80 protein-coding genes, 2 tRNA genes and 1 pseudogene (2 of these 83 cut by a window edge) are annotated in these 115,343 nt (G+C 50.3%); 37 read left to right on the top strand and 46 right to left on the bottom strand.

Annotated features, from left to right (window positions below):
* On the top strand, positions 1–843 hold the 3' portion of the coding sequence (locus LDN30_RS01740) for a DUF1848 domain-containing protein (protein ID WP_223928556.1). It extends 228 nt beyond the left edge of the window; only the last 843 of its 1,071 coding nucleotides appear in the window; the start codon falls outside the window, past its left edge; the stop codon is at positions 841–843.
* Positions 840–3,821, top strand: a complete 2,982-nt coding sequence (locus tag LDN30_RS01735) for a DEAD/DEAH box helicase (RefSeq protein WP_223928555.1) — start codon at positions 840–842, stop codon at positions 3,819–3,821. Before LDN30_RS01740 ends, LDN30_RS01735 begins: the two co-directional genes overlap by 4 nt.
* On the opposite strand, the gene LDN30_RS01730 is transcribed toward LDN30_RS01735, so the two are convergent.
* Entirely contained in the window at positions 3,735–4,355 is a 621-nt protein-coding gene (locus LDN30_RS01730; RefSeq protein WP_241427213.1) for a transposase, read from the bottom strand. The two genes, LDN30_RS01735 and LDN30_RS01730, sit on opposite strands and share 87 nt — an antisense overlap.
* A gap of 189 nt (positions 4,356–4,544) precedes the next feature.
* On the opposite strand from LDN30_RS01730, the gene LDN30_RS01725 reads away from it, so the two are divergent.
* On the top strand, positions 4,545–6,320 hold the full coding sequence (locus LDN30_RS01725; protein WP_223928554.1) for an IS1634 family transposase: 1,776 nt from the start codon (positions 4,545–4,547) through the stop codon (positions 6,318–6,320).
* 10 nt (positions 6,321–6,330) lie between these two features.
* Here LDN30_RS01725 and LDN30_RS01720 read toward each other — a convergent pair whose 3' ends face one another.
* Both LDN30_RS01720 and LDN30_RS01715 read right to left on the bottom strand, forming a co-directional pair.
* Positions 6,331–6,744, bottom strand: a complete 414-nt coding sequence (locus tag LDN30_RS01720) for a transposase (RefSeq protein WP_223928553.1) — start codon at positions 6,742–6,744, stop codon at positions 6,331–6,333.
* Positions 6,722–7,162 (bottom strand): ISAon1 family transposase N-terminal region protein, encoded by a 441-nt coding sequence (locus LDN30_RS01715; RefSeq protein WP_223925203.1) that lies wholly within the window; start codon positions 7,160–7,162, stop codon positions 6,722–6,724. The genes LDN30_RS01720 and LDN30_RS01715 overlap by 23 nt, the downstream gene beginning before the upstream one ends.
* A 189-nt stretch (positions 7,163–7,351) precedes the next feature.
* On the opposite strand from LDN30_RS01715, the gene LDN30_RS01710 reads away from it, so the two are divergent.
* From LDN30_RS01710 to LDN30_RS01695, 4 genes are all read left to right on the top strand, one after another.
* A complete protein-coding gene (locus LDN30_RS01710; RefSeq protein ID WP_223928552.1) occupies positions 7,352–8,545 on the top strand; it encodes a hypothetical protein in 1,194 nt (397 codons plus the stop codon).
* Positions 8,542–8,940: a hypothetical protein gene (locus tag LDN30_RS01705; protein WP_223928551.1), complete on the top strand. Its 399-nt coding sequence runs from the start codon at positions 8,542–8,544 to the stop codon at positions 8,938–8,940. Before LDN30_RS01710 ends, LDN30_RS01705 begins: the two co-directional genes overlap by 4 nt.
* A 193-nt stretch (positions 8,941–9,133) precedes the next feature.
* Entirely contained in the window at positions 9,134–9,331 is a 198-nt protein-coding gene (locus LDN30_RS01700; RefSeq protein WP_223929411.1) for a DUF1016 N-terminal domain-containing protein, read from the top strand.
* Positions 9,332–9,355: 24 nt separating this feature from the next.
* A complete protein-coding gene (locus tag LDN30_RS01695) occupies positions 9,356–9,856 on the top strand; it encodes a PDDEXK nuclease domain-containing protein (protein WP_223928550.1) in 501 nt (166 codons plus the stop codon).
* A gap of 112 nt (positions 9,857–9,968) precedes the next feature.
* On the opposite strand, the gene LDN30_RS01690 is transcribed toward LDN30_RS01695, so the two are convergent.
* Together LDN30_RS01690 and LDN30_RS01685 are read right to left on the bottom strand one after the other, a co-directional pair.
* Positions 9,969–11,057, bottom strand: a complete 1,089-nt coding sequence (locus tag LDN30_RS01690; protein WP_223928549.1) for a transposase — start codon at positions 11,055–11,057, stop codon at positions 9,969–9,971.
* Positions 11,047–11,445: an ISAon1 family transposase N-terminal region protein gene (locus LDN30_RS01685; protein ID WP_223926852.1), complete on the bottom strand. Its 399-nt coding sequence runs from the start codon at positions 11,443–11,445 to the stop codon at positions 11,047–11,049. The genes LDN30_RS01690 and LDN30_RS01685 overlap by 11 nt, the downstream gene beginning before the upstream one ends.
* A gap of 104 nt (positions 11,446–11,549) precedes the next feature.
* Between LDN30_RS01685 and LDN30_RS01680 the strand changes: the two are divergent.
* A pseudogene (locus tag LDN30_RS01680) lies at positions 11,550–12,032 on the top strand (IS1634 family transposase); the annotation flags it as partial.
* A 485-nt stretch (positions 12,033–12,517) separates the two neighbouring features.
* Here the strand turns inward: LDN30_RS01680 and LDN30_RS01675 are convergent.
* Together LDN30_RS01675 and LDN30_RS01670 are read right to left on the bottom strand one after the other, a co-directional pair.
* A complete protein-coding gene (locus LDN30_RS01675; RefSeq protein ID WP_223926855.1) occupies positions 12,518–13,237 on the bottom strand; it encodes a hypothetical protein in 720 nt (239 codons plus the stop codon).
* 837 nt (positions 13,238–14,074) lie between these two features.
* A tRNA-Asn gene (locus LDN30_RS01670) sits at positions 14,075–14,148 on the bottom strand.
* Positions 14,149–14,782: 634 nt separating this feature from the next.
* Between LDN30_RS01670 and LDN30_RS01665 the strand changes: the two genes are divergently transcribed.
* From LDN30_RS01665 to LDN30_RS01640, 6 genes are all read left to right on the top strand, one after another.
* Complete coding sequence (locus tag LDN30_RS01665) at positions 14,783–15,421, top strand: IS607 family transposase (RefSeq protein ID WP_223928547.1); 639 nt, start codon at positions 14,783–14,785, stop codon at positions 15,419–15,421.
* A gap of 3 nt (positions 15,422–15,424) precedes the next feature.
* Positions 15,425–16,738 (top strand): RNA-guided endonuclease InsQ/TnpB family protein, encoded by a 1,314-nt coding sequence (locus LDN30_RS01660; protein WP_223928546.1) that lies wholly within the window; start codon positions 15,425–15,427, stop codon positions 16,736–16,738.
* A 102-nt stretch (positions 16,739–16,840) separates the two neighbouring features.
* Positions 16,841–19,174 carry a helix-turn-helix domain-containing protein gene (locus LDN30_RS01655; RefSeq protein ID WP_223928545.1) on the top strand — a complete coding sequence of 778 codons (2,334 nt, stop codon included), beginning with the start codon at positions 16,841–16,843 and terminating at the stop codon, positions 19,172–19,174.
* 123 nt (positions 19,175–19,297) lie between these two features.
* On the top strand, positions 19,298–23,701 hold the full coding sequence (locus LDN30_RS01650; protein WP_223928544.1) for a pectinesterase family protein: 4,404 nt from the start codon (positions 19,298–19,300) through the stop codon (positions 23,699–23,701).
* Positions 23,702–23,891: 190 nt separating this feature from the next.
* The gene (locus tag LDN30_RS01645; RefSeq protein ID WP_223926847.1) at positions 23,892–25,823 is read left to right on the top strand and encodes a heavy metal translocating P-type ATPase; all 1,932 of its coding nucleotides are present in this window, start codon (positions 23,892–23,894) and stop codon (positions 25,821–25,823) included.
* 548 nt (positions 25,824–26,371) lie between these two features.
* Positions 26,372–28,237 carry a DEAD/DEAH box helicase gene (locus LDN30_RS01640; protein ID WP_223928543.1) on the top strand — a complete coding sequence of 622 codons (1,866 nt, stop codon included), beginning with the start codon at positions 26,372–26,374 and terminating at the stop codon, positions 28,235–28,237.
* A gap of 284 nt (positions 28,238–28,521) precedes the next feature.
* On the opposite strand, the gene dusB is transcribed toward LDN30_RS01640, so the two are convergent.
* The 8 genes from dusB to LDN30_RS01600 all read right to left on the bottom strand — a co-directional run bounded on the left by dusB (position 28,522) and on the right by LDN30_RS01600 (position 40,957).
* Positions 28,522–29,496, bottom strand: coding sequence for a tRNA dihydrouridine synthase DusB (gene dusB, locus LDN30_RS01635; protein WP_223928542.1), 975 nt, complete (start codon positions 29,494–29,496; stop codon positions 28,522–28,524).
* A 6-nt stretch (positions 29,497–29,502) separates the two neighbouring features.
* Complete coding sequence (locus LDN30_RS01630) at positions 29,503–30,435, bottom strand: DUF7017 domain-containing protein (protein ID WP_223928541.1); 933 nt, start codon at positions 30,433–30,435, stop codon at positions 29,503–29,505.
* Positions 30,436–30,509: 74 nt separating this feature from the next.
* Positions 30,510–32,642 carry a S46 family peptidase gene (locus LDN30_RS01625; protein ID WP_223928540.1) on the bottom strand — a complete coding sequence of 711 codons (2,133 nt, stop codon included), beginning with the start codon at positions 32,640–32,642 and terminating at the stop codon, positions 30,510–30,512.
* 291 nt (positions 32,643–32,933) lie between these two features.
* Entirely contained in the window at positions 32,934–34,409 is a 1,476-nt protein-coding gene (locus LDN30_RS01620) for an oligosaccharide flippase family protein (protein ID WP_223928539.1), read from the bottom strand.
* Between the two features lie 249 nt (positions 34,410–34,658).
* Positions 34,659–35,888: a spore maturation protein gene (locus LDN30_RS01615; RefSeq protein WP_223926980.1), complete on the bottom strand. Its 1,230-nt coding sequence runs from the start codon at positions 35,886–35,888 to the stop codon at positions 34,659–34,661.
* A gap of 115 nt (positions 35,889–36,003) precedes the next feature.
* Positions 36,004–38,205: a rhamnogalacturonan lyase gene (locus LDN30_RS01610; protein ID WP_223928538.1), complete on the bottom strand. Its 2,202-nt coding sequence runs from the start codon at positions 38,203–38,205 to the stop codon at positions 36,004–36,006.
* 126 nt (positions 38,206–38,331) lie between these two features.
* Positions 38,332–39,567 carry a M16 family metallopeptidase gene (locus tag LDN30_RS01605; protein WP_223928537.1) on the bottom strand — a complete coding sequence of 412 codons (1,236 nt, stop codon included), beginning with the start codon at positions 39,565–39,567 and terminating at the stop codon, positions 38,332–38,334.
* A 244-nt stretch (positions 39,568–39,811) separates the two neighbouring features.
* Positions 39,812–40,957, bottom strand: a complete 1,146-nt coding sequence (locus LDN30_RS01600) for an ISAs1 family transposase (protein ID WP_223925132.1) — start codon at positions 40,955–40,957, stop codon at positions 39,812–39,814.
* Between the two features lie 391 nt (positions 40,958–41,348).
* Here LDN30_RS01600 and LDN30_RS01595 point away from each other — a divergent pair, with 391 nt between their 5' ends.
* Together LDN30_RS01595 and LDN30_RS01590 are read left to right on the top strand one after the other, a co-directional pair.
* The gene (locus LDN30_RS01595; protein WP_223926839.1) at positions 41,349–42,290 is read left to right on the top strand and encodes a PfkB family carbohydrate kinase; all 942 of its coding nucleotides are present in this window, start codon (positions 41,349–41,351) and stop codon (positions 42,288–42,290) included.
* A gap of 3 nt (positions 42,291–42,293) precedes the next feature.
* On the top strand, positions 42,294–43,373 hold the full coding sequence (locus tag LDN30_RS01590) for an acyltransferase family protein (protein ID WP_223928536.1): 1,080 nt from the start codon (positions 42,294–42,296) through the stop codon (positions 43,371–43,373).
* A 528-nt stretch (positions 43,374–43,901) separates the two neighbouring features.
* Here the strand turns inward: LDN30_RS01590 and LDN30_RS01585 are convergent.
* From LDN30_RS01585 to LDN30_RS01550, 8 genes are all read right to left on the bottom strand, one after another.
* Positions 43,902–44,375 (bottom strand): PG0215 family putative anti-sigma factor, encoded by a 474-nt coding sequence (locus LDN30_RS01585; RefSeq protein ID WP_223928535.1) that lies wholly within the window; start codon positions 44,373–44,375, stop codon positions 43,902–43,904.
* A gap of 74 nt (positions 44,376–44,449) precedes the next feature.
* Complete coding sequence (locus tag LDN30_RS01580) at positions 44,450–44,980, bottom strand: GFO_1088 family ECF-type sigma factor (RefSeq protein WP_223926836.1); 531 nt, start codon at positions 44,978–44,980, stop codon at positions 44,450–44,452.
* A 93-nt stretch (positions 44,981–45,073) separates the two neighbouring features.
* The gene (argB, locus tag LDN30_RS01575) at positions 45,074–45,943 is read right to left on the bottom strand and encodes an acetylglutamate kinase (protein ID WP_223928534.1); all 870 of its coding nucleotides are present in this window, start codon (positions 45,941–45,943) and stop codon (positions 45,074–45,076) included.
* 154 nt (positions 45,944–46,097) lie between these two features.
* Complete coding sequence (gene speA / locus LDN30_RS01570) at positions 46,098–47,993, bottom strand: biosynthetic arginine decarboxylase (protein ID WP_223928533.1); 1,896 nt, start codon at positions 47,991–47,993, stop codon at positions 46,098–46,100.
* A gap of 7 nt (positions 47,994–48,000) precedes the next feature.
* Complete coding sequence (locus LDN30_RS01565; protein WP_223926979.1) at positions 48,001–48,528, bottom strand: shikimate kinase; 528 nt, start codon at positions 48,526–48,528, stop codon at positions 48,001–48,003.
* A 2-nt stretch (positions 48,529–48,530) separates the two neighbouring features.
* Positions 48,531–50,909 carry a type I DNA topoisomerase gene (topA, locus tag LDN30_RS01560; RefSeq protein WP_223928532.1) on the bottom strand — a complete coding sequence of 793 codons (2,379 nt, stop codon included), beginning with the start codon at positions 50,907–50,909 and terminating at the stop codon, positions 48,531–48,533.
* Between the two features lie 111 nt (positions 50,910–51,020).
* Positions 51,021–51,569 carry an NUDIX hydrolase gene (locus LDN30_RS01555; protein WP_223928531.1) on the bottom strand — a complete coding sequence of 183 codons (549 nt, stop codon included), beginning with the start codon at positions 51,567–51,569 and terminating at the stop codon, positions 51,021–51,023.
* On the bottom strand, positions 51,557–53,005 hold the full coding sequence (locus LDN30_RS01550) for a sialate O-acetylesterase (protein ID WP_223928530.1): 1,449 nt from the start codon (positions 53,003–53,005) through the stop codon (positions 51,557–51,559). Before LDN30_RS01550 ends, LDN30_RS01555 begins: the two co-directional genes overlap by 13 nt.
* Before the next feature lie 110 nt (positions 53,006–53,115).
* Here LDN30_RS01550 and LDN30_RS01545 point away from each other — a divergent pair, with 110 nt between their 5' ends.
* Complete coding sequence (locus tag LDN30_RS01545; protein WP_223928529.1) at positions 53,116–53,940, top strand: alpha/beta hydrolase; 825 nt, start codon at positions 53,116–53,118, stop codon at positions 53,938–53,940.
* Between the two features lie 138 nt (positions 53,941–54,078).
* Positions 54,079–54,696, top strand: a complete 618-nt coding sequence (locus LDN30_RS01540; protein WP_223926829.1) for an HNH endonuclease — start codon at positions 54,079–54,081, stop codon at positions 54,694–54,696.
* A gap of 747 nt (positions 54,697–55,443) precedes the next feature.
* On the opposite strand, the gene coaD is transcribed toward LDN30_RS01540, so the two are convergent.
* From coaD to LDN30_RS01500, 8 genes are all read right to left on the bottom strand, one after another.
* Positions 55,444–55,938 carry a pantetheine-phosphate adenylyltransferase gene (coaD, locus tag LDN30_RS01535; protein ID WP_373316478.1) on the bottom strand — a complete coding sequence of 165 codons (495 nt, stop codon included), beginning with the start codon at positions 55,936–55,938 and terminating at the stop codon, positions 55,444–55,446.
* Positions 55,939–56,148: 210 nt separating this feature from the next.
* A complete protein-coding gene (ruvB, locus tag LDN30_RS01530; RefSeq protein ID WP_223926828.1) occupies positions 56,149–57,180 on the bottom strand; it encodes a Holliday junction branch migration DNA helicase RuvB in 1,032 nt (343 codons plus the stop codon).
* Positions 57,181–57,710: 530 nt separating this feature from the next.
* A complete protein-coding gene (locus tag LDN30_RS01525; protein WP_223926827.1) occupies positions 57,711–60,824 on the bottom strand; it encodes an efflux RND transporter permease subunit in 3,114 nt (1,037 codons plus the stop codon).
* Between the two features lie 12 nt (positions 60,825–60,836).
* A complete protein-coding gene (locus tag LDN30_RS01520) occupies positions 60,837–61,907 on the bottom strand; it encodes an efflux RND transporter periplasmic adaptor subunit (protein WP_223926826.1) in 1,071 nt (356 codons plus the stop codon).
* Between the two features lie 166 nt (positions 61,908–62,073).
* On the bottom strand, positions 62,074–62,607 hold the full coding sequence (locus LDN30_RS01515) for an LOG family protein (protein WP_223926825.1): 534 nt from the start codon (positions 62,605–62,607) through the stop codon (positions 62,074–62,076).
* Positions 62,608–62,654: 47 nt separating this feature from the next.
* The gene (gene dprA, locus LDN30_RS01510) at positions 62,655–63,797 is read right to left on the bottom strand and encodes a DNA-processing protein DprA (RefSeq protein ID WP_223926824.1); all 1,143 of its coding nucleotides are present in this window, start codon (positions 63,795–63,797) and stop codon (positions 62,655–62,657) included.
* Positions 63,798–63,836: 39 nt separating this feature from the next.
* On the bottom strand, positions 63,837–64,241 hold the full coding sequence (locus LDN30_RS01505; RefSeq protein WP_223926823.1) for an acyl-CoA thioesterase: 405 nt from the start codon (positions 64,239–64,241) through the stop codon (positions 63,837–63,839).
* Between the two features lie 200 nt (positions 64,242–64,441).
* On the bottom strand, positions 64,442–65,743 hold the full coding sequence (locus LDN30_RS01500; RefSeq protein WP_223926822.1) for a DUF2851 family protein: 1,302 nt from the start codon (positions 65,741–65,743) through the stop codon (positions 64,442–64,444).
* A gap of 115 nt (positions 65,744–65,858) precedes the next feature.
* Here LDN30_RS01500 and dapB point away from each other — a divergent pair, with 115 nt between their 5' ends.
* The 3 genes from dapB (at position 65,859) to LDN30_RS01485 (ending at position 68,994) form a co-directional block, all read left to right on the top strand.
* Positions 65,859–66,614, top strand: coding sequence for a 4-hydroxy-tetrahydrodipicolinate reductase (gene dapB / locus LDN30_RS01495; protein ID WP_223926821.1), 756 nt, complete (start codon positions 65,859–65,861; stop codon positions 66,612–66,614).
* A 69-nt stretch (positions 66,615–66,683) separates the two neighbouring features.
* Positions 66,684–68,237 (top strand): signal peptidase I, encoded by a 1,554-nt coding sequence (lepB, locus tag LDN30_RS01490; RefSeq protein WP_223926820.1) that lies wholly within the window; start codon positions 66,684–66,686, stop codon positions 68,235–68,237.
* Positions 68,238–68,313: 76 nt separating this feature from the next.
* Positions 68,314–68,994, top strand: coding sequence for a WbqC family protein (locus LDN30_RS01485; protein ID WP_223926819.1), 681 nt, complete (start codon positions 68,314–68,316; stop codon positions 68,992–68,994).
* A 38-nt stretch (positions 68,995–69,032) separates the two neighbouring features.
* Here LDN30_RS01485 and LDN30_RS01480 read toward each other — a convergent pair whose 3' ends face one another.
* Together LDN30_RS01480 and LDN30_RS01475 are read right to left on the bottom strand one after the other, a co-directional pair.
* A complete protein-coding gene (locus LDN30_RS01480) occupies positions 69,033–69,869 on the bottom strand; it encodes a CPBP family intramembrane glutamic endopeptidase (protein ID WP_223926818.1) in 837 nt (278 codons plus the stop codon).
* Positions 69,859–70,809 carry a bifunctional riboflavin kinase/FAD synthetase gene (locus LDN30_RS01475; protein ID WP_223926817.1) on the bottom strand — a complete coding sequence of 317 codons (951 nt, stop codon included), beginning with the start codon at positions 70,807–70,809 and terminating at the stop codon, positions 69,859–69,861. The genes LDN30_RS01480 and LDN30_RS01475 overlap by 11 nt, the downstream gene beginning before the upstream one ends.
* 584 nt (positions 70,810–71,393) lie before the next feature.
* Between LDN30_RS01475 and LDN30_RS01470 the strand changes: the two genes are divergently transcribed.
* From LDN30_RS01470 to LDN30_RS01440, 7 genes are all read left to right on the top strand, one after another.
* Positions 71,394–75,356 (top strand): hybrid sensor histidine kinase/response regulator transcription factor, encoded by a 3,963-nt coding sequence (locus LDN30_RS01470; RefSeq protein WP_223926816.1) that lies wholly within the window; start codon positions 71,394–71,396, stop codon positions 75,354–75,356.
* A gap of 358 nt (positions 75,357–75,714) precedes the next feature.
* Positions 75,715–76,728: a glycoside hydrolase family 16 protein gene (locus LDN30_RS01465; protein WP_223926815.1), complete on the top strand. Its 1,014-nt coding sequence runs from the start codon at positions 75,715–75,717 to the stop codon at positions 76,726–76,728.
* 110 nt (positions 76,729–76,838) lie between these two features.
* Positions 76,839–79,931, top strand: a complete 3,093-nt coding sequence (locus LDN30_RS01460; RefSeq protein WP_373316523.1) for a SusC/RagA family TonB-linked outer membrane protein — start codon at positions 76,839–76,841, stop codon at positions 79,929–79,931.
* A gap of 32 nt (positions 79,932–79,963) precedes the next feature.
* Complete coding sequence (locus tag LDN30_RS01455) at positions 79,964–81,637, top strand: SusD/RagB family nutrient-binding outer membrane lipoprotein (protein WP_223928528.1); 1,674 nt, start codon at positions 79,964–79,966, stop codon at positions 81,635–81,637.
* Between the two features lie 24 nt (positions 81,638–81,661).
* Entirely contained in the window at positions 81,662–82,921 is a 1,260-nt protein-coding gene (locus LDN30_RS01450) for a hypothetical protein (RefSeq protein ID WP_223928527.1), read from the top strand.
* Between the two features lie 582 nt (positions 82,922–83,503).
* Positions 83,504–83,577 (top strand) — tRNA-Ile (locus LDN30_RS01445).
* Positions 83,578–83,970: 393 nt separating this feature from the next.
* Complete coding sequence (locus tag LDN30_RS01440; RefSeq protein WP_223928526.1) at positions 83,971–85,308, top strand: ATP-binding protein; 1,338 nt, start codon at positions 83,971–83,973, stop codon at positions 85,306–85,308.
* A 335-nt stretch (positions 85,309–85,643) separates the two neighbouring features.
* Here the strand turns inward: LDN30_RS01440 and LDN30_RS01435 are convergent, their stop codons facing one another.
* The gene (locus tag LDN30_RS01435) at positions 85,644–88,019 is read right to left on the bottom strand and encodes an Ig-like domain-containing protein (protein ID WP_223928525.1); all 2,376 of its coding nucleotides are present in this window, start codon (positions 88,017–88,019) and stop codon (positions 85,644–85,646) included.
* Positions 88,020–88,159: 140 nt separating this feature from the next.
* Between LDN30_RS01435 and LDN30_RS01430 the strand changes: the two genes are divergently transcribed.
* Complete coding sequence (locus LDN30_RS01430; RefSeq protein ID WP_223925324.1) at positions 88,160–90,064, top strand: IS1634 family transposase; 1,905 nt, start codon at positions 88,160–88,162, stop codon at positions 90,062–90,064.
* Positions 90,065–90,101: 37 nt separating this feature from the next.
* Here LDN30_RS01430 and LDN30_RS01425 read toward each other — a convergent pair whose 3' ends face one another.
* The gene (locus tag LDN30_RS01425; RefSeq protein WP_223928524.1) at positions 90,102–92,261 is read right to left on the bottom strand and encodes a hypothetical protein; all 2,160 of its coding nucleotides are present in this window, start codon (positions 92,259–92,261) and stop codon (positions 90,102–90,104) included.
* 376 nt (positions 92,262–92,637) lie between these two features.
* On the opposite strand from LDN30_RS01425, the gene LDN30_RS01420 reads away from it, so the two are divergent.
* Both LDN30_RS01420 and LDN30_RS01415 read left to right on the top strand, forming a co-directional pair.
* A complete protein-coding gene (locus tag LDN30_RS01420; protein WP_223925384.1) occupies positions 92,638–92,922 on the top strand; it encodes a hypothetical protein in 285 nt (94 codons plus the stop codon).
* Between the two features lie 29 nt (positions 92,923–92,951).
* Entirely contained in the window at positions 92,952–94,154 is a 1,203-nt protein-coding gene (locus LDN30_RS01415) for a hypothetical protein (protein WP_223927116.1), read from the top strand.
* 12 nt (positions 94,155–94,166) lie between these two features.
* On the opposite strand, the gene LDN30_RS01410 is transcribed toward LDN30_RS01415, so the two are convergent.
* The gene (locus LDN30_RS01410; RefSeq protein ID WP_223928523.1) at positions 94,167–94,673 is read right to left on the bottom strand and encodes a hypothetical protein; all 507 of its coding nucleotides are present in this window, start codon (positions 94,671–94,673) and stop codon (positions 94,167–94,169) included.
* A gap of 812 nt (positions 94,674–95,485) precedes the next feature.
* On the opposite strand from LDN30_RS01410, the gene LDN30_RS01405 reads away from it, so the two are divergent.
* From LDN30_RS01405 to LDN30_RS01385, 5 genes are all read left to right on the top strand, one after another.
* Positions 95,486–95,818: a DUF3853 family protein gene (locus tag LDN30_RS01405; protein ID WP_223928522.1), complete on the top strand. Its 333-nt coding sequence runs from the start codon at positions 95,486–95,488 to the stop codon at positions 95,816–95,818.
* A gap of 2 nt (positions 95,819–95,820) precedes the next feature.
* Positions 95,821–96,981 carry a hypothetical protein gene (locus LDN30_RS01400; RefSeq protein ID WP_223928521.1) on the top strand — a complete coding sequence of 387 codons (1,161 nt, stop codon included), beginning with the start codon at positions 95,821–95,823 and terminating at the stop codon, positions 96,979–96,981.
* A gap of 225 nt (positions 96,982–97,206) precedes the next feature.
* On the top strand, positions 97,207–98,427 hold the full coding sequence (locus LDN30_RS01395) for a relaxase/mobilization nuclease domain-containing protein (protein WP_143007188.1): 1,221 nt from the start codon (positions 97,207–97,209) through the stop codon (positions 98,425–98,427).
* Positions 98,428–98,473: 46 nt separating this feature from the next.
* On the top strand, positions 98,474–98,836 hold the full coding sequence (locus LDN30_RS01390) for a plasmid mobilization protein (RefSeq protein WP_223928520.1): 363 nt from the start codon (positions 98,474–98,476) through the stop codon (positions 98,834–98,836).
* Positions 98,837–98,841: 5 nt separating this feature from the next.
* A complete protein-coding gene (locus tag LDN30_RS01385; RefSeq protein ID WP_223928519.1) occupies positions 98,842–99,522 on the top strand; it encodes a hypothetical protein in 681 nt (226 codons plus the stop codon).
* Positions 99,523–99,588: 66 nt separating this feature from the next.
* Here the strand turns inward: LDN30_RS01385 and LDN30_RS01380 are convergent, their stop codons facing one another.
* The 3 genes from LDN30_RS01380 to LDN30_RS01370 are packed head-to-tail and all read right to left on the bottom strand — an operon-like array spanning position 99,589 to position 103,846.
* The gene (locus tag LDN30_RS01380) at positions 99,589–101,130 is read right to left on the bottom strand and encodes an RNA-binding domain-containing protein (protein ID WP_223928518.1); all 1,542 of its coding nucleotides are present in this window, start codon (positions 101,128–101,130) and stop codon (positions 99,589–99,591) included.
* Between the two features lie 11 nt (positions 101,131–101,141).
* Positions 101,142–102,335, bottom strand: a complete 1,194-nt coding sequence (locus tag LDN30_RS01375; RefSeq protein ID WP_223928517.1) for a PDDEXK nuclease domain-containing protein — start codon at positions 102,333–102,335, stop codon at positions 101,142–101,144.
* A 35-nt stretch (positions 102,336–102,370) separates the two neighbouring features.
* Positions 102,371–103,846, bottom strand: coding sequence for a tyrosine-type recombinase/integrase (locus tag LDN30_RS01370; RefSeq protein ID WP_223928516.1), 1,476 nt, complete (start codon positions 103,844–103,846; stop codon positions 102,371–102,373).
* A gap of 569 nt (positions 103,847–104,415) precedes the next feature.
* Here LDN30_RS01370 and LDN30_RS01365 point away from each other — a divergent pair.
* Positions 104,416–105,333, top strand: a complete 918-nt coding sequence (locus LDN30_RS01365) for an AEC family transporter (RefSeq protein ID WP_223928515.1) — start codon at positions 104,416–104,418, stop codon at positions 105,331–105,333.
* A 364-nt stretch (positions 105,334–105,697) separates the two neighbouring features.
* Here LDN30_RS01365 and LDN30_RS01360 read toward each other — a convergent pair whose 3' ends face one another.
* The 7 genes from LDN30_RS01360 to LDN30_RS01330 form a co-directional block, all read right to left on the bottom strand.
* The gene (locus tag LDN30_RS01360) at positions 105,698–106,351 is read right to left on the bottom strand and encodes an NAD(P)-dependent oxidoreductase (protein ID WP_223928514.1); all 654 of its coding nucleotides are present in this window, start codon (positions 106,349–106,351) and stop codon (positions 105,698–105,700) included.
* Between the two features lie 302 nt (positions 106,352–106,653).
* The gene (ybeY, locus tag LDN30_RS01355; protein WP_223926808.1) at positions 106,654–107,079 is read right to left on the bottom strand and encodes an rRNA maturation RNase YbeY; all 426 of its coding nucleotides are present in this window, start codon (positions 107,077–107,079) and stop codon (positions 106,654–106,656) included.
* A gap of 44 nt (positions 107,080–107,123) precedes the next feature.
* Entirely contained in the window at positions 107,124–108,770 is a 1,647-nt protein-coding gene (locus tag LDN30_RS01350) for a S41 family peptidase (protein WP_223928513.1), read from the bottom strand.
* Positions 108,771–108,784: 14 nt separating this feature from the next.
* Positions 108,785–110,692 (bottom strand): DNA topoisomerase IV subunit B, encoded by a 1,908-nt coding sequence (locus LDN30_RS01345; protein ID WP_223929409.1) that lies wholly within the window; start codon positions 110,690–110,692, stop codon positions 108,785–108,787.
* Positions 110,693–111,178: 486 nt separating this feature from the next.
* On the bottom strand, positions 111,179–112,327 hold the full coding sequence (locus tag LDN30_RS01340; RefSeq protein ID WP_223926806.1) for an N-acetyltransferase: 1,149 nt from the start codon (positions 112,325–112,327) through the stop codon (positions 111,179–111,181).
* An 80-nt stretch (positions 112,328–112,407) separates the two neighbouring features.
* Positions 112,408–113,910 carry a THUMP-like domain-containing protein gene (locus tag LDN30_RS01335; RefSeq protein WP_223926805.1) on the bottom strand — a complete coding sequence of 501 codons (1,503 nt, stop codon included), beginning with the start codon at positions 113,908–113,910 and terminating at the stop codon, positions 112,408–112,410.
* 9 nt (positions 113,911–113,919) lie between these two features.
* Positions 113,920–115,343, bottom strand: the 3' portion of a protein-coding gene (locus LDN30_RS01330; RefSeq protein WP_223926804.1) for a DUF3943 domain-containing protein. The gene runs 1,198 nt beyond the window's last position; 1,424 of the gene's 2,622 nt are visible here — the last part of the coding sequence; the start codon falls outside the window, past its right edge; it ends in the stop codon at positions 113,920–113,922.

The raw sequence follows: 115,343 nt of genomic DNA, 5'->3' as shown, positions 1-115,343 counted from the left end.
AAGAATCCCAAGCCTTTGTTGCGTTATCTGCCTATCCTGAAACAACGTGAAATAGGATGCTATATCCAATACTCATTGAATGATTATGAGGAAGAAGGGTTGGAAAAGAATGTTCCTCCTCTAAAACAACGTATAGAAACATTCAAACAACTTACCAATGCTCTTGGTAAGGGGCATGTGATTTGGCGTTTTGACCCTTTAGTTCTCACCGATAACATTAATATCGGTAAGTTGCTTGATAAAGTTGAAAATATCGGTAACCAGTTACAGGGATATACAGAGAAACTTGTGTTTAGTTTTGCTGATATACTTTCCTATCGCAAGGTACAAGCCAATCTTCAAAAAGCCAATATAAATTATACAGATTGGCAAGAAGATCAAATGCGAGAGTTCGCTCGTCGATTATCTGTGCTTAATCAAAAATGGGGATATGAACTGGCAACATGTGGAGAGAAAATAGACCTGACAGAGTTTGGAGTTAAAAAGAATCATTGTGTTGACGATGAACTTATCATTAAGTTAGCCTATGATGACAAAAAATTAATGGATTATCTAAAAGTCAAATTCTATCCCATGCCACAAAAAAGCCTATTTGGAGACTCTGAGCCTTTACCAGATAGTGCTATCATACTTCCTAATGGAATGTATGCACTTCATGGAGACAACAAGGACAAAGGCCAAAGAGCATTTTGTGGTTGTATAAAAAGCAAGGATATTGGTGAATATAATACTTGTGTGCATGGTTGCGAATATTGCTATGCAAATGCAAGCAAGCAGGCTGCGGCAATGAATTATAAATATCACAAAGAAAATCCTTGGAGTGAAACAATTACGGGAAAATGAGCTATATAGACGACATTCATAGTATAGACAATCTGACAATCAATGAGATTATTCGTATTTCTAACAAGTACGTACCTAATCGGTATAAATTAGAACCATGGAAGTACAAGGATGGTCAAGGACGTATGTTGGAGCATGGCACTGCAGTCTTAGAAACAGAAGAGCAGTGTTGTGCTTACATGTCTGCATATGGAGCTATGCATCGTCATAAGCTTATGCGTGCTTTGGATGAAAAGGAGTTTCCTTATTCAGATTTAACTGGCGGCATTGAAATTTACGATTGGGGATGTGGTCAGGGTATAGGAACAATGGCTGTAATCGAGAAGTTCCGTCAGCATGGCATGCTTGACAAACTTCGAAAAGTTGTTCTTGAAGAGCCTTCTGATGTTGCAAGAGATAGAGCTGTCATACATGTAAAAAAAGCATTGGAAGATTATAATGCTGATGTTATTGCAGTCTCAAAGTATCTACCATCGGACAATGGAGACAATAGCAATTGTATCACTTCTATAAATGTAGAACAGCCAACCGCTATCCACATATTTTCTAACATACTTGATATTGAAACAGTGAGCTTGAAGGGCGTTTCTAAAATGATAACCTCTTCAGGTCAAAAGCATATTGTACTTTGTATTGGGCCAGCCAATCGTAACGAAAGGCGATTATTATATTTTCGCAACTATTTCGTAGAAAATCATATTCATATCTTTACTAAATTTAGAGAGACTAATTTCGGTCACCATTCTAACCGTAAAGCATATGGTTGCTTGATTAATAGTTTCAGTTATAGTCTTTCACAAACGTCTGAGATTCTGCATGAATACAAATATTTTGCGCCTATTCAGTATTTTGCATCTTTTACGGACACGATAGGAAATTCGTCCCTTAAAGAGAGTGCGTTTGAAATATTAGCTCCTTTTGATATAACTGCTCATAAGAATTTGTGTCCAGTCTATGCATTAATGAGCAATCTGATTTCACGAGGGTGTCCTACATTGGCAAGCAAGAGAATTCTGAATTACGTTTCAATCATGTCTGATGAACAAAAAGCAAAGAATCTAAATGCCGTTGCGCGTATTCAGAAAACATTTATTGAAGCAATCATCTCGGAACGACTTGATACAAACAAACAGGAATGGAAAATTCTCATTATTGAGGATAATACTTCCGTTGCAAAGATTTCTATAGAGGATTTTTCGGAGACTTATCATAATCTCATTGCCATGACAAAAGATTATGATCATATGGTATTGCCAAAAATATCTGTGAGTGCCCAAAAAGATGCTTTGTCTGAAATAGAATACGATGCTGTTATTGATGTGTCGATTGATCAGATTTGCAATGCAAAAGAGGTTGCTTTCTCTAAATTTAAGGTTTTAAATGATTGCTATTTTATCGTGCGCTCATCAGAAAGAGTGTATGAAGACCGAATCCTTTATACAACTGAGCGTATTAACTATAAGCCATTTGTAGAAAAAGATAGTCACGGAATATATCATAAGATTGAAGATAATTGCTCAAGACTCAAGTATTTCTTAAATCTCATCTTTAGGAAAGAAGATTTCAGACCTGGACAGTTACCTATATTAAACAGGGCACTCCAATTAAAGAGTGTTATAGGTCTGCTCCCAACGGGTGGAGGTAAGTCTTTGACTTATCAACTTGCAGCCATGTTGCAACCATCTGTGACACTTGTTGTGGATCCATTAAAAGGTTTGATGAAAGACCAATATGATGGGTTGTTAAATATTGGCATAGACTGTATATCATACATCAATAGTGACATCACAAAGAATTATGAGGAAGGCAGAAAACGTGAACTTGCATTGACGGGTTCGCAAGTTCAAATAATGTTCTTGTCTCCAGAACGTTTGAGTATTTATCGCTTCCGAGAGGTTTTGCGTTCTATGCGAGAATCAGGTGTCTATTTCGCTTATGGTGTAATAGACGAGGTTCATTGTGTATCTGAGTGGGGACATGATTTCCGTCTTGCATATCTTCATCTTGGCAGAAACTTATTTAATTATGTACTTCCAAAAGAAGTGGAAGGAGAAGATAACCATATATCACTGTTTGGCCTAACAGCAACAGCATCATTCGATGTCCTCGCTGATGTAGAACGTGAGTTGTCTGGTCCGAATGCATATTCTTTAGAGGATGATGCAACTGTTAGGTATGAAAACACAAATCGTCTAGAGCTTCAATATAATGTTTATGAGGTTGACGCAAAAGACATTCAAAAATCGAAGGATGTTGATTGTCTTAAGGAAAACACCTTGTTGGAAGTTATTGATGATGCTACTCGAAAGATAGTTGAAATACAAAACGAAGATGCAGTTGAGACTATCAAAAAACGTTTTATAGAGCGAGAGAATTTAATGGACTCCGACAAGGTTAGTCATATATATCATACAGACCTTAGTGTTGACGTGGAGTCGGATTGGTATAATCGCACCTATACTGATACTGCAGGTATAGTATTCTGCTTGCGGGCTAATAGGGAATATAAAGCAAATGTGTATAACTGCGTTCCAACTGTAGAAACCACTCTTCGTAATCATGGGTTAAGAAGCATTTCAACATATAAAGGTGGTGATGATACAGCCTGCCAAGATTCTTTTCTTAAAGGTAGGACTAACATAATGGTTGCGACAAAGGCTTTTGGTATGGGTATCGACAAGTCTAATGTGCGAATGACATTCCACTTGAACTACCCAGGTTCCTTGGAGTCTTTTGTGCAGGAGGCTGGACGTGCTGGGCGTGACAAGAAGATGGCATTAGCTACAATTATGTATTCTCCGAAGAAATTTTGGGTAAAAAATGTAAGGACTGATAAATGGCAAGATTTTTCGGCGCAGGGGGATTTTTCCGTGGATGCCCCCTGCACTCGCCTAACCAAATATCGTGAAACAGCGGAACATGAAGAAGGGAAGGTCACTGACCCCATGCACCTGAGCACGCAGTCCCTTAATCTTTGAGTTGAGCGACTCGGCTGGCGCATTCGTTGACCTGTTGTTGAAGAAGTTTAGCACATACTCCTCTTTGGCCTTGATGGTGTCACGTACTGATATGATTTCCCGAATGCGGGTTCTTCCGACATTCTTGTACCACTTATGGAGCGCTTTCTTTGCACTCTTCCTGTCCTTTTTCTTGCTGAAGATGTTGCGCAGGGCGCAGAGCAGACCGTATGCAGCCTTCATCTTTGGCTCAATCTCAAAGAGCAGGCGCATTTCCTCCTTCTGGAAGTCAGTCCAGTCATTGTGGTTTTTCGTCAGCGGGTATCTTACGTGCGTCAGCAAGTCGGCTTTGGTCTCTCCATTGCTGAGTTTCTTCGGCTCAAACTTTTCATTCTTCCGCTTGCGCGGCCTGCCGAGGCGTTTGCCGTTCTTGCTCTTCTTGACCTCATGGGTCTCGGCGTACCTGTCCCTTGCCTTGGCCCGCTTCTCTTGCTGCTTTCTGAACTCCCGCTCCTCTCTCTTGACCTCGGTCGTGTTGGTGCGCTTGAGCTTCATGCGCATCGCATCAAGTCCCCTGGTCGTATAAAGCTGGATGACATGGAAATCTGAATTTTCGATTAATTTGTAGCGATAATACCCACTCTAAAGCTAATTATCTATAAATCAGTAAATATTTAGTTTGTTATGTTTTGCCATTTCACTTATTATTGTTACATTTGTAGCGGTAATCAATGATATAGTATAATGGCAAGACCTATAAGCGATGAGACTGCTCACAAGGTGACGCTTCACATCAATAACGGATATAGATATGCTACACTACGTCCACGTGTGACGAACGAGGCAACCGGTAAGCGCATGAACAAAAGCATTCATTTAGGCACAGTGACCGAAAGCCTGAAGTTCATTCCGGGCAAGGTGTACCTCTACATGTCGCCTGCTGAGCGAAAGAAATTGTTATTCCCACAGGAATGGGATTTGAGTGAACTGGACTCTTTGCCAAGTACGAGGAAAGCAGGGAGACCCACCTACAATGGAGATGCGCAGAACCGTCTGTATGGCGACGTGTGGCTTATGGAAAGAGTTGCGGAGAAGACTAAGATACGCGAGGATCTGGAGAAAGTGTTCGAGGGAAACAAGGAGAAAGTGGATGACATCATGACGCTTGCCATGTTCCCCTATATTTCCAGCTATTCTTACAGCAGGCTCGCTCGCTGGCAGAGATACACCAAGACTCCGTCCGCGCGCGAAATGTCTCCGGGAGACATCACCCGTCTTACGCAGTCAATCACTGAGAAAGACCGCCAGGCCTTGTTGCGCCTTCGTTCAGAAAGAATTGGAAAGATGGAGCTCTGTGCTGTTGACTCCACAAGCAGGTCGGCTTACGGGAGCAGTCTGGCCGACATACGCTGGGGGCACAACAAGGAGAACATTGCCTTGGCGCAGACGAATGAAGTTGTAGTCTATACTCTCAGCAACCACATGCCCATCTATTACAGGTCGTTTCCCGGTAACATCCCTGACTCACGCACTATGGGTGTCATCCAGTCTGACCTGCGCTGTGCCGGTTTTACGAATTACGTAATGATAACGGACAGGGGCTATGGGACAGTGCAAATCCTTGAGGACAACATTCTTCATGACCAGCCCGCTATAATGTGTATGAAGACCGGCCACAAGTTTATCAGCGACAAAATAGACAGCCTTGGAGACTTCAATGTCCGTCCGGACGGAATGGAGATAGACCTTGACAGCAAGCTGTATTACAAACAGTACGACATTGACTACAAGGTACATGGAAAGGGCAAGTCCGAAAAGACAGCAAGCAAGATGCGCCTGAATCTGTTCTTCAATCCCTCGTGGAGAAGCGAGGGGCAAATCAACATAGACATGAAAGTCGAAGGGCAGAGAAGCAGTCTTCAGCAGATGATTGATGGCAAAGAGGAAGCCCCTGACGATGAGACACTCAAAAGGGACTTCTGCATGTTTGACGTAAAACTGGACAAGAAAAGGCATGTCGTGTCGTTTGAGAAGAACGAGAAGAAGTACAACGACTCACTCAGACTTTTAGGGTTTGTCGCCATTGTAACGCTCGGGCTGGATTTGACAGCGCCACAAGCTCTGGCTCACTACAAATTGAGAGACGAGCAGGAAAAGTACTTCCAGCAGATGAAGACGGAGATGTGCTCTGACAGACAAAGAAATTGGAGCGAGGACGGTAAGACCGGCAGGCTGTTCATCTTGTTCGTCGGATTAGTCATAGGATCATATATTAGACACATCTGGAAGACGACAGGCCTTCACAGCATGTTCGCCTCTTCACTGGACATGCTTGACGAGATGAGGAACATAAGATGTATCGAGCGACAGGGGCATACCACCAAGATAACACCTTTTGTCGGGAAGCAGGTAGAGATTGCGAAGGCTTTTGGGCTTGACATCCCAGCCGGGTGTGAACCGGGATACAAGTCGAAAAAGGTAGGTAGAAAAAGAGGAAGGCCAAAGAAAAACGAGTCTTAGAAGATTATCGCTACAAATTAATTGAAAATTCAGAATGGAAATGGTCTATAACTATCTCTGCCTGTGGGAAGGACTTCTTGACAATGCCCATCATGCTGTCGGAGAAGTCCATCGACACCTCCTTGACTTTATTTCGGCTCTCTTCTTGTATCTCGTCAAAATGCTTCGTCACGTCAGCAACGGTCGTGCCCTTGACTGCAGCTATGAGTGTTCCCTTCTTGCAGTGTCCGTCCCTGTTGGAGAGGAACGTGATCAGGTCATGGTGAAGCATCGTCTCGTCTATGCACAGTCGCTCGCCCATGTTCTTCTCTTGAAGCACCCACTCACCGGCATGCTCCTTCTGGTCCCAGTCCGTAAAGCCACTCAGATGCTCCTTGTAGGCACGCCCGAGGTACTTCCCGTCAGTCCGGAAGAAGCGCCCCACGCATTGGGCCGTCACTGGGAAGGCATCCAACCATTTTTTTTAAGAAATCCGCAAACTCTACAGAGTAGCAGGTTCCCTCTGCCACAAGAGGCAGGGTTTCAAGGACGACGTTGTGACCGTCTCCGTCCAACCAACGACGGCGACGGACATGCAGCAGAACTTTATGCTCGCGTTGTGGGAAGTCATTGAACAAGCGAGGCTCCGTGAAACCGTTGGGCTGAAGGTCATGCCAGACCTTGTCACGCAGGTCGCGCTCGTCAAGGTAGATGTGAAGAATACGGATGACGGTGCCTGTTTCGTCCTTCTCGTTAGTAACTTCTTCGTCGATCTTAGTGATCTCGAAGTAATCAAGGATGCCATCGGGCAGCATGTAACGGACTAATGTTGAGTAGTCGAATGTCGATAGTTTCTTTGCCATGCTGCAAAGGTAACATAGTTTCCCGACATCAGCAACGCTGTTTCACTATATTTTAGTTAGGCGAGTGCAGGGACATCCACGGAAAAATCCCCCTGCGCCGATTTTTCTGCAGATTACACGAATAACAAATTCTTCTATGATAGCAACTTTCTTGGTGAAGAGTTTGAATTGTTTGTCATGGAACTACTTATGAATAACCTACAAGTAAAGATTAGTAATGAGGAGTTTTATGACATAGACAAGCCGTGTATTGTAAATTCACAAGGCATTGTCAAGTTTATAAAGCGATATGAAAAGGGACAAATATTAACTTATTATATATCATACGAAGAAGACGAGAAAGTCCTTGATGAATATAATAAGTATCTTTCTGCAAAAAATATGCCTGTATTCAATACATATAATGCCAAAAATTTAAAAAATAGTCGTGGATATAGCTATATCCGTGATTATGGTTCTGCTGTTTATAAGGATGCCATACAGAAGGCTATTTATAGAATGTGCGTTGTAGGCCTAATTGATGATTTCACAGAAGATTATTCAAAACGAACGTTCCGTATCACGACTATCTGCCAAGACGAATCAGAATATTACGAACATCTCAGGCTGTACTATCGCAAGTATTATTCTGCTGAAAAGGTAGAAAGCATGATGACCGAGGTAAAAGCACTTGCCAATAACGAAGGAGTAATCATGGCTTGCTTGAAGCACCTTACTTCTTTTATTTATAAGAGTATTGCCGATAAGCGAGCACGAGGAATCCTTGATATGGAGCAGTTCTGCAATATGGCCATTAGCTCAAAAAAGGATTGGAAGGAAACAAATGAGGAGCTAAAAGACTTCATTTATTATTACTTTAATTCTAAATATGCGCGTGAGGGATTTGTTACATACGATTCCAACTTACAACAGGATGTGCCTTTCTCATTGAAAGATGACACAAGCCACGATATTTATTCAGAAGATAAGATTACAAGTTTTGAACTTGTGAGAAAGTATATGAGAGTCGTGGATGCAGAAATCGTAAACAACGACTCGCAAATGGATAATATAAAACATCTTCAAGGTGCTGTTCGATTGATACGTCGTGCCATTGCGGAAATGAATCCTGTATTAAACCTTATCAATGTATTCTGCATCCTATATCTTGGACAAGAGGCAAACGAAATGCTGGAAGATGAACTCTACAATGATTATAAAGCTGTGTATGAACAGTATATGGATGAAGGTAAGTCAGCCCTGATAGATGAGTTTACGCAACTTCTTATCAAGCATGCTGCTCTAAAAGATAAAGAATACATAAACAAAATCCAGTTGGCAATCCAATTGGAAGAACATGTAAAAGCATTTAGTAACATCAAAAATAAATATACAGAAATATGATTGACCAAAGAATCAATGACTCCCTGAAGGAGTTGGAGCAAGGTCTTAAAAATATCGACTCAGCTCGAAAACAAGTAGAAAGAACAATAAATTCGTATGATGGATTACACAATTCAACATCCGAATATGTGACTCAACTGAGAAACTTGACTACAAAAGTCAAAGAACTTGTTGCTGCCATTGGGACTGATTACAATCAGAAGGTTGCTGCTTTTGAGAAAGACCGCAAGTCTGTAATTGACTCTGCCAATTCTGCATCTCAAAAACTTTCTGAAGCTACAGACTCTTTCAGGAATTCTTTGAATAAGGTTGAGTCAAGACTGAATTATAGCTTGGCTATAAACTTTGTATTAGCTATTATATTGGGAGTGGTTATAATATATACCGCAAAATAATATAAATTAGAGCAAGTCAATAAAATTGCAGATAAGAACAAACCATATTTCGTCACCTCCAAGATTTTTCATGGAGACAATGACTATATCGAATGGCTGAAAGAGATAAAAATCGCTATCAGAACATTCGTAACCGTGTAGCTTTACAAGCCAATTACGGGGCGTTAGAGTTTACTGGCTATTTGGACGTGATATCGTACAGAAAAAAGCAAAGTCAAGATGGGGTGCAGGAGTGGTAAACCAACTCTGTCTTGACTTTAAAACTACCTTCCCTGATGTACGAGGATTCTCTGTGCGGAACCTTTATTACATGAAGGAATGGTATGAGTTTTATATGACAGATGATGAGCACAAACAAATTTTGCACCAATTAGGTGCAAAATTACAATAGTCTGAAAATCAGAACCATATAAAATTGCACATATTAGGTGCAGAAATCATATCGAACGATAAAATATCTGATATTTTAGAAAACAATGGTATGCTGCCTATATTCGGAATCGTGCCGTGGAAACATCACTTGGTCATTACATCTAAGTGCGAATCCATCAAAGAAGCATTCTATTACATTAAACGTATTATCGATGAAGGACTCAGCAAACGTGAATTGGAAGATATTATCGAGGCTGATGATTATAGCAAGTATGGTCATGCTACAACAAACTTTTCGATCCAATTGCCAGTACAACAAAGTCAGCTTGCAATGAATGTTCTGAAAGACCCTTATCGTCTGGATTTCCTCACATTGGAACGAGGCTACAATGAGCGTAACTTAGAAGATGCAATCGCAAAAGATATCACACGTTTCCTACTTGAGCTCGGAAATGGCTTCACATTCGTAGGAAGACAGCCAGAACTCGTAGTTGGTAATGAAGGATATTTTCCTTGTTATTCGATTTTGAGTTTATATTTTTAAGACAAAAACATCTCATTAGATTTTATTGTATTCAATTACACATTTGAGTAATTAAAAAATTGGGTATTTAACGGCCCAAGGGGGATTGTCCGTGGCGGGCAGATGCCGCTGCCTAACCAAAGACGGTAATACATCTATAGAAAAAGAAGGGTATATCCCTTATCCCCTTCAGGCATGACCTGAAGGCTTTCATCTTGGAGTTGAGCGATTCTGCAGAAGCATTAGTGTCTCTGTTGATAAAGTAATTGAGTATCTCGTCCTCGTAGTGCTGGATAGACTGTTTTACGGATTTAATCTCTCTAAGGGTAGACTTGGTGACCTTCTTGTACCATCCTTCAAGCGCTTTCTTCGCAGTCTCCTTGGTGCTAGACTTCGTACGAAAGATTGCTCGGAGATCGTTTATCAGCCAATACGCCTCCTTCAGTTTCGGGAAAAGCCGGAACAAGATCCTTGCCCTCTTCTTCTGGTTTATGCTCCAGTCGCCATAGCATCTGCCCAGTTGCTTCTTGCACCGGGTCAGAGCTTCTACCAAGGTCTCTCCATTGCTCAGCCTCTTGGGCTCAAACCTTGTATTCAGCCGCATTGGCTTGCGGCCTCGGCGCTTACCCTTGCATCGCTTCTTACCTTGCTTTTTCCTGCTGTTACGATAGTACTTGCGTTGCTTGGCGAGTTGTTCCAGGTGTTTCTTGAACTCTGCCTTCTGGCGGTTTACATCCTTGACAGCTTCCCGCTTGTATTTCATGCGCAGTTCCTCGATCCCTTCACCACCTCGTTTCATGACATGGAAGCAGTCGCGTACCACCATGGCATTAGGGAAGGCCATTCTCACGATAGAGCGCATGCTGTCGCTCAGGTCCATGGAGACCAGCCCTACCGCTTCCCGATCCTTTTGCGGCATCTTTCTCAGGGCTTTGGCAACTGTCTCGGGGTCGGTGCCCTTGACAATAGCAACGATGGCGCCCTTCTTGCCATGCGCATCCTTGTTGTGGAGAATCGTGTACACCTCATGCCCGAACTCAGACTCGTCAATACCGAGCCTCGGGCCGAGGTTCTTGGCGATAAGTATTCCATCATCGACATTCTCTTTCTTAACCCAAGTGGGAAAATCGCTCAAAGTATCCTTGTAGGCACGCGCAAAAGTGTTGCCCTGGATCATGTAAGTCCAGCTCAGGCTCTTGGCCGTCACTGGCTCATTGTCCATCCGCTCTCTTTAAAAAAAGCGCCAGCTCCTTGGAGTATGACGTACCTTCGCAGACTATCTTCGCTGCCTCTTCCAGAGGAAATGAGACACTCTTACCATCAGCTGTAAGCCAGCGCCGACGACGCACATGAAGTATCGTCTTGCGGTTGCGAACAGGGAAGTCGTATATCATCCTCTCTTCACCGAAGCCGTTTGACTTGACGCCATCAAAGCCCTCTGGACGATTGTCCTTCTCATCAAGATATATGTGAAGCTCGGTCTTGTAAAGCTTCCCGTGATCTTTGGCTGGCTGCTCGTTGAAGTCCACCACGTCAAAGTAGTTAGTCACGCCCTCGGGGAGGATATATATCGCTAAACCTTTGTAGAAGTCTATCTTTTCTTGTTCCATGACCGCAAAGGTAAGCAAAAAAAATAGTTTTAGCACGCTATCATATCAAGTTCTTTGGTTAGGCAGCGGCATCCGCCTGCCACGGACAATCCCCCTTGGGCCGAAAAATCACAAAAGACAAGATTAACAAGCGTGGCTACAATAAATTTCTTGAAATAAGCAAGGGCGTGGAAGTCACTATTAATCAAGAGAAAATTGACGAGGATGCAAAGTGGGATGGTCTGAAAGGCTACATAACCAGCACGGACTTAAGCGGTGAGGATGTCATAAAACAGTATACCGGGTTGTGGGTGGTTGAACGTGCCTTCAGAATCAGCAAGGGCAATTTGGAGATGAGACCTATGTTCCATTTTACCGAAAGACGTATCGAAGCGCATGTCTGCATTTGCTTCATTGCTTACAAGGTATATAAGGAATTGCAGAGGTTGCTGCCAACATATGGCATACACATGAGTGTAGACAAGGTACTAAAGATAGCCAAGACGATTCCAACTGTCTATGTAAAGCTGCCCAATGGTAAAATCATCAATAAAACCTTGTTTCTGACCGACGAACAGGGGCAAATCAAGCCTTTATTTGACATGTAGGAGATTTTGGGTGACGCAACGCTAAAGTCAGGAATAATTCGCGCACAGATACCGCAGATTACGCAGATCTTTAATTTCCACCTGAGACCACGGACTATAACCCATTAATATCAAATCTCTCAGCCACTACCAGCCCCGACGGGGCTGAATCATCAATAACCCCGGACTAAGCGAGCGATAGCGAGTGCAGTCCGGGGGACTATGCATAAGGGATTCACTCAGTGCCTCGAAGACGCACAATAGCACGTAGTGCGCATCTACCTTTGTCATTGACATTAATGCGCGTTCCGCTATTCAACCTCTTCGAGGCTGGTCATTGATTTCTTGCTCCACGTTCTACCCCAGACTGCGGTCGCTGCGCTCCCTTAGTCTGGGGTAATTGAGAATTAAGCCTCCTCGGGGCTTTCCGTTGGCAGAGGAAATTACACACTTGTCAGAAGGACGGGATAAACCCAGCCCCCAAAGCAATAATCCTCTGTAGGATTCTACTGGAATAGCTCCTCACACCTCTCAACCCGTGCCTTCTGCGATGGTGTCATCCTATCATAATAATTACTATAAATAGCATTGTCAGCTTGGCCGAATGCGGACATGAGTTGATTTACACGCATTGCGTCATCTGTAGAATGCATTGCTTTGTCTATTGATTTTGCCGTGGACTCAAACTCGCGGAGAGCCTGTTCAACTTCATCCACATCTCCTATAGTGGAAGTAACGTTTGAGGATAACCGCTTATAGTCAGTCACGACAATATTGCCGTTCTTGACCGTCACTTTAAGTTTTGTAGCACCTTTCCATCCCATGTCAAGATACCTTACCACGTACCAGTCTTTGTCTTTGGTAATACTTTTTACTTTGCTGACATCAGATGGCCCATCCTGAACTCCGGTTCGCAACTCCCACAAGGCCATACTGCCATCATCGTAATCATTGGCGGCAATAAGCCGCTTCTTCATCTCAGGCGAAAAATGGCTCGTGAGTTCCTTCTCACTGCCTTTCTGGTTAAGCACCAAGTTGTAGAGCTTTTCCAGATAGGCCACTACAGCCGCACTGTCGGCCTTCTCGACACTGTCTTTTATAGCCGTAGAGTCAACTGGAGCACTCGCTACGGTAGTATCAACTTGCTTGCCTTCCGAGCTGTTCTTATTGTTGCTACATGCACATATAAACAGAAAAATAACTAATACTGCTAATAACTTCTTCATGACTTTTCGTTTTATAGTTAATGTGCCTATGGGTGATATCAAGGTTGCGAAGAGCCTGAATCACCTAAAGGTCTCGTACGTGGTCCTCGGTTGCAAATACGAAGAAATTCCGAATACAATCTATTTCAAATTATTTCATTTTCAAAAAAATAATGATTTTCTTTGTTTTACGGTATTCCCAACGCAATTCATCTGCATTATGCCGCCCCACCCGTCGGTTGCATAAGGCAAACGCGCCATATTTTTGTCGGTTTCGTATTCCCTCTATGAAGCATCCCGGGACAACCAAAATCAGGAAAAGACAGCCCTTGCAAACACAATAGCTTTTACCGTTTTTTCCTGATTGTGTGCGCAGTTTTCCGCCTTCGCAACAGATTTACCGGCGTAGCCTTTGCGTTCTTGGCGGCTTTGCGAGACAATAATCGTCCACCTGATGGTAGGATGGCGACAAGCACTACTCACACGAAATATGCGTGCAACACATTAGCTATCAACGCGCTGCGCACATATCCCTGCAGGGCACCGCATGCCCGTTGATTGCATGATACAATCCCTGTTCATTGTTCTACCCTCCTTTCTACCCTCCTTTCTACCCTCCTAAAATTTGGATTCGGGGAAAATATTTCGTACCTTTGCAATGAAATAAGAACCAGCCTAAACTGGCATCATCATGACCCGAACTTTTATTACCGTCTGGTCCATCTTGGTTATCAGCATATTTTGGAAAGATATTTGATGGCAGTATTCTTGGACTATGGTCAAGAAATAACAAAAGTACGTTCAGAAAGGCAATAACGAAAAAAGAGTTGCGAAATCGCAACTCTCTCATTCTTAATGCGCTTCAGGATGGGCTTGAACCAACGACCCCCTGATTAACAGTCAGGTGCTCTAACCAACTGAGCTACTGAAGCAGTCATTTCTTGTAAGCGGTTGCAAAGGTAGGGGTATTTTTTGAAACTGCCAAATTTTTTCGGATAAAATTTTCGTTTCCGTGTGATTTTTCTTCAGTCAAACAATGGCTGAGAGGGGCAAAAGAACTGATTCTCACGCACATACTGCAATATTAGCGGATGGAGACGGAGATGATGAAAAATCGGCAGGATTCTTTCGTTACTCAGATTTTCTTCTTACCTTTGTCGGGAATGTCGGGGGCGATGGCGTTCTCCACTGGTGTCCCGTGACTTCTTTACGCTATGCAAGGATGTACTTAGAAATAAATTCGGCCAACCTGACTGAGTTTCGAGGTTTTCTTTGCGGGAGAACCGGAGGGAGATTCTTAGTCAGGACCGCAATAATTGAGATTTGTTGCGAACGCGATGATAAGTAGGACGGAAGGAGATTATCAAGCAGGACCCAATATAATAGCAATTAGTGCGGGGCTGATTATAAGGAGAACGGCAGTAACCGGAAAGGGTGCATCGGCTATATATAATAAGGTGGAGGCACGAAACTGGGTAAGTTAACAGTATTGTTATACATATAAAATATTATAAAATATAATTCTATTTCTTGTAAATGTTAGCATACTTTACTACATTTGCAGTCATGAAGAAACTGCTTTCTATAGGCGAAGCTGCCAAAGCTCTTGGCGTTACCACTACCACGATGCGCAATTGGGATAAGAACGGAATGCTTCATCCCGACGAGCGTACTCGTGGTGGCGACAGGCGTTACAGTCTTGACACGCTCCGAAACTTTGATAAGAACGCCGCAATTCATGTTGACGAGTTGAAAACTATTGCCTATGCCCGCGTATCTTCGCACGACCAAAAAGAAGATTTGGTACGCCAGGTTGCGGTATTGGAGGCTTACTGCGCAAGCAAAGGATACACTTACGAAGTCATACAAGACCTTGGTAGTGGTATGAACTACTATAAGAAAGGTCTCAAAAAGCTGCTCAACATGATACTCAGTGGTGAAGTCGGACGACTTGTGCTGACACACAAGGATCGTTTGCTTCGGTTCGGAGCCGAATTGGTCTTTGCCATTTGCGAAGCTAAACACGTAGAAGTCGTAATCATCAACAAAGGTGATGAGGACATTCAATTTGAGGAGGAACTTGCCAAGGACGTCCTTGAAATCGTTACCGTATTTTCCGCCCGCCTTTATGGAAGCCGTAGCAACAAAAACAAGAAGATGCTGGAGGATGTCCAGAAAGCCGTAGAGAACAACGTCAAGAAATAAAACATGATTACACTCGCCCACCGCATTCAGCTCATGCCGAACAACAAGCAGAGGACTTACTTCCGTAAGGCCATAGGCTGTTGCCGCTTTGCCTATAATTGGGGCTTGGCGGAATGGCAGAGACGCTACAAGGAGGGCGAGCGAGGCTTGACCGGACGCAAGTTGCGAAACCACTTCAATGCTATCCGTGGCGAAGAATTTCCATGGACATACGAAGTGACAAAATATGCCACCGCTCATGCTTTCGATGACCTTCAGAGAGCTTTCGATAATTTCTTTGCCCATCGTGCCAAATACCCGACAATGCACAAAAAGCGAGATGGCTATGGCTCCTTTTATATCGGTGCGGGACAAGAGATTAAGCTCTCTGATACCCACAAAGGACTGAAGCATCTGAGAAATACGGCACACAATATTCACGGCAAACACCAGTATATTAACGTCCCAAACCTCGGTTACATAAAGATGGCCGAGCGCTTGCGTTTCGTTGGCAAGATATTGGGTGCGAAGATTTTGCAGGACGGAGACAAGTTTTTCGTTTCCATACAAGTTCAAATCACCGAGGAAGAATACCATAGAACTCATGCGCTTGCTTCTGAAAAAAGCAAGTGCAGAGCCGTAGGCATCGACTTCGGACTTGACGAAGCCATGACTCTCTCTGATGGAATTGCTATCCATAATCCCCGAACTATTCGTAAACATCAAAGAAAGATAACCAGACTGAGCCGCCAACTCTCCAAACGCCATCATGCGAAAACCAAACAAGAGCGTTTGCAGGGTGTAAAGCGGTCGAATAATTATCGCAAACTCTCTCGCAGTCTCGGACGTGAGCAACGGCATATAGCCGCTATCCGTAGAGACTTCATGCAAAAGCTGACAACAATCCTCGTAAAACATTATCGTGCTATCTGCATAGAGGACTTGAATGTCAAAGGTATGCAACGCGGCAAGTTGGCGAAGAGTGTAAGCGATATGGCCTTTGGAGAACTGCGACGCCAAATTGAATACAAGGCTGCTATGAATGGATGCAATGTTACCATTGCAGACCGCTTCTACCCAAGCAGCAAAACTTGCTCCAATTGTGGCGAGAAGAAAGACGACCTCACTCTTCGGGACAGAATATTTGTCTGCCCGAAATGTGGCCATGTCATAAACCGAGACCTCAATGCCGCTTTGAACCTGCTCAGTCTTATTCCAAACGTAGGGACAGATTATCCCAAACTTACGCCTGCGGACTTGACGGCTCTGCAATCCCGATTCTTTACGAACGGGATTGCAACCAGCAAGGTTGAAACAGGAAGGCAACATAAATTGTAGCATTTTCTATCTTATGTTATGATTTTATAAGTTTGTCAAATCGAAATTTAACCAATAAAACGCAAATACGATTACAGACAGAAAACGGAGAAATTCAGCACAATGAGACGGACAATGGCGACAGCAATCATTTGTCTGACGGCAGCGGTCATGAGTGTGGCGCAGTCGGACAGGACCATCGTTTATGGTGAGCACGATGGGCTCTCCCACCGCCATGTGACGCAGATTCTCCAGGACAAGTACGGATTTATATGGCTTTCGACGTGGAACGGCCTCGACCGCTTCGACGGTCGTGAGTTTGTCACGTTCAAGTCGCGACCCGGCGATGGTGTCGCGATGCCCTCCGACCGCATGCGCAAGATTGCCATCGACGACCACAACGACAACATCATCAACTGCCGCGTTGACGACAGTTGGTTCCGTTTCTCCCTTCTCACCGGCAAGTTCACGCCCGTCAGCACCACTGAGCAGAAGGCCATTGCGGCTCATCCCGGCCACGGCTGTGGCAAAGCCGTGAAGGGAGATAGTCTGCGGCGGTTCATACTCACCGACCGCCAGGGCCTGCTGTGGACAGTTCTGGCCGACGGTGTAAGTGTCACATCACCCAATCATGTTCCAGCCACGGTCGAGAGATGGGGCGAAAATGCTGAGGTAAAGAGCATTTTTGCCGATTCCATCGGTAGGATATGGGTGGCGACGAAGGACAGGACGATAAGAATCTTCGACCACGGGAGCATCGGTTATCTCACGGCGGAAGGAACTATCAGTACCACTCCGGCGAAATTTTCCTCCCCTATTTACTGTATCTACAGCGACCGCGCCACTGGCGATATCTGGCTCGGCAGCAAGCCCGACGGTCTCTACCGCCTCCAGCACCGCGGCGGGGTCTTTGCCGTCAGCCACATTGAGATGCCCAAGGGATTCAGCATGAATGAGATATACGACATTACCACCGACAGCCGAGGCCGTCAGTGGCTGGCCACGATGGACAACGGTCTTGTCTGCATCGACCATGGCCGCTATTCAGCTATCCACTACGGGCGCGAGAACAAAGTCAGGAGGATTGTCCTTCCCGACCCCAACACCCTTGTGGCAGTCACCACTGAGGGGCTGCTGACCGTCGACATCACTCCCGGCCACGGCAACCGCCGGCACCTGCACCGCCGTGAGCCCAACCGCGCAAGCAGTCTGAGCAACAACGCCTGCATGGATATCGCCGCTGTGGACGGCAAATGGTACGTAGCCACCGAGAGCGGCGGTGTGAACATGACCGCCGACCGGATTACGGCACCGTCGCTGACCTTCCGTCACTACGACCGCGAGACGGGACTCGGCAGCGACGTCATACTCTCGTTGACACCCTTCACATCGCCTTCAGGACCCTGTTTGTTAGCCGTAACGAACAAGTCGCTGATTATTATCGACGGACGGACGGGCGAAAGCCGTGAGTTTGCCGATACGTTCTTCGGACAGCAACTGTCCTTCAGCGACGCCCGACCTGTATATATCAAGGCTGAGAACAAATGGATTATCGGCCTCAACGACGGCATAGCCATCATCGACGGCAACATTATCAATGCCGACAGGAGGATGTTCCCCATTGTCCTGACATCGATGACGATAGAGAACAGCCCTACGGAATACATGGTCAACAGACTAAACGAGATTCACCTCACCCCCACAGAGCGCACCATCGACATCAGTTTTGCCGTCCTCGACTACCGCAACGCCACGAACATCCACTACGCTTACCGTGTCAGGGGCGATGCCGACTGGCACTATCTCGGCAACGACAACCACATCCGGCTGGCCGAACTCGCTCCCGGCGACTACCTTCTCGACCTCAAAGCCACCAACGCCATGGGCACATGGAATCCCACCGTGCGAACGCTGAAGATTATAGTAGAGCCAAAATTCACCGAGACAGCATTCTTCAAGGTCCTTCTCATCATCATCACGGCCACCATTCTCTTGGCTATCCTGCTCACCGTAAGATTCATAAGGAGGATGAAAAGGAAGCAGAAAGAGACCCTCGAAGCCTACCTCTCACTCTTAGAGGAATCAAAGAAACAACAAAAAAGCCCGATTTCATCGACACCGAGCCTCTCACCGGAGGACGAAGCCATCATGAATCGCGTCGTAGCTTTCGTCGAGGAGCACCTCGCCGACTCCGATATCGGTGTCGACGATATGGCCTCGGCGGCTGCCCTGTCGCGCTCAAGTCTAAACAGAAAGATGAAATCGCTTGTCGGACTCACCCCCGCCGACTTCCTTCGCGAGGCACGAATCAAGCGGGCCTGCACGCTGCTCACCGAGTCAGGCACCTCAATAGCCGACACGGCATACCGCTGCGGGTTCACCGATCCAAAGTACTTCTCACGCGTTTTCAGACAGTCTGTGGGTGTCTCACCGTCCGATTATAAGGCAGGAAAATAGCCGTTGACTTGTTTTTGCACCCTTTTTGGTTCTTTTTCGCCCCGTCATTATGGCGTAATGACCGTACCTTTGCAACCAAAGATTTTCAATTACAAAACCAACTAAAAACTATTTTAAAACAACATGAGAAAGAACCTATGTCTGTCATTGCTGGCGGTCATGCTCATTATCGGCCTTGCCACGGCGCAAGCGATAAAGGTGCACACCATCGGCGACTCGACAATGGCACAGTACGACCCCAATTCGACCGTCACGCGGGGATGGGGAATGTACCTGCAGCAGTTCCTGAACGGAATTACTGTCAACAACCGGGGAAAGGGAGGAGCCTCCACCCGTAGTTTCTATCAAGGCAGCCAGTACTGGCAGAGCGTGAAAAGCCAGATGAGTGCCGGCGACTATGTCCTCATTCAGTTCGCACATAACGACGAGAAGAACCAGGGCATGGACGGCGATTCGCTTAAAGCCTACTACACCAGGACGGGTCAGACGGCCCTGGCCGAAAAGACCGACAACCGCGGCACGGTGCCTACGGGCAACTACAAGCAGTACCTTATTAAGTATGTTAACGAGACCCGCGAGGCCGGCTGCAATCCCGTTCTCGTCAGTCCTATCTGCCGCAAGTACTTCACCGGCTCAACAATCCGCCGTAACGGCCGCCACGACCTTGGCGACAACTTCTCGAAACTCACCGCCAACGGTGTCGTTACGAACCAGAGTATTCCCGAGACGGACCACACGATGGACTATTCCTACCAGATGAAACTCGTGGCCGACTCGATGAATGTGCCGTTTATCGACCTCACCACCGCCACAAAGGAACTCTATGAGAAATATGGCGACACCCAGACGAACACCCTTTTCTTCGACGGCAACGGCTCTACCCACCTCAACGAGACCGGAGCTACGGTCGTAGCACGAATGTGTGCGCAGAAGATGAAGGAGCAGGGAATCCTCGCCGACAACGTCAACCTGAACACTGAATTGGCCGTTTTGCCCGATTCCATCGACTTTGGAACAGGCTATAAGGGTCAGACTCTCACCAAGCAGGCCATCATCAAGGGTTTCGAGCTCAGTCCGGAGAGCGGCGATATCACCATCACCGCCACCAAAGGTCTTGACGTTTCGGCCGACCAGAACACATGGGGCAGTACGGCAACGATTCACTACGATGCCGGAATGGTTGTCTCATCGTTCTATGTCAAGGCCGACATCGTCAGCGACGATGCCGACATCAACGGCCAGGTGACTGTAAGCCAGGGCAGTACCACAATCACGATACCCGTCAGCGGCAAGGTGGTAAAGATTACCCCGGGAGAAGCCCAGGACGGTGTCACCACCTCATGGCCCCTCGACAACGGCACTGAGAGCTCAATGAGCGGCGACATGTCGGTACCCGGTCTCGCCTCAGTGGCCTCGATGACCATCGGCAGCGACCTCAAAGTGGCAGCACCGCAGAACATTGACGGAATGTCGTTCTACCGCGTCCAGCCCACCGCCACGGCAGCAGCCGACGACGATGCCAACGCCATTACCTACACCATCGTTCCGAAGAAGGGCCTCACCTTTGTCCCGACAAAGTTCACGATGAAGGCCGCACGCTTCGGTACCGACGGCGGAAACATGGATATCGTAGCCGCAGTCGGCGACAATAAGGTGACTTTGGCCGAAAACATCACTCCGAACCGCAACAACGCCAAGAGCGGCGGCCACTACAGCGACTATAGTTTCGACATCGCCAATCTGCTGTCAACCGGTGATCCCGTGACCGTCAAGGTGTACATCAAGGGGCTCGCATCATCAAAGCAGTACGGATTCCGCGACGTCGTCCTCACCGGCAACTTCTCAGGAAAGGCCGTCGACGTGAAGTCATACAAACTCAACGTCAGCAGCGAAACGCCTGAGGCCGGAACGATTACGGTCAGTCCGGAGGGCTCTGTCTTCGACGAAGGCACAGAGATTACCCTCTCCACTACCGAGAATTTCAGCTATCACTTCATTGGATGGGAGGACCCCGAGGGCAACTATGTATCTGAGCGCAACCCGTTCACGTTCAATATCGACCACGACATGACGGTGAAGGCAGTCTACGAGAAAGCCACCGTCTACAATCTCAACGTCAATCTCACTGGCGGAGCCCGCAAGAACCTCGTGAAGGTGGAGCCCGAAGGCCACCTCGACGGCAATACCCACCAGTATGAGACCGGCACTCAGGTGAAGCTCACAGCCCTGAACAACAAGATTATGACGTTCACCGGATGGGACGACAACAGCACCAACGCCGAGCGCACCATTACGATGGACGCCGATAAAAACGTCACAGCAACCTTCAGTCCTGCCGATTACATCGTGGGCTGGGACCTCTACGACGACGAGCCTAAGAGCGAGCGCGCCGCCGACTACAAGAGCGACAGCGAGAACGCAGGACTTCTCAGTTTGCGCGATTCCATCGGAAATACAACCTCATGGCTCAGTCGCGGAGCCGGCAACGGACAGGAGCACGGCAAGTATGCTGCCCGCATCTGGCGCCCGCTGACCGACAAGCTCTACTTCGAGATAAGCTTCTCGACCCGCGGCCTGCACAATATCGTCGTGAGCAACGACCTCGGCAACGATTACAACTCCTATACCACCTACTACGAGCAGGCTTCCGTCGACGGCAAGCACTACGAGACCGTAGGCACATTCACCCTCCCCGACCGCGGCTGGGCCGGCAATCAGGACATTGCACTCCCCGACTCGTTCAGCAACCGCGACAAGGTGTACGTCAGATGGATGCCCGACTATTCATCGCCACTCATCGGAGCAACCTCCGACAAAGACGGTCTGTCGATAGCTGAGATCTATGTTCTCGGCGAGAGCGACATTGCAAATGATACGATTCCACCGACACTCGTCAGCTCGAATCCCGAAAACGCAGCCACAGGTGTCAGCGCCAACGGTTCCATCGTTCTCACCTTCGACGAGAAAGTGAAAGCTGGCAACGGCGACGCCACCCTCGACGGCGAGGCCCTCCAGCCCATCGTCAGCGGCAAGACAGTAGTCTATAAGTACAGCGGACTGAAATATGCCACCGCTTACACCTTCGTACTGCCCTCCGGAGCCATCACCGACCGCAACGGCAACGCCTTTGGCGGCACGTCGATAACGTTCACGACAATGGAGCGCACGCAGCCCGCAGCCCGTCTCTACGACGCTGTCGTCGCTGCCGACGGAACCGGCGACTACAAGACTCTCCAGGAAGCCATCGCCGCAGCACCGGAAGGACGCACCGCCCCATGGCTGATATTCGTCAAGAAAGGCAAGTACACCGGACACGTGACGATACCTTCGAGCAAGCCATACATACATATTATTGGTCAGGACAAGAACCTCGTGACGATTGCCGACAGCCGCTTGTCGGGTGGCGACAAGTCGTATGGCATCAGCGACGGAGCTACTCTCGACATCGAGTCGGACAACAACTACATCGAGGGTGTGGACCTTCAGAACAGCTATGGCGTCGAGCAGAACGCCGGACCTCAGGCTCTTGCCCTATGCTCCAACGGTGACAAGCTGATTATGAACAACATTAAGCTCCGCTCATATCAGGACACCTGGTACACCGGTGGCGGCATAAACCACCGCGCTTTCATCACCAACAGCTGGATTGAGGGTGCCGTCGACTTCTTCTATGGTCAGGGCGACATCATGATTACCAACGACACCATCAACATTGTGCGCAAAAACGGCGGTTACATCGTGGCTCCGAACCATCCTCAGGGCACAAAGTGGGGCTACGTCTTCCTCAACAACGTCATCACCGCACCCGGTGTTCCGTCGGAAACGAGCGTATGGCTCGGCCGTCCTTGGCACAACGCGCCTAAGACAGTGTTCATAAACACCAAGGCAGAGGTAACTATTCCGGCAACGGGATGGTACCCGACGATGGGCGGCATACCCGCTCTGTGGGCCGAATACAACACCATGGACGGCGACGGCAATCCCGTCGACCTCTCTCATCGCCGCACCGACTACTACTATACCGTTAAGGATGGCGCCGGCAACACCACCGATACCATCCGCGGCAACAGCACCACGGCAGTGCTCACCGCCGAGGAAGCCGCTCAGTACACGGTGAAGAACGTATGCGGAGGCGACGATGCATGGAATCCGGAGATGACCTGCGAGCCTTGCGACGCACCTCTGCCGACCGTCAGCGGAGCCGTCATCAGTTGGGAGGCTATACCTTACGCCATCTGCTATGTGGTCACAAAAGACGATGAAATCGCCGGTTTCACCACCGACACGCAGTTCACCACCACCGCCAAAGGCACCTACAGTGTGCAGGCAGCCAACGAGTTTGGTGGTCTGAGTGCAAAGGCAAAGGTGAGCGTAGCCGACGGTATCGACAACATCGCGGATACCGACAAGGCCGGAACGGTGGTCGGGATATATACCATCGACGGCAAACGAATCATGAAGACCGTACCGGGCATTAATATAATAAGGTATGCCGACGGTACCGTAAGGAAAGTAGTTGTCAGATAACACATACCATCATTACCGTTGAATCCTGCAAGCAGCACGAGCCGCTTGCAGGATTTTTCTTTTCCCGACGATGCTCTTTGCAACCCGCTTGCACAAACTTATTCATACCTTTGCACACAGAAAGGCACCAGAGTGGTGCCCGAAACGGAATTAATAAGTTAAAAAAGTATTGGATATAAACTGCAAAGTCATGAACAAGAAAGTTATTAGAATCATCGTCACAGCCGTTCTCCTCTTGGCTGCATGGCTGACGACCAGCAATCTGGGCCTGTCGGTATGGGCATCGTTTGCCATCTTTCTCATTCCCTACCTGCTTATCAGCTACGATGTGCTCGGCGAGGCGTGGGAGGGCATAGAGGCCAAGGACCCGTTCAACGAGGATTTCCTCATGTCCGTAGCCACTATCGGCGCCATGCTGATAGGTTTTGTGCCCGGTGCCGAGGCCCAGTTTCCCGAGGCCGTATTCGTAATGCTGTTCTTCCAGATTGGCGAAGTCTTCGAGGACTATGCCGAGGACAACAGCCGCCGGTCGATATCCCACCTCATGGACATCCGTCCCGACAGGGCAACGGTGCTCCGCTGTCCCTCCGGCAACACTAAGGCCGAGGAGATCAGCGTCGACCCTAAAGACATCAAAATAGGCGAAACCATCGTCGTTCGCCCCGGTGAGAAGATACCTCTCGACGGAACGGTCACCGACGGCGACGCGAGTCTCGACACGACAGCGCTGACCGGCGAGAGCATGCCGCGCTCTGTGCATAAGGGCGACACCGTGACATCGGGTTGCGTCAGCACAAACGGAGTGCTGAAGATTAGAGTCGAGAAGACTTTCGGCGAGTCAACGGCATCGAAGATTATCAGTCTTGTCGAGGAATCGAGCAAGAACAAGTCGAAGAGCGAGACCTTCATCCGCAAGTTCGCCCACATCTACACGCCGGTGGTAGTCTTCGCCGCCATTGCGTTGGCCGTCGTCCCACCACTGATTGCCGGTGGCGGATGGGCGCAGTGGATATACCGTGCGCTGACATTCCTCGTCGTCAGCTGTCCGTGTGCGCTCGTAATCTCCGTTCCACTGACATTCTTCGCCGGTATCGGCGGAGCCAGCCGCATAGGTGTTCTCGTCAAGGGCGGCAACTATATGGATGTGTTGGCGAAGGTGAGCACGATGGTTTTCGACAAGACCGGCACCCTGACACGTGGCCTTTTTGTCGTTGAGGATGTCCATTCGGAGAAGTATTCATTCGGCGACCTGCTCCACCTTGTGGCCCATGTGGAGCAATACTCCAACCACCCCATAGCCTCGGCGCTGCGCAACGTCAAGCGTGACTGGCATGACGATTGCCGTGTAGAGAACGTGCACGAGATTGCGGGCAACGGTGTCGAGGGCTACGTCAACGGCCGGAAGGTATCGGTGGGCAATGAGAAGATGATGAAGTCGCTCGGAATAACCATCAGCGAGTGTCCGCGATGCCGTGGTTTTATTGGCACCGTTGTCCACGTAGCCGTCGACGGAGTCTATGCCGGTCATATCGTCATTGCCGACCAGATAAAGGACGATGCGCCCAAGACCATAAGAGACTTGAAGGCTCTCGGTGTCGACAAGACGGTGATGCTCACCGGCGACCGCGAGGTTATAGCTGCCGACACGGCCCGTAAGATTGGCATCGACGAGTACCACTCCGAGCTTCTTCCGGCCGATAAGGTCAGATACGTCGAGGAATTGCTGAAGACGAAGACCAAGGGAAGAACTCTCGCTTTTGTCGGCGACGGCATCAACGACGCACCGGTCTTAGCCCGTGCCGACATCGGAATAGCTATGGGCGGTGTCGGTAGCGATGCGGCTATCGAGGCTGCCGACGTGGTGATAATGAACGACCGGCCGTTGAAGATTGTCCGTGCAATCAAGATAGCGCGCCGCACGATACGCATAGCCCGCGAGAACGCCTGGTTCGCCATAGCCGTGAAGGTGGCCATCCTCATCCTCGCCGCCACAGGACTGCTTGGTTCACTGGCAATGGCATTGGCTGTCTTCGGCGACGTTGGCGTCATGATTCTGTGTGTCCTCAATGCCATGAGAGCATTACAGACAAAGAAGTTTGATGTAAAGAAATTTGAACATTGACACAATTTGATAGTACCCTTGCAACGCACTGATTGACAGTGCATTACAAAAGATGCCAAATTGCGTTGCAAAACAGCCCGTTTCGCAAGCCAAAACGGGCCGTTTCAGAGCCTAAAACCTACCGTTTCGCAAGCCGAAACGGTAGGTTTTATTTTTGTGTAAAGATTTATCGCAATTTTACAATAGTCAAACCGGTGATTCAGAAGTACTGTCCTGAAATAGAACTTTCAATTTGATGTCCCAAAATTCTCTTCTGTTTTTCTGCGATTTTCCTTATGTTAGCGCATTAATTTTCCCCCTTGCAATAGTGGCTCTTATGACCATCCGCAATCATATTTGACCTTTGGATAAGGTACGCTGCATTCGGACATATCCAAAAGAAAGTTCTCACAAAGTTCGAACTTTCTTTGGCTATGTCGCTCATTTGCAGTACCTTTGCACGCAATTTTGGGGACGAACCACCCTACAATGAGTTATGAGAGGGTTGTGTCAGACGGGTGTTGGTGGTTTATGTCCCTTTGTTTTTAGGATAATAAACCATTTAACAAGTGAAGACATTTGAAGAATTAGGTGTTTCTGAGCCAATCAGAAAGGCCATTGAAGAGCTTGGCTTCGAACAGCCAATGCCAGTACAAGAAGAAGTAATCCCCTATCTCCTGGGCAATCGCAACGACGTCATAGCCTTGGCGCAGACAGGAACGGGAAAGACAGCCGCCTTCGGCATTCCACTCCTTCAGCGCATCGACACATCGAGCCGTGAGACTCAGGCCATTGTCCTGAGCCCTACGCGCGAGCTGTGCCTGCAGATTTGCGACGACCTGAATGAGTTCTCGAAGTATATTCCCCACATGCACATCGCGGCAGTGTACGGCGGCGCCAGCATCGAGGAGCAGATACGGTCGCTGCGCCACGGCGCGCAGATCATCGCAGCCACACCGGGACGACTCATCGACCTAATGAAGCGCGGCAAGGCCAAGCTCGAGAACGTGCACAACGTGGTGCTCGACGAGGCCGACGAGATGCTGAACATGGGATTCCAGGACTCGATAACGGAAATTCTCTCCGGCGTGCCCGACGACCACAACACACTGCTCTTCTCGGCAACGATGAGCAAGCAGATAGAGACGGTGGCCAAAGGCTATCTCCATGACTATAAGGAGATTGTGGTGGGATCGCGCAACGAGGGTGCCGAACACGTGAACCACATATACTATCTCGTCAACGCCAAGGACAAGTATCTCGCCCTGAAGCGCATAGTCGACTTCTACCCGAAAATCTACGGCATCATCTTCTGCCGCACAAAGAGGGAGACCCAGGAGATTGCCGACAAGCTCATCCACGACGGCTACAATGCCGAGGCACTCCACGGCGACCTCTCGCAGCAGCAGCGCGACCTCACGATGCAGAAGTTCCGCAGCCACCTGACGCAGCTCCTCGTGGCTACCGACGTGGCAGCCCGCGGTCTCGACGTCGACGACCTCACTCATGTCATCAACTACGGACTGCCCGACGACATAGAGAGCTACACCCACCGTAGCGGACGAACGGGACGCGCCGGCAAAAAAGGCACCTCGATAAGCATCATCCACACAAGGGAGAAGTTCAAAATCAGGCAGATAGAGAAGGAGATAGGAAAGGAATTCGTCGACGGAACACTGCCCACACCGGAGGAAATCTGCAAGAAGCAGCTCTACAGGACGATGGACGAGATTCTCAAGACCGACGTCGACGAGGAACAGATTGCTCCTTACTGGCAGGACATCAAGCGGCAGTTTGAGTACATCGACAAGGAGGACATCATCAAGAAGATGGTCACGGTGACCTTCGGCCGCTTCCTCGACTACTACAAGGACGCTCCCGTCATCGAGAAACCGGTTACGGGCAAGGGCTCACGGGGCGGCAAGACCACTACGAGACAGAAAGAGGGCCGGGGCTCTGCCGGCCGCCACGAGCCGGAGAAGGGCTTCGCCCGGCTGTTCATCAACCTCGGTAAAACCGACGGTTTCTACCCCGGCGAGGTCATGCAGTTCATCAACAAGCACATGCGCGGACGCCAGGAGGTCGGCCATATCGACCTCATGCAGCGCCAGAGCTACATCGAGGTACCGGCCGACGACGCAAAGAAGGTGATGCGGGCTCTCGACGGAACAGTATATAAGGGTCGCCGCGTGCGCTGCAACGATGCCGACAGCCGTCTGACCACAAAGGGAGAGCGCAAGGACAGAGCCCGCGGTGAAGGCCGCTACAAGGGCGATGCCAAGGCGAAAGCTGACAGCCGGAAAAAGCAAACCAAGACCCGCTACGGCAAGGACGACTGGCGCGAGCTCATAGCTGGAAAGCCGTTCAAGCTGAAAGGCGACGAGCCCGACTTCTCGGAGGAAGGATGGGCAAGAAGAAAACCGAAGAAAGGCTAAGCCGACAAAATACGGAAAAGATTCTTTCGGTGGCAAGAATAGACTTGAGAACCGATGAAATCGAAAAAAATTGTCATTCTTATCCCGATTGATTATCGGGAGATTTTGCTCTCAGAGTCGATGAAATCGGGGAAAATGAGAGATGGATTCCCAATTGGTTAACATAGGAATCCGGACATGATAACAATGCAACAAAAAAGCCGTTTCGAGTGGTCGAAGCGGCTTTTTTGGTTATATAATAATGTTGGATGATGCACGTGGCTGCACGACGGCCACCCTGTGGCTCAACTGTTGGCTTTGAGTATGCGCCTGCAATCCTCCAAAATAGCGATGAGATCGGCCATTTTGTCGGCACGGAGCATGGCAATGCGGGTCTGGCGGAAGTCGGGAATGCCCTTGAAGATGGGGCTGGCGGCAAGATGACGACGGGTGTGGAGTATGCCCCGGTATTCATCGATGCGCTCCACGTTGATGCGGAGCATCTCCTCGAGCACATCAATCTTGTCGTCGATAGTGAGGCCGCTGTCGCCCTCGTTCTGTATCTCGCGGAAGATCCAGGGACGGCCGAAGGTGGCGCGCCCAATCATTATGGCATCCACGCCGTAGCGGTCGAACTTCTCACGGGCCGTGGCATAGTCGACGACATCGCCGTTGCCGATGATGGGGATGTGTATGCGTGGGTTGCGTTTCACCTCACCGATGAGTGTCCAGTCGGCCTCGCCGGTGTACATCTGACTGCGTGTGCGGCCGTGGATGGTAAGAGCCTGTATGCCACAGTCTTGGAGCTGTTCGGCAAGGTCGGTGATGATGAGGTGGTCCATGTCCCAGCCTAAGCGTGTCTTCACGGTCACCGGCGTACTGACGGCGTCGACAACGGATCGCGTGATATCGAGCATCAGGGGGATATTGCGGAGCATTCCGGCTCCGGCACCCTTGCCGGCAACCTTCTTGACGGGGCAGCCGAAGTTGATGTCGATAATGTCGGGATGGACGCTCTCTACAATCTTCGCGGCCTCAACCATCGACTCGACGTCGCGGCCGTATATCTGTATGCCCACGGGACGCTCCTCGTCGTCGATGTGCATCTTAGCCAATGTCGACTTGATACTGCGGATGATGGCATCGGCGGAGACGAACTCGGTGTACACCATTGCGGCTCCGAAGCGCTTGCACATCTTCCGGAAGCCAATGTCGGTGACGTCCTCCATGGGAGCGAGGAACAGTGGGCGCTCGCCAAAATCAATATTTCCTATCTTCATTATGATTCAATAAATCTTCAATTTGTCGACAGTCAGTGTCTGCTGCCGGTAATATTCGCGCTGGTTTTTCTCGTTGACGGGCTCCACTCCCTGCAGACTGGCATCGAGGTTCTGCATCTGCCACGAGATGGCAAAGCCGGCGGCCTTGCGGATAGCGATGCAGCGGTCGAGCTCATAGCGGGCCCGAGGCTTGTCGACGGTGTAGAGGAGATTGGCCAACTGCCACCGGGCTTTCTGGGTGAACTTCTGCTCGCGCTGTGTGGCTATAGCCCGGCAGAGGAGCGCAGTCTTCACCGCGGTGTCGCCGACGAGGTCGGCAAACTCAGTGAAGAGGTAGCTCTGGTTGTGGTGGGCGATGATGTGGCGGTAGATGTTTATGGCCTTGTCGGTCTTACCCATAATCTTATAGATGAGAGCTTTGTAGCGCTGATTGTTCACGTTGTACGGACTGTGGCGCAAAGCCTCGGCAAGGATGGGTGCCGCTTTCAGTGCCATCTCGGTGGTGGGATTATCGGCCACCTCCTTGAAAACCTTCCCTACGATACGCATTCCCAACGACGGCACAGGGTGGTTGTTGACGCGCTGAATGACCCAGTCGTCGGCCGTAAGACGGGTGATATCCCACTTGGTGATGAAGTCGAGCATCGAAAACTTTGGATTATGGTCGAAGACGAGGATGGCGGCGCGCATAATGGCACTTTGGCCGCGGCGGTCCTGGTCGTCCATCGTGGGATAGAGGCGCAGGAGAGCAAGGAAAATCTTGTGAGCTTCCTCCAACCGTCGCTGCTTATAGCGCAATTCCATCATATCGACCCCCACCCAGAACATGCAGATGGTGGTGTAATGGCCTTTGTAGGTGGCATATCTCGTGCGGATAGCGGCATAGGCCTCCTCGATTTTTCCCTCCTTCCTCAGTTTGAAAATATCCCTTACTTCCATAGCTTTCAGTATTTTAGGTTCATCATTATGGAATATTCACCGTCGTCAGCGGGCAACCGACAGGGGCTGACACCCTACTGCGGATTAATCTCCTTGAGCAGTCGGTCGGCATGGCCCCATTTGTCCATCATATAGAGGACGTAGCGGATGTCGACACCTATGCACCGCGACAGGACGCTGTCGAAGTTGATGTCGGAAGCCAAACTGTCCCAGTTGCCATCGAAGGCGAGACCAATGAGGCGTCCTTTTCCATCGAACATCGGGCTGCCGGAGTTGCCGCCGGTAATGTCGTTGGTAGTTAGGAAGCACAGTTGCATCTTGCCTGTAGTCTTGTCCTGATAACGACCGAAGTCACTCTGCGACAGAAGGTTGCGCATTTCTGCCTCAGCCTTATAGTCGGGAACGTCCGTAGCGCGGTCCATCTTGTCGACGATGCTCTTTGCATCAGTATAGTAGTTGGTTACGCGGTTGCCGATGCGGTAGCCCTTCACCTGTCCGTACGACAAGCGCATCGTGAAGTTTGCGTCGCTATAGTGGGGCAGATCCTGCTCCATACGCATCTTGGCGGCACAGAGCTTTCGCTCCTCTTCGTCGATCTTCTTCGACTGGTTGAGATTCACCATCTGCAGAACGGTCATCGCACTCTGAAGGTCGGCACCTAATTCTGCGCCCGGATCAAGCTTTTCGGGGCATCTGACGATATGGAATTTTGCTCCCGGGCGGAGGAGCTTACTCTTGCTGTAGAGATCTTCGACGTATGCTTTGTAGTTGTTAAGATACTTCTTTCTTATCTCCGTGTAGAACACGGGGAGATACTGTTTCGGCACATTGCGGGCGAAGGTTTCAAGCATTGCTGCCGTCAGTTCCTTATCGAGTTCGATGTTCCACTTGTCGCTGTTGTCCTCAAACTGAACATATTGTTTCTTCAGCGGGGAAGTGGGATTGACCGGTTTCATCGTTCCACCGGCTAACAGCATAGCCCGGCGGAGGAACTCGGAGCTGCGGCGGAAGCACTCGTTGAAGTAGAACATAGCACTCTTCATGGGACGGCGCTTGGCGTAGAGCTTCTTAAGCAGACCGAAGTCGACCTTTTCCTTATAGTCGGCAGTATCCTGCCATTCGCGGATACGCTTCTCGAAGGCCTGCTTCTGGTGGTAGATGCCGATGGAATCGATACAACGGTTCATGCCGATGGAGTTCTTATAGTAGTTGGCCGAGTTGGCAAAGGCATTCTCGTAGTTTATGCGGTCCTTCTCGTTTCTGTCCATATATTTCTTCAGGATGGCGAGTTTGACGGCACGGACGCGGATGCGGGTGTCGTTCTCGGTGGTCTTCATGTCCTCAATGCCGTAGGACGAGAGGTAGCGTTCGGTCGACCCCGGATAGCCGACGGTCATGGAGAAGGAACCCTCGCGGTAGCCCTCGAGCGACACCGGTGCCCAGCTCTTGGGGTGATAGGGTACGTTGTCCTTGCTGTAAGGGGCCGGACGGTTGTTCTTGTCGGCATAGATACGGAACACCGAAAAGTCGCAAGTCTGACGCGGCCACATCCAGTTGTCGGTCTCGCCACCGAACTTTCCCATCGACTTCGGGACGGTAAAGACGAGGCGAAGGTCGGTAAAGTCCTGATAGGTAGTGGCATAATAGCGGTTACCCTCGAAGAAAGGATCGACGTCAACGTGCAGTGTGCTGTCGACAGCCTTTACGGAATCGGTCAGCGCATTGGCCACAGAGTCGATGACAGCGGCCTTCTGAAAAATGCTTTTTCCGGCTATCAGCGGCAGAATCTTTGAAGTAATGTCGCGCTGGTCGCGCATGAAACTGACGAACATATTATCGTTTGGCAGCTCATCGGCATACGTCTTGGCGTAGAATCCGTTGAGCATGTAGTCGTGTTCGACGGTGGAATGGCTGTTTATGGCAGAGAAACCGCAGTGGTGATTGGTGAAGACGAGCCCGTCGGGCGATACCACCACTCCCGTGCAATAGCCCGAGAAGTTGACAACATTATTCTTGATGGCATTATCGCTCGAATAGATATCGGCGTAAGGAAGGGTGAATCCCTCCTCCTGCATCTTGTCGTAGACGGCCTGGGGAAGGTTGTAGAGCGTCCACATTCCCTCGTCGGCGAGGGCCGAAGTTGCTAACAACAGCAAACCTGCCAGCGCTCCGGCCTTTTTACTAAATTGTTTTCGCAATGTAATCATAATACTTGTGTTGTTTTAAAAGAGCAAACTATTGTTGTTATTTATATTCTTTAATTCCATAATCTTTATCGCCTTTCTCCGCCGAACGGTATCTTTGGCTCAATCGGCAGAAGCGGTCAGAACCATCATTTCGGCTTTCCGGCTATGCTGCAGTGGCCTTTTCATCATCTGAAGGAGCAACCACGGCAGGTAGCCGCAGGCCATTTTCTTCTCCTTTTCAGCAGTTAGCGCTGAAGGACTCGGACCTTTATTTTCTCCTTTTCAGCAGCCGTGGCTGATGGACTTGAACCTTTATTTTCTCCTTTTCAGCAGCTGTGGCATGTCACGTTTGACGATTAAAGCGGCAAAAGCCACCACCATCAGCGTGTTGACAGCTAAGGCTCCCCATATCGGGAGGTAGGCGTTGGAGGCCGAGATGGCTCCGAAGATGATCAGCGACACCACGACATAGAACGTTATCTCCTTGATAGGATAGTTGATAGGGTAATATTTCTGTCCGAAGAACCAGCTGAGCACCATGCTCACGGCATAGGAGATGAATCCTGCCCAGGCACAGGCCCAATAGCTGAACTTAGGGATGAAGATGATGTCAATGAGTATAAGGACAACGGCACCGATACCGGAGAAGTAGGCTCCCCAGATGGTCCTGTCGGTCAGTTTGTACCAGAAACTGAGGTTGAAGAATATGCCGAACATTATCTCGGCAGCCATTACTATCGGCACTATCTCCAGTCCCTCCCAGTAACTGCGGCCGACAATGAATTTCAGCACGTCCATATAGCCCATCACACAGAGGAAGGCAAGGAGAGTGAACACCACGTAATACTTCATTGCCTTGGCGTAAGTGTCCTTATTGTCCTTATCTTTCGACTTACCGAAGACAAAGGGCTCGTAGGCATAGCGGAAGGCCTGGGTGATCATAACCATAATCATGGCTATCTTGATGCAGGCTCCGTAGATGCCAAGTTGCATGCGGGCCTCAGCGGGAGTGCCGTCGTAGACGAAGGGGAATATTATCTGTGAGGCACACTGATTGAGCTGTCCGGCCAGTCCCATGATAAGCAGCGGCCACGTATACGACAGCATCCGCTTGCAGGCAGCCATATCGAAGGGGAACCGGAAGCCGCGGAGCTCCTTCCAGAGCAACAGCAGTGTGGCCACCGAACAGAACATATTGATGTAGAACACCCACACCACATCGAGCGTGAAGTTGGCATCGTATATGCCGAAAGGATTTATCTTAAAGTGCGGGAAGACAATGAGATAGAGCACATTAAGACTAATGTTGAACACAATATTCATTATCTTCAACAGCGCAAACTTTATAGGGCGGTGAGCATAACGCAGATAAGCGAAGGGGATAGCGGCAAAAGCGTCGATGGCTACGGTGACATACATGACGAGAATATACTCGGGATGGTCGCTGTAGCCGAGGAGTCCGGCAATCTGTTTGTTGAATATTATTACCAACAGAGCAAACGTCAGCGACGTCGTAGCGACAGTACGCAGTGTCGTGGAGTATATTTTCTTAGGGTCCTCACCCTCCCTGCTCATGAAACGGAAGAACGTTGTCTCCATTCCATAGGTAAGGATTATTATCAGGAGCGCCACATAGGCATAGACGTTCGTGATGATTCCGTATTGTCCTCCGGCAGCATTGAACTTCGCTGTCTGGATTGGCACAAGGAGATAGTTTATGAACCGTGCCATGATAGAGCTCAGTCCATATATTACAGTGTCCTTAGCCAGTGATTTTAAATTTGCCATAAGCATTTCGACATCGTAGCCGGGAGATGGAAAGACGGGGCGCACTCCGAAGTCATTCCTTTGTCGCCGTCATTCTCACGCGGTCGGCCGATGTTTCTTTTTTAATGTATTGAACGTTTATTTTATATTGTTTCTTTATCTCTTTTTGTCTGTCTCAGCCGTCTATTCTAAGCGGTTCTGAGAGTCGAATATAGCGTATCGCCAATTTATCCGAATGAGGTGCAAGGCCCAATCGCCCGCAGTGGCCGTCTACCCGAAGAAGACGTAAGCCACGACGATAGCCGCAATGACTCCCGCGAGGTCGGCGAGGAGCCCGCAGGCCACTGCATGCCGTGTGTACTTTATGCTCACCGAGCCGAAGTAAACGGCTAAGACATAGAACGTTGTGTCGGTTGAGCCCTGGAAAACGCAGCTCAGCCGTCCTACGAACGAGTCGGGACCATAATTCTTCATGGCCTCGAGCATGAGTCCGCGCGCTCCGCTTCCCGACAGCGGTTTCATGAAAGCTGTCGGCAGGGCACCCACGAAGTCGGTGTTGAGACCACACTGCTGCACGCACCACTTAATGCCGTTGATAAGCATGTCCATGGCTCCTGAGGCACGGAACACGCCCACAGCCACGAGGATAGCCACGAGATAGGGGATTATTCTCACGGCGGTGGTGAATCCCTCCTTGGCTCCTTCGATGAAAGCGTCGTAGACATTGATTTTCTTGAAGAATCCCGCGAGGATGAACGTCACTATCACCGACAGCAGTATAAGGTTCGATGCCACCGACGTTACGGTAGCCATCGTATTCTTGTCCATACGTCCAAAGCCCCATATTACGAGCCCTACGAAGGCGCAGAGTCCGAGCAATGTGGCAATGAGCACGGGCTGGAAGATGTTTATCCGCTGCCATGCCGCAGTGATGATTATTCCGGCCAGCGTCGCCACAGTAGTGGCAAGGAGTATGGGGATGAACACATCGGTAGGCTGAGCGGCACCGTAAGAGGCACGAAAAGCGAGGATTGTCGTCGGTATGATGGTCAGTCCGCTGGTGTTGAGCACAAGGAACATAATCATCGGATTTGTCGCCGTATCCTTCTTCTTGTTCAGTTCCTGCATCTGCGCCATAGCCTTCAGACCCGTCGGCGTGGCCGCATTGTCGAGTCCGAGCATATTCGAGGCGATGTTCATGAATATACTTCCCATGACGGGATGGTTCTTAGGGATATCCGGAAAGAGCTTCGTGAATACCGGACTCAGCATCCTCGCCAGCACGTTCACGGCCCCGGCTCTCTCGCCAATCTTCATTATTCCGAGCCAGAGAGCCAGCACCCCCGTCAGTCCGAGGGATGTCTCGAAGGCCGTTTTCGACGAGTCGAAGGTTGCATCGACCATCTTCTGAAAGAGAGTAGTGTCGCCGGTGCACAGTCCCACGATGCCGAAGGCGAAGCCAACGACGAAGAATGCTATCCAAATATAGTTGAGTACCATTGTTCTGTTCTTTTCCGTGCCCATCCTGCTGCGTGGCGCTGACAACGGCATTTCGCTGCCGCCATCGCACCGCCACGGGGAGAGTACTGTTCAATACATATTATATATAGTGTTCTTATCTTCTAATCACCTTCTTGCCACCGACGATAACGAGACCCTTGAAGGCCTTTCCTACGCGCTGTCCGGCTACGTTGTAAGCATTGCCGTCGGTCTCAGTGCCGTTTTCGGTGGTCACCGCCGATATTCCTGCCGGGGTGAACTCAGCGGCATAGTCGGGCAGATAATATCCGAGATGCGCCGGCTGGTTGTACGCTGTCTGCTGCCAGGCCACTCCCATGCGGTAGGTATGGTCGTGCATGAGCGTCGGAATCCTATAGTCGGTAGGTATCGTCGTCGAATAGATGTCGAGCGATGTCTTGTCGCTCCAGTCCCACATCACGATTTCCTCGCGCCAGTCGCCGAAGAGATCGGCAATGAGACACGGTGTCGCCTTCGTTGTATTGCACGTCTGCGGAGTGCCAAGATGCTGATGGTCAGTGAAGTAATAACCATTTATCTTCTCCGTTACGGTCTGCGTTCCGTTGCTGTTGAGACTCACGACCTGTGGCGAGCACTTTCCCGTCGAGGTACTGTACTTTCCGTCGAAGAGCTCATCCTGCAGGTCACCATTCCAATACAGGCGGAAGCACTGCGACAGACTCTTCGTGCTCACGACCTCACCGGTGGCGGCACTGCGCAGACTTCTGTCGTTCGACGACCAGAATTCATAGCCGCGGTCCGACGCCATCACGTCGGCGGCCATACCGCGTCCGTTATCGCTTGAGCCGGCAGCACTGAAGAGAATCTCTCCAGTGGCAGCGTCGTGGACATCCCATCCGTAGGGCATATTCTTCTCCTCGTGAACCTCAAAGACCTCCAGTCCGGGACGGTCGGGATTAAGGTCGCCGAGATGGATGGCATCGCCGTGGCCCATTCCGGTGGCATAGAGGAGCGAACCATTATCGTCGATGGCACACGAACCCATTATTATCTCGTCCTTGCCGTCGCCGTCGACATCGGCACACGACAGATTGTGGTTGCCGTTGCCGAAAGCCGTGGCACTGCCCTTGCCGCTTGTACTCTGAGAGTGCTTCGTTGTGGTAGTATGACCATCGGCGTCAGTCACCGTCACCGTGTTCTTATCGGTCGACGCATGCAGCCACCGTGTCTTCAACTTCGACCCGTCAAAATCGACAGCCCAGAAGTAACTGCGTGTGTAATAGCCCCTTACGAACACCGCTGAGGGGTTCTCATCCTTTCCCGCGAGATAGGCCACCGTAGCGAGATAGCGGTCGGCGCGTCCGCCGTAGTTGTCGCCCCAGAACGACTTTGAGGGATGACTCGGCGCACCACCCAATCCTCCGGCGCGATTAGGATTGTAGAAAACCGTGTTGACAGCGGCTCCCGTGGCACCGTTGAACACCGTGAGATATTCCGGTCCATCGTTGACATAGCCGTTGCTGTTGCGGTACGACTTTGCGTTGTCGGCGTTCTTTATAGCATCATCGTCGGCCGCGAGGGTGACATATTTTCCCTGTCCGTCCTTCGAGCCGGGTGCTGTCTTGCACATCACCTCCGCCTTGCCGTCGCCATCGAAGTCGTAGACGAGGAACTGGGTGTAGTGAGCTCCGGCCCTGATGTTCGGTCCGAGATTGATGCTCCACAGCCTTGTGCCGTCGAGCTTATAGCAGTCGAGGACGACGTTGCACGTCTTTCCCTTCTGCGAGTTGTCCTTCGACGGTCCCTTTCCCTGCGGGTCCCATTTCACTATTATCTCATACTGTCCGTCGCCATCGACATCTCCCACTGAGCAGTCGTTGGGATAGTACAGTGTGTCGTTGTTGTTGACAGTCGGGTCGGGGGCCTGCAGCTGCAGCTTCTTGTAGTACCCCGACCATGGTCTCACGTCCTCGGCAGTACCTACGACCGTCGTTCCCGACATATCGGTGGCGTAGGCCTTCAGCGAGTAGGAGTCGTTGGCCGTTCCCGTAGTGTCGACGTAGCATGTGCCGCCGTCGAGTGGATTGCCGCTTGTGCCTCCGGCAATGAGACTGCCGTTGCGGTACAGCTCGAACCCGACGTTCTTATCGTCGGTGCCGAGCATGCGCCAGCTTATGAAGTTTCCCCGTCCCAAGGTACCGTTGGGTATGACCACGAGTCCCCGGTCGAGCTTTTCCATTTGTTTCAGTGACGTGCTGTGAGGTCCCTGCGCCATGGTTCCCGTTGCCGTGAGGGCCATGCCGCAAGCCAAGAGCAGTGATAGCTTAGTTTTCTTCATTGTAGTTCGTTATGTATGTAAGTTTGTTTTTTCAGCGAGGCGCAATTGCTTATAAATATGCAAAAGTAGCAAGAAAAGTGGACAACGACAAGAAAACGCCGCATTTTCCGCCGCGTCACCCTATTTTCATTCAAAGATGAGCGTCGTGAGACGGCTGCTGTCGAAAATGTCGCAGGCCACGTCGCGCAGCTGAGGGGCCGTGATGGCGTCAATCTTCTCGTAGAGTTTGTCGACGTCCTTCTCCCATCCGTAGTGCAGGAACGCCTTTCCGAAGTCGAGGGCAAAATTCTCCCTGTTGTCGCAGGCAATGCCTATCTGCCCCTTTATCTGGCGTTTGGCGGCGGCGAGTTCCCCGTCGGTCATCGTGTGCTGGGCGGCATGGTCGAGCTCATCCCTGACGAGTTTCAGACATTCGTCGACATCATGAGGGTCGCAACCGAAGTAGACCGACCACGTGCCGGTAGTGGCGTAGCTCACCATCGTACTCTCCACGGTGTACACCAGGCCGTGGCGTTCCCGCAGACTGAGGTTCAGCCGCGCGTTCATTCCCGGTCCGCCGATGATATTGTTGAGCAGATAGAGGGGCATGCGGCGCTCGTCGTCGACACCATAGGCGCGGCATCCGAGCATGACATGGGCCTGATGGGTGTTCTTCACTATGCGCACCATCTGTCCGATGTATGGCGACGGAGCCTCTGCCGGGGCCTCTCCGCTGGCGGAACCGTCCACAGGGCTGACAGCCGGACCAAAGTCCATCGCTGCGAGCATCCGGCACAGACCGTCGAAGTCGACACTGCCGTAGGCGAAGAAGATGCTGTTGGCCGGACGGTACAGCCGTTCGGTGAACGCGGCGGCATCGGCAGTGGTGTAGGTTCTCACTCGTGGTGCCGTGCCGAGGATATTGTGGCCGAGGGGTGTACCCTTGAAGACGAGATTGTCGAACTCATCGTAGACGAGCTCCGCCGGCGAGTCGTTGTACGATTCTATCTCGTCGCAGATGACCTCCACCTCCTTTGCTATCTCCTTCTGGGGATAGGTGCTGTGGAATACGATGTCGGTGAGCACGTCGACAGCCTGCGGCAGACTGTCCTTGAGGATTGCGGCATAGTACACCGTGTCGGTTTTCGTAGTGTAGGCATTGAGATCTCCGCCGACGCTCTCGAGGGCGTCGATGACGTCAATCGACGTCCGGCGGCGCGTACCCTTGAAGGTCATGTGCTCGCAGAAATGGGCCAGTCCCTCGTGGGCACTGTCCTCACAGGCCGACCCTGCCGCTATCTCATAGCCGCAGTAGACCACTGGTGATGATGACGGCAGGTGAATGACACGCAGGCCGTTTGGAAGTGTTGCAGTATTGTACATGGTTAAAGGTACAAAATTACGGCTTTTTTGGAAAACAATGAAAAAGAACCTATTTTATTTTGTCGTTTATTATACGGTTCTTTCATTTAAATTTTGACTGACATGGCATGATTATTGCTCAGCTCTCGTTTCTCCGCATAAATTCTATTTACGATAAAGGTCTGATAGCCAATAGGTAAAGTATCCCCTACCCAAGCCGGATGTAGCTTAGGAGTTATTATATATCCCTCAAAATTAACGACATCTACAGACTAAGAAGAGAAATAGCATAGGCCAAGCTGTTCTTGGCGTAAGATGCAATGGCTGAGAACTTGACTTTCAAGAGTTCTTTTCTCTTTCTGATTGCCTCTGGCAGGTGTTTTTTTGAGGCTATGGTGTAGATGATATAAACAAGTTTCTGGATCGAGTCCAAGTTTCTGGCAGACTTTGTTTCTTTTCTCTTTGTGCTGTCCTGGCTCATTCTTGCATCCAGCGTCCAATGCAGATTGTTCTCGATTCCCCAATGCATGCGACTGATTCGGTCTAACGTCTGTGCCCCTTCTTCCAAACTGGTTATATAGTACCTCGTCTGGTTTTGTTCCGTTCCGCTATTCTTTTCAATCGTATGTGTGTCTATTGTAACCACAGCCTTGACATTGAGGAATTTTTCAAGTGCCTTGATGCCTGATATGTCTGAATACACACGGCAGCGGCGTTGGTACAGCCTTCCGTGGGCAAGTTCCCACTCCGACTTCCATTCGTCGTTAGGACGCAGCGTAGGCACTGTGTCCTCTACCGACCATCTTGCTGCTTTCTGGTTGGCTTTCAGCGCAATAAGATAGTCAGCTCCCTTCCCGACGATGCCTTTGATGATAGAACTTTGGCACGACATGGCATCCGCAGTTATAACACATCCATTCATGTAGTCAGCCCGCTCAATGATTTTTGGCGTTGCCTTTATCTCATTGCTTTTCACCTCACACATTTCAGTGTCAAGCGGCAACCGATCGGTTACGCTGAAAGCGGTCACAACATCAGGAGAACGTCCGTCGCCAATTTTCGTACCCAGCATGAACTTGCCGTCAATTGCAATGTGCCGTCTGTTTGCTCCATCATGCTCCGACACGTATTTTCGTGATAATGTCGAAACCAAAGAGGCCAAAGTAATGTCGTCGATTCCACCTTCCATCCTGCAAAGTGTGGGCTCGGACGGACATCCCTTAGCAAGAATGCCGAGGTGGTCTTGCAAGTAGCTCAAATGGATCGTTCCAAAGGCCACAATGTCCTTGCGAGTCTCGCAGCCGCATGCCCTGGCCAAAATAACCAGCAGAAGCATGTCGGACAACTTGTGTTTACAGTTGCCTTTGTTCATCCTACGATAATCTGGTACTGAGTGGATAAAATTTAACAAATCTCGGCTCAGCAAATGCGGTTTTTCAACCGCCAAACTCTTAATCCCTTATAGGGAAGAAAAAGTTGCATCCGAGATGATAAAAGTGCGTAATTGTTTGGTTATTAGCTAATTATTTTGTATCTTTGCAGTGTAAAAAGAAGAGGGGGCACAAAGTGCACTAATCGCACAAATACCATAAACCCCCTCTTCAAAAATAAAAATATATGACAAAAGGTATTAAGAGCCTGGCGGTTGAGAAACCGCCTTCGGGCGTTTGTGCCTATCGTCACATTCATTTAAACGGATTACATTGTGACATATTGTCTTCTATGTCGGCTTAAATGAAAGAGCCCTTCGTTTATTAGGAATCGTTTATTTTTGCATCATCAAAAAAAATCAAGACTATCCCATGCATAAAGTAATAGGAATTGGCGAGACAGTTCTCGACATCATCTTCAAGAAAGGACAGCCGGTGAGCGCCATGCCCGGCGGTTCAACGTTCAACGCCATCATCTCCCTGGCCCGCGCCGGTGTGGAGACGACATTCATCTCGGAGGCCGGCAACGACCGTGTGGGCGAAAAGATTATCAACTTCCTGAAGGACAACGGCACCGACGCAAGCCACGTGAGCGTCTTCAGCGACTCGAAATCACCAATTTCACTGGCGTTTCTCGACGAAAACAACGACGCCGACTACGTGTTCTACAAGGACCACCCCCACGACCAGTTGGAGTTTGCCTATCCCGACATCACTCCCGGCGACATCGTCCTCTTCGGCTCGTTCTATGCCCTCAACCCCGTCATCCGGCCGCAGGTGGCGGCTTTCCTCGACTATGCGAAGACTCACGGTGCCATTCTCTACTACGACGTTAACTTCCGTCCGGCTCACAAGAACGAGATTATGAAGATTACGCCGAACCTCATAGAGAATCTCGACTACGCCGACATAGTGCGTGGCAGCTACGAGGACTTCCTCACGCTCTACAAGAAGGACAACGCCGACAAGGTTTACGACGCCGAGATATCGTTCTACTGCCGCAACTTCATCTACACCCACGGCTCCGAGCCCGTGGAGGTGCGCGGTACTGCCAACTTTGCCAAGTGCTACGACGTGCCAAAGGAGGACACCGTATCGACCGTAGGAGCCGGCGACAACTTCAACGCGGGATTCATCTACGGACTGATACACAACGGGGTGACGCGCGAGCAGCTCCAGCAGGGACTGGCACCGGAGCTATGGGACAGCATCATAGGCTGCGCCCTCGACTTCTCGGCCGACTGCTGCCGCGACATCTACAACTACGTCAGCGTCGACTTCGGAAAGAAATACCGACAGGCCGCCGACAAATAGCCCATGATTATATACCTCAACAACGGCCGCAACACCGTCGCGGGGCGCGTCATCTCGTTTCTGCGCTTCCCGCTCATCGTCCTCATCCTCTTCATACACAGCAACTTCAGTACGGTGAGCGGAGCATTCGCGCAGCAGACGGTGGCCACGGCGGTATCGCAGTACGTCTCAGGCACCATAGCGCCAGTGGCTCTCTGGACATTCTTCTTCATCAGCGGAATGCTCTTTTTCCATGAGGGCACATTCTCGACCGACATCTACCGCCGGAAGTTGCGGAGCCGCTGCCGCACACTGCTGTTGCCCTACGTGGTGTGGAACGCCCTGTACATCGTCCTCCTCCTTGTCGCGGAGCGGCTCACGGGCCACACTCCGGGCATCGACAAGCCCGTCAGCGACATGGGCATTGCCGACATCCTCTACTGCTTCTTCGACATCTCGCTCATCGACCACAGCAGCGCTCTGCACGCACCGATAGACCTTCCGCTGTGGTTTGTCCGCGACCTCATGGTCCTGGCACTGTTGTCACCAATCATCTATCTGGCCGTAAAATACTACTCCAAGCTCCACATCTACGTCCAGACGTGTCTGCTGCTCCCGCTGTTCTACTGCATGGACCGCTGCGGATGGTGGCCGCAGGACTTCGCCACGCCGGCAGTTTTCTTCGCCATAGGGGCTTATTTCTCCATCAACGGCATCGACATCTGCCGCGTGTTCCGCCGCATGGATGCCGCATTCCTCATGTCGGTGTGCGTAGCCTTCTACTATCAGTACATCCTTACGGGCTATCTTATCATCATCTTCTTAGCTTTCAGCTGGCTGGGCAAGTACGCCACGAGTGGACGCCTGCCAATGAATTCACTCCTCGAGAGGTCGACATTCTTCGTCTTCGCCTACCACACCCTGCTCTCGGGAGCATACGTCTATGTCATCAAGAGCGGGCGCATACCCATCACCAACGATCTCGCAGCCTTGGGAGTATATATCTTGTCGCCGCTGTCGATGGCTGTCACGGGGGTGTTCCTATACTACATCCTCGACCGCTACCTGCCCCGTCTGGCAGCAATACTGACCGGCGACAGATGATACGGAGGACAGAAGAATGCTCGAAAACGCTCTTATTGTTTGTAAAATAAATTCACACCACCCCACACTTTTTACCGTCTTTGTAATCCACTGACTATCAATGCGTTTCCAATACAGTCCATTTGGCGTTGCGAAACGGCCCGTTTTGCAGCCTGAAACGGCCCGTTTCGCATCCTAAAACGGGCTGTTTCGCAACGCCAAATGGCCCATACGGTTTTGGTGTAATGATTTTTCGGAATAATAAAAGGTGCTGACCACCGTCGCGTTGCAGATGCCGACGGAATACCACACGGTTATTTCGGGACGGGAACGGGAACCGGAGGGTGGTACTGAGAAGAAGAAACAGGATGCCGCCGCGGCCAATGGCGTTCTATCAGAAAGGCCTAAAAATTAAAAGACCGGCATCCTCAAGGACACCGGTCTCTTCTACGTTAGTATGTTATGAAAAATTTGAGAGAATTTGAAACTTCACAGTTTCATTGTTTTACTAAACATGATTTTATAGAGAAAGCATAGAAATTGTCTTACTTACTTGACCGCTGTGACGGGCGTTGACTTCGATATTATGGCCGAATCGGAGTTGGTCATCGAGTCGATCTTCGCTACCGAAGGTCCGTCTTTCGGTTTCTGGACGTTGGCAACACTCTCGGTCGGCGTCTTCTGAGCGTCGAAAGAGCTCTGGACGGCGTTGCCTAACGTAAGGAGGATTGCCACGACAGCCGCAGCCTTAAAGAGCGGCATGAGGCGCTGGTGCATCGTGATGACGCGAGCCTTGACGGGCTTTTCTTCCTCAACCTTAGCAAGAATCATCTGGTCAAAGTCATCTCCCAATACGTCAGCCGTCGTTTCTTCCTGCTCATACTCGAACAGAGGCTTGTACGGGAGCAACTCAGCAGGAACGTCCTTCTGGGAGAAGAACGTGCGGAGAATCTTCTCTTCTTCGAGAGAAGTCTCGCAGCGCCAGTAGCGCTCCAGTAGTTGTTTTATGTACTTATAATCCATATTTAATTCCTTGGTTCTAAATACTCGACGACTGAAAGAATGAAAAGTTACAAAGGAGCCGTCGCTTTTAACATTTATTTAGATTCTCTATGCTTTGCATGGAAGGCCTCGGCCTCAAGAAATTTCTGTTTTATGGTCTGGCGGGCCCGGAAGATATTGACTTTCACCTGTTCTTCGGTAATAGTCAGGATACTGGCAATCTCCTTATATTGCTTTCCCTCGAAGTCGCGCAACTGGATGCAGCTTCGCTGTTTTTCGGGCAGACTGTCGACGATGCGGCGCACTATCTGCACGCGGTCTTGGTTGACGGCCTGTTCGAAGGGGTTCGACGGTGCCACCGGCTCTCGCACATTGTCGGCGTCGAGGCGCTCGTTGTCGTTCTCCCTCCGCTTGGCGTGGTCGAGGGCAAGGTTACGGCAGATGGTCATGGAGAAAGCCTCTACGTTGTCGATATCGTCCCACGAGTCGCGCTTGCTCCACACCTTGATCATCGTTTCCTGCACGACATCCTCGGCATCAGCCCTGTCGAGGGTGATGCGCAAGGCCAGCCGGAAGAGCTCATTCTTCAACGGCAGCACATCGTTGCGGAAACTGACATTCTTCATTATCGTTGTTTAATTATCGCCGTAGCCGTGGTTCCGGCCCGTATAATAGTGTATATATAGTTGTCGTAGAGACAGTTACAGTCAATATTATCGTTACTTGCTTATCACCGTCCCGTGCCGGCCGTCGATGGCATTAGCCCTGGTGATTATGACGCGGGCCACTCCCGCGTCGACGGCAGAGAGGGCATTCTCGACCTTGGGAATCATTCCGCCGGCGATAGTGCCGTCGGCGACATAGCGCTGGAAATCAGAACGGGTGATGGTGGGGATGACACTGCTGTCGTCGTCGGGGTCGCGGAGCACTCCGGCCTTCTCGAACGTATAAATAAGAGTAACGTCGTAGCGCGCGGCAAGGGCCTTGGCGGCTGTCGCGGCAATGGTGTCGGCGTTGGTATTGAGGATATTTCCACGGCCATCATGGGTCAGCGGAGCTAAGACGGGGGTTATTCCGGCATCGAGGAGCGTCGCGAGGGCATCGGCATTGACCTTATCGACATCGCCGACAAAGCCGTAATCGACAACCGTCGGCTCTGAATGACTACCGTCGGCGGCTGGCAGAGCGACCTCGACTGGCGGGCGGCGGTGACTGCGGATGACGTCCATGTCGGCTCCGGTGAGGCCGATGGCATCGATGCCGGAGGCCTGCAGACGGGCAACAATATTCTTATTGACGAGTCCACCGTACACCATCGTGACGACTTCGAGCATATCAGCATCGGTGACGCGGCGGCCGCCGACCATGCGGGTGTCTATTCCGAGGGCTGCTGCCACCTTTGTAGCACGACGACCACCGCCATGGACGAGCACCTTGCGGCCCTCAATGGCCGAGAAGGCGGAGAGAAGGGCCGACAGACGGGCCTCATCCTCAACGATGGCACCGCCAACCTTGACGACGACAAGCCGCTCCTTGCAGTCCGTGGAGCTGTGGGCGGCAACGGAATTTTCCACTCTTTTGTCTCTCATTGTTTCCTTCATAACCTATATTTTTTATAACCTCAAGATTTCACAGCCACCGAACGCTAAAACGTTTTTACCGCTTTAAATTGGCCAAGTGGCTGATTCTCAGTAATATGTTTATCTCTTGGGATTGGCACCGGGGTCGAATTCCGCCGAGATCTTACACGTCGAGATATGTGTAACCGTAGAGTCCGGAACGGTAGTTCGACAGGAATTCCTTGCCTTCCTCGAGGGTTATCTTCCCCTGACGGACGCTCTTGGTGACCCACTGCTCCAACTGTCTGACGAGCTTTTTAGGATTGTACTGTACATATTCGAGCACTTCGTCGACAGTCTCGCCGTCGATAATCTGGTCTATGTGGTAGGTGCAGTCCTTAACGCTTATATGTGCCGCCGTCGTATCGCCGAAGAGGTTGTGCATATCGCCGAGAATTTCCTGGTAAGCACCTACGAGGAACACTCCGAGGAGATACTGCTCGCCCTGGCGCAGGGCATGGACAGGCAGCACATTCGACAGCGATCCGCCGGTGGTGAAGTTCGTAATCTTTCCATCGGAGTCGCAAGTGATGTCCTGGATGGTGCAGTTGCGTGTGGGCTTCTCGTCGAGACGCTCTATCGGCATGATAGGGAACAGCTGGTCGATACCCCAGCAGTCGGGCAGCGACTGGAAGATGGAGAAGTTGCAGAAGTACTTGTCAGCCAACAGTTTATCGAGACCGCGGAGCTCATCGGGCACATGCTTCATCGTCTTTGCAATAGCATTAATCTCGTGGCAGACGCTCCAGTACATCGCTTCTATCTCGGCACGCGTCTTGAGGTCGACCATTCCGTGGGCGAACATGTCGAGACAGTCCTCGCGAATCTGCTCAGCGTCGTGCCAGTCCTCAAGCATCGACTTAGGATTGAGGTTGTCCCAAATCTCATAGAGGTCCTTAACGAGCTGATGATCAGTGGGCTTAGCCTCAAACTCCTCCGGCATTTCGGGCAGCGAGGCGGCACCGAGGACGTTCAGAACGAGAACGGAATGATGCGCAGCCAGACTGCGTCCGCTCTCGGTGATGATGTTCGGGTGCGGAATATCATTCTTGTTGGCGATGTCGGCGAAAGCGTATACGCAGTCGTTGATGTACTCCTGGATGGAATAGTTGACCGAACTCTCGTTGTTCGACGACCGTGTGCCGTCATAATCGACACCGAGTCCGCCTCCGCAATCGACGAATTCGATATTGTATCCCATCTTCCGGAGGTTGGCATAGTACTGTCCGGCCTCGGTCAGAGCCGACTGTATGCGCCGTATTTTCGTTATCTGACTGCCTATGTGGAAGTGTATCAGGCGGAAGCTGTCGTGCAGTCCCACCTCGTCGAGGCGATTGAGGGCATTGAGGAGCTCCGATGGCGTGAGTCCGAACTTCGACGCGTCGCCGCCGCTCTCGGCCCATTTGCCTGAGCCAGAGGCTGCAAGCTTGATGCGGATGCCCACATTCGGGGTGACATTGAGGCGCTTGGCTGTGCGGGCGATAATCTCTATCTCGTTGAGTTTCTCGACAACGATGAACACTTTCTTGCCGAGTTTCTGGGCGAGCATAGCCAGTTCGATATAGCTCTCGTCCTTATATCCGTTGCAGATAATGACCGAGTTGCTCTTGTTCTGGACGGCGAGGACAGCGTGGAGCTCAGGTTTCGAGCCTGCCTCAAGGCCGAGATTATACTTCTCGCCGTGCGAGATGACCTCGCTGACGACAGGCTGCATCTGGTTCACCTTGATGGGATAGACAACGTAGGTCTTGCCCTTGAAGTCGTATTCCTCACGGGCTTTCTCGTAGCACTGGGCTATTTTCTCAATCCGGTTGTCAAGAATATCGGGGAAACGCAGCAGCACTGGCGGACGGACATCGCGCAGGGCGAGCTCGTCCATGATGTCGCAGAGGTCTATCTGCGTATTGTCCTTGCACGGCGACACGTAGACATGGCCTTTCTTATTGATGCCGAAATAGGATGTTCCCCACCCTTTTATATTATACAACTCCTCAGAGTCTTCTATAGTCCAATTCTTCATTCTATATTTAAATATCCAACAGCCGACGTACATTGTCGACTGTTATTGCAATTTTCTCATAATTATCCATAAGACTGACGTCGATAACGTGCTTTGCCTTCGTGTAGAACGGCTCGCGCTCAGCAAGTTGCCGGCTGACGAAATCCTTCACCTCGTCGGGCGTTTTGTTGAGCAGAAGGGGGCGGACGGTGCGTCCCATCTTCAGATGACCATAGAGAACATCGGGTGTGGCCTTCAGATAGACGGTCTCACCCTGCTGGTTCATATAGTCGATATTATCGAAGAAACAGGGTGTTCCGCCTCCGCAGGATATGACGACATCCTCAAATTCGGCCACCTCGTGGAGCATATTGTGCTCTATTTTCCGGAATCCCTCCTCGCCGCGCTCATCGAAGATCTGCTTCACAGTCATGTGCATGCGGTTCTCAATGTACCAGTCGAGGTCGTAGAACTGGAGGTTCAACGCCTTTGCCAGTGCCTTTCCGACGGTTGTCTTGCCGGCACCCATATAGCCTAATAGGATAATTCTGGGTATTGTCATTTCCTTCTTGATTTTGGTTCCGGTGCATTCTCCACAATCTCCTTACACTCCTCGTAGGTGAGTTCGGACGCACGTTCGCGCTGAGCCTTATTGAGGCGGTAGTTCTTCCCGTCGTAGGCGATGTAAGGACCGTAGCGGCCGTTCATCACTTCCATCTTCGGATCCTCGTCGAAAGCCTTGAGATGACGTTTCTTCTCGGCCTCCCGCTTCTGCTGGATGAGCTCCACGGCCTCGTCGAGGGTTATCGCCATGGGGTCGATGGTCTTCGGAATGCTTACATAACTCTTGTCGTGAAGGACATAAGGGCCAAAGCGTCCGGAGCCGATAGTGACATCGGAGCCCTCAAACTGGCCCACGGTACGCGGCAGCTTGAAGAGTTCCAGAGCCTCATCGAGGGTTATCGTCTCCATGCTCTTGTTGGCCGGAAGCTGCGAGAACCGCGGTTTGTCGTTGTCGTTGGCATCGCCAATCTGCACCACAGGACCGAAACGGCCAATCTTTACGTACACCGGCTTGCCCGACTTCGGGTCGACACCGAGTTCGCGCTCACCGGCTTTATGCTCCGACCGCGCGTTCATAACCTTCTCAACCTGAGGCTCAAAGCTCTTGTAGAAGGTCTTCATCTCCTTGTTCCACTTCGCTTCGCCCTCGGCAATCTTATCGAAGTCCTTCTCCACCTTGGCCGTGAAGTTATAGTCGAGGATCTCCGGGAAGTTCTCCATGAGGAAGTCGTTGACGACGATACCGATGTCGGTAGGTATCAGCTTGCCGCGGTCTGAACCGGCCATCTCCGTTTTTTCCTTCGTCGTAACAATCTTTCCTTTCAGCGTATCGACGGTATACTTGCGCTGGGAACCCTTCCGGTCGCCCTTCTCAACATACTGCCGTTGCTGGATTGTAGATATTGTAGGAGCGTAAGTCGACGGACGGCCGATGCCGAGTTCCTCAAGTTTATGCACAAGACTGGCCTCAGTGTACCGGCTTGGGGGCATAGAGAAACGCTCTGTCGACGTTATCTCACGGCGGGTGAGCTGGTCGCCGACCTTCATCACGGGCAGTTTCTGCGCTGAGTCGGCCGATGCCGACTGCTCATCATCATCCGACGACTCCTTATATACCTTCAGGAATCCCTCGAAGGTGACCACCTCACCGCTGGCGACGAACACCGGCGACGGGTGCTGTTTGGCGTTTACTGGTGCCAAAGCCTTGTCGGCATCGGCTTCAGCGGGCACTACCTCGATGTTGACCGATGTCTTTTCTATCCTTGCGTCGGCCATCTGCGATGCTGCCGTGCGCTTCCATATAAGCTCGTAGAGGCGTTTCTCCTGCGGTGTACCGTCGACGGTGGGCTTGCTCATGAACGTCGGACGGATGGCCTCGTGGGCCTCCTGGGCTCCCTTACTGTGGGTGACGTAGTTGCGCGGATAGCTGTAAGTGTCGCCGTAGAGCTTGACAATCTCCTCCTTACTGGTGTTAATGGCCAACGACGAGAGGTTGACGCTGTCGGTACGCATATATGTTATGTGTCCGTTCTCATAGAGATGCTGGGCCACAATCATCGTCTGGCTGACGGTGAATCCGAGCTTTCGCGCTGCCTCCTGCTGCAAGGTGGAGGTGGTGAAAGGTGGTGCCGGCGACCGCTTGAGCGGTTTCTTGGCTATGTCGGCAATTCTGAATTCAGCATTCTTGCACTTGTCGAGGAAGGCGAGGGCCTCGTCGTGGGTCTTGAACCTATGGTTGAGCTCGGCTTTCACCTCACTCTGCGAGCCGTCGGCATTGGTAAGGCCGAAGATGGCGTTCACTCGGTAGAACGGCTCACTCTCGAATTTCTGTATGTCACGTTCCCTCTCAACGATAAGGCGGACGGCGACACTCTGCACGCGTCCTGCCGACAGGGCCGGTTTCACCTTCCTCCACAGCACCGGCGAGAGGCGGAAACCCACCAGACGGTCGAGAACGCGGCGGGCCTGCTGGGCGTTGACGAGGTTCATGTCGAGGTGACGCGGATGCTCTATGGCCGCCAAGATAGCGGGTTTTGTGATTTCATGGAAGACGATACGGCTCGTCTTCGCCTCGTCGAGACCGAGAACCTCGCAGAGGTGCCAGCTGATGGCCTCTCCCTCGCGGTCCTCATCGGATGCGAGCCACACCTTCTTTGCGGCCTTAGCGTTCTTCTTCAGTTCGCTGACAACTTTTTTCTTTTCCTCCGGAATGACATAATGAGGTTCCAGGGTGTCAGTATCTATGCTCAGTTCCTTCTTTTTCAGGTCGCGGATGTGACCGTAACTGGACATGACTTTATAGTCTTTGCCAAGAAATTTCTGAATCGTCTTAGCCTTCGCGGGGCTCTCTACTATTACTAAGTTATCTTGCATAATCATTGATGGTAAGTGCAACATTCTTGAGCTCTTTCGATACGTCTGTAAGCTCAAAGGCGCAAAAGTAAGAAAAACTTTTGCTTACACATATTATAATAGACAACTTTTTTATTTTTTTAAGTATTTGGAGGTATTTCTTAGGAACTCCGTCACGGCCTTCCTGACACTCGCGAGACCAAAAAGTTCGGCCCGCACACTACCGATATCGACCCACTCAGCACTGGCGGCATCGTCGGCGGCATGCACTGCGGTGGCATTGCGGGTGCGGCAGAGGAAGAACGAATCGAGGGTGGGCACGTGGAATCCCGAATAGAGGTAGTCGTTGGGCAGACTGAAGAGGAACCGCGGGTCGCTGACCTCAAGGCCGGTCTCCTCCATAACCTCACGGGCGATGCCCTCCTCAAGGCTCTCACCGACATCGCTGAAGCCCCCGGGGAGGTCGAGGGTGCCCTTTGCCGGGTCGAGCTTGCGGCGGACGACGAGCATCCGACCGTCACCGTCGACGACGAAAGCCGCCGTGGCCGCACTGGGATTGATATAATACACAAATCCGCAGTCGAGGCAGTGCCGGCTCTTGAAGTCGTTGTCGACGAAGCGGGCACTGCCACAATGCGGACAGAATTTAAAGAAAGACAGCCGGGAGGTCATTTGTCCCATGTGTCTGTACGGAACGGAATTAGTGGCAGACCGCCCTGATTGCCGAGGTTGCCGAGCTGAAAGCTCTTGAAGCAATAGCGCACGGCTACCGGCGACTTCACATCTTTCGATATGACCTGAATCCATTCGTTGTGCGGATCGTTGCCCTGTTTCCAGTAGTGGCAGGCCTCAGCAGGATGGAAGACCTTGTCGGCACCGGCCACCTCGAAGCCTTCGATGCCGTCATAGCGCGACAGACCGCCGTAGTCCTTCTTCAGCTTTATGAAGCAGGTGTCGCCCGAAATCTCCATCTTGTCGAACTCCGGACTGTCGCAGTAGAGGTTGCTGAAGCCGTAGTTGTGGTTAAGGGCGATGAAGGCGAGGCGCTCACCGACCTGCCGTTTCTGGCAAGGATGAATCTGATGGCGCTCATAAGGATATACGAGGTCGTTGGTGCAGACCATGTCGCTGTTGGGAATGAGGTCCATAGCCTTAGCCTGCTGCTCGCGGAGCTTGGCTGCCTCGATGCCGGGACCGTAGTCGAAAGGAGCTATCTGGACGAAATAGAACGGCACATCGCCGAACGACGACCGCCACTGCTCGACGAGTTTCGACAGGCGGAAGGCGTAGTCGGTGGTGTGGTAGCCCACATTGCCGCAGCCCTGATAGAAGATAATGCCCTTGATGGTGCTGTTGATGACGGGGGCGAAGGTACCGTTGCCCCATACCAGCGTGCGCTCGTAGTCGTAGCGGCTGTTGCGTACTATCGACATCGTGTCGAGCTTCTCGTCGGTATATTTCTTCAGACTGGCCTCGTTGAGCCAGCTCTCCACGCGCGTACCTCCTTTATTTGCCTCGATGAGTCCTATAGGGATATTGAGACTGCGCGAGAGCATCCGGCCGAAGAAGTAGCCAGTTGCCGACTCGTCGCTGACATTCCGCATGTCGGAATTGCGCCACTGGCAGTTGGCGTCGGCGAGGGGTTTCATGCTCATCACACTCGGAATCTTGCAGTAGCGCAGACCACGGTTGTTGGCCGCGTCGGCCACCACATTATTATATTCCTTCACCGGACAGCCGTTGAATCCTTTCACCGGCATCTCCATATTGCTCTGTCCGGCACATATCCACACGTCGCCGGCGAGGACATTGCTTATCGTCGCGGCACCGTCGCCGTCGTCGAGGGTTATGGTCAGGGGCTCGAAACTGGCTGCCGGAGTCGAAACCTTAACAATGAATTTACCGTCCTTACCCGCCGTAGCGTGGAATTTCTCAGCCGTCCAGCTGGCCGACACGGTGACTTCCGACTTTGGCTTGGCCCATCCCCAAAGGTTAGCGTTGGTGTTCTGCTGGATAACCATACCGTCGGACAACAGATGTGGCAGGCGCACCTTGGCCTGCGACGATGCCGAGACCGCCAAGAGGGCGGTGGCAATTATTAAAAATCGTTTATACATATAGAATGTCTTTAGTTCTGAGTGCAAATATACTAATTTTTTATAAAACACAGAACACGTGACGGGGTTTTTAGTAACTTTGCAATGCTATAGACGAAATTAACACGATTATGAAACATTTTAAAATACTTCTTGTGCTGGGAATGCTCGCAACAGCCGTTGCAGCAAGCGCCCAGGAGACTTTCGATGCCACTCTGTATAATGGCCGTCCCACCTACGACAACGGTGATCCGAAGGACACAGCCAAGGTGCGTGTCTATCTACCAAAGGAGAGTGAGGCCACTGGCCGCGCCGTCGTCATCTGTCCCGGCGGAGGATACGACCACCTCGCCATAAAGAAGGAGGGCTACGACTGGGCCGAGTTCTTCCAGAACAACGGCATCGCCGCCATCGTACTAAAATACCGTATGCCCCACGGCAACCCCGACGTGCCCATCAGCGATGCCGAGCAGGCCATGAAACTCGTGCGGATGAACGCCAAGGGATGGCACATCGACCTCAACAATGTCGGTATCATGGGATTCTCGGCGGGAGGCCACCTCGCATCGACGATAGCCACACAGAGCACCGGCGATGCCAAACCGAACTTCCAGATTCTCTTCTATCCCGTCATAACAATGATGGAAGGCTACGGCCACGAGGGCAGTTTCCACAACTTCCTCGGCGATAACGACGGCAAGAAATACCAGAAGCGCTACTCCTCCGACATGCATGTCACCCGCGTCACGCCCCGCGCATTCATCGCTCTCAGCGACGACGACAACGTCGTGCCGCCCGCCAACGGTGTGAACTACTACATGGAGCTATACCGCAACGACGTCCGCGCATCGCTGCATGTCTATCCCAGCGGAGGCCACGGATGGGGCAGCAACCTCAAGTTTAAGTATCACGACGAGATGATGCTCGACTTCAAAGCCTGGCTGAGGTCGTTCTGATGGGGCTGAGAAACTATTTCCTTTTATGCGCGCGATGAAAAAATCTAAACTTCTAAATTAAGGAATTACCTTACATTCGAAATGGAAACAGCCGCTATGGGGATAAAATGAGGTAAAAAAAGCCAAAAACAAATGGAAATGACTGATAATAAGAAAAGTTCCACCAAACGTGCCAAATACAACAACTTCGGCGAATTGCTGTATTATGCTTACGCAAACCTGCAAATGCTCTGCTATGCATTGGGCTCGAACACTCCGAAATACGACAAGAAGTGTTACATGATACGAGCCAAGGCGTACAAAGCATACAAAGAAGGGAGATGGAATATCCATGACCTAATGCAACTGAACGTGGCTAAGATTAAGGAAAACAACTTCTGCTGGTATTGCGGCAAAGAGATGCCGCCAAGCAAGTTGACCATCGATCATGTCTTTCCACGCAATAAAGGGGGCAACAATGACATGGACAACATAATCATGGTCTGCAAGACATGCAATTCTTCAAAAGGTAACATGGATTTGTTCGAATGGTATTCCAAGGTTCAAAAGCATTGGCCACCATTGAACATACTTATACATTATATGAAGAATATATACCAATACAGCAAGGAGAATGGACTAATGGACAAGCATGCCGAAGAGATGGACTTACTGGAACTTCCGTTCAATTGGCGTTTTATTCCTATCCATTATCCGCAACCGGAGGAAATATTTCCAGAATGTTTTAGCAAAACAACTGAGCCAACACAGAAATAAAGCAGCTACAATAATATTTATTATTTCGTGGAATAACTTATAATCCACTTGCAGGGGCGGCCCTTGTGGCCGTCCGATTGGGCTGAAAAACCGAATAAAATATAATTATTTGGCTTTTCAAAGCCTGGCTGAGGTCGTTCTGATGGGGCTGAGGAGCACTCTGCTCCCCCGCCCTGCGGCCCGCGGCAGCAGCTCTTCATAATTTTCCATAGATGCTATAGCCGCTATAGAGGTCTATAGAGCCCTATAAATTCCTATTGATGCCTATCATTTCCTATGGCTCCCTATCAATTCCTATAGATGCTATAGCCGCTATAGATTTCTATAGGGCCCTATCAATTCATATAGCCCCCTATCAACTCCTATAGCGCCTCCTATCAATTCCTATAGCCTCCTATCAATTCCTATAGCTCCCTACAATTCCTATAGGCTGCTATAGGAATAATTTTCCTCCTCCATTTGACAGGCTAATCAATCCATCTTCCTCCTTCTCTTTTGTAAAGACAATTCAGAATTACGGTCAGTTCTTTCCATCCTTATAATCTATTGATATTCAACACCTTACAGAAACATGCCATTTGGCGTTCTAAAACGGGCCGTTTCAGCCTCTAAAACGGCCCGTTTCGCAAGCTAAAACAGGCCGTTTTGCAATCCCAAACGGTATGTATTGAAACCGTGTAAGGATTTTTCCCAAATAACAGCAATAAGAATAAACTTATCGTAAGGCCCGGCGGCACCACCTGCGGCCTACGGCAGGAACTCGTCGATGTCGCGGCCGAAGTAGCGGAGCTCACGGACAAGGGTGCTGCTGACACTCTCCAGACCCGGCTCGGCAAAGAGAAGGACGGTCTCAAGGCCCCCGAACTTACGGTTGAACTCGGCTTGCTCGCGCTCGTACTCATAGTCCTTCACCGACCGGACACCACGAACGATGAACCGGGCACCGACGCGTTTGGCCATATCGATGGTGAGATCGCTGTAGGCTATGACCTCCACACGCGGCTCATCCTTGTAGATTTTCTCGATTTCATCGACACGCTGGGATATCTCTTCCTCCGTATTCTTCAGCTTACTCATGGCTACGGCGATGACGAGACGGTCGAAAAGGGGGAGCGCCCGGCGCACTATCGAGTCGTGGCCGACGGTGAACGGATCGAAGGTACCAGTGAAAACGCCACAGCGCCCAGCAGGTGCCGGTGTGCTGTGGTGCTGGTCGTTATTTGTCATTTCATTATTCTTCATAACTGAGATGTTCTGAACTGAATTGGTTCAATAACGCTTATTTTCTGCGATTTCATCGGTTTGTCGCAGTCGGGGAAACCAAAAATACGTGGCTTACCGATGCTTCTTTTGCGCGAATTCATCGATTTGTCGCAGTGGGGAAGCGCCAAGGGACGCAGCCCAAAGATGCTTCTTTTCCGCGATTTCATCGATTTGTCGCAGTCGGGAGGCTCAGAACAGCGTCGGCTCCATGACGTTTCCCTTATACGGATTGCGGCCGAGATGCTCGTAAGCGAGCGGTGTGGCCATGCGGCCGCGCGGTGTGCGCTTGATGAATCCCTCCATGATGAGGAACGGCTCGTACACCTCCTCGACGGTTCCGGCATCCTCGCCGATGGCCGTAGCTATCGTCGACACTCCCACGGGACCCCCGCGGAACTTGTCGATGATGGTCAGGAGAATCTTATTGTCGGTTTCATCGAGTCCGTACTGGTCGATATTCAGAGCCTGGAGAGCCATCTTCGTTATCTCGCTCGTGATGCGTCCGTTGCCCTTTACCTGCGCAAAGTCGCGCACACGGCGCAACAGCGAGTTGGCTATTCGGGGCGTTCCGCGGCTGCGTTTCGATATCTCCACAGCGGCATCGTCGTCGATGGGCACCTTCAGCAGGCGCGCCGAGCGGCGTATAATCTGCTGGAGGGTTTCGGGATCATAGTACTCCAGGTGGAGGTTGATGCCGAAACGAGCGCGCAGAGGGGCCGTGAGCAGTCCGCTGCGCGTGGTGGCTCCGATGAGCGTGAAGGGGTTAAGGTCGATCTGGATAGACCGCGCCGACGGTCCCTTGTCTATCATTATGTCGATGCGATAGTCCTCCATGGCCGAATAGAGGTACTCCTCGACGACGGGACTCAGACGGTGAATCTCATCGATAAAGAGCACATCGTGGGGCTCGAGCGACGTAAGAATGCCGGCGAGGTCACCGGGCTTGTCGAGCACCGGACCGCTGGTAATCTTGAATCCCACCCCAAGCTCATTGGCAATGATATTGCTCAGTGTGGTCTTTCCCAGTCCGGGAGGACCGTGAAGGAGCGTATGGTCGAGGGGTTCGCCACGGTATTTGGCGGCCTCTACGAACACGCGGAGGTTGTCGACAACGTTCTTCTGTCCGCTGAAATCGTCGAATTTGAGAGGGCGCAGGGCTTTCTCAAACTCTTTCTCGGCGGCGCTGACGTGCTCGTCTCTTATATTAAAATCGTCTGGCATATATATCCTTTACTTTCTTATGACGTGCAAAGATACTATATTTTTCGGTTTAAACCAAATGAAACATCATACAATGAAGAACCATATATTTTGGTATTGACAACATTCATGCATGTTGCTCATTATTGAATTGGGACATTAATAAACTAAAAACAAAAAAGAACTAAGGTAAAAGTAGAAGAAAGCAATCTGTGTGGTGATGTTAGCGCCAATGAAAGTAAAGCATTCATCACTATAGTATGTGAATGTTGCAAGTGGAACTTCTCAAATCAATTTGTCGGCTACAGGCTCGAAGATTCTGAATTCCCAATTAGCCCAGTCTGAGCGAGCGCAGTCAGGGATTGCCAACCAACTCGTACGTCATTGAGAATCGCTTCTTTTGGTTTGATACTAAAAAGTCAGTGGAAATACAGGAAGTGAAAAGTCTTTGAGGAACTCATTGTTCCTCAAAGACTTATAAAAAGTATTGATAATAAATGGCGCTAATAGTTGCGGAATCAAGGGGGACTATTATTTAAGGTTTGTCCGTTCTACCGGCTCATCATCCTCACCTCGTTTCCGAGTCGTTTTGCGGGGTCTTGCATGAATCTCCAGTAAGCGACAGGCATTACAGCGAGTATGAAGAACATCGTAATAATCGTTCCCCAGAAGATGACTGCGGCCATTGGCATCCACAGACTGCTGCCACCCAGCAGCATCGGAACGACGCCCATCGAGGCACATGCCGACGTCAGGAATATCGGGCGCATACGTTCTTTTGCCGCCTCGAGAATGGAGTCGCGCATTGTCATCTGCTCCTTATTGTACAGTTCATGGGCGTAGTCAAAGAGGATGATGCCGTTTCTGACGAGTACTCCCATCAGCGACACGAATCCGAGGACGCATGTGAGACTCAGATCGATGCCGGTGAGAATGATGCCGGCGGCAGCTCCGAAGACGCAGAGCGACAGGCTGGCGAGCATTATCAGCGACTCCCTCACATCACGGAAATGCCATATCAGTACGACGAAGATTATGCCGATGGCGATAATCAGTGCCACGATAATGTTCGGCATCTGCTCCTGGTCGACCTCATACTGTCCTCCGTAGCTCACCTGCACCTTCGGCGGCAATTTCATACCATTCACCATATTCATTATTTGTCCGGTAAGCTTCTCGACATTCTTGTTCTGGTCGACCTCTGCAATGACCGATATGGTTCTCAGTCCGTTGCGGTGCACGATCTGTCCGTACTCCATTTTGTTCTCCACGGTAGCTATTTCCCTCAGCGGAACAGTCTTTATTCCTCCGAGAACAGGTATCTGCTCGTTGAGTAAGTCGGTGATTGAGGCATTGTTGCTGCGCTTGGACTTTATCACAGCCTGCGGTCCGTAGTCGCCGTCCCACATCTGGCACACTGGCAATCCGGTGGAATAGCGCGACAGAAGGGTCATCTGGACGATGGCGTTAGTCAGTCCGAGCCGGCTGACGGTATTGTCGTCGACCTTCACCCGCGTTGTGGCGAGTGGCTCCCGGAAGTCGGTACGCACGAGTTCCAGCCCGTCGACATGCCGCAGGCGCGCCACTACGCTGTCGGCAGCGGCAGTAATATCGGCCAGGTTATTTCCCGTCAGCCTCACCTCAATAGGATTCTCTTCCTTGCTGTACGACAGATGTTTTATCTTTACAACTCCCTCCGGGAAGTAGTTTTCATATTTTTTCTTGGCCTCCTTGACTATATCCTCGGTGGCATCCATGCTCTTGGTGTTGACGATAAACTGCGCATAGTTGTCACCGGGTATCTGAGGAGCGTACGTTGTCTGGAATCTCGGCGACGACATTCCATGGAAATTAGCCACCGACACCACTCTTGGATCCCGTCGGAGCATATGTTCGAGCGAGTCGGTGACCTTGTTCGTTCCCGCCACGGTTGTTCCCGTTGGCATGAAAACTTCGACAGCGAACTGGTCGCGCTGTGCCACCGGCATCAGTTTCTGTGGCAGATGGACAAAGATTATGGCGCCCGCAATGATCGTAGCCACAGCGGTGCCGATAGTTATGCGATAGTGCTCGAAGCACTTCTCGATGGCCTTGTTGTAGAACGCCTGCATATAGTCGAGCAGGTTGAATGCTTTCCGCCCGTTAACCGTTACTCCCGTCTTTATCGGTTTCCTGATGCAGTAGTACATAAGTATAGGCAACAGTGTCTGGGCGATTATCATCGAGATGAAGAGCACAATGGATATGGCCCACGGAAACATTTTCAGGAAGTCGTGCATGATTCCCGTCATTGTAATGAGGAACGGGAAGAACGTGATACTTATGCACAGCGTAGCCGAGAAAATACTCTTCAGGAAATGGTTGGTGGCCTCAACGGCACTTTTCCATCGTGTCATTCCCGCCGCAAGATTATTGACATATCCGTCGATGATAACGATGGAATCGTCGACAATCATTCCGAGGGTCATGATAAGTGCCGCAAGCGTAACGGTGTTCAGTTCGAGGTCGAAGACGTAGAACAGTCCGAGTGAGATAAAGATTGTCACCGGCATTGTCGCCGCAGCCACCGCGGCCACCTGCCGTGGCATGATGAGCACAACGACGAGCAGTACGGTGACGATGGCTATGAGCAGCTCACGCAGGAAGTCAAAGATTGAATCGTCGACGACCTGCTTCTGGTCTGTGATCTTGCTTACCTTCACATCCTTAGGCAGTTCCCTTTCGATATTGGCGAGCTTATTGTTGACCTGCGTACCCATTTTGGAGATATCTTTTCCTTTTTTGTTTGTCACCGAGAGCATCAGCGCCTTAGTGCCGTTGACGGTAACATACTTGTCGAGGTCGGGATACTCATATTTCACGTCAGCCACGTCCTTCAACCGCACGATATTTCCGCGCATGTCGCTGTAGACGACGGCATTCTCGACATCGTAAATCTTGTTCAGGCTTTGGTCGACATATATCGGACTCTTATAGTCGGAGCCGCCTATACGTCCGCCGCTGCTCGTAAATCCTTTTCCAGCCAGCACCTGCGCTATCGACATGTAGGTCACCCCGTAATGTGCCAGCTTGTCGTTGTCGAGATAGATGGCTATCTGCGGCATCTGCATACCCACTACACTCATCTTTCCAACGCTGGGAATCATTCGCAGCGAGTCCTCAACGGTCTTCATATAGTCGTTAAGTTCGCGGTAGGTCTTGTCCTTACTTTCCAAGGATATGAGTTCAGAGCTTACATCACCGAAATCGTCCTGTACTCTCAGCGCTATGACCCCAGCCGGCAGATTGGAGGCTTTGAAAGTCTGCACGCCATGCTTGAACTTCGACCAGAACTCGTCATTGTCCTCAAGATCCTCGTTGAGCTCCACCACTATGATGCTCATGCCGGCACGCGAGTACGACACCGTCTTTTCCTTCAGCACCTCCTTGTATGTGAAGATATAGTTCTCCAGCGGTTTTGTCACCTGCTGCTCCACTTCCTCCGAGGTCGCACCAGGATAGACGGCGGCAACAATGCCCTCGCGGACGGTATAGTCAGGGAACTCATTCTTGTTGATGTGCACGAGTCCGAAGACGCCGAGAGCCACAAGGCTCGTCACCAACAATATGACTATCTGCCTGTAGTAGAGGCATATTTCCTGAAAAGGTCTTCTTTTCTTTCTCATGGTTCCAGTCCTCTACTTAATTATTTGACAAGGAGTATTCTCGCTAACCATCTGCTGTCCTGCTACAATAAGCTTGTCGCCCGGTTCCAGTCCTCCACCAACTCGCACTCCCTGCGACGTGTCGGCTACGTAGTCGATAAACCGTTTTGTAGCCCTGCCGTTCTTAACTATCCATACGAACATTCTGTTGTCAGGATTGAGCTGAACGACATTGGCCGGAACGAAGATGCTCATCTGTCCGCGTGTGAAACTTGTATATACATTACATATCATTCCCGGCAGCAGCTTGTGGTCAGGATTATCGACAAGCAACTTCACGCTGTAAGAACGGCTGAGGGGATCGGCGTCTACACCTTTCTCCACAACCCGGCCATAGAAGTCGGCACCACCAATGGCGTCACATCTGACCATCATCATCTCGCCTTTCCGTATTTTGTCGATTTCCTCTTCCGGCACGCTGATTTTCACCTTTACCTTATCTATATGGACGAGTTTGACGACCATCATTCCAGGTATAACGTTCTGTCCCACTTCGGCGTTCTTCTCTGCCACATATCCGCTGAAAGGCGCTGTGAGCCTCGTATCGTCAGCAGCTTTATTGGATATACCCTCCAATGCCGCCGCTGAGTTGACGGCTTCCCTCGCCGCCTCGAGCACCGTCTGCGCCGAGACGTACTTCGATTCGGAGATTACTCCTTGTGCATGCAGACTGCGAGCACGGTTGAAGTCGTCCTGCGCCTTTCTCAGTGCAGCCAGCGCCTCGCCGGTCACGGCGTGCGCCGATGCCCTGGCACCGGCCTGATCGACACCGTCGACGGTAGCCACGAGCTGGCCCTTGCCGACGGTCTGGCCTTCATCGACATCCATAGTGCGGACAGTGCCTGCCACGGAGAAACTGAGACTGACACCGCTCTCCTCCTCCACCGTGCCGGAGAAGCCGCTCTCACCGTTCACCTGAACGGAGCCTACCTCCATGACCTTCACCCTCACCGGTGCATTCGATTTGTCAGGATACTTGTTTCCACAAGAGCCACAGACTGCAATAGTCGCCATGGCTAAGAAAAATGACTGTAAGAATTTCATGACTGATTTGTCCATGATTAATGTCTATCCTAATACTTTCACATCCTCGCAATGCTGTTGCAAAGCCTTTGTACAGCGACCGCAGGAAAAGAAGCCGTGTCCGGCCGCTGTCATGCAAAAGTACTAAATAACGACGACAAAACAAAGAAAACCTCGAAAAAAGGCATCAATCAGCTATTGCCGCTGCGAGTTCATCAAGACTGCCCACGAATTTTATGCAGTCGGTGTATTTCCCGCGTATCATTCCACGCTGCTGGAGGTCGTCGAGGAGGGCTCTGAGACTGTCCCAGAATCCACGGATGTTATACACTACCAACGGTTTCTGATGATAGCCGATGGTCCGGCTCGCGGCGACGGTGAAGAGTTCGTCGAGTGTGCCGATGCCTCCCGGCAGCACGACAGCGGCATCCGACTGTGCCAACATTAGGTCCTTGCGGTCGGAAAGGTTGTCGCAGGGTATCTCAACATCGATGAATTCGGACGCTCTCCCACCCTTTTCGAGTATCTGCGGCACAACTCCTATGACCATGGCACCGGCCTCGTGGGCACTATTCGCGAGCCGCTCCATCAGTCCGGTGTTCGCTCCGCCATAGACGAGCGTATGGCCTTCGCGGCCAATCCATGCGCCGAAGTCATCGACTTCCTTGGCAAACTCGTCAACGACGCTGTTGTTTGCCGAGCAAAAAACTGCTATCTTCATTTTTAATCTGTTTTTTATTACGAAATAATTTGTTGTGTTCAATAATGTCAATGGCCTATAAGATGATAAATACTCCCGGCCAACGGCTTTACGATACCTTTGAGTTCCATCTCGAAGAGCATTGCCGAGAGCTGTCCGACGGGCAGCGATGTGGCCGCCGAGAGCATATTCAGATGCTGGTCGTTGGTATCCTTCAGAGCGTCGACGATGGCTTGCTCGCCTTCCGACAGGTCGGGGAAGAAGTCGCGCTGTATGCCTTTCTTCCGGGCTTCAGCCAGCCTCACGTCGTCGTTCCAGCCCATGGCATTGACGAAATCGTAGGCCGAGGTGATGAGCGCAGCGCCGTTGTCACGAATAAGATTGTTGCATCCCTCACTGTATTTTGCACCTACAGCACCCGGGAAAGCGAACACATCACGGTTGTAACTTCTTGCCATGCTGCACGTTATCAGGCCACCTCCCTTTGCCGCGCTCTCCACAATGATTGTCGCATCGGAGCATCCGGCGACGATACGGTTACGACTGACGAAGTTCTTCGCAACCGGCTGAGTGTGAGTCATATACTCGGTGAGAAGCCCACCCTGGTGGATCATGGCTATGGCCGTGTCGCGATGGACCCTCGGATAGATGTCGTCGAGACCATGTGCCAGAACGCCCACCGTCTCGAGACTGTTGTCGAGAGCCTCCGTATGCGCACAGATATCAATGCCATAGGCCAGTCCGCTGAAGATGAGAACCTCCGGACAGAGTTCGCGAAGGTCAGTGACAAAGGCCTTTATAAGGTCCCTGCCGTAGTTCGTACACCTCCGTGTGCCTACGATGTTTATAGTGTGTCGCGGGTTGAGGTCGGCCGTTCCGAGATAATACAGCACCAGAGGTGCGTCGGCACACTCCCTCAGTCGCTGCGGATACCGTTCATCCGAGATGTCGATGATGGCTATATTATGTTTCCGGTCGTATTCCATCTCCTCCTCGGCACGTGCCAGTGCTGCATCAGCATTGGCCAGTCCCTCAATGAGATAGCGCGAGGCATCGGGTATAGCCTCCCGTATATTATTGCGGTGGGCCATAACAGCCGTTGCCGAGCCGAGCCGCTTGTAGAGTTCTCTCACTCCGGCCGGATGAAAACGGTCCATGCGTGTGAGCGCCATAGCGTTGAGAGTTTCCTGTTCGCTGTTTGTTGTTGGCATAGCAATTGACAAGGTTTAAAATACCGCTGTGGCGGCACGTTATTTCACATACGGCGAGAAGGCCTCCTCATAGTCCTGACTCAGTGCCAGCCGGCCATTGACGAGAGTCACAAGTTCGGCCGTGCAGTGGAAGCACAACCGTTCATCGGAAGCTCGGTAGAGGTCGTGGGTGAACACATATCGCAGTCCTTCCTTCCGCAGATTCATCCGTGATATTATCTCATCATCGCATCTCAGAGGAGACTTAAACTGCAGGTTCATCCGTGCTACCACGGCATCAACGCCTTTCTCGTGGAGTTTTGAGAAACTCACACCGATACTCTTCAGAAACCGGTGACGTGTGTGTTCGGTATAGTGGAGGTAGTTGGCGTTGTTCACTATGCCCTCAATGTCACACTCATAGTCCCGGACCTCCATACGGGTTTCAAAGATATATTTCTCCATTTTATGCTGTTTCTTTGTTTATTTTAGTTAATTTTCTTCAATACTGATGGCGCAGAACCGCTGGCTGTGCAGGCTCATCGCAAAGCCATTTACGGCTGGCGGCGCTGTCATTTACGGCAAATCGCAAAGCCATTTACGGCTGGCGGCATTAGTGTTATATTCATTTTCCGCTGCCGCTGCTGCCTCCGGGCGAAATATTATTATCCGCGCCGTCCTTTCAGATACTCATATCCGAAGCGACATCTCAGGCAGTCCTTTCTGTCGCAATATTCGTTTTTCAGTTGGATAAGTCCCTGCGAGTCACCAGCATTATCTACAGGCAGTCCCACCTCGCGCCACATTCGCGTGATGTGATTGTTCTCGGCGCCAAGCTGTTCGAGGAAGTCGAAGGCCCTGTCGCACAGCCGTTCGTCGCCCTTATAGCGTCCGTAGGCGAAGAGCATCGGCACTACTGTATTGATAAGCAGGAGGTTAAGCGATGCTTCCGAGAGATTTTTGGCACTCTTTGCCCCCGCGTTGCCAAACGAATAGTGAGTCTCCCAGTATGGCGTGACATGCGTTTTCATCAGTTCGCGAGCCTTCTTCAGTGTGTCGCATTCGGTGAGTGCCGCCAAGCTTGTCTTCCTGTTGAAGTACAAATTCACTAATTGTGATATGCGGATATGCGGAAAATTCTGCGGTCGCAGTCTGAGAAAGCGCCACAGTCCGGCGTCAATGGGTTTCAGCGAGAACTTATGTGCCAGATAGCCGTATTCGTTTCTGAGTCGCGCAAAATATCCTTCGGCAAGTGCATCCTTACGGTATCGCTCCGGCACCGTGGCTATATCGAGCAGTCCTGCCTGCCCCATGAACATCGCCTCAACCTGGAAGATGTCGTCGCGGTGGTGCGCCACATCGTTGAGGGGTATGTCCTCGCCCCACGCTTCGAAGGCCGCGCCGTTGATGCCGAACCCATAGTTGCGAGCCAACGTCACGAAGTAAGCCTGTTCCCACGACCCGTTGCATCGCCGCGCCCGCTCGGCTATTTTCTCCGTTTTCTGTTCGAGGCGCTCTGTTTGCAGTGCGCTCATCCACGAGTGGACGGTCAGTCGCGAGAGGTTGGGGATGACTTTGTAGCACGGCGGATAGCTGTCGGTGGTGAGCAGCTCATGGTAGTGGCTGGCGACAGTCTCCGGAACGTCGAGTTGCATCTGCGGGAGTGTCATACCGTTCGACGTCCGCACATCCGTATCGACGATGCCGGCGACGTGCAGGACCACGTTGTCGTAGTGAGGATCGTGGTCGTGACCGTGCAGAAACCAGTCCGACGACTTGTCGTGAATCTCCACGTTGCCCACCCACAACGTACCGTCTATCTTCACCTTAGCGTTGAAGAAGTCGGGTCCCGCGTTGCTGTTGTGCAGCCCGGGATCGACGACTTCCACCTCCCGTCCGTCGGTGGTTCGCAGTCCGTCGAGTGGAAACATCTTGTGTTTCCATACGTAATGCAATAGCTGTTCCATCCTTTTGAGTACTATAATAGTGCAAAACTACATAAAATTTCCGTAATATATAAGTAAAAGAAAGAAAAAAAAACTACCTTTGCATTGTTTTAAATTGGATTAAAAGACTACTTATATGAAAATTGCTCTTATCGGCTACGGTAAGATGGGGCACATGATTGAGCAGATTGCCCTTGCGCGTGGCCATGAAATCGTATGCAAAATTGACGTCGACAACCAGGAAGACTTCGACTCACCGGCCTTTGCTAACGCCGATGTAGCTATCGAATTCACCAATCCTACGGCCGCTTACTCCAACTACCTTCGTGCCTTCAAGCACAACGTCAAGGTTGTCAGCGGGTCGACGGGCTGGATGAAGGACCACAAGGCCGACGTGGAGGCCCTGACGAAGGACGGGAAGCAGACCCTCTTCTGGGCCAGCAACTTCTCCATCGGTGTGGCTATCTTCTCGGCTGTCAACCGCTATCTGGCCAAGATTATGAACCAGTTTCCTCAGTACGACGTCGATATGGAGGAGACGCACCATATCCACAAGCTCGACGCACCGTCGGGGACAGCCATCACCCTTGCCGAGGAGATTGTCGAGAACGTAGACCGCAAGTCGACATGGAAGAAGGGCACGACACGCTGGGACGACGGTCACGTCGACGGTTCCGACGACCACAATGCCGACGAGCTGCTCATCCGCAGCGTCCGCCACGACGAGGTGCCGGGCATCCACAGTATCCGCTACGACAGCGATGCCGACGAAATAACCATCACCCACAACGCCCACTCGCGCAAGGGATTTGCCCTCGGTGCCGTTCTCGCCGCTGAATTCACCCAGAACCACACCGGACTGCTCACGACGAGCGACCTGTTCAAATTTTAGTTCTCTTAGGAGTGGCCTTCCACAGTGACGGGCTCTCTCCGCAAAATCGTAATAACCCTTCCTGAAAAAATGATTGATAAGGAAAAAGAAAAGCTGAACCCGCGCAAGCAGTGGATGAAGTTCAGCGTCGTAATAATTCTCTATGCGCTCTTCATAGCATGGGTAGGACCGCGCAGTATCGTTGGATGGATACTGACAATCATCGGTGCCCTGTTCTTCTTCGATGTCTACATAACGAAGAAGATACACTGGAGCTGGTGGAAAGACGGATCAGCCGTCACCCGCACGGTGATGAGCTGGGTCGACGCCATCGTCTTCGCCCTTGTCGCCGTTTACTTCATCAACCTCTTCTGCTTCCAGAATTTCGTCATTCCTTCGAGCTCGTTGGAGAAGAGCCTGCTCACCGGCGACTATCTTGCCGTGAGCAAGGTGAGCTATGGTCCGCGCATTCCCGAGACCCCGCTGACGATGCCTCTCACCCAGCACACGCTCCCGCTGTTCGGCTGCAAGAGCTATATTCCCTGGCCACACTGGGACTACCGCCGCATGAAAGGCTTGGGACAGGTGGAGCTCAACGATATTGTGGTGTTCAACTTCCCCGACGGCGACACCATCATGACCGCCGACCAGTACCAGGCTCAGGACTACTACAGCATTGTATATCAGAACGGTACGGCCCTCATGGCGCAGCAGAACCCTAACATCGACCTCTCGAAGATGAACGCTGAGCAACAGCGCGACTTCTACGCCAAGGCCTATGCCCTCGGCCGTCAGTACGTCATCAACAACCCCCAGACCTTCGGTCCGCTCGACAACCGGCCCGTCGACCGCGAGGAGAACTACGTCAAGCGCTGCGTGGGTCTGCCCGGTCAGACTCTCCAGATACGCAACCGCATCGTCTATCTCGACGGAAAGGCCAATAAGGAGCCCGACAACGTGCAGTACACATACTTCATAAAGTTTGCCAACGGCATCACCGCCACCGACCTCATCGGCGACAACTACGATGCCCTCCGCAAGGAGCTGGGTATCAGCGAGGAGGACGTGCAGTGCCTCGGACAGCTCCACGGCTACTGCGTCGAGAGCGGCAGCGTGCTCAACAGCGCCGTCCTGAACCGCTATGACGGCTACATGCCCCTGACGAAGAACGCCGCTCAGCAGCTGCTCAAGCGCCACATCGTCACGGCAGAGCAGATAGTCACCGACAAGGACATCTACACAGGACCCGTCTACCCGCTCAACGGCTACTACGGATGGACCCGCGACAACTACGGACCGGTATGGATTCCTAAGCGCGGACAGTCGATAAAGCTCACCCTTGAGAACCTTCCCATATACGAGCGCTGCATAACGGCCTACGAGGGTAACGACCTGAAAGTCAGAGGCCGCAACATCTACATCAACGGGAAACTCACCGACCATTACACTTTCAAGATGGACTACTACTGGATGATGGGCGACAACCGTCACAACTCGCTCGACTCACGCTACTGGGGCTTCGTTCCCGAGGACCACATCGTCGGCAAGCCACTGTTCATCTGGTGGAGTTCCGACCCCGACAGGCACGGCTTTGGAGGCATTCGCTGGAGCCGGCTCTTCAAGTGGGTGGGAAACATCAAGTAAGGCTACTCATAAAAAGAATCCTCTCCGCCCGCCGGGGAGGATTTTTTTATTCTCAAAAACCAACAATACGACAACTATGAACGAACAGAACCCCACCGACCACTGTGCGCCCACGGCCTCCGCCACCCCCGAACAGGCCTCAGGCACCCGTGCCCTGCTGTCGACAGCCTACTTCGGACCCGTGCAGTGGTATCAGAAGCTGAACCGCTACGACACATGCCTCATAGAGCGCTGCGACAACTTCGTGAAGCAAACCTACCGCAACCGCTGCGTCATAGCCACGGCCTCAGGCCAGCAGAAACTCACCGTACCCGTGGAGGGAACAGCCGGAGAGGGCGGAAAGATCCTCGAACGCGACGTCCGCATCAGCGACCACGGCAACTGGCGCCACATCCACTGGAACGCCATAGCCTCGGCCTACGGCGAGAGCCCGTTCTTCGAGTTCTACGCCGACGACCTCCGCCCGTTCTTCGAGAAGCGGTGGACCTACCTCTTCGACTTCAACTGGGACATAACGCTGAAGATGTGCGAGCTTCTCGACATCCATCCTCACATCGTTCCGACAACGGAGTACGCCGCCGAGGCCGACAACGACTACCGCGACGTCATCCGCCCCAAGCACCCCGGCGACGACCCTATGTTCCAACCAGAACCCTACTATCAGGTATTCCGACAAAAAAAGCAAGCCTTCGTGCCCAATCTAAGCATCCTCGACTTGCTGTTCAACGAAGGCAACGAGGCTGTGCTCTATCTCTGAGCACAGCCTCGTTTTCGTTATATCAATTTGAATTTCAGTTATTTGTCGCCGGCGGGCCTCATCCTTGCAGCCAACTGAATGACTGACGGGATGGCGATGCAGAGCGAAAAGCCGATACCCATATACATCATCTTATTGTCGCCGTGGAAGAGGTCGATGAGCTTACCGTCGTTCATCTGCGGCATGATATTGTACATCACGTAGGCCACCGTGTTGTTGACCCAGTGGAAAGCCACCGTCGGCACGATGCTCTTCGTGCGGTAGTACATCCATCCGAGAATAAGACCGATGATGAAAGCGTGCAGTCCCTGGGCCAGGTTTCCGTGCATGGCACCGAATATCAACGCCGAGACGGCTATGGCAACCCAGTGCCACCGCTCACCGAAGATGCTGAGCAGACGCCGCAAGATGGCTCCGCGGAACACCATCTCCTCAGCCACCGGAACGAGCAGCCCGATGGCGGCATAGCCCCACGGCTGCTTCATCACCCCGTCGAAGAGCTGCGTCAGGCTCTCGGGCATCGTCAGCGCTATGCGCTCGTAGACCCACTCCAACGGGAGCACCGAGCCTAAGGCCAGGAACACTACCCAGCAGACCACGCCCCACGGCTTTGACCGCAGGTAGGAGCGCGACACCGGAGCCCACTTCAGCGCACCGTAGAGGGCTATGGTGAGCAGACTGCTGAAGACTACCGTCACGGTGAGCAGTTCACTATAGCGGCCCATGGCCATGGCCTTCGTCACACTGTCCACACTCATTCCGTGGCCGAAAGCGTAGATGGCAGCACCTGCGGCCTCAGTTATAAACTGCAGCAGAAAGAATACTGCCGCGAAGAGAACGACATATAATATGTCTCTTATTAAATCATTCTTCATTATCCGTTTCCTTATTAAACTGTTCCTCTACAATCTTTGCATCCTTCCTCATCTGAGCCTGGAGAGCCTCGGCGCTGTCGAACTTATGCTCGTCGCGAATCCTGTGGGTGAACGCCACGAGGAGCGTCTGGCCGTAAATATCACCGGAGAAGTCGAAGATGTAGGCCTCTACCGACACCCGTCCGTTGTCGAAGGTGGGCCGTGTACCGATGTTCATCATTGCCCTCCGGAACTCCATCGAGTTCTTCAGTCTCACCCTCACGGCATAAACGCCCCGCGCAGGTACTAATTGCGGCGAGTCAGTCATGTCGATATTGGCTGTGGGGAAGCCTAAGCGGCGACCCTCCTGCCGTCCGGCCACCACCTTTCCGACGATGGTATAGTCGTAGCCCAGGCACTTGTTGGCCACCTCGAGCTCACCGCCCTCAATCATCCGGCGGATATACGACGAGCTCACATTGACGCCATCGAGGGTGAAAGCCTGGCTCCGCAGCACCTCTATGCCTATCTCGCGGCCAATCCTCACGTAGTCGTCGAAGCCCTCGCGGCGGTCGTGGCCGAAGCGGTTGTCGTAGCCGATAATCAGCGTCCTGACGTTCAGTCGCCCTAAGAGAATCTTCTCCATGAACTCGCGCGCCGACAGTGAGGCCATGGACTCGTCGAAGTGCAGCACCACGGCGTTGTCGATGCCCGTCCGCGAGAGCAGGATGAGCTTCTCGTCGAGGGTGGAGAGCAGCTTAGGCTGGTAGTCCTGGGCCAGCACCTGCCGCGGATGACGGTCGAAGGTTATCACTGCCGACTCCATACCTCTGCGCCTGGCCTCAGCCGTCACCTGACTGATGAGGTACTGATGACCGCGGTGCACACCATCGAAGAAACCTATCGTGGCCACCTTTGGGCCACCGGCGACGGTCTTGTCGTCGAGGAATATCTTATTCATAATCTGACAATTAGACTGCAAAGTTATAAGTTTATGAAGATATTAAAGGTAATTGTCCGGCACTTTTATATTTTTTTAGGATGGTTTCGTAAAACGTATTATCTTTGCGAAAAATATTAACAGCATTGCAATACATACCGTTTGGCGTTCCAAAACGGGCCGTTTCGCACGCTAAAACGGTCCGTTTTAGACGACAAAAAGGGCCGTTTCAGAATGCGAAACGGCCCCTTTTTCTATCTTGTTGAGTATCAAGTGATTAGCGAGACGAAATTATTCACCCGTCAAAGCGAAATATTTTTACAATAGAACTTGCCCTTTTGCTCTTCCGTGGGGTGGCTATAGGACGCTATGGGACACTCCCCTGCCCCATCATTTCCATCTCCGGCTGCTGGCAGAAAGGTATCTCGCTGAATGAAATAGAGTTGGAGGAGAACGGCCGGAACTACAGAATAATTTTCGTGCGACGGCCGCGGCAGAATGAAGAAAGATAAAGATGAAAACCAAAAAATATTTGGTTATGTATCAGACAAATATTAAATTTGCACATAGAAACCAGCAACTAACTAACTTCAAGCCAAAGTGCGATGAACGGAAATAAAGGAAGAATCAAGGGAATATGCCTGGCACGGCTGCTCTTTTTGCTGCTTGTAGTCATTCCAGGACGGGCATGGGGCCAGCTGCCAATGGCGCTCACGCGCGGCACATTCCTTACGTCGAACATAAATACCGACCAGGGATTGTCGAGTGCGAGGGCATATTCGGTTCTCGAAGGGGCCGACGGTGCGATATGGATTGGCACGAAGCACGGTGTCGACCGGTACAACGGGCTGTCGGTGAAGAACTATCTGCTGCCCGGACTGCAACACTTCAGCGATGCCAGCGGAGTGGTCATAAAGCTCTGCAAGGACACCCGCGGAGCAATAATCGCCTACGACAACAAAGGCCACATATACGAGTACAGTGCTGTTTTCGACATGTTCGTCGCCCGTCATAATCTCATCACGACATTGGGTGGATCTATGGTCGTCAACGAGGTGTGCGCCGCGGCCGACAACACCCTATGGGTGGTCCTCGACCGGGGGGTATGCCACATCGACAAAACGGGGCGGCCGACACTGCTACTGAAGGGCCATTACGCTGAGCACGTGGCCAATGTGGGTGGCGGAATGCTCGTCGGGGCAGTCGACGGGGTGTTCGTGGTCGGAGGCAACAAAGTGCGAAAGGTGGCCGACGTGAGGAATGTGCTCTGCTCCTACGACGACACGATGCGCCACATACTGCTCTTGGGAAACTTCCACGACGGTATTGTCACCCTCGACGACCGCACGTTCAGGCCCGTAAAGAACGAAGCTTTGCGGCAGATACCGATGATGCCGGTGCGCGACATCCTCGGCTGGGACTCCAACACCCTATTCTTGGGCATCGACGGGGCCGGTGTCTACAGTTTCAGCTGGCAGGGCGGTGCTCCAGAGGAGATGCTCAACACCGACGGGAGACCCACGGCGAGCATCCAGGGCAATGGTGTCTACGACCTGCTGCGCGACCACTGGGGCAACCTCTGGGTGGCAAGCTATTCCGGAGGCGTCGACCTCGCCGTTCCGCTCGGCCACGCCTTCACCTTCGTCAAGCACGAATATCTCAACGGGCAGAGCCTCATCAACAACAGCGTCAACTACATCGTCCAAGACCATGAGGGCCGGTTGTGGTACGCTACCGACCGCGGTGTAAGCATCTACGACGGACACAGCGGACGGGGATGGACGCACGCACTATATAATAAGGTAGTGCTGAGTCTGACGGAATATCACGGCCGCATGCTCGCATCAACTTATGGCGACGGCGTTTTCAGTGTCGGCGCCGACGGCAGCAGTACGCTCGAATATGCCATGGAGAAGGGAAATCTGAAGACAAACTACGTCTACTGTCTGCTCACCGACCACAACGGCGACCTGTGGATAGGCTGTCTCGACGCTCCACTGACGCGCATCACGGCCAACGGACGGCAGGAATATCCCATAAAGGAGGTGCAGTGCATGCTCGAATCGCCCGACGGCAGCTGCGTGGTCGTCGGAACGAGCAACGGCTGCTACCGCATCGACATGGTATCAGGACGTGTCGGCAGATTCTTCAGCCCCGATGAGTTCAAGGGTGTCGACTACAACTACTTCGTTAACGCCATGAGTTTCGACGGCAACGGAAAGCTATGGATAGGCACCGACGGGGGCGGCATCTACAGTTACGACTTGCGGAGGGGAACCGTGAGCAACATGTCGACGGCCAACGGACTGCCATCCAACGTGGTATCGTCGCTCGTCTACGACGGCCGCCACAACCTCTGGATGGGTACCGACAGGGGGCTGGCTTGCTTGAAAGGTGGCATTATCACGAACATAAATTACATGAAGGGTCTCGAATGCGAATACAAGCGGTTGGCGGCAACGGCCACCGCTGACGGTCGTCTCGTGTTCGGAAGCAGTCAGGGAGCGGTAATCATCGATCCGAGTCAGACTGTAGGTATAGTCTATCAGGCCCCGTTACGAATCACGGGAATAACCGTTGAGGGTGTCGACGAGGACAGCCTGTGGCACAAGGAACTCTATAATATGCTGAAAAAGAGCGACATACGATTGAGCCACGACCGGAATACCATCACTGTGCACTTCGAAAGCATCAACTACCGCTATCAGAACGACATCCAATACCAGTGTCTGCTCGAGGGATTCGACAAGCAGTGGAGTCCGTTCAGGCGCCAGCAGGAGGTCAGATATGCCAATCTTCCGCCCGGAAACTACAAGCTTCACCTGCGCAGTGCAAGCATGAGCAGCCGGAGAATTCTCGGTTCTGCCACACTGGAAATAACCATCGCGGAGCCCTGGTGGAACACTATATGGGCGTGGTTGGTGTACACGGCGTTCGTCGTATGGCTCGTTTACATGGGATGGCACTACTACCGCAACCGGCTGCAGCAGCGCTATGACCAGGAGAAGATAAACTTCTTCGTCAACACGGCACACAATATCCGCACTCCGCTGACGCTCGTCTTGGGGCCGCTGAAAGACATTGCAGCCGACAAAGGGCTCAGCCAGCGCAGCCGACAGTTCCTCGGTATGGCCATAAAGAATGGAAACAGACTCATGGAGATAATCTCGCAACTGCTTGATTTCCAGAAGGCAAGTGTGGCAAAACACGATTTCCACCCGCAGCTCCTCAACGCCGCCGATTATGTCAGGGCCATGGCCGACAGGTTTATGCTTGCTGCCGCCGACAACGGAATAACGTTAAGCATCGACGTTCCGGACAAGGAGCTGTCGTTCATCTCCGATAATACAATCCTCGACCTGATATTCGAGAATCTCATTTCGAATGCCATAAAGTACACACCAGCAGGAGGTTCCATCACACTGAGGGCTCATGTGGGCACAAGACACGTGTACTTCGATGTGGCTGATACAGGCAAAGGCATTCCGAAAGAGGAGCGAGGAAAGCTCTTCACAGCCTTTTACAGGGCGACGAACGCCGGAAAGGGCAAGGGCTACGGACTCGGACTGAATATCACCCGCGACCTCGCGACGCGCCTCGGCGGTAAGCTGACGTGGACGAGCGAGGAGGGCAAGGGCAGCACTTTCACGCTCTCACTGCCACTGCCGGAGCACCAGCAATGGCACGAGGCGGCTGACGACAGCAAGAAAGGTGACACCATACTCTTCGTCGACGACAACAGCGACCTGCGGCAGTACATGAGAATGGCCTTCGGAAGGAGCTACAACGTCGTGACGGTGGCCGATGGTGAGGCTGCCCTCGACTATCTGAGCAAGAACGAATGCGACATCGTGGTTTCGGATATTATGATGCCGGGAATCCAAGGCGACGAACTGTGTAGGCGAATAAAGGAAAACAAAGAAACGTCATGGCTGCCGGTAATCCTCCTGACGGCCAAAGGAACAAAGGATTTCATGATTGAAGGACTGCAAAAAGGTGCCGACGACTATATTGCAAAGCCTTTCGACACCGAGCTCTTGGAGTCGAAGATAGCGTCGATACTGGCTAACAGGCGTCGGCTGAGCAAGTATTACATGCAGAAGAGTCTGATGATGGCCCAGAATACCAGTGATGATAATGGTGGCAAAGGCACTACAGAAGGCACCTTAGGACAGTCGGCTGACAATGGAAAGGCTGTGGACGATGGCCAGAACGCCACCGACAGCATTCCTGCCGACATCACACTGAACCCCGCAGACCAGGAGTTTGTCGACCGTGCGACGACCATTGTCATCACGAATCTCAGTAACACGGAGTTCAACATCGACCGGCTGTGCCGCGAAATGGCCATGAGCCGCACACTGTTCTACGGCAGGCTGAAGATGCTCACGGGTCTCTCGCCCCACGATTTTATTCTCCGCATAAGGATGGAACGCGCCGCGGCACTGCTCAAGGACGGTCAGCCGGTGCTCAATGTCTCCATAAAAACGGGATTTGTCAACTCGAAATATTTCAGTACCGTGTTCAAGAAGTATTTTGGAGTGGTACCGAGCAAGTATCACGAATAACGACATGATATTGAAAAACGGTACCGAGAAGATATCAATAAAAAGAAAGCTATTGGAAGGCGGTACCCGGCGGGTACCATAAGCAAGTATAGGACGCAAAAAGGCGGACTCCAAACGGAGCCAGCCTTTTTGCGTTTTCATCGGCTTTTTCCATGTGCCTGGTTTCAGCAATAGGCAACAATGAACCATAAATTCCAGGAGAAACAAGGCTCTTTCTATCCAAGATATTCGGCGAGAGTGTCGTGGCAAGGCTTGCTGAGATATTGTTTTGTCAGAATACAAACCCATAATTGTCAGCTATCAAACCCGCTAAAGAGCTTTCAGTCATTACCTTTGCAGCCAAACTTAACTAACAACTATGAATATAAAAAACTTTCTTTGCGGCGGACTCACGCCGTTGTTATCTTTTCTTTTCTACTGTAATGCGGTATGCGCGCAAGACTATGAACTGGTGTGGAGCGACGAGTTCGACACCAACAGCCTCGGCATTAACTGGAATGTGGAGACTACCGACGCTCCGTACAACAACGAGTTGCAAGCTTATACGGCACGGCCGGAGAATGTGACCGTGGCCGACGGCAACCTCATTCTGACTGCGCGCCGGGAGAGTCAGGGCGGGAAGAAATTCACATCGGGACGTGTCAACACCAAGCACAGAGTGGCGTTCACGCACGGAAAGATCGAAGCACGCATCAAACTGCCACAGTTGGCCAACGGACTATGGCCCGCTTTCTGGATGATGGGCAACGACTTCGACGAGGTGGACTGGCCGAAATGCGGTGAAATCGACATTTCGGAGATGGGAATGAAGGAGGCTATAGCCAACGGAACAACATCAAGGACTGTGGCCGGAACAATACACTGGGGCGAAAATGCAGGCTCCCATCAGCAGTATTCGGGCGGTAACGTGACCATAGACCACGACCTCACCGGCGACTATCACATCTTCACCGCCGTGTGGGACGACGACTATCTGAGGTTCTATGTCGACAATTCTACAGAGCCTTACTTCACGAAGATGATAAAAAAAGGATTCGGAAGCGGCGACTATTTCCACAAGCCGTTCTTCATAATCCTAAATATGGCTGTCGGTGGCGACTACACCGGCATCTTCCAACCCGACGCCGTGACAGCCCTGCCGGCCGATGGCAGTGAGGCGAAAATGTATGTCGACTACGTTCGTATCTACCAGAAGAAAGGCCAGAACAACGTCACCACGGGTATCAACGACCTGCAACTATCAGATCAAAACTCAACCAATAACTTACAGAACGTGACAGGAGCCTTGTATAATATGGCCGGACAGCGCGTCAGCTCCGACTACCGCGGTATGGTCATCGGACAAGGCAGGAAACTCATAAGAAACATCTAAAATTTAATCAATCTGACATGAAACAATTAAACCGAAACGCTACACGGATCGTTTGCATGTGCCTCCTGACTATGACACCTGGCATTGCAACGCGGCTGGCCGTCCCGACGATGGCACAAGCCGTCTCCAACCAGACTGAAACGGTAACGGGAAAAGTCACCGATGGCAGCGAGCCCATTATAGGAGCAAGCGTCATGGTGAAAGGAACAAAGGGGGCTGGTGCCGTCACCGACCTCGACGGTAACTTCGAACTGAATGTACGACCCGGAACACTTATTGAGGTGAGCTACGTGGGCTATAAGTCGCAGGTGCTGAAAGCAAGAAAAGGCATGACCATCGTGCTCAAAGAGGATGAAAAATCGCTTGATGAAGTTGTCGTCACGGCCTTGGGCATCAAGCGCGACCGTAAGGCTTTGGGCTATGGTGTCGGCGAGGTGAAAGGCGACGAGCTGAAGAAAGCCAAGGAAACCAACGTCATCAACTCGCTGGCCGGAAAGGTAGCCGGACTCGTTGTCAGCCAGACGGCAGGAGGAGCAAGCGGAAGTACACGTGTGGTACTCCGCGGAAACACAGAGATGACGGGAAACAACCAACCGCTCTACGTCGTCGACGGGGTGCCATTGGACAACACCAACTTTGGCAGCGCAGGCACTAACGGAGGCTTCGACCTCGGCGACGGCATCTCAAGCATCAACCCCGACGATATCGAGTCGATGTCGGTGCTGAAGGGTCCGGCTGCATCGGCTCTCTATGGTAGCCGCGCCAGCCATGGCGTAATCCTCATCACGACAAAGAAAGCGGCTAAAGACAAGATGAGCGTGGAGTACAACGGTTCGCTGACCTTCGATACTCAGCTCGCAAAATGGAACAATACTCAGAAGGTGTACGGTATGGGCAGCAACGGAAAATACAGCATTGATGCCGTATCAAACACCAATAAGAGCTGGGGACCAAAGGCCGACGGAACAAACATGCTGAAATATTTCGACGGAGTGGAGAGACCTTATCTCATCATTCCCGACAATGTTTCCGACTTCTTCCGCACAGGTTTGACAGCCTCGAACACCGCTGTTGTGGGAATGAATAATGGCAAGACGGGTGTGAGATTTACTTTCACCGACATGCGGAACAAGGATATCGTACCAAAAACTCACATGAGCCGCGACATCTTCAACCTGCGTGCCAACACCACAATGGGAAAAGTCGACTTCGACTTCAGTGCCAACTACACACGCGAGTACGTCAAGAACCGTCCGGCCCTCGGCGACAGTAAGTCGAATGTAGGTAAAAACCTCATGACGCTCGCCACAACATACAACCAGGCATGGCTCCGTACATATCAGGATGAGGATGGAAACTACTCGAACTGGAACGGCATGGACCCATACAATGTCAACCCATACTGGGACCTGTACAAGAATTTCAACAACTCAAGCAAGGACCTTCTGCGCATGACAGGCAAGGCCGTATGGAACGTCACCAAGCACTTCCGCTTGCAGGCAACTCTCGGCGGCGACCTCAACTGGTTCACCTTCAACGATTTCAAGGCTCCTACAACACCGGGATTTGAGGCCGGACGACTCCAGATAAGCAACTTCCGCAACAGAATGTACAATTTCGAGCTCCTCGCTCTATACAACAATACATGGGGAAAATTCGACTTCAACGCTACCGCCGGTGGCAATATCTACAGGGTTAACAACCAGACAACGGTGACAACAGCTCAGGACATGCAGATACGCGACGTGGTCACGCTGATGAGTTTCAACGAGACGAGCATTGAGCCTTCAAGCTATCGCAAGCGAATAAACTCGTTGTTCGGCTCGGCAAGCATCGGATGGAATCACCTCCTCTACCTCGATGCCACACTCCGTGGCGACCAGAGTTCTACGCTGCCGACAAGCAACAATGTCTACGTCTACCCGTCGTTCTCGGGCTCGTTCGTATTCTCAGAGTTGCTGAAGGCCAATCGTATTCTGCCTTACGGCAAACTGCGTATGTCGTGGGCACAGGTAGGTAGCGACACCGATCCTTATCAGCTCGGACTCGTATACACCAAGTCGAAATATACCTATCCGGGATATACCATAGGATACATCAACAACAATGTCATCCCGAACAAGGACCTCAAGCCTACAAAGACAAATTCGTTCGAAATCGGTCTGGAGACAAAGTTCCTCAACAATCGCCTCGGCCTTGATGTGACCTACTACACTCAGAAGAGTAAGAACCAGATCATGAGTATGGCCACCTCGTGGACATCAGGTTATAACTACCGCCTCATCAATGCCGGCGAGATCGACAACAGAGGTGTGGAGATCACCCTTAACACGCGACCCGTGCAGACAAAGGATTTCGCATGGGACCTGAACTTCAACTTCTCTAAGAACAGCAATAAGGTCGTTAGGCTTGTCGACGGTATGGACATGTTCGAACTTGAGAAAGCATCATGGCTCGACGTACAGGTTGCCGCAAAGGTCGGCGAGAACTTCGGTTCCATCGTTGGACCAGACTTCAAGCGCAACGACGCAGGACAGGTGCTCATCGACCCGTCGACCGGTCTGCCGGAGTATGACAAGAGCAACCACGTATTGGGCAATGCCTCTTGGGACTGGACTGGAGGTGTGACCACAACGCTAAGCTATAAGAACCTCTCACTCAACGCCATCTTCGATGTCAAGGTCGGAGCCGACCTCTACTCTATGTCGGAGCGCGCTGCCTACGAGAGTGGCAAGGCCAAGGCCACACTGCAAGGCCGCGACGAGTGGTATCGTTCCGAAGAGCAGCGCGAGGCCGCCGGAGTGGCAAAGGGAATGAGCAACTGGACACCAACAGGAGGATTCGTTGCGCCGGGAGTCATCGACAACGGCGACGGCACATACCGTCCTAACGACATAAAGATAAATCCTGAGGACTACTGGATGAGCGTATGCCGCAACGCTCCGTCAATGTTCATCTACGACAACTCGTACATCAAGTGCCGTGAGCTCACACTCACCTATCAGGTGCCGACAGCATGGCTCCACAACTGGGTAAAGGCGCTGAGCGTGTCGTTCGTGGCGAGAAACCCGTTCATCGTCTGGAAGAATATCCCGGATATCGATCCTGACTCAAACTATAACAACACCACAGGTATGGGACTGGAGTACGGCTCGCTGCCATCGCGCAAGAGCTATGGATTCAATGTCAATATTAAGTTCTAATCCTTATTTTACGACTTCAAACAACATTCATCATGAAGAAGATTCATCAATATATTGGTATTGCCGTCGTGGCATTAGCCTCGCTCACTGCAGCATCGTGCAGCAGCGACGACACCATGACCGACATCAATACCGATCCGTCGAAGGCAGCTACCATGGACCCCAACGCCCAGCTAACCACAGCTGAGCTACAGACATACGGCGACCTCGGCATGGTAGAGATCTACCGCAACTATCACTACGCGTTCGACCAGCAGCTGATGGGCTGTTGGAACACAACCAACTACGGCGGCCACCACACCATAGACAATAACGAGATGAGCCGCGTCTGGACATCACTCTACCCCACGGCCGTAAAAAATATTGTCGACGCCATAGCCCATGCCGACAGCAAGCCTAACCTCAAGGCTGTGGCCAGCGTCTACCGTGTATATCTCATGTCGCTAATCACCGATATCTACGGCGACTGCCCTTACACAGAGGCCGGACTCGGCTTCATCAAAGGCATATCCAATGCCAAATACGACGAGCAGAAGGACATCTATTACGACTTCTTCAACCAGCTCGACAGTGCCGACCGCGAACTCAACGCCGCCAACGATAAAGTAACCGGCGACGTTATCTACAACGGCGACGTGGCAAAATGGAAGAAGCTCGCCAACTCGCTGCGCCTACGCTATGCCATGCGCATATCCAATGTGGAGCCCGACAAAGCCCGTCAGGAATTCGAGAAGGCTCTCATCGCTGACGGAGGAATCATCGAGAGTGCCGACGACGACGCATATATTCATTATATGACTACGTCGATGAGCTTCGGACAGGAATCGTATTCCGACTACCGCGGAAACCGTCTGTCACAGTTGCTCTTCGGTAACGACCCGGCAAACAACCCAAGCTACATCTGCTCGACATTCTTCAACAAGCTCAAGGACACCGGCGACCCGCGCACCTACCGCATCTGCCGGTTCTACTACGATGGTCTGATGAGTGCCACAGGTCCTGACAACCGTATCGACCTCACCGACGAGATGATCAGCCAGCATCAGAAGATGGAGCCTTGTGACCCGGGTGCCTACTCGTGGGACGCATGGCCCACAGGCTACACCAGCGACCTGCTCACCGAGATGGCGAAGACGAACTCAAAGATCAATCCGTCGCTGGCTCGTGAGGTGCGCCCGAAACTGGCCAACAACTTCCTCAAGACCGATAATCCCGGAATAATCATGACATCGGCCGAGGTCGACTTCCTATTGGCCGAGGCCACACTGAAGGGATGGAATGTAGGCCGTGGCTCCGTCGACGACCTCTACTGGCAGGGTGTGCGCAAGGCCATGGACCTCCTTTCCGACCGCTACGACTGTAAGCCCGTCAGCGATGAGGAATTCAATACCTATAAGGCCAACAACAGCATCGGCCACACCAATGACCAGAAAGATGAGGCCATAAACACACAGGCGTGGATACTCCACTTCACTAACCCCGCAGAGTGCTGGGCCAACGTGCGGCGGTCGGGATATCCCAAGCTGCTCTCGCCCGATGCCTATGGATGGGGCTCTATGCTCACCGGTGGTAAGGACATCCCCGTACGCCTCTGCTATCCCGTACTGGAGTCATCGTACAACAAGGCAAACTACGACGAGGCACTCGGTCGCATGGGAGGTAAAAACGATTGGCATACACCGCTATGGTGGGACCAAAAGCAATAAGTTAATCATCAACAAGCAATCATAATGAAAAAGATATTTTCTTTCATCCTGCTGGCTTTGACATTTATGGCGCCGGTACTTACCTCATGCAGCAACGACGATCCGCTGTCAACGGCCAGCGCCGACGACGACCCGCGCATCATCGACCCCGTATTCCCAGACCGTGTGAACGGACAGTTAGCCACTTTCGCCACACTGAACCGCGACAATAAGCTGAGCATGACACTCACCGTGACACCGGCCGACTACACCACATGCACGTGGTTCCTCGATGGTGTGCAGGTGAACGAAGGTAAGGCAATAGAACAGCAGTTAGAGGCGGGCACATACGACCTGAAGATTGTGGCCACGACAACAGCCGGAAAGTCGACAAGCCGCGAAGGACTCGTGGTGGTAAAACCTCTCGACGGCGACCCCACAACAACCACTAAGAGTTTTGAGCGAATTATCGCTCCGGGAACCGTGGCTACACTCTATGGCCGTAACCTCGACGGTGTGAAGGCCTTGTCAATTGGCGGACAAACCGTTAACGACATCGAGATAGAGAACACCGACGACGGACAGTTGCTGCAATATCTCGTGCCCGACGGTCTCGCCGACGGCACCTACCGCGTATCGCTCATCACTGCCGACGGACAGAGCTATGGTGCCGACAAGGTGACCGTTTCCAGTCAGCCGCTCGTCACCACCGGAGCCGGCCGTGCCAACGCCAATGCCGAGTGGACGCTCAAAGGCATCAACCTCGACAAGGTGGCATCGGTAACCGTTGGCGGAACCACCGTCACTAACTTCACCAAGCAGACTGCCGGCGAACTGACGCTCGTCTGCCCGGCTCTTGCCGAAGGCGAATACACCGTAACCGGAAAGACACGCGACGGCAAGAATCTCACCTTCTACAGTGGCGACAGCATCGCCACAAGTCTGACAGTGACCATATCGTCGGAGCAGACACTCTGGGAAGGCCATCACTATGTGTCATGGGATAAGCCCGACGGCGACCCCAACAAGACCTTTAACCTCATCGGCAAGGACGTATTTGCAAAGTTGAAGGCCGGAACAATATTGAAGGTCTACTACTCAGTGGAACCATCTGACACCTACCATCAGATGCAAATCATGACTGCATGGTGGACACTGCTGCCGGGAAGCCAGAAGATGGATATTACCGGCGAAGGAGCCTACACCTACACTCTGCAGCAGGACGCTCTCGACCTCATACAACAACAGGACGGATTCCTTGTCGGCGGACATGGATTCTATGTCGACAGAGTAACAGTACAATAACTACTTATCGTCAACACTCTCTTTTTGCCTGCCGTAGCCTTTCATGGTTTCGGCAGGCTTTTTTAATAGTATGGCGTTATCTCTATCATACTTACAGCCCGAAAACAATATCGAAATATCTTTACACCATTCCAAAACAGACCATTTCGGCTTCCCAAACGGACCGTTTCAGCTTGCGAAACGGGCCGTTTTGCGTCCTAAAACAGACCATTTTAGAACGCAATATGGCATGTATTAGCAACCCACTGATAATCAACGTTATACAAAGACGACACAACAGACGAAATAATATGAATTATCTTAACAACTTGCTGTCGGTATTCTCTTGTTGCTCCATGGCCATACTAAATAATACTGACAAATGAAAAAAAACACAGCATCTACACCATGGCATACTATAAGCATCTGTCGGAGGCAACAAATGCAACCATCAGGCCATATCAGTCAAAATTTAAATGAAAGAGCCGTATACTTTCCGTTTTTTCAATAACATTTTCTTAATTCTTTTCAAAAAACTCCTTAAAATTCTTTTTTACTCCCATCTTTTTTATTACCTTTGCACCACGAATTGAAAAATTCACTGGACTTGTAGCTCAGTTGGTTAGAGCAACAGACTCATAATCTGGAGGTCATAGGTTCAAGCCCTATCTGGTCCACACTGAAAATCAGCAACTTAAGACGATTCTTAGGTTGCTGGTTTTCTTTTAGGGAAAACAATGGAAAAACACATCTTCCTTGATACGTCCCTGATATTTCGTTTATCTTGACACCAAAATCGGGCGGGAAAACAAACGGGAAAACAGATCAGAGAATATCATATAGTCAACACGTTGTTTCTACTGAACATGTTCATAAAGTCAGCAAAAACTGCGGAGAGTTGATGCTAAGACAATACAAAAACTGCGGAAGGTTGATATTAAGACAATTCAAAAACTGCGGAAATTCGATATTTTATTATAATAAAAACTGCGGAAATTCAATATTTAGCTGGAAAAATTTGTGTATCTTATTAATTATTAGTAACTTTGCCAAAAATAGGAATACGAGCTATGGCAGAAACGCTTTTTAAGAGAAAGATCTACGACAAGATGCTTGCTTGGAAGAAAAATTCGGCAGGTGGAACGGCTCTGTTGATAGAAGGTCCACGCCGTGTAGGTAAATCTACTATTGCAAGGACATTCGCAGAAGAGGAGTATAGAAGTCACGTAATCATTGACTTTGCGAAAGCTTCTTCAGAAGAGATAAATCTCTTCAACGACATCTCCGATCTTAATATGTTCTTCACCCGCCTCATGCTTCTCGAGGGTGTATCGCTCTACGAACGGCAATCCGTGATTATATTCGATGAAGTACAAGAGCACCCCAAGGCCCGTCAAGCAATCAAGTATCTTGTTGAAGATGGACGGTATGACTATATTGAGACGGGATCGCTCATCAGCATTCATCGCAATGTCGACAACATCGTCATTCCGAGTGAAGAAGAACCGGTCAGTATGTATCCTATGGACTACGAGGAGTTTAAGTGGGTGCTTGGAGACACTGCAACCATCCCTTTGCTCAGACAGATGCTCGAAAAGCGACAATCTTTGGGCGACGCAGTGAACAGAAAGCTGATGCGGGACTATCGCCTTTATATGTTAGTGGGAGGCATGCCTCAAGCCGTTGACAAATATATCAAGACCCACGATCTCAGTGCAGTTGACAGGGTCAAGAGAGGGATAATCCGCATCTATGAACAGGATTTCCATAAGTTGGACAAGACAGATAAAGCCAAGGCTTTATTCAAGGCAATACCTGCGGAACTTCATAAGAATGCATCTCGCTTTCAAACGACAACGATTATAGGTAAGATTAGCAGCAACACAAGTCGGGGCTTAGTGGAGATGATAGAAGACAGCAAGACTGTGAATGTAGCCTACCATGCTGACGACCCCAATGTGGGTATGGAACTTTCAACCAACAAGTCATCGTTCAAAATGTACGTTTGTGATACAGGTCTTTTCGTGACACTGGCTTTTTGGGATAAAGATTTCACTGAGAATATCATCTATCAGAAGCTCTTAAATGACAAACTCGATACGAATCTCGGTTACGTTTATGAAAATGCAGTAGCACAGGCTATAGCATCTTCAGGAAACAAGCTATTCTATTATACATGGCTTGATAAGAACAACCATCTTTATGAGATCGATTTCTTACTTTCCCGGGGCTTCAAGCTATGTCCTGTAGAGGTAAAATCTTCGGGTTACTCTACCCATGCTTCGCTTGATGAATTCTGCCAGAAATACTCCGAAAGGGTCAGCAATCGCTACCTTATCTATACCAAGGATCTCCGGAAAGATGGCAACACACTGCTGATACCTATTTATATGGCAGGACTGATATAAGCGCACTATAATTATTCTATGATGGATGATGGGGCGTTCAAACACCAATCGCCGGATGAGATTGCATCAGAGGCAGATATTCAAGTAATGCTGGTCTTGATGATTCATAATTTGTGGACCTAGATTCAAGCCCTAGCTGGTTCACTCTGAAAATCAGCAACTTAAGACAATTCTTAGGTTACTGATTTTCTTTTAGGGAAAACAATAGGAACCGAAGGTCGCTGTTCGCGCAACGAAACCGTTGATGCAACCGCGGCAACAGTTAAGTACATAAGAAAGAGCCTGCCACGGTTAATACCGCTGCAGGCTCATTCTTATGCATTGATACGAAGATGTTACTTGACAACGACCTTCTTGCCGTTTACAATGTAAACGCCTTGAGTGGGCTTATTCACCTTGCGACCTTGCAAGTCATAGATCTTCACTGATGAAGGATCTACGGTGATACCATTGATACCTGTATCAGTAGAGACGGTAACCGTTGATTCACTGTCGGCAGGGTAATACTCCTTCTCATCGGCAGTGGCAAGCACGACGCGCTCCATCTTAAGTGTATAATCACCTTCTGCTGCATCTTTCTCAGCCTTCAACTTGATATTGACAACTGGACCATTAACTCCATCAACATCAGTATTGGAAAGTGAGAATACAATTACACGGAAGCGGTTACCCCTGATAAGATTCGAAGTCAGAGAATGGTCTACACACCTTGAAGTAACTAAAGAAGCAGAATAGCGAACTTTTCCGCTTTGGTTTACGGTGCTATCTACAGTGATACCCTTTGGAAGAAGAATATCGAACTGGAAGCTACAATACTTGCCACTGTTGTCAAGGTTGACTGGCAAGGTAGCTGTCTCTCCCGGAGCAACTGTTATATTACCGCAATACATCTTGTCGTTTGTAGTAACCTCATTGGCTGCTGCCAAGATATTCTTCTTAGCCGATGCAGGCGTCTTTACCTCAGCGAGAACATTAACGATAGCATTCACATCAGACACATTGATAATACCATTGTTGTTCATATCTGCCGCAGCAAAACAGAAGTTCTCTGACGGTTTCTCCGCAATATAGTTCACTGTACTGTTCACATCTGCAAGCGAAACTTTTCCGTCACTGTTAGCATCACCCATTATAACATCGTTAACATGGATAACGCCAGTAGCATCTTGACAGTAATATTCCTTTTCTGAAGCATCTGCTAAAACGATGTTGCGGATACTGATATTGTAATCGCCTTTCGCAACATCCCCAATTGTAATAGGAATATTGACAAGAGCACCACTCTTTCCTGAGAAATTATCATTAGCTATTGAGAAAGCAATGACACGAATGGCACCAGTACTTACCTTATTCGAGGTGATAGAGTGTGTATCTTCCTGTCTCCCTGCAAACTGGATATCGTATTTACCCTTGCTGTTCGTGGCGATATCCATACCGTCCGGCAGATAGACATCGAACTGGAAGCTGCATACAGGATCCTCGTTGTTCAGATAGACCGGATACATGATGGTCTTGTTCTTTAGCGTGGTCGTATCTTTAAGCACAATCGTATCGTTAACCGGGGCATAGACTGTAACGATTGCTGAATCGGACAAGTTCGAACCATCCGTTGACGTTGCAATAATCGTTGCCTTACCATTACCGACGCCTCTCACAACGCCATCCTTAACAGTAGCTATACTCGTATCTGAAGAAGACCATGCGATAGTCTTGTTCGTTGCATCGTCCGGCTTAACCGTTGCTTTCAACGTAGCAATCTGACCTTTCTTCAGCGTAAGCGTCTTCTGATCCAAGGTAACACTCGTAACAAGACCGTAAACCGTCATGTCAAGCGTAGGCCATGCCTTACCTTCATCAATCTTCCACACACGGCTGAAAGACCAGCCAAGCTTCTCATAGGTTGCTTTCGACTTCAACTCATCCTCCGTCTTGGCATAGCCATCAAGGATGTTATCCGTCACTTTCTTAGGCACGCCATTGACCGAAAGAATCATCGTACTAAGTGCATAGTTGTTTTCTCCCGGCTGTGCAGCTCCATTCTTGAAACCGCCAAGCACACGGATGCTCCAACCACTCTTGTCTGTGACATTCACCTGCGGGTTGCCAGCCACGAGATTGTTGACAGTAGCCTTAGCACCATCATTGTAGCCTACAGCACCGGCACCGTAGAACTCGCTATTCACATTGCCCTTGCTATAGCTGTTGCTAACCTTTCCATAGTTGTAAGCCACAAGACCAGCAGCATAGAGCGTAGAGGTTGCATCGGCGGTTGAATAGCAATTCTCTACAGAGGCACTATCTATATTCTGACCGATAAGGCCACCACCATATGAATTTTTGCCTGTCAGCGTAACAGCTCCACTTGCAAAAGATGAGCTGACAGCCGAATTATTCTTTCCTACTAATGCTCCGGCAATAGTACTATCGCCTTTAGCAGTGATTTTTGAACTTGCCTGAGACTTGGTGATCTCTCCACCTTGAATCTCACCAACAATTCCACCTAAGATAGCATTCGTAGTATCTGACTTCAATGTGCCGTCAAACTTCGAACTGCTTATCTTCAGATTATCAGCTACACCTACAATGCCACCGCATCTCTTAGAACCATTGACGGTTCCCGATGCAGTAACATTATCAATGATACCATTAGCAAAGTGACCGATCACGATACCTGTACGATCGCCACCTTTGACTTCTTTGCCTTCGGCCACCTTGACATTAACCCAAGTTTGACGCTCTAATGTTTTTTTTCAGAATTTTTTCCAGTGTTTATAGGGGTTTGCGTGGTCAAACTGCTCAAAATCGCAATGTAGAACACAGCAATGTCGTAGGGATTGCTTATCTTTGCGGCATGAATTTTACGTCCCAAATACGTTACAACCCACAGACGTGTAAAGACGAGAAGTATTACCGTCTGAAGGAGTCCTATCGCGATGCCAGCGGTAGGGTATGTACTTTGATATTGCTCAATGTCGGGTTTATACATGACCTATCCCCAGAGCAGATAAGAGATGTTGCGCGTGGACTGACGTATCTGTACAATCACCAGAAGGATGTCCAACTTTGGGATGAGAAACTGCAAGGTTACTCGGAAGTGGTTCGTGACAGAGTGCATGCGTACTGGGCCAGACTTGTCGAGGAGGAAAAACTTGATATTGTGGGCAACGCCTACGAGAGAAGCAAGTCCAAGGCCAGGAAACGGATAGATGTTGACACTATGAGGCATACAGACGCAAGGGAAGTCGGCTGCGAATGGCTATGCCTGCAAACGATTCGTAAACTTGGTCTGGATACATTTCTCCGTTCTTTGGGATGGTCTGAGGACAAGGTGAAGGTCACTTTGGCCCATCTTATTACGAGGGCGGCCTATACTCCGTCCGAATTAAAGTCAATATCCATTATAAAAGAGAACTCTGCAGTGTGCGAACTCCTTGACCTTCCTATGGCCAAAATAACTCCAAGGAGGATATATCGAGTTGCCGATGACCTTTATTCCATAAAGGATAAGCTTGAGAAGTATCTTTGCCACAAGACCGATGACCTCTTCAAACCGACCAACCGCATTATGCTCTTCGATCTCACCAACTTTTATTTTGAGGGACGCAAGACCGGCAGCAAGAAGGCTGCCTTTGGCCGTTCAAAGGAGAAACGCAGCGACTGCAAGCTGCTTGTCCTCGCGCTATGCATCAATACTGACGGCTTCATACGTTACAGTGCGGTACTGGAAGGCAATACCGCCGATCCAAAGTCACTTCCCAACATGGTGGACGAGCTTATTGCTGAGAATCCGGCCAAATGTCCCGATAACGAGGGAGTGCTTGTAGTCATTGACGCAGGTATCTCAACTGAAGATAACCTCAAGACTATAAGGGACAAAGGATACAACTATCTTTGTGTATCCCGCAAAGCTCTTACCGAATACACCACCCCCGAGAATGCTCCCAAAGTCACAGTTTGCGATTGCTTGAAGCGCGAGATAACGCTTCAACGCGTAACAACGGCCAAGAATGACGACTGTTACCTCAAAATAGACTCTCCTGCAAAAGCGTTGAAGGAAGAATCCATGAACCGCAAATTCCGTGAGCGTTTTGAGGAAGGGTTGAAAAAAATCAGAAAGAGTACCCAATCAAAACACGGGATAAAAAACTACGGCAAGGTACAAAACAGGATCGGTGCCCTGCAAGGAAAATATCCCTCTATAAGCCGATATTACAATATAAAAGTTGAGGATGACGGACACGACAAAGTCGCTTCTATGACATGGGAGGTCAACATCCCGGACAAGGTGGAATACGGAACATACTTCCTCAGAACCAATGTGAAGAAATTAGATGAGGAAACGACCTGGAACTACTATAATCTTATACGTGAAATAGAATGCTCCAACCGGCAGCTCAAAACCGACCTCAGCCTCAGGCCCATATACCACCAGACTGACAATAGGGCAGACGCACACCTTTTCTTAGGGCTGCTGGCTTACTGGATAGTAAACACCGTGCGCCATCAGATGAAGGTTGCCCGGCGAAAGCAAGGCAAGGATGAGCATGGGCGGGAGCGTTCGACACCGTACTGGTCGGAGATCATGCGGATCATGAAGACTCAAAAAGCAGTTACTACCACAGCAGTAAATGCGCTTGGAGAGGCTGTCGAGACCAGACTGTGCAGTGTGCCTACAGATAGTGCAGCTGAAATCTACGAGTTGTTGAAAATCAGTAAAGTGCCATTTAAAAAAATAAAAATCTGTAGAACACAGTAGGACTTTTTAAAAACACTAAATTGCTGATACAGAACAACTAAGCAAAATACGATGTCAAAGTTGGGTTAAGATTTTTGATATAGCCGTCAGGGAAGTTTGAGAATAAACCGTTATAGTCAGCCGTTGTATTGCACAAGAGACCGGACACTGTATGCCCGCCTCCATCGAAATAGACAGCTGTCAAACCATTCTTACCAATAGCCGGCCATCCATCTTTAGGGCTATTCTTGTTGATCCATTCTGTCAAGTCGACATCATTCATCAACTTGTAATAGCCCTTCTTGTAGACACCCTGGAGGTCTGCAGCCGTATAGACACGATACGGATCAGCTTCAGTACCACTACCCGGATAGTTCACAGTAGCATCCGTATAAGGAGATTGTCCCTTGCCGTCTACTACGGCATACAAGCGCACGGGGTCTCCGGACTGAAGAGCAGGCACAGAGAATGACCATTGATTACCGTTACAAACGACTGATGACTTATATGAGTCACCTACCTCTATATATACAGTACCGCCGTCGATACTCTTACCGCTAATCGTCGTCTCTTGAGATACAAGATTGGATGTAATCTTTGGAGGAGCTGCCTGCCACGGCTTATAAGGGTAAGTCTCAGTTTCTTGTATTGTCCAATCGTTGTTGAAGTCCCAACCTTTTGAAACATAATTAGCTCTCAATTTCATTCCGGATTCACCCATTGAAAAGCCATTTTGCTCATCATCACTTATGTCTAAAGTAACACCCGCCCTAGAGACAATAGAAGTTGAAAGAGCAATATTACCATCTTTTGTGCCGTTTTGCCCAACAATATTTTCATGACTATCCCCATGATATCCATGGGTCAATGAGCCATAGATTCTCCCAACATTATCTTCTAAAGCAACAATTTTGTGATTAGCTTCAAAACACGAAATAATACCAATGCCCCAACTGCCTCCATCTCCTTTTCCTATTATTCCACCAACAAACTTACGTCCAATCGTATTTCCTGTTTTAACTACATTCTTTATTTTGCCTTCACGTTTAAAACCGAAAATACCGCCAACATAATCTCTGCCTTGAATAGTTCCACTATGATAAGAGTCTTTGCAAGTTAGGTATCTGGCATATCCACCATAATCATAGCCGACTAAACCTCCAACATAATCTCCGCTGGAACTAATATTACATATAGAGAAACTATTTTCTACATAACACTCAAGTGGATTATAATTATCATCACGACTTGAGAATCCAATCAACCCTCCTGTATAATTAACTGCAGAAATGTGTCCTGTAACCGAACAATATCGAATATGTGACTCGAATCCTTGATTAAACGAGCCTATTAAACCACCTACATAATCACCCGTAGCTATGATGTTTATCGAACAAAAACAACTATCAATTATGAAATTCTTCGTATCTCCTATGACACCACCAATATGATTATTGCCAACAATATCGGCATTAACTTTACATTTCTTAACACTTGTTGAATTAGCTTCACCGCCACCAACAAGTCCTCCTACATAGTTAGTTCCAGTTATTGTAGAATTAACCGAACATAATGATATATTATCAGAGCTATCATATTGTTTTCCTACTATGCCACCAACATATTCAGTACCAGAAATATTGGCTCCATTAAATGTACAAGAATTAAAGGAGCAACCACTATCAGAAGTGCCAACAATGCCACCAGAGCAACCTTTAGAAACTATACTCATGGAAGAACTACAATTTTCAAATAATGTTGAATTGGCATATCCAGAAAAGCCACCCGCACTAGATTTTGCTTTTATTGAGCCCTCAATTTTAACATTTCGTATTATGGCAGTAGTTTCACCTCCATCCCAATGCCCGGTCATGCCAAAAAGACCCACATTATCAGAAGATGGACGATTTATAATAAGTCCACTAATAACATGATTATTACCATCAAAGACGCCCAAAAAAGGTGAAGAACCTGTGCCAATTGGCTGCCATCCTTCCTTAGGCGCATTCTCAGAAATCCAGTCAGACAAGTCAATGTCCAACATGAGTTTGAAGTACACTCCCTCCTTATTGAGGAAGTTGCGCACCTGACTCAACTGCTCAGCATAGAAAATCAGATAAGGGTCATCCTTGGTTCCTGACCCCGATCCGCTGAACTGAGCGAACGCTGCTGTTAGCGAGCATAGGAACAATGCCCAAATGAGTAAAAGTCGCTTCATAATTCTACTCTTCGTTTGTTATTTTTTTTACAAATTCTCTAAGCTCATCAGAATTATTAAATTCCAATGTGAATTTCACATTCTCTCCATTGTCAAGTAAACTATAGAAAGAGTTCATGATTTGTGAGTATTGAGCACTATTGCTCAAAAGCTCTCCATACGGTAATATTAATTCTCGTGCCATATAAGTTAATTATTAGTTAGGCTGTCAAAAATTTAGTCAGTTTTTATACTCATAATTGCTTTTGATTTACAAGGATTTATTCTTAACTTATATAAACATATTCCATAGTATATATTAACTTTAATAATTTGCATAAGTCATTGAATATTAGTACCTTTACATAGAAAATATAACAATGTAAAGTAAAATATTATGACAAAAGAAAGTGCAAAAATAAAGAGACTGGAAGCATTACTCGCTAAGAAGAACGAGAAGGAAAAGGCAGCATCGGCTAAGATTAAAAAATTAGAAGCTTCAATTATGGCTAAAGACAAGAGTAGTAAAAAATGGAAAGACAAGTACAAGGAGTTGAAGAAGGAGAGCAAGGCCAAGGATACAGAGCTCAAAAAAAAACGTCGTTTGAGTCTGAACACGACGGAGGAATTGTTCGACTTGCTTTCACGCCAGTTAAAGGACACTCATTCTGGGCGGAAGTGATAGCTTTGGCCGTGTGCATGTACATCCGCATGGGATGCGGATTTCGTTCAATCGTCAACGGATTGGAGTTATTCAATGACTTTCTCGGCGGTGCCCTCGGTGTAATACCATCACACCAGACAATTGAGAATTGGCTGCTCAAGGCTGGTATCGTAGAGTATCTTGACTCATGTAATAAGTTCAGAGGGAAGGAATACTCTATCATTATAGACGAGAGTATCACCGTCGGAAGTCAGAAGTTGCTGGTTATTCTCGCAGCTCCAGCACAGCACGAGGGCAAGACATTGAAGCATGGGGATGTCGAGGTGCTGGCAATGGCTGTATCGTCATCATGGAAAGCCGGAGACGTAGAAAGGGAGATAATAAAACTGAAGGACAAAATCGGAAAGACTCCAAAATATATTGTCAGCGACAACGGGCATAATCTCAGGAAGGGAGCAGAGTTAGCTGATGTCCCGCGCCATCGAGACATCAGTCACACGATTGGTCTTATTCTTGAGGACGAATACAAGGAAAGAACTGATTTCAAGGAATTTATGGATATAATGAACAAGAAGAGATTGTCATATCAGCTTACCGCTAACGCATATCTGCTCCCGCCAAAGTTACGGACCATATCGAGGTTCATGAATATGTCAAAGTGGGTGGAATGGGCTTGGGCCATACTCCAAGTCTATGACGATCTTGGCGAAAGCCAGAAGGCTGCCTATACGTTTGTGCTTGACTATAAGGAGCTAGTTACAGAGCTCTACCATGTAATGGAAACAGTTGACGTTGTATTCACGAAAGTAAAGAAAGAAGGTCTTTCGCATACCTCTGCAAAGTACTGCAAGGATTACATCTGGATCAATCTGTTGCGGAAGGACGAAATAGCAGAAGGATGCAAAAGAGTCGGTCGTGCCATAAGGCGTTACATAAATGAAGAGTGCGCCCTTCTTAAATCAAAGGACGAATGCCACAACATCACGTCGGATATCATAGAATCAACTTTCGGCGTTTATAAAAGCATACAGCCGAAAAACAAACACTGTGGGATAACGCCCATAGTTCTGGCCTTGCCTCTGTACGGAAAAGTTACGGACAGCAAAAAGAGAAGAAAGATTGACTTCAAGGAGAAAATGGAATGCGTGAGAATGGCTGATATAAAGGATTGGAAAGAAATGACTCTGCTTGACAATTGGCAAGTAAGGAGAATGTTGGACCTCAAAAGTAAGAAACGAAAAACGGCTTAAATTTTTGACAGCCTAATTATTAGTTGTTGTACCTGTTATGTTATTTTCCTCATCTACAAAGTTCTCAGCCATCAATGAAGCCTTATCTTCCATCTCCATAAGTTCACAACATGCACTATAGAAATCATCGTAGAAATCTTTACATCCTATTATAATGTTCGTTTTATCGCTAAAGTCATTCGACCCACCGGAGAGGGATAAGCCTTGTTTTACCATAAAATTGTGTGCAAAACCACATCTTAGATGGTGATACAGCCAATTTCCACTATCCAATGATGAATCACACAAAAAGCTATACTTCGCAAATGATTTCAGGTTACATACTGCATAATTGAAGTTATTTGCACTTTCCCCTTTTCCCGCATCTCCGCAAATATCTTCTATGGTAGTATAATTCAAACACTTCCCTAGGAATTCTATTCCAATGCTCATAACAGAAAATGCGAGGAAAGGATGATCACTTTTAATCTTTCCTACCTCCTCAATTAGATACTTCGTTATAAATTCACGTAAATTCATAAATGGAATTCATTACAATGTGCTACTCCCCTGACACATAAAATTTAGTATCTATTTTTTATACACGAAAAAAGCGTGGGAGTCTTATCGTCACTCGTCCCACGGATAGAGGCTTCTCGCATTGCCCACTGTAGTTGAACGAGCAACGCAGAAGCCCACGCCGATATGTATATCACACCATTGGCATACCTTATATACAATAAGGTATACCTCCGGCTTGGTGACTACACACCCATGGACATCTATCGCTGCCTCATCCTTGACTACAGTCGAAACTTTGCGAGAATTTCTATCCGTCAAGAACAAAGCGTCAGATAAACGCCTTAATCATATATATGATCCCCAATGCCAAGAAGCTCCTCATGAGCATCTCTTCCCCACCCTTTGCGGGCTTCTGCATGAAGGACGACCACTTTCCTGTTCCCCGATAACGGGGAGAGCACGAGTAGGGTGGTCGCACCCTACTAAGCCTCCCTCTGGGCTTCGAGCATGGTTCTCGGTTGCAAATATAAACAAATATTTTGATTTACATCAACTTTTCAAGGGAAATTTTAAAAATATTTTTTGAAGGGTGGGAATTTGCTGATTGATGAAGACGTCTACCTCACCAAAAAATGGCTACTAATAAGGTGTTTTTATCCGAAAAACGACTTTTTTCAAGAAAAAACGCATTATTTCTGCATTTTGTTTGGGCATACTCTGAATTGTAGTTGAAATATACCTACCTTTGCAACCGTCAAGCTATTGACAACCGGTTCAACGTGGTGTCGATAAGGGCACTAAACTTATTACTAATCTAACTAAACTTTCGTATGAAGACCTACAATTTAAACGATCTTCTTCAAAAGCACGTTTGTGCAATGACCGGAGAGGAATTTATCTTCCTTATGAGCAATCTGTCGGTTCTATCCGACAAATCTATTAACCACTCTACGGATGACGAAAAGCCAAGGCACTTAGTCTATGGTATCAAGGGTATCGCAGACATCTTCGGATGCAGCATCCCGACTGCCAACCGTATCAAACGCAGTGGCATCATCGACGGTGCCATTACACAGGTGGGCCGCAAGATAGTCATTGACGCTGATCTCGCTCTCGAGTTGGCCGCCAAAGCCAAGAAACAAGGAAAGGAGGTGTGTGCATGACTATGATTTACAACATTCCAACTTTCGTTTCACGCTCTGAGATGAACAAGGTGCCTATCTCAGACCTCCTCACCGCCATGCGGTTCCCCTACTATGAGCAGGTTCAGTCGCTCCGTCATTACCGTGCGATAGTTAACGCTAACGGCTTCATCGCTGATTTCACAGTCAACATGGCCCGCAACGAATGGATATCGCGTAAGGACGGTGTACATGGTCAGACGGCTGAACTTATCGACTATCTGAATTTCAAGCCTCGTGACTTCGACGGCAATTATCATGACCACATGGAGCTCATGCTCAATGCCTATCAGGAATCTGAGACTCTGCCGGGCAGTTTCCCGACGACAACAGTAAGATTAGGTAAGTTCAGGACGACGTTGACCGACAACATCGACGAATCCGTTTATGAACTGATGACCCGCCACGGCATCTCCACAGATGTGCTTGACCAGTTCTGCAAGCAAGTCGAGGTCAATGACCCTCAGAAGTCGAAGGATAGGTTTCTGTTGGCTTTCCCTGCCGACAATGATAACTGGATGGTCTTCTGCGACACTGCCTGGAGACCTTATGATGAAAGTACAATCACCACCATCGGCAAGATCAAGAAGAACCAGTACTGCTTCGTCTACGACAGTCCATCTGACTTTCTCGCCATGATGGAGATGTGGCACAAGAACCAGGTGAGCCAGTCCTTCAGCAGTACCTACCACCTCATCATCAATGGCAGACAGAACATCGAGAAGGCGCAGCAGTTCATCCGTGACAATCCCGACTTCTTGTCGGTCAAGACATTCTTCCCCAACACGGCTGATGGCAGACAAATGTTCAAGGATATCAACGATGCCTGCAAGGGGACAGCAGTAAACCGTTCTGACATTTTCAAAGGTTACGAATCTCTTGCCTCCCGAATGAGGATGCAGATGCCGTCGGACATTTATGAGAAGTATGTCGTGAAGATGTCTGACAACGAAGAGGCTATCTCCCCATCGCTGAAAGATACGAACCGTCTGACAACGGACAAGACATCGAACTCACAGTGTCTGACGAACCAATCTTCTGAAGAAGGACAGCAGGAGGCAGAAAAGTCCGACAAGATTGCTAAGGGTACCGGTCCTGTTCAAAATCTCACCTTGGAGCCCAAGCATAAAGGGTGGGGACTGTGATGGCAGACATTGTCTGACAAAGGGTATGATCAACGAATGACAGTGCCATGCAAATGATGTCTCGAACGGGTTGATAGTGCAAGATGTGGCTTTGTCTGACAACTCTCCGAGATTGTCCGCCAAGCCACCCTTGCTCAGGGAAACCCCGAGACCCGGGAAGTCTTCGCTAAGCTTCGACTTCCTTTGCGGGAAATGTCTGACATTAACAACAAAGATATATCTAAGATGATAGCAAAAGTATTACGATCAGACAACGTGACCTACACGCTCAGCTACGGACAAAATTCGGAGAAGGGAGGTGAAGTATTCTACCTCAATGAGACTCTCGAAGGACAGACGCCTAAGGAGATGGCTGATGATTGGCTGGCAATAGCCAATAAGTACTCACCGATGTGCTACCACATCATTATCTCGATGAGTAACGGTGACACGGAGAAGATAAGAAGTATTGACAATCCGGCTGACCGCGTGGAGTTCGAACGCAATGTGATAGATGCCTTCATGCGCGAGCTTGACCAAAGGGGAAACAATGTCTTTGACTGTCCGTTTGTCGTAGCCCATCATGAGAACACAGACAACGAGCACTTTCACATTGCTATCCTCACAACGACGGTCGATGGCAGACGACTACGTGATTCTTTCATCAAGAAGAATGCTGTTCGCGCGGCAGCCAAGGTCAGTGAGGAATATGGACTCGAGGCAGCACCCCGTGCCTTGTATCTGGAACGGCAACATCAGAAGGCTGTCGGAACAAGGAAGGAAGATCCTCTACCTTCCGATGCGGATGAGAGACATCTGTCATGCAAAGAGCAGAATAAGAAACGCACCTATACACGTGTAGAGAAAGATCCGGGTGAATTAAAGGAGCGGCAGCGCAGAGCCATCAGGGCACAGCAGCGCAAGCAGAGGTGCAAGTACATGATTGAGAAACTGGCACAGGACAAGACTACCACCGATGCCAACTTCCTCAGTCGGCTAGTCTCAGAAGGCATTAGCCTCTATCGCGATCCGTATGAGCAGTGTCTGTATGCCGAGATTTTCGACGAGGACGACGATAAAACTCGTACCTACTCCATCGAGAAGGAACTCGGCGTAGATCTGCTACTACTCCAAAGACTGAATGTCAACGTGACAGTTAAGGAGCGCATTGATAAGGTCGGCACCAAGAAGTATCAGGAACTCAAAGCCAAGGTAGAGAAAGAACGCAAGGCTGCGGAAGCAAAGGCTGCTACAACGAGTAGGAAGACAGTCAAGCGAACTACAGGCAATTCCAAGGCGACCAAAACCGCAAAGACTTCCTATGGCCGAAAAGGCTCTGGTATTCTCAATGCCTCAGGAGGTGCTGCTCATGGTCAAAACCGGGAACATGAAGTCGGAGGGCATCACGGAAGCAGTGACGATCTCGATGAGAAGTGGCGCTTGGAATCCGGCTATTACGGCTACTAATAACAAATTCGTCCTTAAATTGAAATATTCAATAACACATTTCACTATGAGAAAGAAGACAACAACAAAATCAAAACAGCAGGTAAAGGCAGTGGAGCCAAAGATGACCATGCCTTGCCGTATCACCATCCGCTTGACAGAAGAGCAGATGAAGCAGGTTGCGAACAACGCAGCGCTGAAAGGACACAAGCCATCGGCTTACTGCCGTCAGGTTATCCTTGGACGGAAGGTCAGAGACCTCAGTCCCGACACCCGCAGCTACCGTCAGACGCTCACCAACCTGGGCAACAACCTTAACCAATTGGTGCGGCACATGAATACCAATGGCTCTAACAAGAGCGACATTGCCAAGGCAATGTCACTGATCACCGACATCAAACAACTTAAGTCTAACCTCGATAAATCATGAAGAGTATGGATTTCAACAACAAGAAGAAGGGACTCGGAGACTATGTCTCTAACCCAGTTGCAGACAAGCCGGGAAAGGATATGACCGGTATGGTAGGAAACATCACCAAGGCCGATCTTGACAAGATCGTCAAGTCCATGGCAGAATCAGCCAAGTCCATGGAGAAGAGTGCTCAAGAGAACAAGGAGAGCTCAGACAGGATGTTTGACCTCTCAGCAGAGCTCTGCAATGTCTACCTCAATGAGGATGGCACTCCCAAGGACTTCGCAGACCGTGAGGGACGGAAGGATCTCATGGACTGTATCCATGCCAACACTTATATGTTGGAAGAGTTCAAGAAGGATTTGGCGACATGGATTAAGAAACTGCTAAGCAAGATCCCTGACAAAGTGGAAGCGTTCCTCTGTGACGAGCATGCCAAACTGCTCAATTCATTCTACAAGAACCGTGTCTACTATATTCTGACACTTGTATTGATTGTCATCATAGCAGTCACAGCAGTTATTGGAGGAATAGTAAAAGCTAACGAATATGCTGACAAGGCTGCAGAGTATGAGGAGTGCTGTCAGGAAGCTGATCAGCGGGAGAAAACCAATAAGGATGCTGCTGCCTTCGGCATATACATGAGACAGAACAATCCCAACACCTTCCGCCGCTGGAAGGAGCGCCAGGAGAACAACGACTAAGATGACAGAGCCCGCAAGCATTCGATTAGATAGCTTGCGGGCTCTTGCCCTAATAGTAGTAGCAAGCTATGATTGATCCTTATTCGGATTCAAGACTTTCCAGAAACCACCACGAGCAGCCCCAACTCGGGTTATGATTCCTTTTTCTGTTAAATTCTTTAGATGCTTCTTGATAGCAGGAATTGAAACATGAGCAGCAGCTGCAAAGTCTTCCGTAGTTGATGTTGGATCAGAGACCATCATATCTATAATCAGTTGAGCAGTTTTACCCAATGGTTTTAGTATACCTCGTTTTAGTATAGCCTTTCCTTTTGGTATACCTTGTTTTGGTATACCTTTAGAGCTGGTTTCTGGTGAACTTTCTCCTTTTAGTATACCTTTGGGGGTAGTTTTTGGTATACCTACCCCTATGACACCTTCCCCATGGTCACCAATAATCTGCAGGAAATCGTCATCCGTAAGACCATAGTTCACGTTCCTGAAGGTCGTGAAGAATGCATGAGGGTCACTGCGGAACGTTGGCGTCAGTACTCCTTTGTACGTAGGAAGTGTCGACTCCAGATTCTGCATTTTCTTAAGACCAGAGCCACGCTTCTCCATGTAGTCCAATTGGGCAAAGACATCTGCAATGACGGGGTTACGACGACGCGATGGTACGGTGTCGATATCACGATTCTGGATAGGCTGGCCACCATCATACATTCCGCCCGGGGTGTAGAACTCTATACGATTGTCGTAGATATCCACATGCAGCTCGCTTCCCATCACGATATAGTCACGATGAATAAGATGGTTAACGACTGCCTCCAATATGGCACGGTCAGAATATTCCGGTATATTCATCCGGTGCGTAGGCAACTTATACCATCGCGTTGCCGTGTTAGCTCTGATGAAGCTTGTGGTCATTTCAAGGAGATAGATGAGATTGCCCTGATACTCTGAATCGTTGATGGCATCATCTTTCTGCAGGCCTGTCCAACGCGTACAGAAGGAACGCGACTGGTAGACAGGACAATTATCGGCAAATAATAACCCAGCATTAGTCAGGTACCCATCAGAAGTGACAAGACCGAAAGACTCAATCAACTTGTCATTCCACTGCTGATGTGTCCGCTTCTCATAGGTATTGGCAAGCATACGGAACGAATACTTGTCGGCATGTTCCTGGCTTTTCAGGCTATCCCAAGTATGACCGGAGCCACGCAGCACCAAAGACAATAGCTGCTGGCTATTACACTCTACGCTCTCGTTGCCAACCCGCACAAAAGCTGTACGTGCACCGTTCTCGTAGTAATAATAAGGTGTCGTCTGTCCCGGTTTAATGGCAACCTCAAGCAAGTGCTTGCCTTCGCGCTCAAATGGCGTCAGAACCATATCCGGAATAGGATCGATTCTCGTCTTGATGATCTCGCTGATGAATTCTGCATCCGACTGGACATCATCCAACCCGATGACGCTACCATCATCAGCAACGCCAAAGAACAGACTGCCTCCCTCGGTATTGGCGAAAGCGGAGACTGACTTCAGCCATGATTTAACCTTTCTACGCTCCAATGCTTGCTTGAAGTCATATGTTGTGCATTCTGCGATGAATTTCTTATTGCTCATAAAACGGTTATTTACGTATTATTGTCGTGCTCATCCATCATCAGACGGATCTGTGATTCCATCTCCTCAGAGGTTGGCAGGAAGCGCTTCAGGTCGTAAGCGGCAACACCGATAGGTTTGTTCAGCCCATCGAATGACCATTCCACCTTTGTGTTGTCCTTCGACTTGCAAATCAAGAGACCGATTGTCGGCTTATCGTCGTCCTGTTTCAGTAAACGGTCTACGGCAGTGACATAGAAGTTAAGTTTGCCCACATATTCCGGCTTGAAATCGGTGACCTTCAACTCCACTACCACGTAGCACTTCAACCGAACATGATAGAACAGCATATCGAGGAAGTAAGACGTGCCAGACACAACCAGTTCCACCTGCCTGCCATAGAAAGTAAAACCTTTGCCAAGTTCCAGGAGGAAGCGGGTGATATTGTGAGTGAGTGCATCCTCAAGGTCACGCTCCTGATATTTGAGAGGCATCTTCAAGAAACCGAAGTCATAAGGATCCTTCAACACTTCCTTCACCTTCGCGCTATAGTCCTCGGGCAAGGTTGTATCGAAGTTGGATGGCAAACTACCCTGCGCTTGATATAGGCCCTCTGCGATGAAGTCTTCAAGAACACTGCGGCTCCAATGACCATCAATGTCCTTAAGGAGATAGAAGATAGCTTCGTCAATATCTTTGCACTTATTGATGATGAGACGATGATGTCCCCAAGGAACGAGACTGAAGAAACGTGGATAGGCCAAAACTCCCGCAGCTTGTGGGACTTTTGGCGACTGTCCTACTTCTGCTACAAGTTGTGGCAGTTTTTCTTTACCGAATAATTCTCCCACAACTTGTGGGAGTTTTATTAGTTTTTGTAATTCTGCAACAGCCCGTTGCATTTTTGAATACTGCTTACTGTAGAATACATACCATTGCTTGACATACCACAGATTTGTAGTTGAGAATCCTCTTACATCTGGAAAAGCAGTCTTCATATCCAGGCTCAGTTGTTCTATCACTCCAGTCCCCCACTTGGATTCAGCCTTCAGATCCACAATGTCATGACCGAGCTTCCAATAGAACTCGATCATGGCATCGTTAACCCTCATAGCTGCCTTTGCCTGACTGCTGCGATATTGCTCTTTGACTTTCTGGAGCCAATGTATATACTCCTCATCCTTCTTGAATGCGGATGAAACGAAATGTGGTTTATTACTGTCCATAGGCGTTTTCTGTTGTGGCTACAAATATAAGGCATTTATTTTGATTGCGCAAGCAATGCTGCCAATTCTTCTGTTGACATCGATGACAACTGCTCTACGAGCAGCTCATGCTTGGTCTTCTTCCCTTCAAGGTTGAGCAACAGAGAGTTGTATTCCATCTGCTTTTCCAAGGGATAGTGGTCTATGTAGAGTTCCGTGATGGAATGGTCACTCGAACTATGCCCCATACTCTCAGAGATGTAATTGATGTCCACACCGGCATTACGAAGATTGGTGGCAAAGGAATGGCGGCACCAGGTACCCGAAGGCCTTACTTCCCAATGAAGCACATCCTGACAGATCTTGATGACACGGTCCTGAATGTTGGAGTTCTCTGCTGACGTGCGCACGCGCTTCTCCGCTTTCGTTGTTGCCCCATCAAGGATATAAGGGAAGACGAGAGCATTCAACTTGGGTTTTGCAGCGATGTCGTCCAAGATACGCTGAAGAGCCGGGATGATAGGGATGATGACCTCTGATCCACTCTCACTCCTGTTCGTAGTCTTGATGCGGTTGAACTTAAACGCTCTTCGCTCAGAATTGAAGTAATAGGAATTATAACGCAGTTCACTGGCATCCACAAGGTTGAAGCCATTGCAGAGATACTGGACCAGGAACAACCCGAGCGAGCGGTGAGCTTTCTCTGCATAGCCACTCTTCCAGCTATCTGACTTTTCATTGTTGATGAACACCTGATAGAGCCGTGTCATCTGCTCAACCGTCAGATAACGGTCCTTGCGCGTCTTCCCGTTAGGAATAGCCACAAGATCCTTCTGTCGGATATTGGAGAAAGGATATTCCTTGTTGACAAGGTACCCTTGCCGTACGCACTCGTTCCAGACTGCACGGCAGCAGCGCAGATAGATGCCGCGAGTTGTATCACTGATCTTGCCGGCAGTCTCTCCCTGGGCATCCTTTACCCCATTCTTCATCCCGTCACTCCACTGCTCTATCTCCTCCTTCCCTATCTTGAACCCAGTTATAGGGTGCTTCCACATAATCTTCCGGAATGAACGCAAAGCGTACTCATACGACTCAGCCGTCGTGCAACGGGCTCCGTCATTCTCTGTCTTGAGTTTATGGATCATATCTTCCCATACACTCATGAAGGTAGCCTCCTTGTGCGTACCTACGCCAAGGATTACCATTTTGATACGGTCTAACGACAGATTATTGCCAAGCTTCGAGATGATGCCACTATACTTGTCGAACAGTCTGTCAAACTCCAACTTCTTCTCGTAGGCATCCGACCGAACCGATCGGGCATTAAGCGTACAAATGCGTGAAAAGTCACGCTCCGTATACTCCCCCTCAATGTAATGATACCATGACTTCCGGTCTATCGTATAGCGCATGGCTACTGGGAAGGTGTCCTTCTTCACCTTCGGATGGCGCTTATCGAGGATAAGCGAGAATGTGCAGGCTCCGTATCTCATTGTACGGAATGTGGTCTGTAATTTCTTGTCTCCCATACTGTAGTCTATCTGTGTTTTCCCGATGTTTTCCCGGAAAACCGGGAAAACAATGGGAAAACAAATTAAGTTTGATATAGGGTTTAATAGCCTATCTTTAACAATCACAAAATTACTAACTCATTGATAATCAACACGAATTATTTTAGCTAAAAATCATTAAATATCATCCTCCCAAACTCATAATCTGGAGGTCATAGGTTCAAGCCCTATCTGGTCCACACTCAAAATCAGCGACTTAGGAACATTTCCAAGCCGCTGATTTTCGTATTGGGAAATCATTGAGAAAACCACAGTGCTGTTATCCAACTGCGAATCGCCATCTTTTTTCTTTCGACCTTGCCATGGATGCAGCTATTTCCGTTACTATCAACGTCTTACCAATGATAGATTTTTTTTTGCGACGAAGCGCGGCAATAAGGCGCATAAGCGGCTTAAAATATATTAACATCGCTATTTCATCGTTTTATTCGTTGCTCCGCTCGGCGCGGTAAAATTCGGGCACAGTACAAAAAAAATCGGACACAGAGAACAATGTTATCGTAATTTATTGGTAACTTTGCCATGTTATGGAAAATTTCAGTGTGATGATAACTCTGTTTATCATCGTCATCTTAGGCTATATGCTTGCCAAACTGCGTTATATGAGTGTCGACTTCTGCCGCCAGCTCTCAGCTATTGTAGTGGATGTGACGTGTCCGTTGCTTATCCTTTCGTCGGTGATGGGCGATACGATGCCCGACCGCAGGCTCATCCTGCCCCTCTTAGGTGTGGGTGTGCTCACTTACGTCATTCTCACCGTTGTGGCCTATCTCGTGCCGCGAGCCCTCACGCAAAAAGCCTCCGACCACGGTATCATCGGCTTTGCACTGATGTTTGCCAATGTGGGGTTCATCGGCTATCCCATCGTAGCCTCCATCTTCGGTCATGCCGCCGTATTCTATGCCGCATTGCTCAATATGGCCAACACATTCTTCATCTTCACCGTGGGTGTCGACCTGATTAAGGGTCACGACAGCAGCGGACAGAAACACCGTTTCGATTTCAAGGTGTTGTTCAGTCCCGGTCTGTTAGCTGCCTATGCAGCCGTCGTCATCGTAGCCTTAAAACTGCACGTCAGTCCCCTCATCGCCCGTCCGGTAACGATGGTGGGCAACATCACCGTCCCGGCCTCGCTGATGGTGATAGGAGCCACCATGGCCTCACTGCCCCTGCGCGACATGTTGGGCAACCGTCTTGTCTATGCCGTGACGGCCCTGCGGTTGGGCGCAGTGCCTATCGTGCTCTATTTTCTTTTCCGTCTCATGGGAGTCAACGCCCTCGTCAACGACATCAATACAGTGGTGATAGCCATGCCCGTTGCCTCCTTTGGCACCATGTTCTGTATGAAGTATGGGCGCGACGTGACGCTTATGACCGAGCTCACGTTCCTAAGCACCGTGGCCTCCATCTTCACCATACCCCTCATCACCCTTATCTTCCATTAATAACGATGCATGGCAAGCAATCAACCATCACCGGCGTTGCTGCCATCCCCCACCCCGCTGGATGACCCATAGCGCGCAGATTCCTCGCATTTGATCCACTCACAGATTACACAGATTACGGGGCCACGGGAAATATCCAGTGCGCCCGAATCTCTACATTTTTTTTCCGACGCCGACATTATACTTATCCATTGTCCGCAAATGTCCCCCTAACCCTGCCTTTCCTTACCCGGCAAAGGTATATAGTCGCTTGTTCGTTGATATATAAAAAAAGCGAAATCAGCGCGAGGTAGAAGATACAATTCTCACGCCGGTTTCGCTGATTACGCAGATACCTTAGCCGGTTTGCGGCATCTGGATGATATTAATAGCCGATGGTGAAGCGCTCCTTGTGGTGGGCAGGCTTCTCAAGTTCGTCGACCATGGCAACGGCATAGTCCTTGACGGAGATATGGCTGGTGCCTGTGGCGGGGTCGACGACGAGGTCGTCCTTACCGAGACGGAACTTACCGGTGCGCAGACCGTCGGCATCGAATTCACCGGCAGGAGAGAAGAACACCCAGTCGAGGTCGTGTTCCTTGGTGAGGTAGTTGAGATAGAAGTCGCCCAAGGGCCGCACACCGTCCATAATCTCGGCGGGAATGGCACCTGAGTCGACGACACGCAGTCCGGGTTTGACGAAGAGTGTGCCGGCACCGCCGACGATGAGCAGACGGCCTACGCCGCTCTTCTTCACGGCCTCAACGATCTTGGGATAGTTTACCTCTATGAGACGCTTGATGTCGGGATTCGACCAGCCGGGGTTATAAGCCGAGATGACGGTATCCTTGCCCTTGGCGATGGCGGCGATGGCATCGACGTCGGCAACGTCCTCTTCCACTGCCGTGAGGTTATCGTTAGCGGGGAGTTTGGAGGCATGACGGACCACTGCCGTCACCTTGTGACCACGAGAGAGAAGTTCGTTGAGAACTGCTGAGCCTACGAATCCTGTTGCGCCGATTAATACTACGTTTGCCATAACTTTGTCCTTTCTTTTATGATGTGAATATTTGTCTTGTATATAAGAGCGGTTGCCGTGACGGCTCACCGCGGCATTTCCCTGCCGGGACAGCGAGTTGCTGGCTATACTCTTATTTCCGATTGCAAAGATAGAGAAAAAGAAAGGACTGTGCAAGAACGCACTTCCCCGTCATCTACTAACCTTTTGGTAGGAAATGGGTGGATAGTAGGTGACGGGGAAGCAACGTTAACTTGCTTTAACCTGATGTTAATTTCCGGAGGCTATCAGCAGTAGGTAAAAGCCAGCATATCGGTGAACTATCATTCCTTCATAGCAGCGAGGAGAGCAAGGGCCTTGTTCTCGTTGGCCTCCATGATTTCCCTCTCGCCGGGCCCTTTGTCGTTGATACCGCAGAGGTGAAGGATGCCGTGGATGAGCACGCGGTGGAACTCATCGTCGTAGGCCTTGCCGAATTTCTCGGCGTTGGAGCGCACCGTATCGAGCGAGATGACAATGTCGCCGTTGATGGTGTCGCCCTCGTCGTAGTCGAAGGTGATGATGTCGGTGTAATAGTCGTGGCCGAGATACTGACGGTTGGTGTCGAGAATCTTCTCGTCGTCGACGAACATATAGCCAATCTCGCCCACTTTTCGGCCGTAGGTATCGGCCACGGCGCGTATCCATTTGTTGGCCTTGCGCTTGTGGAACTTTGGCATTTTCACTCCATCGGTGTTGTAAGTAATCATATTCTGTGTCTTTTAGGGGTTTTCGTACTTATTATTATGCCAAGCTATTTGCCGCTGTCGATGAGCCGCAATGTACGCTGGAGCACATCGTTCTCGTCGTTCCATATCTCGAAATACTCGTTCAGCGACCATAAGTCGCGGGCTATGAGGGCCTTGAGCTGCGTTTTCAGAGCGGGGATGGTGGTCCGTAGCTCGGCTGAGTCCTTAGGTTCGAGCCCCTTGGCCTTTGCCACCGTGAGCAACGAGCTGATGAAGGCGTCGGGCACGCTGTAGCCATCCTTGAAGGCGTTGAAGGTCTTGTACTGCCGGAGTATCTGCTTTCTGTTGTGGTCGACGTAGTTGAGCAGCTGGTCGATGACTACGTTCTTAGCCATGAGCTGACGGTGGAAGTGAGTGAACTTGGCTGTATCGAGGGGTACAAAGACGTCGGGCATGATGCCACCGCCTCCATAGACGACGCGGTGCAGCCGTTTGGTGTAGAACTGCTGGGTTGAGTCGAGGTGGATGGAGTCGACATTGGTGAGCTCGCCGTGCTTCAGCCGGTTTTCGATGTCGCGCTCATAGGCATCGGAATCGCCTTTCTTGTATGGTTTCTGGATGCATCGGCCAGAGGGAGTGTAGTAATGAGCAATGGTGACGCGCATGGCACTACCGTCCTCAAAGGTGACGGGACGCTGCACAAGTCCCTTGCCGAAGGTGCGGCGACCGACGATTGTGGCCCTGTCGTTGTCCTGAAGGGCCCCTGAGACGATTTCTGCCGCCGACGCGGTATATTCGTTGACGAGGACGTAGGTCTTTATTCCCCGCAGGGCTCCGTTGCCCCTTGCGGTGTAGACCTTCATCGGTGTCCGCCGGCCGTACATATACACGATGGTGTCGTTATCGTCGAGGAACTCGTTGGCAATGGAAGCCGCGGCCACCATCAGTCCGCCACCGTTGTCCTCGAGGTCGAGAATGAGGTTCTCCATGCCCCGGCGTCGCAGCGAGTCGACAGCCTGGAGGAACTCGCGATGGGTTTTCTCGCCAAAGCTCGACATGTGGACATAACCGGTGTGAGGACGAATCATATAGGCTGCCTCAACCGATTTGACGGGTATGGGGGCCCGCTTGACGACAAAATTAAGACGTCCTTTCACTCCCGGACGGACGACTCCGAGGTGGACGATGGTGCCCTTCTTTCCACGCAGTTTCCTGATGATGGTAGCCCTAGGTATCTTCACACCTGCGATGAGCGTGTCGTTGACCCACACGATGCGGTCGCCGGGACGGATTCCGACCTTCTCCGACGGTCCATTGAGGGTCGGCTGGATGACCACCAACGAGTCGTTGATGATGTTGAACTGTACCCCGATGCCGTCGAAATCGCCCTCAAGACTCTCCTGCATGGCTTTAGCCTCATCGGGAGTCATATACGACGAGTGGGGGTCGAGGCCTTTCAGCATTCCGCGGATGCCGTCCTCTACAAGCTTTGTCTCGTCGACAGAATCGACGTAGACGTTGTTTATGAGCATCTCAGCGAACTGAAGTTTCCGCATCGGATTGTTCTTCGACGTATGGAATGTCAGCTGCGCACAGACAAAAAGCGGGACGAGGAACAGCAACAGTGCTGTTCCGCCCCGCTTTAACGTGTTATTGGATATGACGGCAGAAGTCCCTGCCAGTGTATTTTTGTCGGTGATGAATCGTAACATTATGATGATGAATCTTATGCTTGTTTTCGATCTTCGGCCATTTCCTCGTCCTGTGGAAGGTCTTCCTCGATGACGAGGTTGTCGATGATGAAGTTCTGACGCTCCATGGTATTCTTTCCCATATAGTATTCGAGGAGCTTCTGCACCTGATCGTTCTTGTGGAGGGTCACCTGTTCGAGGCGCATGTCCGGTCCGATGAAGTGGACGAACTCGTCAGGGCTTATCTCACCAAGACCCTTGAAGCGCGTAATCTCGGGCTCAGGACCGAGGTCGCGGATGGCGTTGAGCCGCTCCTCCTCGGTGTAGCAGTACCGGGTGATGAAGTCGTTCTTCTTCTCCTTGACTCCGAGACGGGCATCGGCATCCTTGACGACCTGCTTGTTCTTGATTTTTGAGCGCTTGTTGCGAACGCGGAACAGGGGGGTCTGGAGCACGTAGACGTGGCCTTTCTTTATCAGTTCGGGATAGAACTGGAGGAAGAATGTTATCAGCAGCAGTCGGATATGCATTCCGTCGACATCGGCATCGGTAGCGACGATAACCTTGTTGTAACGAAGATTGTCGAGTCCGTCCTCAATATTGAGGGCAGCCTGGAGGAGGTTGAACTCCTCATTCTCGTAACACACCTTCTTTGTCAGACCGAAGCAGTTCAGCGGCTTACCGCGGAGCGAGAACACGGCCTGCGTGTTCACGTCACGGCTCTTGGTGATACTTCCGCTTGCCGAGTCGCCCTCGGTGATGAATATCGACGATTCCTCCTTCCGGTTGTTCTTCGTGTCGTTGTAGTGTATGCGGCAGTCGCGCAGCTTACGGTTGTGAAGGCTGACCTTCTTGGCACGCTCACGGGCGAGTTTCGCCACTCCGGCCATTGCCTTTCGCTCGCGCTCGGCCTCCTTGATGTGCTCCTCCATGATGTCGGTGCAGTCCTCCTTGTGGATGTGGAGGTAGTTGTCGACATTCTGCTTGATGAAGTCGCCGACATATTTGTTTATCGTCTCGCCGTCGGGGGCCATGAGTGTCGATCCGAGCTTAATCTTTGTCTGCGACTCGAAGACCGGCTCCTCAACGTTTATGGCTATCGCTGCGACGAGTCCGTTGCGTATATCGCTGTACTCGTACTTGCCGAAGAACTCCTTGACGGTGCGTGCAAAATGCTCCTTGAAGGCCGTCTGGTGGGTTCCGCCCTGCGTCGTGTGCTGTCCGTTGACAAAGGAGTGATATTCCTCACCATACTGCTTGGTGTGCGTGAAGGCTATCTCGATGTCCTCACCGGTAAGGTGGACGATGGGATAGAGCGGCTCCTCGGTCATATTGTCGGTAAGAAGATCCTTCAGACCATGGCGGCTCAGAATGCGCCTACCGTTGTACATTATCGTCAGTCCGGTGTTGAGGTAGGTGTAGTTACGGAGCATCGTCTCGACGATATCGTCGTGGAAAGAATAGTTTTTGAACAGCGATGGCGAGTCGTCGGGGCGGAAGAAGATGTACGTTCCGTTCTCGTCGTCCGACGCTGTTGTCTCATCGCTCTTCAGAACGCCCTTCTCAAAGACGAGATGGCGCACCTTTCCGTCACGGTAGCTTTTCACCTCGAAACGCGAACTCAATGCGTTGACGGCCTTGACACCGACGCCGTTGAGTCCCACACTCTTTTTGAAAGCCTTTGAATCGTACTTTCCTCCCGTGTTCAACACCGACACTGCCTCGACGAGTTTGCCCTGCGGGATGCCGCGTCCATAGTCGCGGACGCTGACACTGAGGTTGTCGATGACGTCGACTTCTATCCTGTCGCCGGCATGCATCTTGAATTCATCGATGGAGTTATCGATAACCTCCTTCAGCAGCACGTAGATACCATCCTCGGGGAGCGTGCCGTCGCCGAGCCTACCGATATACATTCCCGGTCGTGTACGGACGTGCTCCATATCGCTAAGGTGGCGAATGTTGTCGTCATTATATTCTGGTGTGGCCTCACCGGTACCCGCAGCAGGAGCGTTGTTCAGCTCTTTCTCCGTGGCATCGCTGCCCACAGCCTTAGTATTGTCTGTATTGTCTGGCATATATATTATTCCTTTCATTATGAGCACAGGGCCATTGCCGACTGCGCTGTTGTAACCATAGTGTCTTGCTGTCAACGGTGCGGACCACCGCTCCGATGCATTCTATCCCTCAATATCGATGTTCCCTTGTGCCGAAACCGAAGTCATAGCTCTTCCAAATGATACATTTACGACACGGAAACATATTGTTCATCACGGCTAAATGATACATTTACGACGCGGAAACATATTGTCTTGTCAGTCGAAACGATGCATTTACTGCGCGGAAACCGATGGTATCACTCCACTGACAGATGCATTCGCCACACTGAAACCGATGGCAAAGTACACTGGAACCGATGGCAAAGACCACTATTTTATAATCTTTTTATAACAGCGGCGGCGCTTATGGTTTTCCGGATTGAGCGCACCCCACTGCCGTTGTACACCCTCGTTGTCCTCCATCTCTACCTGACTCTCGCCCCATTTGAATCCGTAGTCGATATAACGGGGAATAAGGTCGGCGAAGAGGAGAGCGTTTGCGCCCTTGCTGCGGTATTCCGGCATGACTCCGAGGAGCAAGAGGTCGACTCCTTCAGTCTTATGGAACTTCCCGGCACGCAGGATATGCCACCAGCCGAAGGGCAACAGCCTGCCGCGATGGCACTTCTGTGCCGCACGACTCATCGAAGGCATGGTGATACCGATACCCACGAGCTTGTTGTCGGCGTTGGCATCCTCTATGCAGGTGACGAGGTTGAGGTCGAGTAGTGGCAAGTATTCCTTCACATACTGGTCAATCTGACGCTGCGACAGCTCGGAGAATCCATAGAGATCCTTGTAAGTCTCGTTGATGAGTTTGAACACCTTGTAGCCGTATCCGGCGCGGATGTCCTTCATTGTCAGCTTCTTCACGTGGAGGTTGTACCGCTTCTCAATCATTGAGGCAATCTTAGTGTACTTCTCCGGGACCTTCTCCGGAACCCGCATGTAGTATTCCACATAGTCGGTGTCCTTCTCCCAGCCCTCGAGTTGCTCGATATGGCGCGGATAATAATCGTAATTATATATCGTCGGCAATGTTCCGAGCTTGTCAAATCCCCAGATAAGCATTCCCTCGGGGTCCATATCGGTGAATCCCAACGGTCCGACGACCTCCGTCATACCCTTGCTTCTGCCATAGTCCTCGACGGCTTTGAGCAATGCACTGCTGACATCGGTGTTGTCGATGAAGTCAATCCACCCGAAGCGTACGCTCTTGCGGTTCCACTTTTTGTTTGCCTTGTGGTTGATGATGGCTGCCACGCGCCCTAACACTTTACCGTCGGCATCGACGGCAAGGTAGTACTCGGCCTCACAGAACTCAAAGGCGGGGTTCTGCTTTGGCGACAGAGTGCGTTTCTCGTCGATATAGAGATTAGGGACATCGTACGGATTTCCAGCATAGAGATCATAATGGAAATCGATGAACTCCCCTAATTGTTTATTGTTCTCAACCTTTATTATCTTGACTGATGACATGTCTTATTTTTCTGAATTTGCAATTACAGATTTCCTTTTAAACACGCAAAAGTAAGAAATAAATGTCAATTATCCAAAAATCAAGTTGCTTTTTTGGTTATTATTAATACATGCGAGCCGTCAGCGACTGTCGTTGCGAATATATAAACGTCGCCTCCGTCGGTCACTTTCAGCCGTTTACGCAGTACTTCGACGCTCATAGGAAAGTTGCGTGTGGCTATATTAGCGTGTTTGACACCTGCAAGACTCCGCTTTAACTCCCGCTTGTTCATCGACGAAACGGCAATGATGCGGAACACGCGTCCCGGGAATCCGTCAATCATCCGACCGGAAACGAACAGATGCGAGTTGGGTCCCACACCGTCAACGGCATAATGCGAGGCCAAGACATGGAAACATCCGGCCTTCATGACGGCACTGTTTGGAACATAAAGATACGTCGTCACATCCCCGCCATCACCCTTTGGTAGCGTCGCCAAGGCAACAGCAGAGTGTTCCATGGCCTCCTTTAAAGAGCAACTGAAAACATTGCCGTCGTCGACACAATACATCTTCGGCTCGCAATCATGCTCACAACCGCCATATAGAGTCTTCTGACGGTCATTCTTGGCAACGATGAGCAATTCCTTGCATTCGTTTCTCACGGCCACGATATGGACAGAAGAAACCGTAAAGAGAGATTTTCCGTCTTTTGTCGGACCCACGCCATCGGCATTAGCATCATCCTCCGGCACCATATTAGCCTTATCTACGGCCACTACGCAGCCAACGGCATTAATCTCCCGTACAGCCTCATGCCAATCGAGCATTGGCGAGAGTTTCAGTATGAGCGTCGACGTGAAACGGGACAGTGCCGGCAAAAGTGCCAAGACATCGGGTTCGCAGTCGCGTATCGACACCATCTTCCTGCCGTAAGAATCCCTTCGCGCCGGGTCGAGGAACACCGTGACCTCATTATCGGCTTTGGCAGTAGCCGATTCAGGCACTTTGGCAAGTCTCTCGATATGATTCTGCACCCCACTATCGACTTCATCATTAGTGTCTTCAGTCCCTTTCTCAGCAGACGACTTTCCATCTGCTGAATGGAACTGTTCCTCAATGATTCCCGGCAGCCCCTCGATGAACGCCACATCGGAGCTGTCGGCATTGACGACCGCGGCATTATCCATGCCGAGCATGCGGAAGTTATGCCGCGCTATGGTGCATAGACTCTCGTTTCGCTCCACATAAACAGCTCTACGGAAAGCCCGCGACAGAAAGCTGAAGTCGACACCAAAGCCCCCGGTGAGGTCGACGAGGATGCCGTGAGGCCCATTTCCGTCGTCAGCCGCCACCATTCTCTTGTACGTTGCCGTCGTCTCACTCGAGCACTGTTCCATATTCAGATGCGGAGGATAGACTATTCCGTCGGTGGCAGCCCACGACGGCAGCTTACGACGAGCCGTCTGCCACCCTTGTATCTGGTCGACAGCCATCCGCACATCGACCCCGCTGTACTTGTCGGCAGCAAGAGCCAGACGGCGCACATCATCGTTGCGATGGTCGAGAATGAATTTCCGTGTATTGTCGTCAATGAGTTCCATAGCTATGAATCAGAAGTGGAACGCCCCGCCAACGGTCAGCTCATAAGTGCTGCTGTGCTTATTCGGGTGATAAGCATAATGCGTCAGACGGTTGTAGAACGCCCCATGAATGATAATATTCCATCCGTTCCCAACCTTTATCTCGGCCACAGGAGCGATGACGAGCAGCTGGGCGTTGCTCTTGTCGCCCTGAGCGTTGAGGAAGAGAGGATTGAAGTCGGGAGCCTCGATGTCCTTCTTCTCGAATCCTTTCCACGTCCACAGCCGGTAGTATTCCACGTTGAGGATGAAGTTTCCGAAGTTTTTGAAGTTCATCCGTGTGTTCGACTTCCATCCGAACCCGCTTCCTATGTTATAGTCGCGGTCGATAATATGGTAGTAGTCACTCTTGCTTCCCCCGAGGAGGATGCCGTTGACATACAGTTTCTGCTCCAACAGCGACAGACTGCCTGTAGCCGGAAACTGCATGAGCAGTCCTGGTCCGAAGGCCGCCGTCTCACTTATCTCAAACGGATTCTTCATCTCCGACCCCCGTATGCTGTCCGAGGCATAATAGTCGAAGTGCTGGAATATACCCCACTGGGCGCGGAACCGTTTTCCCTCATAGATGTTATGGCCGTACAGACGGCCAATGAGATGGACGTCGCTGAGGAACGGCTGCGTACCGACATTGAACCCGATGTCGGCCGTAAAGTAGTCGTAAGGCTGCGTAGGCTCATCGGCGTAGCTGTCGCCATAGTCGAGATGGAAACCGAACCTCAAATTCCTGCTGCCACGGGCAATACTGTTCTCGTCGGCCACATAGCGACCGCCAATCATCACTGTAGCGTCGACAGGTATACGGTTGTAGTCATGGTAGAGGTTGTGGCTGGTCCTCACCCTCCACGCGTCGCCCGTGATGATGCGGTTGAAGAGCCTCACAGGATTGAGGATACCGGCAGCGAGCTCGTGCCAGAATCGTGGCCATCCCACCTTACTGTCGTCGAGAGCGAGGGCCGATGTGCGGTAGAACACCTCACCGAGGGCCATTCCTCCGCATGTGGTCGAGATGACATCGTTGATGGCCGGAGGCTCATTCTCGCCCCAGAACTCCCACATCAGGCTGCCTCCGAGGGCATAGGGAATGCTCGTCCAGAAGTTCAGGCCATTATTGCGGGCCGTATTGAAATAGAGGTTGCCGTGATATGGATGTGCAAACTGATTGGTGGAGAACTGGTCGTTGTCCCACACGAATCCGTTGCGGAAGTTATCCGCCATTGTCGAGAAGTTGGTCTGGGCATAGTCGGCATTGAGGACGAAACGGTCGAAGTAGTGGACGAGGAGGTTGATACCCACATCCTCGGCCACCGCTCTCCACGGCCGTTTCCTCATGAACGACGGGAGGTTATAGGCGTAGAGGCTGTCGCGTTCCGACCCCTTATATATCCCGAACA

Origin of the sequence: Prevotella lacticifex, from assembly GCF_019973375.1 — a bacterium.
GTDB lineage: Bacteria > Bacteroidota > Bacteroidia > Bacteroidales > Bacteroidaceae > Prevotella > Prevotella lacticifex.
The sequence above is the reverse complement of the archived record's forward strand: the minus strand, read 5'-3'. Positions and strand labels throughout refer to the sequence as shown.

Bases quoted from the DNA above. Each gene is read 5' to 3' on its own strand.
- LDN30_RS01735 (WP_223928555.1), top strand. From the start codon at position 840: ATGAGCTATATAGACGACATTCATAGTATAGACAATCTGACAATCAAT.
- LDN30_RS01730 (WP_241427213.1), bottom strand. From the start codon at position 4,355: ATGAAGCTCAAGCGCACCAACACGACCGAGGTCAAGAGAGAGGAGCGG.
- LDN30_RS01725 (WP_223928554.1), top strand. From the start codon at position 4,545: ATGGCAAGACCTATAAGCGATGAGACTGCTCACAAGGTGACGCTTCAC.
- LDN30_RS01715 (WP_223925203.1), bottom strand. From the start codon at position 7,162: ATGGCAAAGAAACTATCGACATTCGACTACTCAACATTAGTCCGTTAC.
- LDN30_RS01710 (WP_223928552.1), top strand. From the start codon at position 7,352: ATGAATAACCTACAAGTAAAGATTAGTAATGAGGAGTTTTATGACATA.
- LDN30_RS01705 (WP_223928551.1), top strand. From the start codon at position 8,542: ATGATTGACCAAAGAATCAATGACTCCCTGAAGGAGTTGGAGCAAGGT.
- LDN30_RS01690 (WP_223928549.1), bottom strand. From the start codon at position 11,057: ATGGACAATGAGCCAGTGACGGCCAAGAGCCTGAGCTGGACTTACATG.
- LDN30_RS01685 (WP_223926852.1), bottom strand. From the start codon at position 11,445: ATGGAACAAGAAAAGATAGACTTCTACAAAGGTTTAGCGATATATATC.
- LDN30_RS01675 (WP_223926855.1), bottom strand. From the start codon at position 13,237: ATGAAGAAGTTATTAGCAGTATTAGTTATTTTTCTGTTTATATGTGCA.
- LDN30_RS01665 (WP_223928547.1), top strand. From the start codon at position 14,783: ATGAAGAAACTGCTTTCTATAGGCGAAGCTGCCAAAGCTCTTGGCGTT.
- LDN30_RS01660 (WP_223928546.1), top strand. From the start codon at position 15,425: ATGATTACACTCGCCCACCGCATTCAGCTCATGCCGAACAACAAGCAG.
- LDN30_RS01655 (WP_223928545.1), top strand. From the start codon at position 16,841: ATGAGACGGACAATGGCGACAGCAATCATTTGTCTGACGGCAGCGGTC.
- LDN30_RS01650 (WP_223928544.1), top strand. From the start codon at position 19,298: ATGAGAAAGAACCTATGTCTGTCATTGCTGGCGGTCATGCTCATTATC.
- LDN30_RS01645 (WP_223926847.1), top strand. From the start codon at position 23,892: ATGAACAAGAAAGTTATTAGAATCATCGTCACAGCCGTTCTCCTCTTG.
- dusB (WP_223928542.1), bottom strand. From the start codon at position 29,496: ATGAAGATAGGAAATATTGATTTTGGCGAGCGCCCACTGTTCCTCGCT.
- LDN30_RS01630 (WP_223928541.1), bottom strand. From the start codon at position 30,435: ATGGAAGTAAGGGATATTTTCAAACTGAGGAAGGAGGGAAAAATCGAG.
- LDN30_RS01625 (WP_223928540.1), bottom strand. From the start codon at position 32,642: ATGATTACATTGCGAAAACAATTTAGTAAAAAGGCCGGAGCGCTGGCA.
- LDN30_RS01620 (WP_223928539.1), bottom strand. From the start codon at position 34,409: ATGGCAAATTTAAAATCACTGGCTAAGGACACTGTAATATATGGACTG.
- LDN30_RS01615 (WP_223926980.1), bottom strand. From the start codon at position 35,888: ATGGTACTCAACTATATTTGGATAGCATTCTTCGTCGTTGGCTTCGCC.
- LDN30_RS01610 (WP_223928538.1), bottom strand. From the start codon at position 38,205: ATGAAGAAAACTAAGCTATCACTGCTCTTGGCTTGCGGCATGGCCCTC.
- LDN30_RS01605 (WP_223928537.1), bottom strand. From the start codon at position 39,567: ATGTACAATACTGCAACACTTCCAAACGGCCTGCGTGTCATTCACCTG.
- LDN30_RS01595 (WP_223926839.1), top strand. From the start codon at position 41,349: ATGCATAAAGTAATAGGAATTGGCGAGACAGTTCTCGACATCATCTTC.
- LDN30_RS01590 (WP_223928536.1), top strand. From the start codon at position 42,294: ATGATTATATACCTCAACAACGGCCGCAACACCGTCGCGGGGCGCGTC.
- LDN30_RS01585 (WP_223928535.1), bottom strand. From the start codon at position 44,375: ATGGATTATAAGTACATAAAACAACTACTGGAGCGCTACTGGCGCTGC.
- LDN30_RS01580 (WP_223926836.1), bottom strand. From the start codon at position 44,980: ATGAAGAATGTCAGTTTCCGCAACGATGTGCTGCCGTTGAAGAATGAG.
- argB (WP_223928534.1), bottom strand. From the start codon at position 45,943: ATGAGAGACAAAAGAGTGGAAAATTCCGTTGCCGCCCACAGCTCCACG.
- speA (WP_223928533.1), bottom strand. From the start codon at position 47,993: ATGAAGAATTGGACTATAGAAGACTCTGAGGAGTTGTATAATATAAAA.
- topA (WP_223928532.1), bottom strand. From the start codon at position 50,909: ATGCAAGATAACTTAGTAATAGTAGAGAGCCCCGCGAAGGCTAAGACG.
- LDN30_RS01555 (WP_223928531.1), bottom strand. From the start codon at position 51,569: ATGGGACAAATGACCTCCCGGCTGTCTTTCTTTAAATTCTGTCCGCAT.
- LDN30_RS01550 (WP_223928530.1), bottom strand. From the start codon at position 53,005: ATGTATAAACGATTTTTAATAATTGCCACCGCCCTCTTGGCGGTCTCG.
- LDN30_RS01545 (WP_223928529.1), top strand. From the start codon at position 53,116: ATGAAACATTTTAAAATACTTCTTGTGCTGGGAATGCTCGCAACAGCC.
- LDN30_RS01540 (WP_223926829.1), top strand. From the start codon at position 54,079: ATGACTGATAATAAGAAAAGTTCCACCAAACGTGCCAAATACAACAAC.
- coaD (WP_373316478.1), bottom strand. From the start codon at position 55,938: ATGAAGAATAATGAAATGACAAATAACGACCAGCACCACAGCACACCG.
- ruvB (WP_223926828.1), bottom strand. From the start codon at position 57,180: ATGCCAGACGATTTTAATATAAGAGACGAGCACGTCAGCGCCGCCGAG.
- LDN30_RS01525 (WP_223926827.1), bottom strand. From the start codon at position 60,824: ATGAGAAAGAAAAGAAGACCTTTTCAGGAAATATGCCTCTACTACAGG.
- LDN30_RS01520 (WP_223926826.1), bottom strand. From the start codon at position 61,907: ATGAAATTCTTACAGTCATTTTTCTTAGCCATGGCGACTATTGCAGTC.
- LDN30_RS01515 (WP_223926825.1), bottom strand. From the start codon at position 62,607: ATGAAGATAGCAGTTTTTTGCTCGGCAAACAACAGCGTCGTTGACGAG.
- dprA (WP_223926824.1), bottom strand. From the start codon at position 63,797: ATGCCAACAACAAACAGCGAACAGGAAACTCTCAACGCTATGGCGCTC.
- LDN30_RS01505 (WP_223926823.1), bottom strand. From the start codon at position 64,241: ATGGAGAAATATATCTTTGAAACCCGTATGGAGGTCCGGGACTATGAG.
- LDN30_RS01500 (WP_223926822.1), bottom strand. From the start codon at position 65,743: ATGGAACAGCTATTGCATTACGTATGGAAACACAAGATGTTTCCACTC.
- dapB (WP_223926821.1), top strand. From the start codon at position 65,859: ATGAAAATTGCTCTTATCGGCTACGGTAAGATGGGGCACATGATTGAG.
- lepB (WP_223926820.1), top strand. From the start codon at position 66,684: ATGATTGATAAGGAAAAAGAAAAGCTGAACCCGCGCAAGCAGTGGATG.
- LDN30_RS01485 (WP_223926819.1), top strand. From the start codon at position 68,314: ATGAACGAACAGAACCCCACCGACCACTGTGCGCCCACGGCCTCCGCC.
- LDN30_RS01480 (WP_223926818.1), bottom strand. From the start codon at position 69,869: ATGAAGAATGATTTAATAAGAGACATATTATATGTCGTTCTCTTCGCG.
- LDN30_RS01475 (WP_223926817.1), bottom strand. From the start codon at position 70,809: ATGAATAAGATATTCCTCGACGACAAGACCGTCGCCGGTGGCCCAAAG.
- LDN30_RS01470 (WP_223926816.1), top strand. From the start codon at position 71,394: ATGAACGGAAATAAAGGAAGAATCAAGGGAATATGCCTGGCACGGCTG.
- LDN30_RS01465 (WP_223926815.1), top strand. From the start codon at position 75,715: ATGAATATAAAAAACTTTCTTTGCGGCGGACTCACGCCGTTGTTATCT.
- LDN30_RS01460 (WP_373316523.1), top strand. From the start codon at position 76,839: ATGGCACAAGCCGTCTCCAACCAGACTGAAACGGTAACGGGAAAAGTC.
- LDN30_RS01455 (WP_223928528.1), top strand. From the start codon at position 79,964: ATGAAGAAGATTCATCAATATATTGGTATTGCCGTCGTGGCATTAGCC.
- LDN30_RS01450 (WP_223928527.1), top strand. From the start codon at position 81,662: ATGAAAAAGATATTTTCTTTCATCCTGCTGGCTTTGACATTTATGGCG.
- LDN30_RS01440 (WP_223928526.1), top strand. From the start codon at position 83,971: ATGGCAGAAACGCTTTTTAAGAGAAAGATCTACGACAAGATGCTTGCT.
- LDN30_RS01430 (WP_223925324.1), top strand. From the start codon at position 88,160: ATGAATTTTACGTCCCAAATACGTTACAACCCACAGACGTGTAAAGAC.
- LDN30_RS01425 (WP_223928524.1), bottom strand. From the start codon at position 92,261: ATGAAGCGACTTTTACTCATTTGGGCATTGTTCCTATGCTCGCTAACA.
- LDN30_RS01420 (WP_223925384.1), top strand. From the start codon at position 92,638: ATGACAAAAGAAAGTGCAAAAATAAAGAGACTGGAAGCATTACTCGCT.
- LDN30_RS01415 (WP_223927116.1), top strand. From the start codon at position 92,952: ATGGGATGCGGATTTCGTTCAATCGTCAACGGATTGGAGTTATTCAAT.
- LDN30_RS01410 (WP_223928523.1), bottom strand. From the start codon at position 94,673: ATGAATTTACGTGAATTTATAACGAAGTATCTAATTGAGGAGGTAGGA.
- LDN30_RS01405 (WP_223928522.1), top strand. From the start codon at position 95,486: ATGAAGACCTACAATTTAAACGATCTTCTTCAAAAGCACGTTTGTGCA.
- LDN30_RS01400 (WP_223928521.1), top strand. From the start codon at position 95,821: ATGATTTACAACATTCCAACTTTCGTTTCACGCTCTGAGATGAACAAG.
- LDN30_RS01395 (WP_143007188.1), top strand. From the start codon at position 97,207: ATGATAGCAAAAGTATTACGATCAGACAACGTGACCTACACGCTCAGC.
- LDN30_RS01390 (WP_223928520.1), top strand. From the start codon at position 98,474: ATGAGAAAGAAGACAACAACAAAATCAAAACAGCAGGTAAAGGCAGTG.
- LDN30_RS01385 (WP_223928519.1), top strand. From the start codon at position 98,842: ATGGATTTCAACAACAAGAAGAAGGGACTCGGAGACTATGTCTCTAAC.
- LDN30_RS01380 (WP_223928518.1), bottom strand. From the start codon at position 101,130: ATGAGCAATAAGAAATTCATCGCAGAATGCACAACATATGACTTCAAG.
- LDN30_RS01375 (WP_223928517.1), bottom strand. From the start codon at position 102,335: ATGGACAGTAATAAACCACATTTCGTTTCATCCGCATTCAAGAAGGAT.
- LDN30_RS01370 (WP_223928516.1), bottom strand. From the start codon at position 103,846: ATGGGAGACAAGAAATTACAGACCACATTCCGTACAATGAGATACGGA.
- LDN30_RS01365 (WP_223928515.1), top strand. From the start codon at position 104,416: ATGGAAAATTTCAGTGTGATGATAACTCTGTTTATCATCGTCATCTTA.
- LDN30_RS01360 (WP_223928514.1), bottom strand. From the start codon at position 106,351: ATGGCAAACGTAGTATTAATCGGCGCAACAGGATTCGTAGGCTCAGCA.
- ybeY (WP_223926808.1), bottom strand. From the start codon at position 107,079: ATGATTACTTACAACACCGATGGAGTGAAAATGCCAAAGTTCCACAAG.
- LDN30_RS01350 (WP_223928513.1), bottom strand. From the start codon at position 108,770: ATGTTACGATTCATCACCGACAAAAATACACTGGCAGGGACTTCTGCC.
- LDN30_RS01345 (WP_223929409.1), bottom strand. From the start codon at position 110,692: ATGGAGCACGTCCGTACACGACCGGGAATGTATATCGGTAGGCTCGGC.
- LDN30_RS01340 (WP_223926806.1), bottom strand. From the start codon at position 112,327: ATGTCATCAGTCAAGATAATAAAGGTTGAGAACAATAAACAATTAGGG.
- LDN30_RS01335 (WP_223926805.1), bottom strand. From the start codon at position 113,910: ATGGAACTCATTGACGACAATACACGGAAATTCATTCTCGACCATCGC.